This is a genomic window from Nocardia carnea (assembly GCF_029869215.1).
Taxonomy (GTDB): domain Bacteria; phylum Actinomycetota; class Actinomycetes; order Mycobacteriales; family Mycobacteriaceae; genus Nocardia; species Nocardia carnea_B.
The window spans coordinates 1-114,696 of sequence record NZ_JARWPM010000445.1; the positions used below are offsets into that span (position 1 = coordinate 1).

The window sequence follows — 114,696 nt, forward strand, 5'->3', positions numbered from 1 at the left end:
TCCACCGCGTTTCCCCGGGGCCCGCCGCCCCCCCCGCCGGGGGGGCCGGCGGGTAGCGCCCGCCCGGGGCGTACGCCGTTCTTCCCCGGCCCGCCCCCCCGGCGAATCCGGCCGCCCCCCCGACCTACGCGGCCGCGGGCATCTGCACCACCCGGCAACTCCCCCACCCGGCCGGCGCCGCCGGGGCGGCGCTGTGGTCGCTCGGGGTGCGGCCCGGCGACCGGGTCGCGGCCTGCCTGCCCAACGACCTCGATATCGTCGCCGCCTTCCACGGCGCGCAGCGCATCGGCGCGATCTGGGCGGGCATCGGCGAAGCCATGGCCGCGGCCGAGCAGCAGTACCTGCACGATCTGATCGAGCCGAAGGTGGTCCTGGCGGGACCACGCTGCCAGGTCGGCTCACCGGCCCGCATCGACGCCGCGCAGTGGTCGGCCGCCCGGGATGCGCCGGCGGCGCCGCAGGTCGCGACCGACCTGGACGCGGCGGCCGGGATCGCGTTCACCAGCGGTACCTCCGGCAGGCCGAAAGCGGTGGTGCACAGCCAGCGCACCATGCTGCTGCCCGGCGCGGCCCTGGTCGCGACCCGCGGGTGGGGACCGGACCTGCGCAAGGGCGATAGCTTCCCGCTCACCATCCTGAATATGATCATCCTGTCCACCCTGCTCACCGCCCAGGCCGGTGGCTGCGCGGTGATCATGGACCGCCGCGACGCGGCCGGGGTCGCGGAATGGATCACGACCCGCGAGGTCACGGTCTGGAACGGCGCCCCCGCGCAACTCTTCGATCTGGCGGCCCGCCCGGAACTCGACCTCGGTTCGCTACGGGAGGTCTGGAGCGGCGGCAGCGATACGCCGGACAACCTGCGCGAGGCCTTCGCCGCCGCACACGGCCTCGTCCCGCGGGTCACCTACGGACTCAGCGAGGCCCCGACCGTCGTCTCCATCGATCCGCCCGGGGCACAGTGGCGTCCGCGCACGAGCGGCCGGGTGTTACCGCACTACGACGTGGCCGCCTACGACGACGCCGGAAACCGGCTGGCGCCGGGCGAAACCGGCGAATTGCGCCTGGCCGGGCAGTCCACCGGACCATGGGCGGGCCTGTGGCGCCCACTGCTGGGGCACTGGGCCGACGGCGGGGTCCGGCCACTACCCGAGGGCCCGGTCGCCACCGGCGATATCGGCACGGTGGACGAGGCGGGCTGGCTCACACTGCTCGATCGCAAGAAGATGGTGATCATCCGCGGCGGCGCGAATATCTACCCGCTCGAGGTGGAACGCGTCCTGGATACCCATCCCGCGGTCGGCAAGGCCGCGGTCTGCGGGATACCGCACGAAAGGCTGGGCCAGCAGGTCGCGGCGGTGATCGAAACGAACGGAGCCCAGGTGGATTTCACCGAACTCGCCGAATACTGCCGCAGCGAGCTCGCCGGCTACAAAGTCCCCGAGGTGTGGGCCGCCGTCGAGTCGCTACCCACCAACGCCATGGGCAAAGTGGTGCGCACCGAACTCCCCGGAATCATCACCGCCGCGGGTACCTCGTGAGCGGGTCACGTCCGGAGTCTGCGCCGCCGAGTGGCCGCGCCGAGGCCACACCGCCGCTATTCGGATACGGCACGACCGAACCGGGCTCGGAGGCAGTGCCCGACCCGGCGCCCGCAGCGGATCGAGGCGATCCGCGGGCACCGGGCGAGACGGCGGCAGGGCACCACAAGCATGCCGGGCCCGCGCATGCTCCGGAACACCCCCGGGCCGCCGGTGATCCCGTGGCCGCCCTGCAGTCGTTCACGCTCGACGGCAGGGCCGCGATCGTCACCGGCGCGTCGTCCGGGCTGGGCGCCGCGGTGAGCCGGACCCTCGCCGCGCTGGGCGCGCGGGTGGCCCTGGTCGCGCGGCGGCGCGAGCGGCTGGCGGATCTGGCCGCCGAGATCGACGGATTCGCCCTGGCTTGCGACCTTTCCGACCCCGCCGCGATCGCCGGGATCGGACCGGCGGTGGCCGAGCGGCTGGGCCCGCCGGAGATCCTGATCAATGCCGCGGGGAACCGTTTCGGCACCGAACGCGCGGAATCGGAACCACTCGACGATATCCGCCGCACCCTGGACCTGAACCTCGTGGCGCCACTCCTTATGGCCCAGCAGGTGTTCCCCTATATGCGTGATTTCGGGCGCGGCGCGATCGTGAACATTTCCTCGATCAGCGGGCGCGTCGGTGTCCCCGGCATTCCGCAGGCGTCGTACGCCGCGAGCAAGGCCGGATTGTCCGGGCTCACCGCGGAACTCGCCGTGCAATGGGCACGATATTCGATCCGGGTGAATACGGTGGCGCCGGGGTTCTTCCGCAGCGAGATCACCGGCAGTCTGTACGACAGCGAGCGCGGCGCCGAATATCTGCGGCGCAATATTCCGCTGCCCACCGAAGGGACCGCCGAGGACATGGTCGGCGCGATCGTCTGGCTGGCCGGCGACGCGGGGCGCTATGTCACCGGGCAGACCATCGTCGTCGACGGCGGTTGGACCGCGCGCTGACGGCCCGGCCAGGGTGTTGACACCGGCAACGACGAGTGAGAATATGATTCTTGATTTGGAGAATCGCACTCTCCATGGCGCGAGCGGACCGGCACCCGTCCACCGAACCGATGCCGTTCGAGATGCTGGATCGGCACATATCCGAACGGATCGAGGAAGGACCACATCACCGATGTTCTCCGCAGTTGTCATCACCAAGGGCGAAGCCGGCCCCGAAGTCGAACTCACCGGCCTGGCGGAAGACCGGTTGCCCGAGGGTGACGTCGAGATCCAGGTGGCCTACTCCACCCTCAACTACAAAGACGCCCTCGCGATCACCGGCGCCTCCCCCGTGGTGCGCACATTCCCGATGGTCCCCGGTATCGACCTCGCCGGCACGGTGACAAGCAGTAGCCACGCCCGCTGGTCCGCCGGGGACAAGGTCGTGCTCAACGGCTGGGGAGTCGGCGAAACCCATTGGGGCGGCCTCGCGCAGCGCGCCCGGCTCAACGGTGACTGGCTCATTCCGCTCCCCGCCGAATTCACCGAACGCCAGGCCATGGCGATCGGCACCGCCGGCTATACCGCCGCGCTGTGTGTGGACGCATTGCTGAACCACGGCCTCACCCCGGACGCCGGCGAAATACTGGTGACCGGCGCAACCGGCGGCGTCGGCAGTGTCGCCATCGCCCTGCTCACCAAGGCAGGCTTCGCCGTCGCCGCCGCCACCGGCAAGGCCGGCGAACACGCCTACCTGAAGCAGCTCGGCGCCACCACGGTCGTGGACCGCGCCGAACTCGCCGAGAAGGGTAAACCGCTGCAGAAAGAACGCTGGGCCGGTGTCGTCGACACCGCTGGCAGCCATACGCTGGCCAATGCCGCCGCCCAGACCCGCTACGGCGGCGCGGTGGCCGCGTGCGGGCTGGCGCAGGGTATGGATTTCCCGGCGACCGTCGCCCCGTTCATCCTGCGCGGCGTCTCGCTGCTGGGTGTGGACAGCGTGATGGCGCCCGTGCAGAAACGTCTCGACGCCTGGGCCCGGCTGGCCCGCGACCTCGACCCCGCCGTACTCGACTCGATCGCCCGGGAAATCTCCCTCGGCGAGGCGATCGAAGCGGCCGGCGGGTTCGTCGCGGGTACCGTCCGCGGCCGCATAGTCGTCGATGTGAACCGCTGAGCAGGAGTTATTCGTGACCGAGAAGGCGACCGAAGCCCCCGTCGAGCTCGACCTGAGCGATGTCGACCACCGCGTGGGCAAACCGATCGGCGGCGGCCAACTGTGGGATCCGTGCAGTACCTCGGATATCCGGCGCTGGGTGATGGCAATGGACTATCCGAATCCGCTGCACTGGGATCAGGAGTTCGCACGCGAATCCCGGTACGGCGGGCTCGTGGCGCCGCAGTCGATCGCGGTCGCCCTCGATTACGGTCACGGCGCGGCACCGGCCTGCGTGGGGCATATCCCGAACAGCCATTTGATCTTCGGCGGCGAGGAGTGGTGGTTCTACGGTTGCCCTGTGCGGCCCGGTGACCAGCTGTTCCAGGAACGGCGGTTCCACGACTACAAGGTGGCGGAGACGAAATTCGCCGGGCCCACCATGTTCTCCCGCGGCGATACCGTGCACCGCAACCAGCACGGGGCACTCGTCGCCAAGGAACGGTCCACGGCGATCCGCTATCTCGCCGAAGAAGCGAACAAACGCGGTATGTACGAGAACCAGCTGGGCGAGATCAAGAAGTGGACGGCCACCGAACTCGCCGAGGTCGACGCGTTGCGCACCGAATGGCTCCATTCGAACCGGCTCGGGGTCTCACCGCATTTCGACGAGGTGAAGGTCGGCGACAAACTGCCGCGCCGGGTGATCGGCCCGCACAGTATCGCCAGTTTCACCACCGAATACCGGGCGTTCCTCTTCAATATCTGGGGCACGTTCCGGTGGACGGCACCCGCGGGGATCGAGGATCCGTGGGTCTACCAGGATCCGGGCTGGACCGAAGGGTTCGGCTTCGACGAAGAAGGCGCGAAGATCGACCCGCGTCTGCGTGACGGACTTTATGTGGGGCCCTCGCGCGGCCATATCGATGCCGACAAAGCAAGTGATGTGGGCATGGCCCGCGCCTACGGGTACGGGGCGACCATGGGCGCCTGGTGTACGGACTATCTCGCCTATTGGGCCGGAAACGACGGGATGGTCCGGCACACCAAGGCCGATTTCCGGGGGCCCGCGTTCGAAGGCGATGTCACCTATTTCGACGCCGAGATCGTGGACAAGACGCCGGAATCGTCCTGGGGTGTGCCGCTGGTCCAGGTGAAGCTGAAACTCACCAACCAGGACGGCGGTGTGCTGGTGTCCTGCACCGCCGAGGTCGAACTTCCGCTGTAGGACGACACCCGGCATCTGCGCACCGCGGGACCCCGGAACCACGGACCGGCGTGATGGAGTGCCGGCCCTCGACAGCACCGTTGTGCGCCGCGTGCGGAGCACCACCAGAGAGGAACACCGGCGATGAGCACCGGGACCCAGCAGACCCCCGACCCGGCGATCGTCGCCGGCCCGCCCCTTGCCGACGAACCCGGTTTGGGCACGCTCACGCTACCGGGGTTCCTCCGGGAAGTGACCGAGTCCTACGCCGATCGGACCGCGCTGATCTCGCCCGAGGACGGGACCGAATGGACCTACACCGACCTGTGGGACCGCGCGAACGAGGTCGCCCGGGCGCTGCGGGCATGTGGTGTCGGGAAGGACGGCCGCGTCGGTGTGCTCATGACCAATCGCGCCGAATGGCTGGCCGCGGTTTTCGGCGCCTCGCTGGCGGGCGGGGTCGCGGTGGCGCTGAGTACCTTCTCCACGCAACCGGAACTCGATCATCTGCTGCGGATGTCCGGTGTCTCGGTGCTGTTGTTCGAACGCCGGGTCGCGAAAACCGATTTCGCCGAGGTATTGGCAGGTCTGGAACCGCAATTCGGTACCACCGATCCCGGCGCCGTGGCATCGGCCGAATATCCGTTCCTGCGGTATGCCGCCGTGGTGGGCGATCCGCTTCCCAGGACGGCGATCGAGAGCTGGGCCGATTTCCTGGCCCGCGGCAAGGACACCGACCCCGCACTGATCACCGCGACGGCGGCGACCGTACAGCCCAGCGATACCGCGGTGCTGTTCTTCTCTTCCGGCACGACGAGCAAGCCGAAAGGTATCCGCAGCGCACATCGCGGTGTCGCGATCCAGCTGTGGCGGTTCCGCCGCATGTTCGGTTTCGGCCCCGGCGACGAGGTCCGGTGCTGGACCGCCAACGGTTTCTTCTGGTCCGGAAACTTCGGCCAGGCGCTGGGCGCGACTCTCGCCGCCGGCGGCACCCTGATCCTGCAGTCGATGTTCGACGCCGAGGCGGCACTGGACCTCATGCAGGCCCATCGGGTCACCTTCCCGGTGTCGTGGCCGCATCAGCACGCCCAGCTCCAGGGCGCCCCGAACTGGGACACCGTGGATCTGAGCAGCCTGAAGTTCGTGGACCGCGATCTGCCGCTGGCCACCCACCCCACTATCGATACCGACTGGACCGAACCGGGCCACGCCTACGGCAATACCGAAACCTTCACCATCACCACCTGTTTTCCCGCCTGCACGCCGGAAGAGGTGATCGCGGGCAGCAGCGGCGTACCGCTGCCCGGAGTCACGGTGAAGATCGCCGATCCGCTCACCGGCGCCACCCTGCGCCGGGGCGAGCACGGCGAGATCTGCGTCAAAAGCCCCACCCTCATGCTCGGTTATGTGGGCACGCCGCTCGACGAGACTCTCGACGAGGACGGCTACTTCCACACCGGCGACGGCGGATACCTCGACGACGCCGGCCGCCTCTACTGGGAAGGCCGGCTCACCGACATCATCAAGACCGGCGGCGCGAACGTATCCCCGCTCGAGGTCGACGAGGTCCTCGCCCAGTATCCCGGCGTGAAGATCGGCCGCACCGTGGGTGTCCCGCACGAAACCCTGGGTGAAATGGTCGTGGCCTGCGTGGTCCCGCATACCGGGCACACCCTCGAAGCCGCCGGAATCCGCGACCACCTGCGCACCCGGCTCGCCAGCTACAAGGTTCCGCGCGAAATCCTGTTCTTCACCGAAGACGACCTTTCGCTCAGCTCGAGCGCCAAGATCAAAGCCGGCGACCTCCGCACCCTGGCGGCGCGACGACTCGCCACCGGGTAGGCCGGCGCCGAACGTGTCATTCAGCGGGAAAGAATCCCGGAGTTCTCGCACACAGCGCTTAACGTACGGTTCCGGCCACTGCCACCTTCTACCGTGGCCGGTCCCAACCGGAGGAGTTCTCGTGTATCCGATCGAAACACGCCTGTCCGCGATGCTCGGCGCGGTGATCGCGGCGGTGGCGATTCTCGTCGCCGGCGGCGGTACCGCGGTCGCCGAGCCACACACCGGTGAAATGTTCCTCACCTTCATCCGCCACGGCGAATCGGCCGGCAACGCCTCCGGCCTCATCGACACCTCGACCCCGGGCCCCGAACTGACCGACAAAGGCTGGGCCCAAGCCGACGCGGTAGCCGCGTACCTGGCCGATTGCACATTCGACGGTATCTACGCCTCGAAAATGATCCGGACCCAGCAGACAGCGAAGCCGACCTCGGACCGGTGTCACCTTCCGGTGACTGTCGAACCCGGTCTCCACGAGATCGAGGCCGGGATCTACGAAGGCCGGCCGGAGCACGAGGCGGGCCTGAACTATTTCCAGGCGCCGCTCCAGTGGATCCAGGGCAATCTGGACGCCCGCATTCCCGGCTCGATCAACGGCCACGAGTTCAAGCAGCGGATGGACGATTCGATCCGCGATATCCGCAATCGCGGCAGCAAGCGCGCGACGATCTTCTCCCACGGCGGCGCCATCATGATCTGGACGGCCATGTCCGTCACCGACCCCGACCTGAGCACACTGCAGAACGACCCGTTGCAGAACACCGGCCGCGTCGTAGTGAAGGGCACCCCGGACAAGGGCTGGAAGCTCGTCTCCTGGGACGGCACCCCCACCGCGTGACCCCGATAACCGGTTGCCTCGCCCGGCCACGCCGGCCCCGCGACACGCCACCCGGATCGGATCGATCGGATCCCTGCCGCCAGGGCATCGGTTCGATCCGAGTGCCGTCTCGCCCGACAGGAACTGACCGCCTTCACCCTCGCCCGAATCAGATTTTGATGATGGTGGCGTGACCGCCACAGAGTGCGGTCAGGTCGTCAGGGTCGGAAGTGAGTACGGTGACGGGGCCGGCAGCGGCAAGCGCGGTGGCGGAGAGCATGGCATCGATAGCGTATTTGTGGCCATGCAATTTCACGTCGGCGAGCAACGCGGCGGCGTGGCGCGCGAGGGACTCGGTGACCGGTTCGATCACAAGCCGGGAAAGCGTCCATTCCAAAGCTGGACGTTTGATCCGGGGATGAACTACCTCGACCAAAGTGGCGGCGGAGGTAATGACGCGCATGTCATCGGCACGGGCCAAGGCCAACCAGCCGGTCACCGCACGGTCGCGCAAAACGGCCTTGGCGAGCCCTTCACTATCGAGAACCAGCGTACCGCCAGGGGCCACGGATCCGCTCACGCAGCGTTTCCCTTCCCCCGTCGGGCCTTCAGTAGCTGATCCCGCAGAGCCTGGATCTCTTCCTCACCGACCGGGCCGTGTTCCGCTTCGGCGACCTTGATGAGTTCGTCGAGATTATCTCGCTCGATCTGACGTGCGACCGCAGCGGCAACGTATGCAGAGAGCCCCGAGGGACCGCCCCGCTTCCGGGCTGCCTCGGCGAGGTCACGGGGCATGGTGATCGAATATTTCGCGGTACGCTCGCTCATGCCACCTATCCTACCGCCGATGCTCCTCCCGCGGCATTCCCCGTCGAACCAACTGGGCGACCTTGGCGCCGCCCTCTGTTGCAGCGGACTGCGGGTACGACACCGACGATCGGCCTAGACCCCGGACCACGTCGAGTGCACGTGGACGCCGGATTTGTAACGTTGGGCGAGTTCGCGGCGGTGGGCGGCGGGGGAGCCGTAGAGGGTGCGGTCGAGGGTGGCGCGTTTGAGGTAGCGGTGGATTCCGCTTTCCCAGGTGTAGCCGAGGCCGCCGTGTAGTTGCATGGCTCGGCCGGCCACCCGGACGGCGGCCTCGCCGGTGAACGATTTCGCCATACTCACCGCGCGGCCGGCGTCGGATGCGCCTTCGGCCGTAGCGGACAGTGCGGTGGTGACCAGCCGGCGAGCGATCGTCAGGTCGACGAGCATATCGGCACAGGCGTGTTTGACCGCCTGGAAGGAACCGATGGGACGGCCGAACTGTTCGCGGACGCGGGCGTAGTCGACGGTCGCGTCCAGCATGGCGGCCGCGATGCCCAGGCTGTCGCAGGCAACCGCGAGGGCGGCCCGGTCGTAGAGCTGACGCAGCGGTTCGGCCGGACCGGGAGCGAACGAGAGAAACGACTCGGATGGCAGGGGCACGTCGAGTGCGGTGACCCGGCCGAACGAGCGGGTCTCGTCGACGACCGGCTGTTCGGTGACCTCCAGACCGGTGGCATCCGATTCGACCACGGCGACGCCGAGCCTGCCGTCGGCCGTGCGGGAGGGTACCAGCAGGACGGTTGCCGAGGAGGCCGCGAGCACATAGGCCGCCGTCCCGGACAACAAATATCGCGGACCGGTTTGGACCAATTGGAAGGGGGGTACTATGCCTGCGGTGCCGGCACAGGCCGTTTCGCCGCCGGCCGCCGGCACCATATCTCCAGCGAGCACCGCCACGGGCAACGCAGTCCCCGCGACGGTCTCACGCAGTACCTCGTCGCGGCGGGTACTCGGCGCCAGCAGGTTCAGCGCGCCGATACCCGTCGCGGCGACCGCGGGATACGGGGTACGGGCAGCGGCCCGGCCGATCTCCTCGAGCAGAATCGCTGTTTCGGTGAATGTGGCGGCCGCCCCGTCGAATTCGTCGGCCGTTTCCAGCCCGGTCCAACCGGCCCGGGTCAGGGCAGGCCAGTCCACCGCGACCGCACCCGCCTTTCCCAGCAGCTCCCGCGCCACGGTCCGCAGTTCGTCGTGGAATTCCCGGAAGTCGCCGCTCATCATGTTCCCGCCGGTTCTCTGGGCAGGCCGAGCCCGCGCTCGCCGATGATGGTGCGCTGGATCTCGCTGCTGCCGCCGGGAATCGTCCACTCCCAGGAGCCGACGAAATCCAGCACCCAGGCACCGGATTCCCAGCCGCCCGACATGGGCTTGCGCAGTATCGCCTGGCCCGCCAGACCGCTGATCTCGGCGCCGAAATCGGTCATCCGCTGCAGGAGTTCGCTGTAGTACAGCTTGACGATGGAGGCGTCGGCCGGGCCCACGGTACCCGCGTCGTGCCGTTCGACCAGATCTCGGCACAGCGCCCGCAGCCCGGTGAGTTCGGTTTCCAGCCGGGCCAGCCGGTCGGCGATCAGCGGGTCGTCCAGGGCGGGTCTGCCCGAGGCGTCCGGTTTCCGGCATTCCTCGACCAGCCATCCGAATCCCGCGTGGCCCAGGCGTTCGGCGAGTTCCAGCATGGTCAGGCCGCGTTCGGCGCCGAGCGTCTGCTGTGCGACCCGCCAGCCCCGGTTCACGCCGCCGATGAGGTTCGCGGCCGGGATCCGGACCTCGTCGAGGAAGATCTCGCAGAAATGGGATTCGCCGGTGGCCTGGCGGATCGGCCGGACCTCGACACCCGGGCTGCGCATATCCATCAGGAAGTACGAGATGCCCTGACGTTTGGGCGCTTCGGGGTCGGTGCGGGCCAGTAGCAGGCACCAGTCGGCGTAGTGCGCGCCGCTGGCCCACACTTTCTGGCCGGTGACCACGTAGTCGCCGCCGTCGCGGCGGGCCGTGGTGCGCAGCGCGGCGAGGTCGGAGCCGGCGCCCGGTTCGGAGAAACCCTGCACCCATAGTTCACCGTCGAGGATTGCGGGCAGATGCCGCTGCCGCTGGGCGTCGGTACCCGCGGCGAGCAGGGTGGCGGCGGCGTGGTGGATCGCCACGAACGCCAGCACCAGCCGCGGCGCGTCGTGGGCGGCGAGTTCCTGATAGAGCACGATCTGTTCGGGGATCGGCATCCCGCCGCCGTATTCACGCGGCCAGTGCGGTACCGCGTACCCCGCGGCGCGTAACTCCTGGAACCAGTGCTGCTGGAAGGCCACGAATTCCGCGTCGGTGGCGCCGGTCTGAGTGCCACGCCAGCCGGCCGGGACATGGGTCCGGCACCACTGCCGCACCACCGCGCGGAATTCGGCGAGATCGTCCGGAGCAGTCGCGGCGCCCACGCTATCGCCGAGCCCTTCCGCGCAGGGCTTCCAGGCGCTCCCGGTGTTCGGGCGACTGCATGGTCACCACCTCGGCCGCGAATCCGGCCTGCAACGGACCGGCCAGTGCTTGGGAAAGGTACATGTTCACCACGCGTTTGGTGCTGCGCAGCGCCTGCGGGGGTTGCTTCGCCAAACGATCGGCGAGACCGCGCGCGGCCGTGCGCAATTCGCCGGCCGGCACCACTCGCGAGGCCAGCCCGAGCTCCACCGCGGTGGCGGCGTCGATCCGGTCACCGGTGTAGAGGTATTCGCGGGTGCGCAGAATCGGGGTCAGCAACGGCCAGAACGCGGCGCCCCCGTCACCGGCCACCAGCCCGACCGCGACATGCGGGTCGGCGAGGTGGGCGCGGTCGGAGATGAGCACGATATCGCAGAGGATCGCGATACTGGCGCCCAGCCCGACGGCCGGACCGTTGACCGCGGCGATCACCGGCAGCGGGCAGCGCAGCAGCTCTTCGATGATCTCCGCGCCTTCGCGGATGCTCTCGTCGCGGGCGACGGGATCGTCGAGGAACGAGGTGATCCAGTCCAGGTCACCGCCGGCGCTGAAGGCGCGTCCCGCCCCGGTCAGGATCACCACCCGCGCCGCGGTATCGGCCGCCAGTTGCCGCCACACCTGGGCCAGCGCCCGGTGCAGATCCGCGTTCACCGCGTTCAGCTCGTCCGGGCGGTTGATGGTGACGATGCGCACCGGACCGTCGGCGGTGACGGTGAGCACCTCGGGCAGGTCGTACCACATCACGCCTCACCCTCCGTCGGAGAACAATCCGGCCAGACCGCGGCGGCCGATCCGGCTCGTCAGCGCTTCCTCGGTGCCCACCGCGCCCGCCGGTAACCGGCGCAGCGGCAAACTGTAACGCGACAGCCAGGACAGTGTGTTCTCATCGCAGAAACCGACGGCACCGTGTAGTTGATGCGCGACCCGGAACACGATATCGGCGGCCTCGATCGCGGCGAGCCGCAAGGCCAGCGCATCGTCGACCGCCTCCGCACGACCGGCCTGGATGCTCCACAGCGCGTACCGGGCCAGTACATCGAGCCCCCGCCGCTCGACCTCGGCATCGGTGAGCTGGAACTGCACCCCCTGGAATTCGGCCAGCGGCCGGCCGAATTGTTCCCGGACCCGCACATGGGCGCGGGTCAGTTCCAGCGCGCGGTCCAGCATGCCCAGCAGGGTCCAGCACGGCAGGGTCAGGGCCAGCGCAAGACCATCGCGCCCGTCGCCCTCCAGGGGACGGATATCCAGTGGGACGACAAAGGCCGATTCGCGCGCCGAAGCCGTGGGCGTACCGATGGATGCCGCCCCGCGCACCCCGTCCAGCGATACGGTCGCCCAGCGCAGATCGATACCTTCCACGGCGCCGGCGGGCTCGATATCCGCGACCGCGATCAGCCCGTCATAGCCGGGGTCGTCCGTCCTGGCCAGCCGTTCCGCCACCGGGTACGGCGCCGTCCAGTACCCGGTGGCCCGGCATACCGCCGCAGCCGCCTCGAGTTCGACGGGGTCGCGCCGCGGCGCCAGGTCCCATACGCCCAGCGCACCGAGGACCGGCTCGACCAGTGGTCCCCGGCCGCCCGGGTCGCGTTCCGCACGCTGCACGAGTTCGTCGCCCCCCGCCACTCCCAGGGCGCGCACGACCTCCCGTCCGAATTCTTGTGCTTCCGCCGCGAGTTCGAGCTGTACCTCGTGGGACGCGGGGCCGGATGTACTCACGATGCCCTCCTCCGCCGGCCGCGATAACCGCGCCGGTTGCGGGCGGCTACCCCCTCTTCGCCCGGCATCCGCACCGAGGCTGTGCGGTCACGACCGGTGTCGCGCAGCCGGGCCCGGTGGGAACGCTTCTGCGGCATCGGATCCCGCCGGTCGTTCGCATTGCCGAAGTCCTCGCGTGGCTCCACTCGCGGCGGAACCGCCGTAGCAGTGCCGCGAGGTCCGTTCGTCGTAGCCGGCTCGCTCATGACCGGCCCTGCCCCGGCAGCGAGCCGAGGCTCTTTCCCGCTCCGGCCCCGTTCCGTCCCGGCCGTAGCGCCGCGCCCGCGCTGCCCGGCCCGGACAGCAATTCCCGGGCCAGCAGGATGCGCTGCACTTCGATACTGCCGGAGGCCACCGTGGCGGCATTGGCGTAACGCCAGTGATCCTGGACCGCGCGCCGGTAGCGGCGGCGGGCCTCGTTGTCGGCGGGGACCGCCGCGCTGAGTTCCACCAGGACTTCGGCACTCTCCTGGTCGAGCCGGGTCACCGCGATCCGATACGCTGCCGCGTCGCCCGGGGCCACGGTACCCGAATCCTGCAGTGAGACAACCTGGTACGCGAGCAGCCGGGCGCGGCGGCAGCGGGTGAGCATCCGCGCCCAGCGCCCGCGCAGGGTCGCGGGAATATCGTCCCAGTGCTCGCCGAGCACCTCGGGCGCGGCGTGCAGGAGGCGTTCGCAGCGGGCATAACGGGCGATACCCACCCGTTCGAAGGCCAGCACTTCCTGGACGACCGACCAGCCGTTGTCCACCGAACCCAGCACATCGGCCTCGGTCGCGCGGACTCCGTCGAAAAACACTTCGTTCAGGTGATGCGGCCCGAGCATCGCGTCGATGGGGCGCACAGTGATCCCCGGATCCGACATCGGCAGCAGGAAAACCGTGAGCCCCTGCTGTTTACGCCCCCCCTTCGAGGTGCGGGCCAGCAGGAAGCACCATTGCGCCATGGTGGCGTAGGAGGTCCAGATCTTCTGCCCCGAGATGGACCAGCCGTCGCCGTCGGCGCGGGCCGTGGTGCGCAGCGACGCCAGGTCGGAGCCGGCGTCGGGTTCACTGAAGCCCTGGCACCAGATCACCTCGCCGCGCGCGATCGGCGGAAGGTGTTTGCGCCGCTGTTCCGGCGTGCCGTGCCGCATGATGGTCGGGCCGACCCAGTTGACTCCCATGTACTGCGCGCCGCGTGGTTCGTGTTGCGCCCACATCTCCTCGCGCACCACGGTCTGCTCCCAGACCGAGGCGCCGCGGCCGCCGAACTCCTCCGGCCACGCCAGGCACAACAACCCGCGTTCGGCCAGGGTCGCGCAGAAGCGCTGAGCGATATCGAGATCGGCGGGATCATCGGTGAAGGCGCCCAGATAGCCGGCGGGGACCTCGTCGGCGATCAACCGGCGTAGCTCGCCGCGGAGCTCCCCGGCGGTCGCACCCATCGTGAAGTCCATGGGCGTACATTACGTTAATCCTAACAAGGATTGCAATGTTTGCTGTGTTGGCGCCGGGCGGGCCCGCGCCCCACCCGACACCACAGCGGGCAGCGGGCTCAGCAACCTCCGGACGACTCCCGTTCCCCGCCCGGGTCCACCTCCCCGGCAGCCACGCACAGGCAGAAATCGGCCAACCGCTCCACCTCCCTCGCCGACGGCTCGGCGTGCGACCACAGGTACTCCGACAACTTGCCGACGATCGCGTACGCGACCAGGCCCGCACAGAACTCCGCGTTGCGCACGCCGAGTTCGGCGAACGGCCCGTGCAGCAGCACCGCCAGCCGCTGTGGCGCCGAACCGGCCTGCCCGGCAACCAGATCCGCCCCGAGCGCGCCGGTCTGGCACAGCACCGCCCGGGTATCGGCCGCGCTGGCCTCCCCCGCCTGCGCCAGAATCGCCGCCACCCAGCTTCGCACGCGGTCCTCGGGACGCGACTCCTTCGCCATCCGGTGCGCGACATAGTCCGCCAGCCGTTCCGCGCCGTCGGCCAGCACCGCCGCCATCAACTCGTCCTTGGAACGGAAATGCCGATAGAACGCGTCGTTGGACAACCCGGCGGCGGCCACGATATCGGCCACCCGCGGACGCGCGTTCGGGCCACACCGCCGCACCTGGTCGAGTGCCGCGTCCAGCAGGCGGCGGATCTCGCCGGCGTATTCGGCCTCCCGTTCGGCCACCGCCTTCCGGGCGATCCGGCCGACCAGCCCCGACCCCGGAAGAATTGCATTCTTTTCCACAAGAAGGATATTCTCACCTGACGAGAGGAGGCGCAAATGGCATGGGATTTCGAGACCGAACCCGATTTCCAGGAGAAGCTGGACTGGGCCGATAGATTCGTCCGGGACGAGGTGGAACCACTCGACCTCGTCTGGCCGCATCAGCAATTCGTGCCACTGGAGGGCGCCCGGCGGGCAGCGATCGATCCGCTCAAACAACGCGTCCGGGAGCAGGGCCTGTGGGCGACCCATCTGGGGCCCGAGCTGGGCGGTCAGGGCTACGGGCAGCTGAAACTCGCACTGCTCAACGAGATCTTGGGCCGTAGTTCCTGGGCACCGATCGTCTTCGGCTGCCAGGCGCCGGATACGGGCAACGCCGAGATCATCGCCCACTACGGCACCGAAGCGCAGAAAGCGAAGTACCTGCGGCCGCTGCTCGACGGCGAACTGTTCTCCTGTTACTCGATGACCGAACCCCACGCCGGGGCCGACCCGACACTGTTCCGCACCCGGGCCGTGCGCGACGGTGACGAGTGGGTGCTCAACGGCCGGAAGTTCTTCTCCTCCAACGCCCGTACGGCGTCATTCCTCATCGTCATGGCGGTGACGGACCCGGACGTGAGCCCCTACAAAGGCATGTCGATGTTCCTGGTGCCCGCCGATACCCCGGGTATCGAGATCGAACGCAATATCGGGCTGGCCGGGGAACCGCTGAACGACGGATCACACGCGCTCATCCACTACCACGACGTCCGGGTGCCCGCCGAAGCGCTGCTCGGCGGCGAGGGCCAGGCGTTCGTCATCGCGCAGACCCGGCTCGGCGGCGGCCGGATCCACCACGCCATGCGCACGATCGGCCTGGCACAGAAGGCGCTGGACATGATGTGCGAACGGGCGCTGAGCCGGGAAACCGCCGGCAGCCGGCTCGCGGACAAACAGTTCGTGCAGGGCTATATCGCCGACTCCTACGCCCAGCTCACCCAGTTCCGGCTGATGGTGCTGTACACGGCCTGGGAGATCGACAGATACAACGACTACAAGAAGGTCCGCAAGGATATCGCCGCGGTGAAGATCGCGATGCCGGCGGTGCTGCACGATATCGCCTGGCGGGCCATGCAGGTACACGGCGCCCTCGGCACCACCAACGAGATGCCGTTCTTCACCATGATCCACGGCGCCGGGGTCATGGGGCTGGCCGACGGCCCCACCGAGGTGCACAAGATGACTGTCGCCAAGCAGGTGCTGCGCGATTACCGGCCCAGCGCGGACGACTGGCCGACCGAGTGGATACCCCGGCGGCTGGCCGCGGCCCGCGTCAAATACGCCGAATACCTGGACATCGAGGCGGACAACCTGTGATCGACTTCGCGCCGCTGGCGAATTGGATGGACGAGTCCGGGCTTCCGGGCAAGGGCGAACCGCTACGGACCCGGTTTCTGTCCGGCGGTACGCAGAACGAGATCTACGAGATCACCCGCGGAGAGCACCGGTGCGTACTGCGCATCCCGCCCGCGCACGCCCCGGCCGACCGGGACATGGGAATCCTGCGGGAATGGCGGATCATCGAAGCACTGGACGGCACCGAGGTGCCGCATACCCCCGCCGTCGCGGTCTGCACCGACACCTCCGTACTCGGCCGCACCTTCTATCTGATGGGTTTCGTCGACGGCTGGTCTCCGATGGATCTGCGCCGGGTCTGGCCCGCGCCGTTCGATACCGACCCCGCCGCCCGCGCGGGACTGGCCTACCAGCTCGCCGAGGGTATCGCTCTGCTGTCCAAGGTGGATTGGCGTGAACGCGGCCTGCACGACCTGGGCCGGCCGGACGGATTCCACGAACGCCAGGTCGCCCGGTGGACCGGATTCTTCGAGCGGATCAAGGGCCGCGAGCTCGAGGGGATGGACACCGCGACCCGCTGGCTGCGCGACCACCGCCCGCTCGACTACATTCCCGGCCTCATGCACGGCGACTACCAGTTCGCCAATGTCATGTACCGCCACGGTGCCCCCGCGCGGCTCGCCGCGATCGTGGACTGGGAGATGGGCACGGTCGGCGATCCGAAGCTGGATCTCGCGTGGATGGTGCAGGGCTGGCCGGAGGATACGTCGGTACCCGACGAGTCCGGTTATGTGGATATGCGCGATATGCCCTCTCGCGATCAGGTGGTGGCGCACTATTCGGAGGTGTCCGGACGCCAGGTCGACGATCTCGACTACTACCTGGTGCTGGCCCAATGGAAACTCGCCATCGTGCTGGAACAGGGTTTTCAGCGCGCGGGCGACGATGTGAAATTGCAGTCCTTCGGCCCGATCGTTCCCCAGCTCATGCGGTCGGCCGCCGAACTCGCCGAAACAACGGAGTACACGTCATGAACGAGCCGGGTCCGGAGACGACAGCCGAGCGCAACAACGACGGGGCCCCGCACAGGCCCGATGGGCCCCACGCAAGCGAGGCGGAGTTCCTGGTCGAACACCGCGGGGCCGTCACCGTCCTCACCCTCAACCGGCCGCAGGCCCGTAATGCGTTGAACGGGAACCTCATCGCCGGAATCGGTGCCACCGTCCTGGCGGCCGAGGAGAACCCGGATATTCGCGCTCTGGTGCTCACCGCGGCCGGGGAGAAAGCGTTCTGCTCGGGTATGGACCTGCGGGCCTTCTCCGGCGGCGAGGACGTCGGGTTCAGCGATACACCCGAGAACCGGGCCTTCCAGCGCCTCACCCGGGGCAAAGTGGCGGTTCCCGTGATCGGGGCCGCCAACGGCACAGCGGTGGGCGGCGGACTCGAACTGCTGCTGGGCTGCGATCTGATCGTCGCCGCCGACACCGCGAAATTCGGTCTGCCCGAAGTCCAGCGCGGACTGTTCCCCGGCGGCGGCGGCACCTATATCGCCGAGCGCGTACCCCTGGGTATCGCCTTGCAGCTCACGTTGACCGGCGAATTCTTCACCGCGGCCCGTGGCTACGAGATCGGCCTGTTCAACGCGGTCACACCGGCGGACCAGGTGCTCGGCACCGCGATCGCGTTCGCCGAACGGATCGCCGCGAACGGACCGCTGGGTGTCGCGGCCTGTAAGGAACTCGTACGTCTCTCGGTCACCGACCCGGGCAAGGCCGGCGAACGGCTGCGGCACTGGCAGGGCGTGGTCTTCACCAGCGCCGACGCCAAAGAGGGCGCCACGGCGTTCATGGAGAAGCGAGAGCCGGTGTGGCAGGGGAAATAACCGTCCGGGCGGTGGTCTGCCCCGAGTACGGAACACCGGAGGTCCTGCGGCTCGAGGAGCGGCCCGTACCCGTACCCGGCGCGGGGCAGGTACGGGTGCGGGTACGTGCCGCGGCCGTCAATTTCCCGGATGTGCTGCTGATCGGCGGGAAGTACCAGATCGCCGTACCACCGCCTTTCGTTCCCGGAAGCGAATTCGCCGGGGAGATCGTGGAATCGGGGCCCGGCTGCGAGGGTCACGCGGTCGGCGATCGGGTCACCGGAACCGGGCTCTACGGCGCCTTCGCCGAGCAGATCCTCGCCCCCGCGGCAAACCTCGCCCGGGTACCGGACGGCGTGGACGATCACACGGCGGCCGCGTTCGGTGTCGCCTACCGCACCGCCTACCACTCGTTGCGTTCGGTGGCGCGGATCTGCCCGGGCGAGACCGTGATCGTGCTCGGCGCGGGCGGCGGGGTCGGGCTGGCGGCGGTGCAGTTGGCGGTGCTGCTCGGCGCGGAGGTGGTCGCGGTCGCCTCCTCGGCCGCCAAACTGGCCACCGCACGCTCCTACGGCGCCACCCACCTGATCGACCACCGCAACGGCAGCCTGCGCGCACAACTCCGCGCCGTCGTCCCCGGCGGCGCCGCCGCCGTCCTCGACCCGGTCGGCGGCGACCTGTCCGAACCCGCCCTGCGCGCCCTGGGCCGCGGCGGGCGTTTCGTCACCATCGGCTACGCCGCCGGCACGGTCCCCCGCATTCCGCTGAACCTGGTATTGGTCAAGGGACTGCACATTCTGGGCTTCCAGTTCCAGGACATCCCTCCGGAAGAATTCACCCGCAACGAAAAGGAACTCGCCGATCTGCTGACCACCGGCCGCGTCTCCCCCCATATCGGTGCCGTGTTCCCCCTCGAACAGGCGGCGGCGGCACTGCAGGAGGTCGCGGCCGGGCGTGCGGTCGGCAAGATACTGCTCGACCTGGGCACCTGACGATCGGCGGGACATCTCGTCCGCACCGGTCGCACCGGGCTCGACGTGCCGGCCCACGGAATTCGACTCGCATCCGGCGGAGGAGCGATCTGCTTCCGCATGCCCGGGGTGCGGTCTCGGCTCTGCCGCGACCGCGTCCGCCGCGGCGGGTGGCGCGACGCGACGGCTCCGCGGGGAGTCGGATTCGGCGGCGGCAGAGAACCGCGACCGATGAGTTCGATGGCGCCGAGTCGTCCTGACGACCGGAAGAACTTCTTCCGTACCGGCGGTGCGGGCCCCGACGGCCGCCGGTCGGCCGGTGCGGGGTGCGGGAGCGGATATGGGCAAGGTCGCGTGGGGATTCACGTGCTCGATCGACGGTTTCATCGCCGGACCGGGCCACGATATGAGCTGGCTGTCCACTACGGAACCCTCCGCCGAGGGGACCACGGAGGGCCTCGCCGCGAACGTCGCCGTGATCATCTCCGGCCGGGCCGGTTACGACGCGGCGATCGCCCAGCGCGACGAGCGGGACGAGATGACCTCGGCGGCCTACGGCGGCGCCTGGTCGGGCACCGAGTTCATCCTCACCCACCGCCCGGAAGAACTCGCCGATGATCCGTCCGTCGTCGCATTGAACTGCGATATCCGGGAGGCGATCCGCCGGGCCCGGGAAATCGCCGGGGACCGCGATATCCAGATCATCAGCGCCGATATCGCGCGCCAGGCCCTCGAATACGACCTGATCGACGAGCTGCAGGTTTTCGTCGCGCCGGTTTTCCTCGGCGACGGGATCCGCATCTTCGACGTCCCCGGCGGCCGCCGGGTCGATTGGGAGCTGGCCGAGATCTACGAACACAGCCCGCGCAGCTTCGGCCGTGCCTACCGCCCGAAAAGGGGTTGACCGGTTTCGCGGCCGGGGCGCCGGTGCCGCGACGGCCGGGCGGTTGTTAGAGTCCCGGCTGTACACGTTCTCAGGGCGGGGTGGAATTCCCCACCGGCGGTAATGGCATCCGGGCCGATCCGGAGGCACGAGCCCGCGAGCGCCACCCTCCGGGGTGGGTCGAGCAGATCCCGGTGCGATCCCGGAGCCGACGGTCACAGTCCGGAGGAAAGAGAACGCGGCGCCGGAGTGCCCACCCGCGGGCTGCTCCTGTTCGCGTTGCCATGCCCTGGGTGACATAGCGAAGAGGAGTACATATGTCGCCCAACCCGAACCGCATCGCTGTCGTCGCCGCGCGCTGGCACGCCGATATCGTCGACCGGGCGGTGCAGTCGTGCCGGGCCCGGCTCGCCGAGCACGGATTCACCGAGGTCGAGGTGATCGAAGTGCCTGGCGCCTTCGAGATCCCGTTGCGTATCAAACGGCTGGCGGCCACCGGCCACTACGCCGCGCTCGCGGGCTGCGCGCTGGTGGTGGACGGTGGTATCTACCGGCACGATTTCGTGGCGTCGACCGTGGTGGACGCGCTCATGCGGATCCAGCTCGACACCGACGTCCCGGTGTTCTCGGCGGTGCTCACACCGCATCATTTCCACGAGCACACCGAGCATCTGACGTACTTCACGCGGCATTTCGAGATCAAGGGCACCGAACTGGCCGACGCCATCGCGGCCACCGTTCACCCCGGTATGCCGGCGCTGCCGAAATAGGCGGCGGTCAGTTTCTCGCGATCGGTGCGCAGCTGTCCGGCGGCGCCGGACAGCACCATCCGCCCGCGGTCGAGCACGATCGCGCGGTCGGAGACGACGAGCGCGAGCACACGCCAGGCCCAGGCCCATCTCGTCGACCATGAGGTCTGCTGGTCGAATTCCGGACGAGCCGTACCGACCCGGGGCGGGAATTTTTCCGGGCCGCGGTGGTTCTTCGCAGAGTCGTCGCGCAGTCCGGCCCGGATCGCGTCGCAACCGGCCCGGAAGGCAGAAGATGAAATTCGCCGTCAGTTACAGCACCGCCCATCTGGGGGCGGACCCGGATCGCATCGCGGACTACGCGCGGTATGCCGAGGAGTACGGGTTCGAAGGGCTGTATCTACCCGAACATCTCGTCCTGCATCCGGGTGCGCAGTTGCACGGGTTCGAGGTACCGCCCACGCTGCCGTTTCTCGACCCACTCGAGACGCTGGCCTATGTCGCGGCGGCCACCGATCGGCTCCTGCTGGGCACCGGGGTGCTGCTATTGCCCTACCGGAATCCTGTTGTCCTGGCCAAACAGCTCGTTACCATCGACGTCCTGTCCAAGGGACGGATGCGCCTGCTCACCGTGGGAGTGGGTGCGCTCCCCGCCGAAGCAGCGGCCGCCGGAGTCGACTTCCGCACCCGCGGCCGCCGGGCCGACGAAGCCATCGACATTCTCCGGCTGCTGTGGTCCGGCGACGAAAACGGCGTCTCGTTCCACGGCGAGTTCTTCACCTTCGACAACCTCGTCCAGTTCCCGAAGCCGTACCGGGCCACCACGCTGCCGATCCATATCGGCGGTTCGAGCCGCCCGGCCGCCCGCCGCGCCGGATCGCGGGGCGACGGATACTTCGCCGGCGGCGCCTTGCTCCCGGATGAGCGAATGGCCCAATGGGAACTGGCACGAGCGACGGCCACCGAGGCCGGCCGGGACCCGGGCCGGCTCGAGTACACCCGCTGGAGCGGTTTCGATATGACCGACGAACGACTCGCGGCCTTCGCCGAGCAGGGCGTGGACCGGGTGGTGATGAGCGCCAGTTCGGCGGACCCGGCCGAACAGCGCGACGAACTCGCCGGCTTCGCCGAACGGTTCCTCACCCCGGGCCGGTGACACCATTCCGGCGTCGATGCGGGTATCTCCGAGTCGAGCCCTCTCCGGAGGAGTCCGGGTGCGGTCTATCCGGCGGGGCTCACCCGGGCCCTGGGCTCAGACCGCGCGGACCAGGGCCTGGCGGCCGCGCAGGTCGGCCAGGAGGACCTCGCCGCTGTGGAATGTTTCGACGGCCTCGTCGGCCCGTTCCGGTATCCCCGCGGCGGCGAGTGCGCACCGTTTGAACGCCCGGGCGGCGGTGCTGAGCGGATGATGGGCCGAGGAAACCCGGCAGGCCAGTTCTTCCGGCAGGTCGTCGCCCCAGATCGCGAGTTCGGCCAGCCCTTTGTCCAGGGAATCGAGGGTACCCTTGCGGACCCGTTCGTTGGTGACGAAAATACCCGGAGCCAGCAGTACGCTCTCCGGCCAGGTGTCGTGCACGGGGGAGGCCAGGGCGGTGGTCAGATCCAGAACCGTGGCGCCGAGGATTTCCAGGGGCCGGACGTCGTCGTGTTCGGCGAGCGCGGCGACGACCTCCCAGCCGCCCATCATCCGGTCGAAAATGAAACCACCCGCATACCGCACCGCGTCCACGGCGTTCGGAGCGACGATCGCCAGCCGGTGCCGCAGTGGGTAGCGGCGGGCATGGGCGCGCACGGCATCGACCGGGTGTAGACCCGCACGGACTCCGTATTCGATGCCGAAAAGGCAATCAGCCTGTGCACTCCGCGAACCGATCACCGGGTACTCCGTTCGATAAACCAACTGCTGAAACAGTAGGGTCGAACGGCACTCTGTGACTCACATCTCACATAAATATTCAGTGTGCTATACATCACAAACCGAGGTCTTTGGCAATGATAACTTTCATGACCTCGCTGGTCCCCGCGTAGATGCGCGCGACGCGGGCATCGGTGTAGAGCCGGGCGATCGGATAGTCCATCATGTAGCCGTAGCCACCGAACAATTGCAGGCAGCGGTCCACGACCCGGGCCTGGGTCTCGGTGGCGAACAGTTTCACCCGGGCGGCGTCCGCGCCGGAGAGCTGCCCGTCGACCAGATCCAGCACCGCCCGGTCCACCATGGTCTGCGCCGCCTCGACCTCCGCCGACATCGCGGCCAGTTCGAACTTGGTGTTCTGGAACGACGCCACCGGTGTCCCGAAAGCCTTGCGTTCCTTTACATACTCGATGGTCGCCGCCACCGCGGCCCGTGCCTGCGCCACCGAGCCCACCGCCACCGTCATCCGTTCCTGCGGCAGGTTGTGGCCCAGATAACCGAAGGCGACGCCCTCCTCCCCCAGCCGGTTGGCCACCGGGACCCGGACATCGGTGAACGACAACTCCACCGTGTCCTGAACCTTGCAGCCCATCTTGTCCAGCACCCGGCCGCGGGTGAACCCCGGCATTCCGCCCTCCACCACGAGCAAGGTGAGACCCGCCCGCCGGTTGTCCGGATCGGTGCCGGTCCGCGCGACCACGATCACCAGATCGGCGAGCAGTCCACCGGTGATGAAGGTTTTCGCGCCGTTGAGGACATAGTGGTCGCCGTCGCGGACGGCGGTGGTGCGGATACCCGCCAGATCCGAGCCGGTACCGGGTTCGGTCATGGCGATGGCGGTGAGCAGGCTGCCGTCGGCCAGCCCGGGGAACCAGCGGGCCCGTTGTTCGGAGTCGGCGTACTCGAGGAAGTACGGCAGGATCACATCGAGCTGGGTGCGGACGGTACTGAGGGTGACCAGCGCCCGCTGCGCTTCCTCTTGGAGCACCACGTTGTAGCGGTAGTCGCGAGTGCCCATACCGCCGTATTCCTCCGGGATCGCGGTGCCGAGCAGCCCGAGACCGCCGAGTTGGCGGAACACCTCGCGCGGCATCTGTCCCTTTTTCTCCCAGTCGGGATAATGCGGGACTACTTCTTTTTCGATGAATTCCCGCGCCAGATCGCGGAAGGCTTCGTGGTCGGGGGTGAACAGATCGCGACGCATATTCTTCCTAGGTCAGGAGTTCGACAATGGTGGCGTTGGCCGTACCGCCGCCTTCGCACATGGTTTGCAGGCCGTAGCGGATCCCGTGGTCGCGCATGTGATGGATCATCCGCGTCATCAGGACCGCCCCGGAGGCCCCGAGGGGATGGCCGAGCGCGATCGCCCCGCCCAGCGGATTGACCAGGGCCGGATCGGCGCCGGTTTCGGCGAGCCAGGCCAGCGGGACCGGAGCGAACGCCTCGTTGACCTCGAAGACCCCGATATCGGACAGGGCCAGGCCCGCCTTGCGCAGCACCTTGTCGGTGGCGGGGATGGGACCGGTGAGCATGAGGACGGGGTCGGCCCCCGCCACCGCGCCGGCCCGGTACCGGGCGAGCGGGCGCAGGCCCAGCCGGTCGGCGAGTTCGGGGGTCGTGATGAGCAATGCGGCGGCACCGTCGGAGATCTGTGAGGAGTTACCCGCGTGGATGACACCGTCTTCCTGGAAAGCGGGTTTCAGGTTCGCCAGTTTCTCCGCACTGGTGCCGCGCCGGATTCCCTCGTCGGCGCCGACCGCACCGCCTTCGGTGAATTCGCCCGCGGCCGCGGTGACTTCGACGATCTGATCGTCGAATGCCCCGCGGTCCTGCGCTGCGGCGGCCAATTCGTGCGAACGTGCCGAGTATTCGTCGAGAACAGCGCGGGTGAAACCCCATTTCTCGGCGATGAGTTCGGCCGAGATTCCCTGGTTGAAGGAGAAACCGTCGTACCGTTCCAGGACGGCCGGACCATAGGGCTGACCGGTGGCGCGGGCGGCACCGAGCGGCACCCGGCTCATCACCTCGACCCCGCCCGCCACGACCACATCCTGCTGACCGGACATCACCGCCTGCGCCGCGAAATCCAGCGCCTGCTGGCTCGACCCGCACGCCCGGTTCACCGTCGTCCCCGGAATGGTCTCCGGCCAGCCCGCGGCCAGTACGGCATACCGGCCGATATTGCTCGACTGGTCGCCGACCTGGGAGACACAGCCCCACACCACATCGTCGATGAGCGTCGGCGGCACCCCGGTGCGCTCGGCCAGCTCCCGCAACACCACCGCGGACAGGTCCGCGGCGTGCATCCCCGACAGCCCGCCCTTACGTTTCCCGACCGGTGTGCGCACCGCGCCCGCGATCACTACTTCCCGCATCTACCCACTCCGTTCTCCATGTCTACGCCGATTGCCGAGCCCCGCCGTCGCGCCGGGCTCCTCCCACCGATACTGCGGCCTGCTGCGGGCCTGGACAGCCGAACACCTGCCGTTCCCGCGCGGTACCCCCTGGTATGCGGTGTCGAGCCCACCACGACACGGTCTCCGCACCGCCTGCGCCGATTCCCACCGCCGACCTGCTACTCATCGTTGTTGCCCCGTGCCCTTGCCGGCGCCTCCGAGCGCACGCTGTCCCCGGCCGGCGGCAGCGACCAGGTGCCGGTGAAGCGGGGTGTGCGTTTCGCGGCGAAGGCGGCGTAGGCCTCGGGGGCGTCGGCGGTAGCGAAGTTGACGCCCTGGGCGCGGGCTTCGCCGGCCAGCGCCTCGCGGAGTGTCGTATCGGCACCTTCGTTCAGCAGTGCCTTGGTCTGGGCGAGGGCGACCGGTGGCCCGGCTGCCAATCGGGCCGCGAGTTCGTCGGTGAAGCCGTCGATTTCGCCGGCCGCGACAACCCAGGTGACCAGTCCGAGCGCCTCGGCCCGGGCCGCGTCGATGGTTTCGGCGAGTAGTGCCAGTCGTTTCGCCTGTTGTAGCCCGATAAGTTTCGGAAGCAGCCAGGAACCGCCGAGATCCAGGGATAGTCCCCGCCGGGCGAAGATCTGCGCGAATGTCGCGTCCGGAGTGGCCACCACGAGATCGCAGCCCAGTGCCAGGTTCCAGCCGGCGCCGACCGCGACCCCGGTCACCTTGGCGACGGTCGGGGTCGGCAGTTCGTGTAACTGCAGCGCCAGATCGGTGAAGATCCGAAGCTTGTCCATCGGGTGCCGGGCGTCGGGCACCGAGATATCGGCGCCGGAGCAGAAGGCGCCGCCCGCACCGGTGAGGATCAGTGCCCGCACCGAGCGGTCCATGCCGGTATCACGCAGGATATCCGCCAGATCGCGCCACATGGACCAGGTCATCGCGTTCTTACGGTGGGGCCGGTTGAGCGTGACGGTCCGCACTCCGTCGCGGTCGGTGACGAGTAGTTCCGCCGCCGCGTCGCTTCCCGGGGCGGTCACGGGCGCTCCCGTCCGACCGCCTCGGCGCGGTACTCGGGACCGATCACCCGCGCGGCCCGCAATTCGGCGATCTCCGCGGCGGTCCGGCCCAGTTCACGCAGCACCGCGTCGGTGTGTTCACCCAGACCGGGTACCGCGCCCATCGGCGGTTCGAAACCCTCGACCACCGCCGGTGGCAGCAACGCCGGGATCGGGCCGCCGGGACTCGCTATCTCGCGCCAGCGATCCCGCGCCGACAGCTGCGGATGGCCGAGCACATCGGTGGTGGTGTTGTAGCGCGAGTTCCCGATACCGGCATCGTCGGCGGCCTTCTGCACTTCGGCGAGAGTGTGCCCGGCACACCAGGTGCCGATCGCCTCGTCCAGTTCGCCGCGGTGCCGTACCCGGTCCGAGTTCGTGCGGAACCGGGCGTCCGCGGCCAGCTCCGGCCGGCCGAGGATTTCCCGGGCCAGGCGTTGCCACTCGCGATCGTTGGTGGTGCCCAGCACGACGGTCTGACCGTCACCGGTGGCGTAGGCACCATACGGGGCGACCGCGGGTGAACTCATGCCGAGCGGCTGCTGTTCCACCCCGGAGTGCCGGGTGTAGTTCAGGTGATAGCCCATCATCTCGGCCATGGTGTCGAACAGGCTCAGGCTGATCGTGCCGCCGGCCGGGCCGGTTTCCCGGTAGCGGCCACACAGACTCGCCAGGATCGACAGCGCCGCATACATTCCCGTGGTCACATCGGCCACCGCCGGACCGGGTTTCGCGGGTTCACCCGGCCGGCCGGTCACCGCACACACCCCGGATTCCGCCTGGACGAGCAGGTCGTAGGCGCGTTTGTGCGACAGCGGACCGCCCGCACCGAAACCGTCGATTTCCAGGGCGATGAGCCCGGGATACCGTTCGGCGAGTTCGGCGGGGGCCAATCCGAGTCGCGCCGTGGCGCCGGGCGCCAAATTCGAGACCAGTGCATCGGCGCGGCCCAGTAATTCGTGCAGGATCTGGATACCGCGCTCGGATTTCAGGTCCAGGGTCACCGATTCCTTGCCCCGGTTCACCCAGACGAAATGGGCGGCCTGCCCGGCCACCACATCGTCGTAGTGCCGGGCGAAATCACCACCCACCGGGTTCTCCACCTTGATCACCCGGGCGCCGAAATCGGCGAGGGTGCGGGTGCACATGGGTGCGGAAACCGCCTGCTCCAGTGCCACCACCAGCACACCCGCCAGCGGACCGGCCGACGTCATCACATCACCATGCCGCCGTCGACCGGCAGCACCTGCCCTGTCACGAAGGACGCCGCATCGGAGGCCAGGAATACGAACGCACCCGCCACTTCGTCGGGTTCGGCCCAGCGGCGCAGCGGAATACGGTTGATCATCTGCTCGGCGAATTTCTCGTCGGTGCGGATGGTTTCGGTCATCGGGGTCGCGGCCAGCGGGGCCAGCGCGTTCACCAGGATGTTCTTCCGGGCCAGTTCCCGGGCCAGCGATTTGGTGATACCGATGATCCCGGCCTTGGCGGCGGAATAGTTCACCTGACCCAATGTTCCGGTGAGACCGGCCGACGAGGTGACATTGATGATCCGGCCGGTGCCGTCGGTCGCCAGGTACGGCAGCGCGGCCTGACTGCAGTTGAAGGTTCCCAGCACATGCACGTCGAAAATCTTGCGCATGGATTCCGGGGTGGTCTTCGGGAACATCGCCGGGGCGGTGATACCGGCATTGTTCACCACGATATGTATTTTCCCGCCGCCCAATTCGGCCGCTTCCCCGGCCGCCGCCACCGCGGACTCCGGGTCCGCGACATTCAGCGCGCAGGCGCGGGCGGTGCCCCCGTCGGCGGCGATCTTCTCCGCGACCGCGGCCGCCGCGTCACCGTTGAGATCGGTGACCAGCACCGCCGCCCCGTGCGCGGCCAGTGCCCGTGCGACGGCCGAGCCGATGCCACCGGCCGCGCCGGTGACCACGGCCGTCCGGCCGGTCAGATCGAACAGTCCGTTCTTCGCCATCAGTAACTCCTCGGCATTCCCAGCACATGCGATCCCAGATAATTGAGGATCATTTCCTGACTGATCGGCGCGATCCGCATCACCCGTGATTCCCGGAAATACCGGGAAATGTGATACTCCTCCGAATACCCCATCCCGCCGTGTGTCTGCATGGCGCGGTCGGCGGCTTCGAAACCGGCTTCCGCGCACAGGTATTTGGCGGTATTGGCCTCCCGGCCACAGGGTTTGCCATTGTCGTACAACCAGGTTGCCTTTCGCAGCACCAGTTCGGCCGCGTCCAGCCGGGCCAGCGAATCGGCCAACGGGAACTGGATTCCCTGGTTCTTCCCGATCGGCCGCCCGAATACTTCCCGCTCGTTCGCGTAGCGCACCGCACGATCCAGCGCGACCCGCCCGATGCCGAGTGCTTCTGCGGCGATCAGCATCCGCTCGGGATTCAGGCCGTCGAGCAGGTATTCGAAGCCGCGACCCTCCTCTCCCACCCGGTCTTCCACCGGAATCCGCAGATCGTCGATGAACAATTCGTTCGACGACACCGCGTTCCGGCCCATTTTCGGAATGGGCCGGATATCGACATGGTCGCGGTCGAGGTCGGTGAGGAACAGCGTCATACCGCTGGTCTTCTTCTCCACCTCGTCGTACTTCTGCGTGCGGGTGAGCAGCAGGATCTTCTCCGACTCCAGCGCTTTGGAAATCCACACCTTGCGGCCGTTGACCACATAGTGATCGCCGTCGCGTCGGGCGAAGGTGGTGATCCGGCTGGTATCCAGCCCGGCGCCCGGTTCGGTCACGCCGAAGCAGACGTGCAGCTCACCGCGGGCCACCCGCGGTAGCGTGCGCTGTTTCAGTTCCGCCGAACCGTGCACGATCACCGGCTGCATACCGAAGAGCGAGAGATGGATCGCGGTGGCGGCATTCATTCCGCCACCGGACCGCGACACCTGCTCGGCCAGTATCGAGGCCTCGGTGATGCCGAGACCGTGCCCGCCGTATTCCTCGGGAATACATATCCCCAGCCAGCCGCCGTCGGCGATGGCGCGATAGAACTCGGTGGGGAATTCGTGATCCCGGTCCTTCTCCATCCAGTACTGATCGTCGAATTTGCGGGCCAGCTCGGCCACCGAATCCCGGATCAGCCGCTGATCCTCGCTCAGCTCGAAACTCATACCGTCGGACACATCAACTCCCTCACATCGTCACCGCCGGGCACCGGGACGGTGGACCGGCCACCCGAACGGTCCACCGCCGCACCCGGATCGATTCACCACCGCGGGAAGCGACTGCCGGCGGCCGGCTCGGGTAGGCCGGCCACCGCATCGGTCGCTCACCGCTGCGATCGCGTGCAACTCACCGCTGGTGCACTGCAACCTCCTCGGGTTCCGGATCCGCCGCACCGGGCAGGCGGCCGGCGAGCTGGGCCAGGTCGTAGGACTGGCGTGCCATCCAGTACCGCAGCACCCCGGTCAGCGAGTACCGCAGGAACAGAGCCGCGCCCACGATGCTCGACGACACCCCGGCCAGGGCGATGATGATCGCGTCGCGCTGCACCAGCGCGTCGGAGGTGTTGTTGGACATCAGATAGCCGAGCACGATCACCACCGGGCCGAGGATCAGCAGGGCGACGCCGACCCGCAACCAGAGTCCACCGCGGCCGGCGGCGGGGTCGGGGATTTTCAACTCCGCGAGTTCCTGGACGAAGCGGTCCGCGCGCGTGGATTCGGTCATGACGAAGTTCCTAAATAGAGAGAGGCCAATTGGTTTCGGAGGCCGAGATCGGGCGGCCCCTGGTGTTCGACCCGGCCGCGCACCAGCACCGCGGCGGTATCGGCGATATCGAGTACCGCGGCGGCGAATTGTTCGACGATCAGCACCGCCACACCCTGGCGGGCGATTTCGGCAACCTGTTCGTACAGCCGCTCCACCACCAGTGGCGCCAAGCCCATGGACAATTCGTCGAGCAGCAGGACGGCCGGATCGGTGGCCAGCCCGCGGGCCAGGGCCAGCATCTGCTGTTCACCCCCGGAGAGCGTGCCCGCGGTCTGCCCGGCACGCTGGGCCAGGATCGGGAATCGCGCGAACGCGATCTCCTCGATCTGCGCGACCGGCCGGCCGGTGAACGACATCATCAGCAGGTTGTCGCGCACGGTGAGGTTCGGGAAGATCCCGCGGCCCTCGGGGATTAGGCAGACACCGGCGCGGGCGAGGTCGCGCGGGTCGGCACCGTTGACGGTGCGGCCGCCGAGCCGTAATTCCCCGTCCACCACCGGATGCACCCCGGCGGCGACCTTCAACGTGGTGGTCTTCCCGGCGCCGTTGGGGCCCAGCAGCGCGACCACCTCGCCGGCCCGCACACTCAGGTCGACACCGTGCAACACGGTGATCGCGTCGTAGGCGGCCCGGACCCCGGTCAATTCCAGTAGTGCGGTCACGAGGCCCCCAGATAGGCCGCGAGGACCTGGTCGTTGCGGCGGATCACCTCGGGCGTTCCGCTCGCGATCACCGACCCGAGATCGAGGACGTACACCTGATCGCAAACGCTCATCACCAGGCCCATATCGTGTTCGACCAGCACCACCGCGGTACCGTCGGCGGCCACCGAGCGCAGCAGTTCGGCGAACCGATCCGTTTCCGCGCTGTCCTGGCCGGCGGCGGGTTCGTCGAGTAGCAGCAAGGTCGGCCGTACCGCCAGCGCGCGGCCGACTTCGACCAGCCGCGCCAGCCCGGTCGGGAGCGAATCCGCCAGATCACCGGCGCGTTCGCCGAGCTCGAGCCGGTCGACGATCTCATCGACCACCTGCTCGGCCCGGCGCCGGTGCGGCCCCAGCTCGGCCGCGACCAGCAAGTTGTCCCGCACCGACAGCCGGCCGAAGAGTTCGAGCCGCTGGAAGGTGCGTGCCATCCCGCGCCGGGCCCGGCGGGCCGGATCGAGCCGGGTAATATCCCGGTCCGCCATCCGGACCCGTCCGGCGGCCGGCCGGCGCAACCCGCAGATCACATCGAACAGGGTGCTCTTACCCGCCCCGTTCGGCCCGATCAACCCGGTGACCTCGCCCGCCTCGGCCCGTAACCCGGCGCCGTCGAGCGCGCGCCGGCCGCCGAAGGTGACGGTGATATCGCTAACGTCCAGCAGCGATGGCATGATCGAGCACCTCCTTGTCGCCCGGCTGCCACGGTCGTTTCACGCCCCACCATTCGACGGGTACGTCGGGTTCGTCCGCGGCCGCGCGCTTTTCCCGGTTGTTCGCCCATATCCGCACCGCGAAGACCGCGAGTACCGAACCCCAGAAGAAGATCCAGCCGTCGATCACGCCGGTCAGCCGGATCAGCCACAGCAGCACCGGGATACCGACCATCAGCGCCAGCGTGACCCGGTTGCGGATCGCCGCCTCGAAGTCCTGCCGCATCCGGGCGACCGCGCCGTGGCTCACCACGCCGCCGCCGAAGGCGATACCGGCCAGCGCCGGCAGCACATGCATCAGGTTCTCGGTGGAGGGGAACAGCACCGGCAGCGCCAGCATCGGCCCGTAGAGCGCGACACCCACGAACAGGCCGTTGCCCAGCGCCCCGAGGCCGGCGAATACGGCCACCAGGAAGATCGGCAGACCGGCCACGAAGTTGAACTGTTCCGGCGTCACCGAACCGATCTGCATGCCGAACAGGGCACCGCCGAGTCCGGCCAGTCCCCCGCTGAGCGCGAACACCGCCACCTTGGCGCGCAACAGATTGCCGCCGAGGGTGGCGTAGGCGGCTTCGCTGTCGCGCAGGGCGATGAGCCGCCGGCCGAACCGTCCGCGCCGCAATGCCGCGACGCCGAGGGTGGCCAGGGCCAGGCATACCGCCGCGAAAAGGGTGATGCCCGCGGCGGTGTCCAACCGCAACCCGAACAGGTTGGGTCCGTGCACCTCGACCGACCCCTGGTCGAAGAACTTGATCGTCAGTCCCGCGATCTCGAAGGACGGCAGGGTGAAGATCCACCGGTCGAGCACCACCGCGAAGGCCGCGGTCCCGAGGGCCAGGTACACACCCGAGAGCCGCAGCGCGGGCAGCGCGATCAAGGTTCCGGCGAGCGCCGCGATCACCACGGCGGCGAGCAGGCCCCACAGTTCACCGTCCGGTGCCAGATGCCCGTAGGCGATCGCGCCGATTCCCGCCATACTCAACTGGCACAGCGAGATCTGCCCGGCGTACCCCGACAGCGGTACGAACGACAGCGCGATCACCCCGAACGCGAACATCGGCCCGTAGGCGATCAGATCGCTTTCGCCGAGCATGGTGGCGACCATCAATCCCAGGATCACGATCACCCCGGCGAAGAACACGGCACCGCCGCGGGACGGGGTGGGCACCGGACTGAGTTTGCGATCGCGGCCGCGCAACCGCCCGTGCGGGAACAGCAGCAACGCTGCGAACAGCAGCAATGCCGGCGCCGCCAGCCGCAGGCCGGGCAGGTACTCGTTCTGCGGCAGGTACCCGGTGAGGTAGCTCTCCATCAGGCCCACCACGACCGCGCCGAGGAAGGTCATCGGCAGGCTGCGCAACCGGCCGAAGATCGCCGCGGTGTAGGCGCTGACGATCAGCAGTGACAGCGTGGCGGCGTCCAGCGACACCGTGGGCGCGATGAGAATGCCGCCCACCGCGGCCAATTCGATGCCGAGGATCCAGGCGACCCGGTTCGCGCGTACCGGGTCGGCGCCGGTGAGCCCGGCCAAGGCCCGGTCGTCGACGGTGGCCCGCATCTCCGCGCCCGTGCGGGTGTTGAACAGCAGCACCCGCAGCGCCACCGCGACCGCGATGGCCACCAGCATGGTCAGCGCCTGATGCCAGGTGACGGTGGCGGCGCCGAGCCGGATGGGTTCGGCGTCGGCGAAGAAGATGGGTAGCGAGCGGGCCTGGATCGGATTCCAGATCCAGCGGGCGGTAGCAATGAGGCCACTCAGCAGCGCGACCGTCATCACCAGTTTTTCCGCGTCCCCCAGGCCCTGCACAGCCCGCAGGGCGCGTTCGACGAGCAGGCCCGACAGCGGCGCCAGCACCAGCAGCACGATCGCCAGCGCGATCGGTACCGGGACTCCCCAGCCGGCGGTGAGCTGCCAGTAGGAGAAGGCCGCCATCATCCCGGCCGCGCCGTGCGCGAAGTTGAAGATTCCGGTGGTCGTATGGGTGAGCACCAGACCGCTGCCGATCACGGCGTAGACGGCGGCGGTGCTCAGCCCGACGATCCCGAAGGCGAGGAATTGGTCCATATCGGTTACTTGACGTCCGCCATGGTTTTGCCGACATCCGCCAGCGTCAGCGGTTCACCGTAGTTCCCGGTGTACCGGTAGGGCGGGGTTCCGCAGCGGAACAGGCCGTCGTTCGCGCCGAAATCGGCTACTTTCCAGCCTTCGGCCGTGGCCTGCATGACGTTGAAGCAGGTCGGGGCCCGGTCCTTCACGGACATATCGTTCGGGCTGTGCAAACCGCCGCCGGTCCAGGTGGTTTCCCGCTGCGCCGTTTCCACCAGGCAGGTCCGGGTGAGTTCGGAACCGCAGCCACTCGCGGCCTTCGCGAAGAGCAGCCAGGCCGAAAACGCGCGGATCGCGGGCAGGCTGATCACCGCGTCGGGCGCGTACTTCTCGTAGAGAGCCTGTAACTGCTGCATGGCCGGCGATTGATCGGCCAGTTGCGGCGGCACCACACCGCCGAGATCCACCAGATTGTTCTGGAAGGTGGCCGAGCGGCCGAGCAGTTCGAGGTAATCGTCGCGGAAGGCGTTGTTGTTGGGGTCGATCCAGTCCAGCTTGTAATCCATCGAGGTCAGCTTCTCCTCGAGTTTGGCCAGCGGCGCGTCCTCGCCGTACCAGATCAGCCCGCGCACGCCGCTGTTCTTGATCGCCTGCGCGTACGGCGTCCAGTCGGTGACGCCACCCACCGGGTACAGCTCGTTGTAGATCACCTTGGCGCCCATGGCGTTCAGCGATTCGACGGCCTTGTCGCCGAGGACCTTGGTCACCGGGGAATCGCCGTTGACGATGCCGACCGCGGCCGCAGACTGCGGATAGGCCTCCTTGGTGAGCCACTGCCGGAACCCGTTGTAGGGGTCGTAGTGGGCGTAGGTGCTCTGCGAGGCGATCACCTGCAGGTCGGTGCCGAGGTTGGGCTGCTGGGAGACCTGGGCGGGAAAGTCCGGCAGGGTGCATTCGAGGCGTTCCTTCGCCCCGAGCCCGTCCAGGCCCGCGCCACCGCCGACCAGCGCGAAATCGGTACGGCAGGCTTCCACCATCTTCTGCCGCACGGCCATCACCTTCGAATCGTGAGTGATGGTGGTGATCGTGCGACCGTTGATTCCGCCGGCCGCGTTGCACCAGGAGGTGAAGACCTTCGCGGCGTCGACGAATTCGGGGTTCTTGGAGTAGCCGACATCGCTGAAGACGCCGACGGTGATCTCACTGTCGGTGACGCCCTGGGTGGGGGCGCCGGCGGCGTCACCGTCCTGGCAGACCCCGGTGAGGTCGCCGAAATCGGCGACCACGGTGTCGCCGGGGGAGGTATCGCCGGTTTCGCTGCCACTGCGGCCGGAGCAGCCGGCCGTGGCCAGTAATGCCAGGGCGAGCAGGGCGGCGGCGGTTCGCTTCGGTCTCACGATTGTCCTTTCTGCGCTGACCCCCATCGGTCAGCCGATCGTGATCGGGCGGGCAGGCCGCCCGTGCACCGAGTTGCGGACCTTCCGGCCGATTGGCCGTGTACCCAGCTCTCGGTGAGTGAAAACTAGCTTCTCACTAATCGAGAATCAATATCCTGTTTTCTGGGTACACCTCGGAAACAAGCGCCACACCCACCGCAGTCCGGGTTGGCGACGATCTCCCCGGGCCGGCCCCGCCACCTGTCGGTACATCGTCGCGTTGACTATCCGGCCGCCTCATGGAAATCTGTTATCCGAAAGCGAGAATAGCATTCTCATCGAGAGGAGGCGCGATGCGAGTACCACCCCTGCCCGCGGACCAGTGGGACGAGGAGGTCGACGACGCGTTGCGGGTGATGCTGCCGCGCCGGATGCGCAATCCGGAGCAGGCGAGCAACGCCCTGTCGACACTCGTCCGCCATCCGGCGCTGACCAAGGCGTTCCTCACGCTGAACGTCCACCTGCTGTTCCGGTCGTCGCTACCGGCCCGGCTGCGCGAACTCGCCATCCTGCGCGTCGCTCACCTGCGCGACTGCGTCTACGAGTGGAACCACCACCGCGAAGCCGCGCTGGCCGAGGGGATCACCGAAGCGGAGATCGCCGCCGTGACCCGCGGCGAGGCGGCCGAGCCGGTCGAGCAGCTGGTCCTGCACGCCGTCGACGAACTCGGCGAGAAGTCGAACCTGTCCGATGCCACCTGGGACGGACTGTGTGAGCACCTCGACGAACACCAGCGGATGGATCTGATCTTCACCATCGGCACCTACAACACGCTTGCCGCGGCCTTCAACACCTTCGGCATCCGTTCCGAGTACGAGAGGTAATCCCTTGGCACACTTCAACAAACCAGCGGCGGGTAGCTGGACCGAACACTACCCGGATCTGGGCACCGACCCGATCGACTACAGCGATTCCATCGACCCCCAGTTCTACGAGGACGAGCGCAACGCCATCTTCAAGAAGACCTGGCTCAACGTGGGCCGGGTGGAGCGGCTGCCGCGTAAGGGCAGCTACTTCACCAAGGAACTCTCCTGCGCGGGGACCTCGCTGATCATCGTCCGGGGTAACGACGATCAGATCCACGCCTACCACAATGTCTGCCGCCACCGCGGGAACAAGCTGGTGTGGGACGATTTCCCCAACGAGGAGACCTCCGGCTTCTGCAAACAGTTCACCTGCAAATACCACGCCTGGCGCTACAGCCTCGAGGGCGAACTGACCTTCGTCCAGCAGGAGAAGGAATTCTTCGGCCTGGACAAGGCCGACTACGGCCTCAAGGACGTGCGTTGCGAGGTGTGGGAGGGGTTCATCTTCGTCAACCTCGACCCCGACGCCGAACCGCTGACCACCTTCCTCGGCCCGATGATCAAGGGTCTCGAGGGTTATCCGTTCCACGAGATGACCGAGGTGTTCAGCTACCGCGCCGAGGTCGGCAGTAACTGGAAGCTGTTCATCGACGCCTTCGCCGAGTTCTATCACGCGCCGATCCTGCATATGAAGCAGGCGGTCAAGGACGAAGCGGACAAACTGGCCGGCTACGGCTACGAAGCCCTGCACTACGAACTGCAGCCCCCGCATTCGATGATCTCGTCCTGGGGCGGAATGGCCCCGCCCAAGGACCTGAACATGGTCAAGCCGATCGAGCGCGTCCTGCGCAGCGGCCTGTTCGGCCCCTGGGACCGGCCCGATATCGAGGGCCTCGACCCGCTGCCCGTGGGCATCAATCCCGCCGGTCACCGCGCCTGGGGCGTGGACGAATTCGAGATCTGGCCCAACTTCTCGCTGTTGTTCTGGGCACCGGGCTGGTACCTCACCTACCACTACTGGCCCACCGCGGTGGACAAGCACATCTTCGAGGCCAATCTGTACTTCGTGCCGGCGAAGACCGCGCGGGAGCGGCTGGCCCAGGAACTGGCCGGCGTGACCTTCAAGGAGTACGCGCTGCAGGACGCGAACACCCTCGAGGCCACCCAGACGATGATCGCGACCCGCACCGTCACCGATTTCCCGCTCAACGATCAGGAAATCCTGCTCCGCCACCTGCACAAGACCGCGCAGAAGAAAGTCGAGGAATACCGCAATGGCAACTGAGGAAACCAAGGCACTGCCCGCCGAATTCGCCGATCTGGCCCGGTTTTCCGACTGGATCCTGCCCACCGAACCCGAGCGGTACGCGAAACGGCTGGCCTCGACCATGCCGGAGATGCAGGATTTCTACGACGCGGGGATGGCCCGGCTCGAGGACGCCATCGCCTACTGCGACAAATTCCCGCTCGACGATCTGCCGGACGAGGCGCGTAATCTGTTCCATCTGCTGCAGTCGCTGGTGATGGCCTCGTTCCCGGTGGAGGTCTGGAAGCAGCCCAGAGTGCCCGACAGCGGCGCGGCCTACCTGGACATCGTGCGCGAACCGGTGGTGTAGCCGTGCTGACACTACGGGCCGCCGGGTTGCTCGATGTGGATTCCGGCGAAATCGTCCGGCCCGGCATCCTGCGGATCGACGGGGATCGGATCGTCGGCGTCGGCGGCGAACCGGAGGGCGAGATCATCGAGCTCGGTGATCTCGTCCTGTTGCCCGGTCTGATGGATATGGAGGTCAACCTCCTGATGGGCGGGCGGGGCGAAACCGGGCTGTCCTCCTCGGTGCAGGACGACCCGCCGCTGCGGATGCTGCGCGCGGTCGGTAATGCCCGGCGCACCCTGCGCGCCGGGTTCACCACCGTGCGCAACCTCGGGCTGTTCGTCAAAACCGGTGGTTACCTGCTGGATGTGGCGCTCGGTAAGGCGATCGATGCCGGCTGGATCGACGGTCCACGGATCGTCCCGGCCGGCCACGCGATCACTCCCACCGGCGGGCATCTCGACCCCACCATGTTCTCCGCCTTCGCACCCGACGTACTGAAGCTGACCCTCGAAGAGGGGATCGCCAACGGTGTCGACGAAGTGCGCAAGGCGGTGCGATACCAGATCAAACACGGTGCCCAGCTGATCAAGGTCTGCGTCTCCGGTGGCGTCATGTCGCTGACGGGAGCCCCCGGCGCACAACACTATTCGACCGAGGAACTGCGGGCGATCGTCGACGAGGCACACCGGCGGGGCCTGCGGGTGGCCGCCCACACCCATGGGGCCGAAGCGGTGAAGGAGGCGGTCGGGGCCGGGATCGACTGTATCGAACACGGTTTCCTGATCGACGACGAAGCCATCGACCTCATGGTGCGGGCAGGGACCTATATGGTGCCGACCACGCGCCTGGCCGACGCCATGGATGTCTCCAAGGCGGCACCGGAACTCCAGGCCAAGGCGGCCGAGATGTTCCCGCGGGCGCGGACCTCGGTGAAGGCCGCGTTCGACGCGGGCGTGAAGATCGCCGTCGGTACCGACGCACCGGCGATCCCGCACGGCCGCAATGCCGACGAACTGGTGGCCCTGGTCGAGCGGGGTCTCGACCCGCTGTCGGTGCTGCGGGCGGCGACGGTCGTCGCGGCCGAGCTCATCCAGGTCACCGACCGTGGCCGGCTCGCCGAGGGCCTGCTCGCGGATGTGATCGGGGTACCCGGCGATCCCCTGGCCGATATCACCGTCACCCAGCAGGTGCGGTTCGTGATGAAAGGCGGAAAGGTCTATGGCGGCAATCGATGACCTGATCGAGATCCAGCAGCTGCTGGCCCGCTACGCGGTGACCATCACCAAGGGCGATATCGAGGGCCTGATCGGGGTGTTCACCCCCGACGGCACCTACAGCGCCTTCGGTGACACCTACACCCTCGACGTGTTCCCCGAACTCGTCGACGCCGCACCGAAAGGCCTGTTCCTCACCGGAACTCCGCTGATCGAACTGGACGGCGATACCGGCACCGGCACCCAGCCGCTGTGCTTCGTCGAGCATGCCAGTCACGATATGCGGATCGGCTACTACACCGATACCTACCGGCGCACCGACAAGGGCTGGCGGCTGGCCACCCGGGCCATGACCTTCATCCGCCGCAGCGGTGTGCACGATTCCGGTATCCCGCACGCCTTCGAGCGGCCGGCGGTATGAACTCGTCCGATATGGGGGTCGAGGAGTTCCGGTCGCGGGTGCGTGACTGGCTCGACGCGAACGATCTCGCCCCCGGACCCGAACCCGGTTTCGACGCGCAGGTCGCACAGCTGGGCCGGGTCCGGCGGGCACTGTTCGAGGCGGGCTGGATGCGCTACGGCTGGCCGGAGTCCGTCGGCGGGCTGGGCGGACCGGCGCTGTTGCGGGCGGTGCTCGGCGAGGAGGTCGCCACCCGCGGCCTCGCCGAACCGGGCATCTACTCGATGGTCGAAGTTCTGGCCCCGACCATGATCGCCTACGCCCGCCCGGAGCTGGCCGCCGCGATGGTGCCGCGGCTGCTGGACGGTAGCGAGCAGTGGTGCCAGGGCTTCTCCGAACCGGGATCCGGCTCGGACCTGGCCTCCCTGCGCACCCGAGCCGAACAACGCGATGGGCAGTGGGTGATCAACGGGCAGAAGGTGTGGACCAGCCTCGCGCAGTTCGCCGCCCGCTGTGTCCTGCTGACCCGTACCGGCCCCGGCCACGACGGGATCACCGCGTTCTTCGTGGATATGGACACCCCGGGGATCACCGTGCGCCCGCTGCGCACCATGCACGGTGTCGATGAATTCGCCGAGGTCTACTTCGACGATGTCGTGGTGGACGAATCCCGGATGCTGGGCCGGCCGGGCGACGGCTGGCGGGTCGCGATGGATCTGCTGCCCTATGAACGCTCCACCTGTTTCTGGCACCGGATCGCGTATCTGTTCACCCGCCTCGACCGCGTGCTGGACCAGACCGCCGACGCCGCCGACGCCGAGCTCGGAGCCGCCTACCTGGCCCTGCATACGATCCGCTGCCGGTCCCGGGCCACCCAGCGGCGGCTCGCCGGCGGCGCCATCCTGGGCCCGGACACGTCGATCGACAAAGTGCTGCTGGCCACCGCCGAACAGCAACTCTTCGATACCGCCCGCGACCTGCTACCCGGCCAGATCGAACTCACCGATTCCGAATGGCGCCCGGAATTCCTGTATTCCCGGGCGGCGACCATCTACGGCGGCACCGCCGAGATCCAGCGCAATATCATTGCCCGCCGCCTGCTCGACCTGGGAAAGGAGTGAGTAGCACCGTGGACGCCGCCGAACTGACCCTGCTCACCGATACGCTGCGCAAGACGATGGCCACGGCCACCGGCGCCGAACTCTATCCCGCACTGTGCGACCTCGGCTGGCACGATCTGCTCACCGGCGCCGACACCGCCGATATCGCGGTCTCCTCGGTCTTCCGCCTGCTCGGCGAGACGGGCTCCCACGCCCCACTGCTCAACGATGTGCTGGCACACGCCACGGGCCGGCCGTTCGGCGAACCGGTGCCGCTGCCGTTCAGCGGTGGCCGCTGGCTGCTCTGGTCCGAAACCGCCGATGCCGCGCCGAGCACAGACCCGCGGAACGAGAGCCCGCCGCGACAGCAGCGCAACGACCACGTCGTTCTTCTCGATCCCGAACTTCCACTGCACGCCGCCGGTGAGCCCACCGAACCACTCGCGACCCTCGCGGCTCCGCTCGCTGCGGGCCGGCGTGCGCTGGGCTGGTGGCTCACCGGCTCCGCGCGCGCCATGCTCGCGCTCGCCCGTCGGCACGCGCTGGAACGAGAGCAGTTCGGTAAACCCGTGGCGGGTTTCCAGGCCATCCGGCACCGGCTGGCCGAAACCCTGGTCGCCATCGAGGGCGCGGAGGCCGCACTCACGCTGGAGCCGGCCGATGCGCACCATCCGGCCCACCCCGCTTCGGCCGTACCGCAGGACTACGACGCCCTCGCCGCTTCACTCGCCAAGGCCGCCGCCGGGCGCGCGGCGCTCGTGACCGCGCGCCACTGCCAGCAGGTGCTGGGCGGTATCGGATTCACCGCCGAACACGAATTCCACCGCCACTATCGGCGGGTGCTGGTGCTGGACGGATTACTCGGCAGCGCCCGGGATCTCACCCGCGAAGCCGGTGCGACGCTGCGCGCACTCGGCTATGCGCCCCGCCTCGCACAGCTGTAACACCCTGCACAGCAGGCGGTTTCCGTCCCACATGCCGGCCGTGCAGTCTTCCACAGGCGGTGCACGTTGCCTGCACCCGCGCCGCCGCCCCGCGGTGACCGTTGCCGATCGAGGCGGGCGCGGTGGCGCGTACGAAGGTCATCCGCGGCAAGACGGCCGGCGGCGACGTTGCCGATCGAGGTGATACGCACGAAGGCCCTATGCGACAGACTGCCCGGCGGCGTTTGCGGCGGTCGCGCGGCCCGGACCGCTGCCGTGGGGCGCAGGCCTGCCGGCGTTCCCGGTGTCCTAGGCGCAGGCCTGTGACACTCCTCCGGAAATCGCGACCAGGCCGCACATGGTGGTGGCCGCGATCTTCCAGCCGTCGGCTTCCCTGACGGCGTGCCCGAGCTGATTGCTCACCACGGGATTACCGGAGATGTTCACGGTGAACCGGAGTTCGGCATGCGTCGCGTCGAGTACGACGACCTCGGCGATCTCGACCGTGGTGAGCGCGGTACGGATATGGTTCACCATCCCGGAGATCTCGGTTTCGAAATCGTCGCCGCGTTCGACCAGTGCGATCCGGTCCCCAGTGGAGGTGGCGGCTGCGAAAAACGCTTGATAGACGCCGGTTATCGAGGCGGCGGCCGCTGCCGGCGAATCCGGGACGGCAACGTTCACGCCGGGTTTCGCCGCTCCGGCGGCGACATCGGTGGCGGAAGCCTCGGTAGAAGGTAGTACATAGCAATTGTCGGGGCCGAAGAAGTTGCCGCACCCGGTGATCGCGCTCAGCGAGAGCACGACGCCACAGGCAGCGGCAGTTCGCGCCACCCGGTGTCTTCGTGACATCGGTTCGTCTTTCTGGAGAGTGATGGTGAAGGTGCACGGAAATCCCGTTCCACACACGCCGCGCGGAGTTTAGCCCGGGAACCGGTCGGGTACAGCCGGATTCACGCCTTTTACCGGATGTATATCCGGTTAATAGTGGGTACGGCTCCGTGAACGAGCCGGCGCGGTCCGGTACAGTGCATGCTCCGCACAGCACACGCCGAGTGGCAGGCTCGACCCGGGTGAGCGTGGCGGATCGAGCACCGGCCCGCCACATCCACACCCCGCCGGCCCGAGGTCGCACGAGCCGGAGCCGGTGACGTACCGATACTGCGCAACCGATACGACACCCCGCCTCCCTACGCTCCCACCTCCATCGAGCCGGCTCCCGTCGCGGCGCTGCCCCCGGACCGAAACAACGCCGGGACAGCGATGCTCAGCTACACGCCGGGATCACCTGGCCGGTGCCCTGCACGGCGAGCAAGGCACAGAAGGTCATCGCGGCGACCCTCCAGGTATCGCCTTCCTTGACCGCCTGCCCGGACTGGTCCGGCAGCACCGGATTACCGCCGAGCAACAGGGTGTAGGTGACATCGGCCGTTCTGTCGTCCACGACCTGCACGGCGGAAACGGTCACGCTCGTGCCCTGGGCACGCGGGTCGGCCGCCATTCCCTCGAGGAAGGGTTTGAATTCGTCGCCCTTCTCGACCAGCCCCGCACGGGTCGCGGGTGCGGCCTTACCGTCGAAGAACGTCACGAAGGCCGCGGAGATCTCTTTCTCGGCGTCCGGGGAAGCCGCGGCGGGGGCGGCGGAACTGGTGGCGGCGGAGGCCGAGGTGGCCGCGGCCGCATCGTCCTCGGAATCGCCACAGCCGATTACGGCCGTGGCGGTCAACGCCACCAGACCGAAAATTGTGGTGGCACGCCGGATTCTGCTGGAACGCATGGCGGAAACCTTTCCGATGGACATTTCCAATGTGTCGTCCATCCGGGAAATTTCGAAAATGGATTCCGGGCGAGCGTCATTCGGTTACGCTGCCCGTGTCGCAAGAATCCCTGACCGCCGGTTTCCGCATCGGCGTCATATCTTCGATACGGGGATCGGCACCGCGGCGAACGGTGCCGATCCCCGTTTCCGTTCCTACTTCATATTCGTCTTCATCTGTTCCAGGTCGACCAGAATCGGGTAACCGCTCACACTGAGCGCGTTTCCGTGTCCGGTGGAATGGATATCGAACACCGATTGGATCGCGGCGTAGAAACCCTGCACATCCATCGTCTGGTTCACCGCGCGCTTGGCCTGCCGCAGCCCGAACGGCGGCATCTGCGCGATCTGCCCCGCCAGTTCCGCGGTCTTGGCCGGCAGTTCCGCGAGCGGCACCACCATATTCACCATCCCGGCCTGCTCGGCTTCCGCGGCGGTCACCGGACGGCCGGTGAACAGGATCTCCTTGGCCTTGCGATGTCCGAGTTCCCAGGTGTGCCCGTGGTATTCGACCCCGCCGATACCCATCATCGCCACCGGATCGGAGAACAGCGCGTTGTCCGCGGCGACGATGAGATCACACGGCCAGCACAGCATGAGCCCGCCCGCGATACAGCGGCCCTGTACCGCCGCGATCGAGGGTTTGGGCACATTCCGCCACCGCAGCGTGTATTCCAGATACCGGCGGCTCTCCGTCTGATAGATCCAGTCGAGTGTGATCTTCTCCGGTTTGGGCCAGCTGTCGTCTTTGAGGTCGTGCCCGGCCGAGAAATGTTTTCCGGCCGCGTTCAAGACGATCACCACGGCGTCTTCGTCGTTCGCGGCCCGGGTCCACGCGGCGTCCAACTCGTCGAGCAGTGCCGAATTCTGGGCATTGGCCGCCTCGGGGCGGTTCAGCGTGATCGTCGCGATTTTATCGGCGACCGAATAGTCGATATAGGACAAAACAGTGCTCCTCGGTTCCGGGGTGCACCGGGCGCGTGCCGTACCCGATGCTCGTATTCGGTTTGCTGTGCCACCCGGCACCGGTCACCGGCGCCCGGGCACGCACCCATGATGTCGCCGATCAATGCCGGGCGGCGAGGTACTCCCGGGCCACTACGGCGCGGTGTTCGGCCGCGCCGCCGAAGAGCAGTTCCCCGGCCTTGGCCCGTTTGATCGCGAACTGCAGGTCGTTTTCCCAGGTGAACCCCATGGCACCGAACAGTTGCACGCCGTGCCGGAAAACCACCGATTGACATTCCCCCGCCGACGCCTTGGCCATCGCCGCCGCCGACCGGCGGCGCGGATCGTCTTCCGCCAGGCACAGCGCCGCGAAATATCCCAGCGCCCGCGCCCGTTCGATGGCCAGATGCATATCGGCGGCCTTGTGCTGCACCGCCTGGAACGCGCCGATCGCGGTGCCGAACTGCTGCCGGGTGCGCACATGGTCGAGGACGAGATCGAGCACGCGCTGGCAGGCGCCGACCGTGGTCAGCGCCAGGCCGGTCAGGGCCAGTTGCCGGGCGCGCTCGGGATCGGCGGCGGTGCGGTCGGCATCGGTGACCCGCACGTTGTCGAACGTGACCTCCGCGATGTGCAGCACCGGATCGAAAACCTCGATCCGCCGGGCGGTGGCGGCCTCCGCGGGAACCACGAAGACCCCGGCGGCGGTGACCACTGCCAGGCGATCACCACGGTCGCCGTCGAGGACGTGGCCCGCGGTACCGCGCAGCAGCCAGCCCGCGCCGTCGCGGACCGCGGTCACCCCCTCGAACACCGCGGCGCCGGGTGCTTCCGGGGCGCCGGAAGCACCTGCCAGCGGCGCGAATTGGGTCATCGTGGCAAGATAGGGCGTCGGGTCGGTGGCCCGGCCCAGGCCCTCGAGCACGATCCCGAGCTCCACGGCCGCTTCCGGTTCCACGAGTTCGGTCCAGCCGAGCTCGACGTAGGTCTTCCAGAGCCGGCCCGGATCCGCACCGGAGTCCACGATCTCCCGGATCACCGTGGCGGGGCATTCCTTGGCGGTGACTTCGCGGACCGTATCGCGGAGCAGCCGTTGATCGGCATCGAACTCGAAGAGCATCCGGGCTCCTCCTGCTGGGCGGGTTGCGTTACGTTCAGGAGAATAGCATTCTCTTGAGATGAAATTAATAGTCTCCTCAACGGTGCGAACACCGGACGTGCCTGCCCGGACATGGGACGTTCTCCGGTACAGTGCACCCATGTTCTCCACATATGGGATCGATGGGATCGGACGGGCCAGCCGGTGACCAGCCCAAGCGAAGAACCGGCCTGGAAGCAGCGCGCCGTAGAGCGCTCCATCCGCACCGCGAAGCTGCGCGCCGAACAACGCGTGCAGCGCTTTCTCGATGCCGCCCAGGCGATCATCACCGAAAAGGGCACCACGGATTTCACGGTCCAAGAGGTCGTGGACCGGTCCAAACAGTCGCTGCGCAGCTTCTACCTGCAGTTCGACGGTAAACACGAACTACTGCTGGCACTGTTCGAAGACGCCCTGAGCCGGACGGCCGATCAGATCCGGGCCGCCGTCGCGGGTAAGGACAACGCCCTGGACCGGCTGCAGCTCGCCGTGGAACTGCTCTACGAACTGTGCCGCCCGGACCCCACCGCGCAGCGTCCGCTGTTCACCGATTTCGCGCCGCAGCTGCTGGTCAGCCATCCCGCACAGGTGAAAGTCGCGCATACGCCGCTGGTCGTACTGTTCACGGAACTGATGATCGACGCCGACAAGGACGACCTGCTGCGCGAGGAAGTGAATCCGCGCCGGATGGCCGCCATGGTGATGCAGACGGTGATGTTCACGGCCCAGTCCAACGGGGGAATCGACGACGAGACCACGCACCCGATCTCGGCCGAGGAGATCTGGGAGTTCTGCGCGCGCGGATTCGCCCGCTGAATCCTTGCGAGAATAACGTTCTCCAAACCGGAGATACGGGTTTACACTCGGTGTATGCCCGATCTCTGGACCGATCTACTCGCCTGTATGGACCTGCGCCTGCGCCCCACCGCACCGCAGACCGACGACGACGCCCCGGCGCCCGCCCCCGACCCGCAGGCCACCCTGTCGGTCTTCGAGGGCCCCAATCAGCAGCTGGAATACCACCGGCTCTTCGGTGGTCAGCTGCTGGCCCAGTTCCTGCGTGCGGCCGTTTTCGCCTGCCCGGACAAAACGGTGAAGTCCGTGCACGTCATCTTCGCCCGCGAGGGCAAAAGCGATGCCCCGGTCTACTACGTGGTGCAACCGCAGCACCGCGGCCGCTCCTTCGCGACACTGACCATCGTCGCCCGGCAGAAGGGCGATGTGATCGCCACCGCGCTGCTGTCGATGACCGCGCTGGAAGACGGGCGGGAGAACCAGGAGATCGCCGCGGTGCCGCCGGTGCCGGGGCCCGAGCACACCGTCGAGATCGGCCTGATCCCGTGGGAGACCCGGTCGCTCACCGATCTGAGCGATAAGGCGGCCGGCCCGGCCGAATACGACCTGTGGATGCGCACCCCCGAGGTGGGTGCCGAACTCGCCCCCGGGCTCGTGTCCTACGCCACCGATCTGAACGTGATCGGTACGGTGCTGCGCCCGATCGAAGGTTTCGACCACAGCGGCAACGGCACCGAGTTCACCTCCGCCACCACCTCGCACACCCTGTGGTTCCACCGCCCGTTCCGTAGCGACGACTGGTTGCTACTGCGGCACGAGGGTCTGGTGATGGCACACGGCCGTGCCTACGGCCGCGGCGATGTGCTCACCGCGGACGGCACCCTGGTCGCCTCGTTCGCCCAGGAAGCCCTGCTCCGTTTCCGGCCCTGAGCCCGGCCGGCACGCACAACCGATAGGCATCCGATGCATCCTTCACCCCTGGCGACCCCGACGGCGCGGCCTGCCACAACGTTGCGAGTCGCGCAATGGGCCACCGGCACGATCGGCTCCCGCACCCTGCGCGGAATCGTCGAACACCCGGAACTCGTTCTGACGGGCGTGTATTCACACACTCCGGAGAAACAGGGTCGCGATGCGGCCGAACTGTGTGGGTCGCGAACACCGACCGGCGTCCGCGCTACCGGCGAGATCGACGAAATACTGCGCGACGCTCCGGATTGTGTGCTCTACACGCCGCAGACCTGCGATATCGACGAGGTGTGCCGGATACTGGCGGCCGGTACGAATATCGTGACCACCGCCGGCGTCTTCCACCATCCCGGCAGTATGGACCCGGCGGTGCGGGCGCGGGTGGAGGCGGCGTGCACCACCGGCGGTACCTCGATCCACAGCACCGGTAGCAGCCCGGGTTTCATCACCGAAGCCGTGCCGATGGTGCTGACATCGATCCAGCGGAGTCTGGACATGCTCACCATCCAGGAGTTCGCGGATCTGTCCCGGCGCGATTCGCCGGGAATCCTGTTCGATGTCATGGGATTCGGTGGCCCGCCGGGCGAGTTCGCCCAGGGCCGGCTGGATCATCTGCGCAACAGCTTCGGTCCGTCCCTGCGGCTGCTCGCCGACGGGATCGGGCTTCCGCTGGACGACGTGACCGCCACGGGCGAGGTCGCCATCGCGACCCGCACCTTCGAGATCGCCGCCGGCACAATCCCCGAGGGAACCGTTGCCGCCCAGCGCATCACGATCTCCGGAGTGCATCGGGGCCGCACAGTGCTCCGCTTCCAGGCCGTCTGGCATTGCGGGGCCCAGGCCGAGACCGAATGGGAGATCCGCCCGACCGGCTGGCATCTCAGCGTACGAGGCGACGCACCGCTCGAGATCGATATGGTCTTCCCGTTCCCCCTCGACCGGATGGCCGAACACTCCCCCGCCTACACCGCGAACCGGGCCGTCAACGCGGTCCGCTACGTCTGCGCCGCGGCTCCCGGGATCCGCACCGTCCTCGACCTGCCCCCGATCACCGCGACGCTGGGACCACGATGAACGAGTACGAAGCGATCCGCACCCTGAAGGCCCGCTATTTCCGTCTGATGGACACCAAGGACTGGGCGGGTTTCCGGGAGCTGTTCTGCGACGACGTCGTCATCGACGTCACCGGCTCGGGCGGCGAAGTGATCACCGGCGCCGACGAATTCCTCGCCTTCCTCACTCCCCGGATCGGCGACGCGATCACCATCCACCACGGCCACACCCCGGAGATCGAACTGCTCTCCGACACCGCGGCCACCGGAATCTGGGCCATGGAAGACCGCCTCGTTTTCCCCGACGGCACCCGAATCCACGGCTTCGGCCACTACCACGAAACCTACGCGAAGTCCGGGGACCGGTGGCGCATCCGCACCCAGCGCCTGACCCGCCTCCACCTGGACGTCACACCTCCACCCGGCGCATGAACGCCAGTGTGTAGCAGTAGCTTCCGATCTTTCGTTCGACCACGCTGACCAGCTCACAGCTTCGGCACCAGGGCCGTGGCGGATAGGGCACCGGAACCACCACACCGTTCAACACGGCGAACACATCGAAAACAGGCCCGGGTGCGGGAGCATCGCACCGCCCGGCAGGTGGTTGTAAGCAGTGTGGTCATGTCATTGCGAACCGCCGCTTTCGGCGTACCCGGCTATCGCGGCAGGTATCTCCGTACCCACTGATGCCAGAAGTTCCGCGGCTGTGTACGGATCACACCGACCGGCGGCGACCGCGCAGGCCAGCGTTTCGAGTTCGGGACGGGCGCGCAGCCTACTGTGCGCCAGCGACAGAATCTGCGACCGCGCCCGGGCGGCGCGCCGGGCGGCGGTATCGGCGCGGTGATGCTCGTCGATGGTCGTGACCAGTTCGGGTATCCCGGTGCCGTCCGCGGCGATCGCGGTGAGAATCGGTACATCGGACTCGGCCCGCAACTCGCGCACCGTCTGATCGGCGGCCGGGCGGTCGGCCTTGTTGACGACCAGCAGATCGGCCACCTCCAGCAATCCGGCCTTCGCGGCCTGCACCGCATCGCCGGCACCCGGGGTGAGGACCACGACGGTCGGATCGGCCACGGCGGCGATCTCGATTTCCGACTGCCCCACACCCACCGATTCGATCACCACGAGGTCGTAGGCCAGCGCGGCGAGCAACCGGATCGCCGCGGGGACGGCGGCCGACAACCCACCCAGATGCCCGCGCGTGGCCATCGAGCGGATCAGCACCTGCGGATCGTCGATATGCGCGGCCATCCGGATCCGGTCGCCGAGCAGGGCGCCACCGCTGTAGGGCGAGGACGGGTCCACGGCCAGCACCGCCACCCGCAGGCCCTGCGCTCGATACGCCGAGACCAGGGCGGCGATGGTGGTGGATTTTCCGGCGCCCGGTGGTCCGGTGATCCCGACGACCCGGATCGTCGCGGCCGCCAGCAACCCCAGCACTTCGTCCCGCCGGTCACCTTCGATCAGGGTCAGCAACCGCCCGGCCGCGCGCACCGACCCGGCGCGCGCGGCGGATATGAGCTCGGCCGGCTCCCCGGTGAACCCTCCGGCAGCTGTTCCGGCGGCGAAACCTCCGGCAGCGGGGTCCGCGGCGCCGCCTGCGATACCTGCCCCCGCGTCGCCGCTTCCCGCACGGTGAGTCCCCATTTCCCCGTGGCCTCGATCATTCACTGCTGCCTCCCTCCGCTCCGTTCCCCGGCACCGGGCCGTCGCCGGCCACCCACCTCGCCGCCGAACCCGAACGGTTCCCGAGCCCGGACCGCGGCGGCGGAGATCATGACCTGTGTACTCACGCAGCGGTGACGTCGAGCACCGTCGCCGAACCCATTCCACCGCCCGCGCACATCGCGACAATGGCCAATCCACCGCCACGGCGGCGCAATTCGTGGATCGTGGTGACGATCATGCGGGCTCCGGTGGCGGCCACCGGGTGGCCGAGGGAGCAGCCGCTGCCGTTCACGTTCACCAGGTCGGGGTTCAGGTCGAGGGCGCGGACGGCGGCGATCGGTACCGAGGCGAATGCCTCGTTGATCTCGAAGAGTTTCACTTCGCTCAGCGAGATCCCGGCCCTCTGTGCGGCCTTGGTGATCGCTTCGATCGGGGCCAGGCCGGTATCGGCGGGGTCGACGCCCACCGACGCCCAGGACCGCACGGTGGCCAGTGCGGGCAGGCCCAGTTCGTCACTGGCGACGGTGAGCAAGGCGGCGCCGTCGTTCGCGCCCGCCGCATTGCCGGCGGTGATCGAAAATCCCTCGATCTCGGGGTGCAGAACTTTCAGCGCGGCCAGTTTCTCCATGGTGGTACTACGGCGTGGGTGCTCATCCACGGAGAAAACCCCGAACGGGGTGTCGATCGGGACGACCTCGTCGTCGAACCGGCCCTCGTCGATCGCCGCGACGGCATTGCGGTGCGAGCGCAGCGCCCAGGCGTCCATTTCCTCGCGGGTGATCCCGGATTTCACGGCGGCGTTCCAGCCCACCGTGATCGACATGTCCAGGTTCGGCGCGTCCGGGCGGTCCGGGTGCGAGGGTGAGACCCACGGATCGGCCCACTCCTCCGGCCCGGTCCGGAAACGTGCCCGCGGGGCGGTGGAATCCGCATTGACCCCGCCGGCCAGCACCAGCCGGTCCATCCCGGCGCGGATACCTGCGGCGGCCGTCTGGACGGCCGCCATCCCGGCCGCACAGTGCCGGTTCTGCGCCAGACCCGGCACACCGGTGAGCCCCGCGGTGATCGCGGCGTGGCGGGCGATCACCCCACCGCCGTATCGCCCCTCGCCGAGGAGCAGATCATCGACCGGGACGTCGGTGTGCAGCTGTTTTGCCGTCGCCTCGACCACGTGATGGGCCAGATCGAAAGCGGTGGTTTCGCGCAGGGTGCCCTTGCGGGCGGTACCGATCGGGGTGCGTAACGCGGATACGATCACGGCTTCGGGCATCAGTTATCTCCAGTTTCCGCCACGTCGACGATCTTGCCGATATACATGAGAATAGTATTCTCTCAATCTGAGAGCGATAATCGCAAGAGAGGGCAGCGTCATGCAGATCGAAGGAAGTTCGGCGATTGTCGTCGGCGGTACGGGCGGACTCGGCGAAGCCACCGTCCGGCGGCTGCACGCGGCCGGCGCCCGCGTGGTTGTCGCCGATGTCGCCGACGACAAGGGCAAGGAACTGGCCGCCGAACTCGGAATCCGCTACGTGCACACCGACGCCACCAGCGAGGAATCGGTGCAGGCGGCCATCGAGGAAGCGAAATCCCTCGGCCCCCTGCGTATCTCGGTCGACACCCACGGCGGTCCCGCCAGCGGTGGCCGCCTGGTGGGCAAGGACGGTAAGCCACTGCCCCTCGACGGTTTCCGCACCACCATCGAGTTCTATCTGACCGCGGTGTTCAACGTGATGCGGCTGTCCGCGGCGGCCATCGCCGAATCCGACCCCACCGAGGAGGGCGCGCGCGGGGTCATCGTGAACACGGCCTCGGTCGCCGGCTACGAGGGCCAGATCGGGCAGCTTCCCTATTCGGCCGCCAAAGGTGGCGTGATCGGCATGACCCTGGTCGCCGCCCGCGACCTCTCCCCCCTCGGTATCCGAGTCGTCACCATCGCCCCCGGCACCTTCAACACCCCAGCCTATGGCAAGGCCGCCGACCAGCTGGAACAGTACTGGTCGCCGCAGATCCCGTTCCCGAAGCGGATGGGCCGCTCGGCGGAGTACGGGCACCTGGTGCAGTCGATCGTGGAGAACGACTACCTCAACGGCGACGTGATCCGCCTCGACGGCGCGCTGCGGTTCCCGCCGAAGTGACCACCGCGACTCCGACCGGCGGCGGGGCAGAACCGGCGCCACAAACGGCTGGGCCCGGTGGCGCCCGGCCGTTGGCGGGAAAGGTGGCCTTCATCGCCGGCGCCAGCCGCGGAATCGGTGCCGCGATCGCGGAAACCTTGGCCGGGGAGGGCGCAACCGTCGCGGTCGCGGCGCGGTCGGCGGAACCGGGCCGCGTCGCAGGCACCATTCATCAGGTGGCCGAACGGATCGCGTCCGCGGGCGGCCACGCGCTGGCGGTGCCGTGCGATGTGACCGAAGAGGAGTCGATCCGAGCTGCGGTGACCACGACAGTCGCCGAGTTCGGCGGAATCGACATCCTCGTCGCGAATGCCGGTGTGCTGTGGCTGGGGCCGGTGGAGAGCACTCCGCTCAAACGCTGGCAGCTGTGCCTGGACGTCAACCTCACCGGGGTCTTCCTGGTGACCCGCGAGGTGATACCACATATCCGCGCCCGCGGCGGCGGCTCGCTCATCGCGGTCACCACCACCGGCGTCGAGATGACCGACCGCGGCGCCAACGCCTACTGGGTGTCCAAGGCCGCCGTGGAACGCCTCTATCTCGGCCTCGCCGCCGATCTACGACCGGACAATATCGCGGTGAACTGCCTGAGCCCGTCGCGTGTCGTACTCACCGAGGGCTGGAAGGCGGCCGGCGGTGGTGATATCCCGGCCGAGATGGTGGAACCACCCGAGACGATGGGCCGGGCCGCAGCTCTGCTCGCTGCTCAGGATGCCACCGGTATCACCGGCACGATCCAGCGCTCGGAGTCGCTGCTCGCTACTCGGTGACCCGGCCGGCCGGGAGGACGGCGTCGCGGCAGCAGTCCCTCCCACGACCCCACAGGTTTCCGCCGCAGCTGCGGGGAACAGGCGTGGTCACAGCGGCTCGCCGGCGTCCGGCCCGCCGGTTTCGGCGCCGACCGCACCCGGTGCGCCGGCCGGGGCCTTCGGCCGGTAGGCGCCGAGTTCTTCGCGCTGCCGGAAGCGATTCAGCTCCCACAGAGCTGTTCCGGTGACCAGCAGCGCGGCCACGAACAGCACTGCCGGTGGATAGACCGCTGTCAGCGCTGCCCGCCGGCCGCGCTCGGCCGCGATATCGGACCACAGCGGAAACCTCAGCACCGCGATCGCGGCGAGCGTACCGAGCGTGGCCACGCCGAAGGCGGCCCGCCGGTAGGCGGATCGCCGCTGCTGCAGCGCCACCCGGTAATCCGCCCACCGCGCGTTCGCGGAGGTGTCCAGATGTGTCGTATCGCCTTCGATCTGCCGGATCCGGGCCAGCGCATGCGCCACCGACCGGTCCAGCGAATCGCGCCCTTCCAGCCCTTCGGGCCACTCCGAGCGGATCTTGACCAGCACGTCGAGCCGCTCGTACGGCGTCCTGCGCGCGTTGCGGAGCGCGTAGCGGCCACCGATCCAGGCCAGGAGAACGACCGCCGGGGGAACTGCGAAGAGCAGAAGGTCTTTCCACCACGATCCGGCGGGAGCGGGAGCGGCTGCGACGGCAAGCCAGTCGATCACCCGCCGATTTTCCCACTCAGCCGCCCGTTCGGGAGCCGTCTTCGCCACAACAGTTCCGCCGGACGGGATCGTTCACGGCCGTACCGCGACCGCGTCGACTTCGAATTGCATCGTCGGCAATGCCAGTGCGGCGACGCCGAGCAAAGTCTGCGCGGGCGGTTTCTCACCCCAGATCGCAGCGATCCGGCGCCCCAGCACACCGAGTTTTTCCAGGTCGTGGCCCACGATATAGGTGCGCAGTACGGCGACGTCGGCGTATCCGAGACCCACCGCCGCCAGGGCGATACCGAGGTTGTCGAACGCCGCCTCGACCTGCGCGGCGAAATCGTCCCCGGCAGGCTGCCCGTCGGCGCCGGAATCGTACTGTCCGGCGACGAAAACCAGTTCACCCCGGGTGCGGGCGATATGGCTGTACCCGAACGGTACGGGATCGTGCAGTTCCGGCGGGTTGATGATGTCGATCGCCATGGGGTGGCGCTCCGTTCCTGTCGGGAATCAGTACGTCGAGTCGACGGAACGGTAGCGGCCGGTGTGACATCGCCGCGAGGACCTACTTCTTCCCAGCCGTGAGCCGGGTGATGGTCGCGCGGAAATCGTCGGTCTGGAACGACTGGTATTCCGCGGTGAGCGCGTAGTCCAGTGAGGTCAGTACCGCCTTCTCCAGTTGCATGTTCAGGACGCGCTTCGTGGCCTCGACAGCCTGGCGGGGCATTTCGGCGATCCGCTTCGCGCAGGCCAGCGCCTCGGCCATCGGATCGGCAACCACATGGTTGGCCAGGCCCATGTCCCGGGCGCGGTCGGCGGGGATACGGGCGCCGGTGAGCGCGTACTCCTTGGCCAGCAGCAGACTGGTGTGCAGTGGCCAGGTGAGCGGGCCGCCGTCGGCGGCGACCAGGCCGACCTGGACGTGCGGGTCGGCGAGGTAGGCGGTTTCGGCCATATAGACGATATCGCTGAGCGAGACCAGGCTGCAGCCGAGACCGACCGCCGGGCCGTTGACCGCCGCGACCACCGGGACCCGGCAGCGTGCCATTCCGAGCACGATATCGCGGCCGTGGGCGATGGTTTTCTCGCGCAATGCGGTATCGCGTCCCAGTTCTTCCAGATAGGTGAAATCGCCGCCGGCCGAGAACGCTTTCCCGGCGCCGGTCAGTACCACCGCCCGCACCTGCGGATCTTCCGACACCCGGGGCCACAACCGCGCGAGCCCGGAGTGCAGGGCGTCGTCCACCGCGTTGAGGGCGGCCGGCCGGTTCAGGGTGACGATCCGCAGTGGACCGTCGGCCCGGACGTCGATTTCGGCGGGCATATCGTACATTTCAGACTCCCAATCCGAGGATGCGCGAGGCGATGATGTTCTTCTGGATCTGCGAGGTGCCGCCCATCACGCTCTGCGCGCGGCTGTACAGGTAGGAACCGAACAGTTCCTGGTCGCCGGTGCCGGCGACAGCGAGGGCGGCATGGCCGACGGATTGGTCGACCCAGGTCATGAGCAGTTTGTCCAGCGATCCCTGTGGCCCGTGGGTTACACCGTCGAGTTGTTCGGACAGCCGCCGGCGCACATGCAACCGCAGCATCTCGGCCTGCACGGCCGCCCAGGCGAGTTCGTCCGGTGCCGGCCCGTCGACCCGGGCGGCCAGCTGCCGCACCAGTTTCCCGTAGCGGGCGGCGTAACCGAGGGTCGAGGGTTCGCGTTCGTGCCCGACCACGGTCATCGCCAGTTTCCAGCCCTCACCGGGCGCACCCACCATCTGATCGGCGGGTACCCGTGCGCCGTCGAACAGCACCTGCCCGAACTCGGTCGTCACACCGCTCATCATTTCCAGCGGCCGCTGCTGCACGCCCGGCTGCTTCATCGCGATGACGAACGCCGAGATACCTTTGTGCCGCGGCGCTTGCGGATCGGTGCGGGCCAGTAGCAGGCACCAGTCGGCGACATCCGAGTAACTGGTCCAGATCTTGTGTCCGTGGATCACGTAGTCGTCACCGTCGCGGGTGGCGGTGGTGGTGAGCGAGGCCAGATCCGATCCCGCCCCGGGTTCGCTGAATCCCTGGCACCAGCGCTGACTGCCGTCGATCATGCCGGGCAGGAACCGGCGGCACAGTTCGGGGCTCGCGTGGCGGCCCAGCCCTTGGATCAGGTAGCCGAGGCTGGGCCGCGGCGGGGCGCCCGCGACGGCCAGTTCCTCGTCCAGGATCACGTCGTAGACCGGGGGCAGATCCTGGCCGCCGTACTCTCGCGGCCAGGACAATCCGAAGAACCCGGCCCGGTACAGCTCGGCATGCCATTCACCCTGCCGGGCCCAGTACTCGTCGCCGGAGGTCGGGTATTTGCCCGCCACACCGGCGAGCCAGTCGCGCAGCCGTTCCCGGAACGCTGCTTCTTCCGGGGAATCACGATAGTCCAAGGCCGGCCTCCTCCAGGCGGACGGGAAACAGTTCGGTGGACACCAGGGCCCGCCGCAGATACACGTGGGCCAGGCATTCCCAGGTGTTGCCGATACCGCCGTGCACCTGGATGGCGGTTTCGCAGACCGTGCGGGTGGCGCGGGCGGCGTAGATCTTGGCGATCCGCGCCGCGCGTAGCGCCTCGGCCGGCCCGAGTTCGTCGACGGCCCAGGCGGCATGCCACAGCACACTCACCGAACCCTCGATCAGCGCCTCGCTCTCGGCCAGCAGATGCGCCACCGCCTGATAGGAACCGATCGAATTCCCGTATTGGTGGCGGACTTTCGCATAGTCGACCGCGAGTCTCTGCGCACCGCGCGCGGTACCGACCAGATCCGCGCAGGTGATCGTGAGGGCCAGTGCCTGCCAGCGGTCACGGTGGGCGTCGGAGATATCCCCGCGCGATTCCCACGGTCCCTCCGCGGCCGCGAACCCGCGGGTGAGATCCGCACCGGGGAGCGGGGCGCCGACCGACCCCGCGAGCAGCCGGCTCCCCTCCAGTTTCAGCGCACGGTCGCTGCCGCGGGCGTCGATCGCGCTCCCCGCCACCGCGATCGTCCACCGCGAGGTATCACCGTCGGACCGGCCGTGCAGATCATCGGCCAGCACGGGCCCGAGCAGCGCGACATCCACCAGCCCGCGCCCGAATTCCTCGGCCACCAGCGCCACCTCCACACCGGAGGCGCCGTCGGACCGCAACTCCCGGAAACCCGTCCCCGCGACCGCGTCCTCGAGCCGGGCCCGCCGTTTCTCGTCGGCCAGATCCAGGACCGATCCGGGCCCCAGCTCATCGGCCAGTTTCGCGGCCGCTTCCCGGAGTTGCCGCTGTTCACTCGTCAGCCGGACGTCCATAACGCTCCTTCAGCACTCGCCGCAGCACCTTGCCGGACGGCAGGCGGGGGATTTCGTCGACGAACTGCACCTGCCGCAACCGTTTGTATCCGGCGAGCCGCTGTTCGACCGTGGCCATCAGTTCTTCGGGCGTCACCGGGGCGGTGGTCGCGACGGCGGCCACGATGGCTTCCCCGTTGGCGCCGTCGGGCACCCCGAATACCGCGCAGTCGGCGACCGCGTCGTGCCCGTGCAGCACCGCTTCGATTTCCGCGGGCGCCACCTGGAATCCGCGGACCTTGATCATTTCCTTGGACCGGTCGGTGAGCCGCAGCCAGCCGTCCTCGTCCACAGTGCCGACATCGCCGGTGCGGTACCAGCCGTCGTCGAAGGCCGCCGCGGTCGCGGTATCGGGCAGATACCCGGCCATCACCGAGGCGGACCGCAGCTGGATCTCCCCGTCCACGCCCGGCCCGACCGGTTTCCCGTCGTCCAGCGATACCACCCGCACGTCGACACCCGGCACCGCCTTGCCCACACTCTCCAGGCGCGGGGAGTCGATCGGATTGCAGGCGATCACGGGTAGTTCGCTCGCGCCGTAGGCGGGCAGCCAGGTGACCCCGGTCCGGCGGGTCACGGTTTCGGCGACACTCGCGGTCACCGGGGTCGCGCCCCACATGATGTAGCGCAATGAGGAGAGATCGTAGGACTCCAGGTCCGGGTACTGCGCCATGGCCAGCGCGATCGGCGCGACCGCCATTTCGATGGTGATCCGGTCGGACTGGATGTGGGCCAGCACTTTCTGCAGGTCGAACCGGCGATGCAGCCGCACCCAGGCCCCGGTTTCCAGGGCTGTCACGATATTGAGGATGCCGAGGATATGCGAGGGCGGGGTCGCGACCTGGATTCGATCGTCCGGCCCCAGGCCGAGGGCGTCCCGCCAATGCCGTACCGCCGCCGCGAAGGAAGCGTGGGTATGCCGCACCGCCTTGGGCAGACCCGTGGTGCCCGAACTGAATACGAGTACCGCGTCGGCGGCGGGGTCCGGTGGATCGAAGGTGCGAGTGGCGGCGGGCAGCGGCGCGTCCAGCGACACCATATCCGCGAGACCGGCCAGCACCGGGTGGTCACCGACGGCGTGCCGGGCGCCGGTGATCTCCAATGCATGCGCGACCTCGGTATCTTTCCAGGCCGGGCTCAGCAGGACCACGGCGGCACCCAGCCGCCAGATCGCCAGCACGGCGGTGACGAATTCGGGCCGGTTGGACGACATCAACGCCACCCGCTCGCCGGGTCCGGCCCCGCGCGCAGCCAGCGTCTCGGCCAGGCCGTCGGCCATGGTCTCGAGTTCGGCACGGGTGTACTGGTGTTCCTCGAACGCGAGAACGGTGCGTTCCGCCCGCGGGGCCGCGTCCGGCCCGGATTCCGGCCGCCCCGCGGGCGCGGTGGGCCCGGGAACCTCCGCGGGCACTGTGGCCTCACTCATCTGCCGCCCCCGATCCGATTGCACGTCATCGCTGTTCCTATCCGAATTTGAGAATACTATTCTCGCCTGGATAGAATCTTAATACCAGAAGGAGGCGACCATGGCGAGACCACCACTGTTCCGGCGCGCGAAGGTGATCCGGATCGTCAAGGAAACACCCGATACCCGCACCTTCGTACTGGAACCGGAAGACGGGCCGTTCTCCTATCGGGCCGGCCAGTTCTGCACCTTCAAGGTCACCGTCGACGGCAAACCGCTGTTCCGGTCGTACTCGATGTCCAGCGCGCCGGAGACCGACAGCGAGTTCATGACCACGGTCAAACGGGTGCCCGGCGGCGCGGTGTCGAACTGGATGCACGACAATCTCGGCGAAGGCGACGAGGTCGAGCTGACACTGCCCACCGGCCGCTTCTGCCTGCGCGAGGGCGATGTGCCGGTACTCGGTTTCTCCGGCGGTAGCGGGATCACCCCGATCATCTCGCTGGCCAAGAGCACCCTGGCGAGCACCGACCGCACGGTCCGGCTGCTGTGCGCCGACCGCGACCGGACCTCGGCCATTTTCGAGGCCGCGCTGGACGAGCTGGTGGCGAAATATCCGGACCGGTTGACCGTCGTCCGCCACCGCGACGACGAGCACGGGTACGTGGACGCGGCGAAAGTCCGCGAATTCGTCGGCGAGCATACGGCCGGCGATGCCTATATCTGCGGCCCCGAACCGTTCATGGAACTGGTGGAGAACGCGCTACCCGGGCCGGGGCGGATCTTCTCGGAACGTTTCGGCGGCACTCCCGCCGCCCCGGCACCACCCGTCCCGGCTCCCGCAGCGGAACCCGCTGTCACCGGACCGGTTTCGGCCCCCACGCCACCCGCACCCGCGGCCACCGAAGAGGGCACCGTGACGATCTTCCTCAACCGGAAGAAGAAATCGGTCCCCCGCCGCGACGGCGAAACCCTCCTGGAGAGCGCCCGCCGCGCCGGCCTGACTCCCCCGTTCTCCTGCGAATCCGGGAACTGCGCCACCTGCATGGCCAAACTCACCGAGGGCAAGGCCACCATGCGCATCAACGACGCCCTCACCGACGACGACCTCGAGGACGGCTACATCCTCACCTGCCAAGCCGTCCCCGACACCCCGTCGGTGACGGTGCGTTACGAGTGATCCGGGGTGTGGTCCAGCGCGACGGACGAGGACGCCCCGGCGTTCAGCGCCGTACGGCGTTCGGCGAGGCGGCCGGCCTCGCCGGGGGTCAGCGCGGCGCCCAGCTCACCCAGCCGGATATCGAACTCGCCGGGCTGTAGCGACCGGTGCACGGTGCCCGCCCCGGGTTTCCGGATGGTGACGGCATTGTGGGTGAGGGTCACATGACGGCCGTCGGCGAGAAACCGCGCCACGACGAGCATCCTGCGGAAGACCGAATCGGGATGGGTGCTGGTGTAATGGTGCCCCACCGCGATATCGGCGGGGAGCACGGTGCACTCGTCCGTGGTATGCATACGCTCCCAGCCACTGCGCCGCAGCCGCTGCAACTCCCAGGACGCGCCGTGTGCGTCCGCGCTCCGCACTATGCGGAAGGTAGCGCCCGCCACCGTGTCCTGCGCCAGGTGTCTCATCGGGATCGGCCGGAGCAGGCTGAACCCGAATCCCGGATCGGCGAGTAACCGTCGCCCGTCCACTTCTACTTCCACGACCATATGGGTTCTGGCACTGCCGGCCGGATCACCGACCCGGCCCAACCGCCGCACCACCGGATAACCCAGCTGCTCGAGGGCAGCAGCGAACAGGGTCGCGTGTTCGAAGCAGTATCCTCCCCTGCCCCGGCCGAGGAACTTGTCCTGGACTGCCGACAGATCCACTCCCGGGTGCCGGCCGAGCAGTACGTCGATATTGTCGAAGGTGAAGGCGCGCAGGTGGGCCAGGTAGAGCTCGGTGAGCGCGGCCCGGCCGGGGCGCCGGCGTGGCACCCCCAGGTACTCCAGGTAGGCGGTGAGATCGAGAGTTTCGCTGCGCCACGCTGTGCTCGTCATCGCTGTGTCCTCGGAATGGGTTCCGGCCGGGTCAGGCGCGATAAGGTTCGGCGTGGCGGTGGTTACGCAGTGCGGTCGCCCACCACGCGAGTTGCGCCAGCATGACATCGGCGGCCTTGTCCGCGCGAGCCGTATCGGTGAGGCGGCCGGATTCGTCGAGCCGTTCCCATACGTTGGTGAAACAGACGCCGTCACGGATGGTGGTGGCGTGCAACTCGGGAAAAACCAGCCGGAGCGCCTCGACCGCGCGCAACCCACCCGCGACTCCGCCGTAGGAAACGAACCCGACGGGTTTGGCTCGCCATTCGTCGACATACCAGTCGATGACGTTCTTCAGCGCCGCCGGGTACGAGTGGTTGTACTCGGGGGTGACCATCACGAACGCGTCCGCCTTGTGCAGCCGTTCCCCGAGCTCGCGTACGACAGCCGGGGCGGTCTCCGCCGAATCGGCGTGACGGTCGGGCAATGCGCAGTCGGCCGGGTCGATCAAATCGACTCGGAAGTCCCGGTGCTGTTCCGCGCGGTCCCGGAACCAGTCGGCAACGACCGGGCCGAGGCGTCCCGCCCGGATCGAGCCGATGATGATCGCGAGGTGCAGGGCCATTCGAAACTCCTTCCCATATCGGTTGATGCCGGCCCAGCGTGCAACAAGTGGGTTCCGGTATCGTTCCGGTGCCGTTCCGGTCGGCAGAACACCTGGTCAGACAGTTTTGCTACGGTGGATTCGTGCGTTTGGGAGTCCTCGGGCCCATTACGGTGTGGGACGCCGACGGCACACCGATCCCGGTGGCCGGGAAGAAGGTCCGGGCCCTGCTGGCGGTGTTGCTGATCCATCGCGATTCGGTCGTATCGGTCGACACCCTCGCCGACACGCTGTGGGGCGACCGGCCGCCCGCCAAGGCCGCGGCCGTGCTGCGGTCGAAGATCTCGCAGTTACGCCAGGTGCTGCGGACCGCGGGCGCAGATGCCGCCGATCTGTTGCGCTGGGAGTCCGGCGGCTATCGCCTGCGGGTGCCGGCCGCCGCGGTGGACGCCGGCCATTTCGAAGCAATGCTCGCCGAAGCGTACGACGCACCCTCACCGCAGACCGCGCTGGAGTTGCTGGCCGTCGGTGAATCACACTGGCGCGGTGCCCCCTTCGCCGAGTTCCGTGATGCGCCGTTCGTCGCCGCGGCCGCCGCGGAACTCGACGAAAAGCGCCTGTCCGCCCGGGAATTGCGGATACAGCTGCGGATCGAAACCGGGCATGCGCATGCCGTGATCGGTGAGCTGACCACCCTTGCCGCGCAGTATCCGGTGCGGGAGAAAATCCATGTGCTGCTGATGACCGCGCTGTACCAGACCGGACGCCAAGCGGAGGCCGTTGCGGTGTACCGCGCGCTGGCGCGGCGGCTGTCCGAACAGCTCGGATCCGATCCCGACCCGCGTACCTCCCGCATCTTTCTGGAGATACTGCGGAAGGAGCAGCCACTGTACGAAGCGCTCCGCTCCGGCGAGCCGGACCCGCCGGTGCGACTGCCCGTTCCACTGACCCCTCTGGTGGCGCGGGCGGCCGAGCGCACCCGGGTACTCGGCCTTCTGCACGAAAGCCGGCTGGTGACGATCACCGGTCCGGGCGGAATCGGTAAGACTCACCTCGCCCTGGATGTGGCGTATGCGGCGGCCGCCGAGTTTCCCGGCGGCGCCGTTTTCGCCGACCTCAGTGGGATCCGCCGCGCGGACGAGGCGGCCGTGTACCAGGTATTGGCCGATTGCCTGCGGGTTCGCGACGATCTCGGTTCCGGTGCCACCGAATTGAACGGCCCGGCCGGACTGCGGTCCCGGTTGTACACCATGGTGATGACCAAACGGGTGCTGCTGCTGCTCGACAACTGCGAACAGGCCGTGGAAGCCATCGCCGGGGTGGTCGGCGAACTGCTCACCCGTGCTCCGGAATTGCGGGTCCTGGCCACCGGACGGGAGCCACTGCGGGTATCCGGCGAACGCGTGGTGCCGCTGCCCCCGTTGTCCTTTCCCACCGAGCGCACCGCCGAAACCGCCGATCCACGGACGTTCGGTGCCTATGAACTGTTCACGCGGCGGATCGCCGATGCCGGTGGGCCGGTTCCGGAAACGGCCGGCGATATCGCGCCGGCGCTGCGCATCTGCCGCCGCCTGGACGGGGTGCCGCTCGCGCTGGAGCTGGCGGCACCGTGGGTCCGCACGCTGGGCCTGGCGGAGGTCGAGCGGCGCCTCGACGATCGGTTCCGGCTGCTGTCCACGGGTCCGCGCAGTGCGCCACCCAGGCAGCGCAGTCTCGCCGCCGTCTTCGACTGGAGCTGGGAACTCGCCACCCCGGCCGAGCGGACCGCCCTGCGGCGGTTGTCCTGCGCGGACAGCGCGACACTGCCCGCTGCCGCGGCGATCATCGGCGATGACGCCGCGAGTATCGCCGAAATGTTGTCGCGGCTGGTCGAACAGTCCTGGCTGGCTGTCGAGAGTTCGCCGATAGGCCCGCGTTACCGCATGCTGGAATCGGTACGCGCCTACGCACGGGCCCGCCTCGGCGAAACGGACGAGACATCCGCAGTTGTCCGGCGGCACTGCGACTACTACCTGCGCACGATCGAAGAGCAGACTCCGCTACTTCGCACCGAGCACCAGCGGGCGGCACTGGAACGGCTGGGGGCGGAATCGGCTGATATCCGGCTTGCGCTGTCCCACTCGGAACAGCCACTGCCCGCGGTGATCCGGATGATGTGGTTCTGGGTTCTCACCGGGCGGCTCACCGAAGCGGCCCGCCGGCTGACCGCTGCCATGCCGACGGCCCGGCCGGGCACCGACGAGGAGCGCGCGGCACACAGCTGGGCGCATACGCTGCGCCTCCGCATTGCCGACGCCGCGCCGCTACCCAGCCCGCGGACGGCCGCCGAGCCGGCGGCGGAGCCGGAGCTCGGTCCGCTGGCCGAGGAAGTGGCCCTGGCGCGGTGGTATCTATCGGTGACGCGAATGGCCGGTGGGGCACCGGCACAGTTCGGCGCAGTACCCGCAGGGCGGTGGGGCGAGGCGGCCGCGGCGCTGGAACGGGCGCTGGCGGCCCAACGCTGCGATCACACCGAGGCCGGCCGGCTGGCCGGCCACAGTTTGCTGGTGTTCCGGGAGATCGGCGATCAGTGGGGCATTCTCCAGGCACTGGACGTTCTTGCCCGCGTGCGCGGCGAGTCGTCGGATGCCGAGGAAATCGACCGGTGGGCCGTGGGTATCGCCGAGGATCTCGGCCTACGCAGCGATCTCTCGCGCATCCTGACCCGCCTGGGGCGTCGGCTGCTGCTGGGCGGGGAGACCGATGCGGCCCGCACAGCGTTCCAGCGGGCCCGCGCCATCGCCGGGGAGCAGTGCGACGGCATCGTCAGCGCGGCCGCGGAGACCGGTCTGCGAGCCGTCGGCGCGGCATCGCCCAACGCCACCGCACCCCACCGCGGCGAGGCGGATTACGTCGATTACGCGGATATCCTGCGGCGCAGTGATTTCTACGCCGAACCGTCGCCGTCCGAGCTGCCACCTGCCCGATGAGCCGAGCGGTCACCGGCCGGTGACCCTGTCCGGCCCGCACGCGACGGCCACTCAGCCGGCCGCCTGCGTCCGGCCCCACTGAACCAGCGCCCAGGTCAGCGAGATGAACGCGAGCCCGCTCGTCACCACCCGGACGTGATTCCAGGCCACCCAGCGGGCCTCGTCGAACGCCGCCCGCACCGCCGCCGGGTCCGCCATTTCCGCCGGATCGCCCGCAGCCTTCAGCGCGTCGTTGAGCGGCACGTTCACCACGATGGTGACCACGACCGCCACCAGATAGAGCAGCGCCGCGGCCGCCGTCCACCCGAGCACGGACCCACGGCCCCCACCGAGCTGTAACAGGGCCGCTGCCACCGACAGGATCAACGCGCCCAGGAAGGTCGCGAGGAACAGTGGGTTCATGATCGCCCGGTCGATCGCTTGGAACGAACCGATGAACGTGCGGTCGCCGGTCGTTCGCAGGCCCGGCATGACCGCCAGCGAATAGATCCCGAAAACACCGGCCATCAGGCCGGTGGTCACGGTCGCCGCCACCAGCACGGTGGCACGGATTCCGTCGAGCATTACCTCACCTCGTCCGAGTAGTCCCGACTACCTCAGCGAGGCGCGGCCTGCGGTATGCACAGGTAGACATCGAGTACCGTACCGGTTCGCGGCGGCGCTTCACCATGGCCGGGAGTACCACCCGAACCGCACTCCGGCCCACCCACCCAGGAATCGAACGGTCCGGTATCGCCGGCGGACCGCATACGGCCGGCGGGTAGACCTCACTCCGGGGCGTCGCCCTCGAACCCGGAGGCCCAGAACCGGCCGCGCAGCGAGAGATCACGCAGCATGGTGGTGACCTCTTCCGGGGTCAGCGCGGGTGTTTCGGGTTCCAGCCACCACTGCAGCACGCCGATCTGCTCGCCGGCCCACGCCCGGGCCAGCAGCTCGATATCGATATTCGGCGTCACCCCCTGCGCCTGCGCGCGCGCAGCGAAAACCGCTGCGGCGGTGGCGGCTTGGGCGTCGGTGAACCGGCGCAGCGCGCGACCGTCCCCCTCGCCCCGCAGGATGACCCGGTAGGTATCACGCTCCTCGGCGGCGTGCCGGAACATTTCGAGGATCGGTTTCCCGGTGAACCCCACCGACGACGTCGAGACCAGCGGCCGTTGCCGTTCCTGCAATTCGGCGATCAGATCGGTGACGATGTGCTCGAGCAGATCGTCCTTGTCGGTGTAGTGCGTGTAGAAGGTGGCGCGGCCCAGGTCGGCGCGCGCCGTGATGTCCTCCACGGTGACGCTCGCGTACCCGCGTTCCAGGATCAGCGCGATCAGGGCGTCGCGCAGGGCGCGCCGGCTACGCCGGACACGGCGGTCTTCGGGTGGTGGCACAGGTCCCCTTTTCCTCTCGAGAGCCGTCTGCGTCCGAGCATATCGCGTATTGACACACCGCCCGATATTAGACAGTCTGTCCAGTAACAGCCATCACGTCGGTTTGGAGCTTCGATGAATCTGGGCGGTTACCTCACCCGCAGCGCCACCTTCTGGCCCGATCGGGAGGCACTGGTCTGCGGGTCCGCGCGCTGGACCTACCGCGAGCTGGAGGACGAATCCAACCGGCTGGCCTCGGCGCTGATCGGCCGGGGATTCGCCGCGGGCACCGCGATCGGTACCTTCGCGGCGAATTCCGGCGAGTTGGTGGTCACCGAAATGGCGCTGTCCAAAGGGGGTTTCGTACGGGTGCCGGTGAACGCCCGCCTCGGCGGTGACGAACTGGCGCATATCCTGCGCGACGCCGGGGTGCGGGTGTTGTTCGTCGATCCCGCGCACGCCGAAGCGGCGGCAGGCGCCATCGCCCGCGCGGAGGCCGACTGCCTCCTGGTCGATTACACCGGCCGCTCCGCGGGCCCGCAGGCGTACCGGGAGCTGCTGGCGGAAGGGTCGGTGGAGGCGGTCGCGGTGGACGTGGACGCCGACGAGCCCGCCGTGCTGAACTACACCTCGGGGTCGACCGGCAAGCTCAAAGCGGCGGTGCAGACGCACGGCAACCGGCTGGCCAATATGCGTAAGCGGCTCATGAGCCCGGCCGGCGCGACTCAGCCCGACGACCGATACCTCGCCCCCGGCCCCATCACCCACGCCTCCGGCATGATGCTGCTGGGCGTGCTGGCACGCGGCGCGGCGGTGGTGATCCTGCCCGCCTTCGATACCGAGACGTTCCTGCGGACGGTGGAATCCGAACGCATCACCACCACCTTCATGGTGCCGACCATGCTCAACATGCTGCTCGACCATCCCGCGATCGCCGAGGTGGACCTGTCCAGCCTGCGGGTGCTCGGGCTCGGTGGCGCCCCGGTTTCGCCCCAGCGGTTACGCGACGCCGTGCGGGTCTTCGGTCCCATCGTCATCCAGGGCTACGGACTGGGCGAAACCACCAGCGGGATCACCGTGCTGACCGCGGACGATGTGGTGCGCGGTATCGAATCCGATCCGGAACTGCTGATGTCGTGCGGGCGGCCGGTTTTCGATACCGAGGTGCGGGTCGTCGACGACGCGGGGACGCCGCTGCCCGCGGGGCAGATCGGCGAGATCGTGGCGCGCGGCCCGGATTGTGTCCGCGAGTACTGGCACGAACCCGAACTGTCGGCGGAGACCTTCCGCAACGGCTGGGTGCACACCGGTGACGTCGGCTATTTCCGGGCCGATGGCTACCTGTTCATCGTCGACCGCAAAAAAGACATGATCATCTCCGGCGGTTTCAACATCTATTGCAGCGAGGTGGAGGCCGCCCTCTACGAACACCCCGGCGTCGCCGAGGTGTGTGTGGTCGGTGTGCCGGACGAGCAATGGGGCGAGGCGGTCAAGGCGGTGGTGGTACCGCGGGCGGGCGCGGCACCGACGGAAGAAGAGCTGATCGAGCACTGCGCCCGCCGGCTGGCCCGGATGAAGAAACCGCGGTCGGTGGATTTCGTCGCGCAGCTGCCGGTGAACCGCAACGGCAAAATCGACCGCCGCCTCGTCCGCGAGGGCTACTGGTCGGCCGCCGGCCGGCTCGTGAACTGACAGGGAGACCCCGATGACCTTCACCCTCGCCCCGGACTACGCGGACAATCCCCGCCTGGCGGATCTCGTCGGGCGGCTGCGCGAATACCTCGACGGCGAACTCGCCGAATACGAAGCCGGTCTCGGACTCACCCGCGAATCCCGGTACAGCCGTGAGGTTCTGGAACCGATCTGGCGGCGCAGCCGGGAACTCGGTTTCTACGGTATCCACCTGCCGGCCGAATACGGCGGACAGGGGCTCACCTTTACCGAACTCGCGGCGCTGAAAGAGGAAATCGGCGCCTCGCCGCGGCTGTTCTCGAGTTCGGTGCTCGGCGATATGGGCGGACCGCTGCGCATCGGCGCCATATTCGATTACGCCACCCCGTATCAGCTGGAGAAATATCTGCTGCCGGTACTCCGCGGCGAACGGGCCTGCTGTTTCTCGCTCACCGAGAACGACGCCGGATCGGATGTGCGCGGAATGCTGACCACCGCCACCCCCGACGGCGACGGCTGGCGCTTGACCGGTCACAAAGTATTCTCCAGCGCCGGCCCGTTCGCGGATTTCTCTATTCTCGTCGCCCGGATGACGGATACCGACGGTGTATCGTCCGAGAGCTATTCGGCATTCCTGGTCGACCTGGACGCACCGGGTTGTACCGTCGCCGAGGGGCAGACGCCGATGTCGGGGGAACATATCGAAGCCGATATCGTGCTCGACGACTGCTATATCGGGCCCGAACAACTGCTGGGTGAGATCGGCCAAGGGTTGCGGATCGGACTCGGCCGGGTCACCGTGAACCGGTTGCTGCACTGCCCCACCGCGCTCGGCGGCGCCCGGCGCGCCCTGCAACTCTCCCTCGATTACGCCAAGACCCGCCAGGTGAACGGCGCCCCACTGGGTATGTTGCAGTCCATCCAGCACCGGCTCGCCGATATGGCCGCCGACTACTACGCCGCCCGGTCGATGACCTACGACGCCCTCGCCGCGCTCGATACCGGTGCCCGGCCGCGGACCGAGGCTTTCCTGTGCAAACTGTTCGTCGCGGAGAAGGCGTTCACCATCGCCGATCACGCGGTGCAGATCCACGGCAAAGCCGGGGTGGTGCGCGGCGGCGAGGTCGAAGGGCTCTTCCAGAAGCTGCGGATGTTCCGGATCCTCACCGGGTCGTCGGAGATCCAGCGCAACGGTATCGCCCGCGAACTGCTGCTCTCATGACGACGGCCCCGGAGATCGAGACCGACCGGGAACCCGATTACCGGTTCACGCTCGCCAACGAACGGACCTTTCTGGCCTGGATCCGCACCGCGCTCGGGCTGGTGGCCGGGGGGATCGTGGTGGGTCAGCTGTATGCGGCCGGGTCCGGCCCGGCCGGACCTCGGCTGATCAGTGCGGTGTGCGCGGTACTGGCCTGCGTGATCGCCCTCGGCGCGTTCCGGCAGTGGCGGCGGGTGCAGCAGGCCATGCGCCGCGACGCCCCGCTGCCCCGGCCGCCCCTGATCACCGCGACCGTCACCGGAGTCTGTGTGGCAGCACTGCTCTCGGTGGCTCTGCTCGCGCTGTGACCACGGCCCCGGGACTGCAGCCCGAACGCACCGCACTCGCCTGGCGGCGCACCCTCCTGGCCGCCACCGTGCTGCTGGTCCTGCTCATCCGATCCGCTGTCGTCGACCCGGTACCAGCGACCCTCGCCGGAGTGTGTGCCGCCCTGGTGGTGCTGGCCGCGCTGGCCGCGACCGCCCGCCTGCGCCGTCGCCGCTACCTCCGCGATCCCGCCGACCCCCGGCCGATCCCGGTACCGGCGGCCGCGGTGATCTGCGCCGGTATCTGCCTCACCGCCTGCGGTGTGCTGCCGCTACCCGCCTGAGCCGGGCCCCGCCGCCCGGCCGAAAAGGAGTAATCATGACCCGAACCGTCGATCCCCGGGAGATGACCTGGACGCGGGGATTCCTCGACCCCGCCCACGTCCGTCAGCACGCCACCACCATCCGGGAGATGAGTCCCACGCGCCGGGTCTGGCGGGGAACCGGCGCGCGATGGGAGTTGCCTTCCGCCCCGGCCGATCTCGCCGAGCTGCCGATCCGCTGGACCTGGGACCGCACGGTACCGCTGAGCCGGGCCCTGGCCGAATCCGATTCCGACGCCCTGGTGGTCGTCCACCGCGGCCGTGTGGTGTACGAGCAGTACCTGCACGGCTGCCTTCCGCACGAACCACATCTGAACGCCTCGCTCACCAAGTCGTATATCGGCCTGCTCGCGGCCCTCGTCGCGGATCAGGGCCTGATCCGGCGCGACGAACCGGCCGCCACCTATGTCCCGGAACTGGCCGGTACCGGCCTCGGTACGGCCACCGTGCACCAACTGCTGCATATGACCACCCACCTGAACTTCGGCGGCCGGCCCTACGACCGCGTTCTCGAGGCGCATCGTTTCTGGGCTGTGGTCTCCCCCGGATTGCGTCCGGCCGGCTACACCGGCCCCACCACCATCCTCGAGCATCTCGCCACCAGCCGCGCGACCGGACCGTTCGACGCCGAATTCCGGTACGACAACGCCAATACCGAGGTGATCGCGGAGATACTGCGCCGGGTCACCGGAATTTCGACCGCCGATCTGCTCGGCGAACTCGTCTGGTCGCGGATCGGCGCGGCCGAGGACGCGTATTTCGTCGTGGATTCCGCCGGGAACGAGATGGCCTGCGGCGGTTTTGCCGCCACCGCACTCGACGCCGCCCGGGTGGGCGAGATGTTGCGCTGCGAGGGCGCGGTGGCGGGGCGGCAGGTGATCCCGGCGGCGGTGGCGCGCGCGATCACCGCGGTGCCGGAGGGACCGGCGCGCAAGGTCCGGTTGCCCCGCGACCCCGTCGATACGCCGCCCCGCCTCGGCTACCACGATTTCTGGTGGATCCTCGAAGACGGCTCCTACATGGCCAGCGGTATCCACGGCCAGCGCCTCTACGTCTCCCCCGGCCGGGAACTGGTGATCGTCCACTACGGCGCGCATATCCTGTCGCCCGCCGTACCACCCCCGCCGCTGGTACTGCTGTTCACCCAGATCGGCGCCGCACTCTCCGCCGGCTGACGCGCGGATTCATTCGACAAGGACCTGCAATGACGCACTCCGCTGATTCCGCCCTGCCCGGCCACCGGGCCCGGCGGGGTAAGAACCTCGCCCTGCTCACGGCCTCCTCCGCCATGGACAACGCCGAAGCCAATGTGACCTCCGTGCTCTTCCCGCTGATGCGGGAGGCACTCGGCCTGTCCACCTCCGCCCTGGGCACGATCGTGGCCGTCGGGAAAGCGGTCGGTGTATTCGCCGGAGTCCCGTGGATGATGCTCGCCAACCGGTATTCCCGGCGGACGGTCCTGTCGATCTGCGCGGGTTTCTGGGGCGTGTGGTCGATCGCGGCGGGGATGTCGGCGAGTTTCGGCCAGTTCGTGGTGCTGTACGGTATCGCCGCGGCGGGCTTCGCCGGTGCGGGACCGATCGCGCTGGCCATCCTGAGCGATATCTATCCCGACAGCCATCGCGGCCGGGCCACCGGCGCGCTGTACGGCGGGGTCGCCCTGATCACCGGGATTTCGGGGCCGGTGTTCGGCCAGCTCTCCGGATTCGCCGACGGGTGGCGCTACGGTTTCTATCTCTCCGGTGGGATCACGCTGGTATTGGGTGTGCTGATCCTGGTGTGCCTCGACGATCCGGTGTCGCGGTCCCGCCGCGAGGTGGAGCTGCCGTCGCTCGACCGGATCGAGGACAAGGCCCGGAACCTGCGCGGTGGGCTGCGCGAACTCCTGGCAATCCGGACCTACCGGTACCTGCTGGTCCAGCGGGTGTTCTCCGGCCAGAACATCATCATGAGTTTCGCGACGACCTTCATGGTCACCGACCGCGGGCTCAGCACGGCCACCGCCGCGGCGATCGTCCTGCCGTTCGCCCTCGGCTATATGGCCGGCACATTCGCCGGTGGCCGGGTCAACGATCTGTGGCATCGGCACCGGCCGCGGACCGGCCGGGTCGCCATGCTGCAGGCCGGACAGCTCGCCTTCGCCGCGGTCGCGTTCGCCGCTATCGGGCCGGTCTGGCAGCACACGGCGATCTACGTGCTGCTGTTCACGGTGCTGGGTTTCCTGCAGGGGCAGGTTCCGGTGACCAACCGGCCGCTGATCATGGCGGTGGTTCCGCCGCCGCTGCGGGGACTGGCGTTCGCGGTCTCGGTCTCGACGGTCGAGGCCCTCGCCTACGCCGGCTACGCGCTACTGGCCGGTTTCCTCGGCGACCTCATCGGCCTGCAGGCCACCCTGCTGCTGATCACCGTCGCGCTGACCACGGTGAACGGAGTGTGCTCGGCGGCGCTGTACCGGCCCTACGCACACGACAGCGCGGTGATCGCCGCACGCTGGCCGGATCCCGCGGTAGCGACGAGACCGCCGGTCGTCGGCGCCCCGGACTGATCGCCCGGGAACTACTCGATTCACGGCCGGCTGCCACCGAGATCGCGGCCGGCCGTGCACACTGCCGGAGCGCGGACAGGCTCCACGACACCGATCGTGGCCCGGGACCGCCCGCCGTGCGACACCGGCCGGACCGTGAGGCCCCGGCACCGACCCCGCCGACGGACAGAACGCAGACCGCCCCTCCACCCAATTGTGTGGAGGGGCGATCTGCTAGCCGGGTTCAGGGAGTGACGATCGGGAAATCCCGGTTCGGCGTAGCCAGCAGTTCTTTCACCTGCTGGAGCACTGCGGGATTGCCGGTGACGCGGATATCCCCGGACCGGACCGCGGCGGCGAAATCCCCGCCGGCGAGCAGCACACGCAGCAGTGTCGGCCGGGCGAGATCGAACGCGGCATCGGGCGCGGGGCCCTTGTGTCCGGACGGCAGGTCGTAGTGGACCAGCACACCGTTGCGCAGTTCCGTGCGGTGCGTGCGGCGTTCGTCGCGGATACGCCAGTCCATCACGATCCGCCGGTCCCATGCCTTCGGGCCGTCGACCCGGACGGCGAGCGCGTCGAAAACCATCTCGACCGTCAGCGCCGCGCTCAGCCCCGCGTTGTCGGTGGTGGTCGGTGTGCCGAACGACCCGTTGCGCAATTCGGTCGCGCCGGAGAGGTAGAAGTTGCGCCAGGGCGCGTTCTCCGCGCCGTAGCCGAGTTGTTCGAAGGCGCTGGCCTGCAGCTGTTTCGCCGCCGTATTGCCCGGGTCGGCGAAGATCACGTAGTTCACCAGCTGCACCATCCAGCGGTAGTCGCCGTCGCGGTAGGCCGCGCGCGCCTTGTCCAGGACGGCGTCCGCGCCGCCCATGGCGTCCACGTGCCGGGTGGCCGAATCGACCGGCGGAAGCTCCCACAGGTGGGCGGGATTACCGTCGAACCAGCCCATATAGCGCTGGTAGATACCCTTAACGTTATGGCTCAGAGAGCCGTAGTAGCCGCGGCTGTGCCACGCCTCGCGCAGTGCGGGCGGCAGTTCCAGCATTTCCGCGATCTCGGTGCCGACGAAACCCTGATTGATCAGCCGCAGCGTTTGATCGTGCAGGTAGGCGTACAGGTCGCGCTGCAACTCGAGGTATTCGACGATCCGGTCCGCACCCCAGGTCGGCCAGTGGTGCGAGGCGAACGCGACCTCGGCCGACCGGCCGAACAGGTTGATCGCCTCGGTGAGGTACGCCGACCACATCCGTGGGTCGCGGACCTGCGCGCCGCGCAGGGTGATCACATTGTGCATGGTGTGGCAGGCGTTCTCGGCCATGCACAGCGCGCGATGGTCGGGGAAGTAGAAGTTCATCTCCGCCGGCGCCTCGGTGCCCGGAGTCATCTGGAAGACGATCCGCACGCCGTCGACGGTTTCCTCCTGTCCGGTGCGGGTGATATCGAGGGTCGGCGGGATGAGGCCGATGGAACCGGTCGAGGTGGTCTGTCCCAGGCCCGACCCGACCTGCCCCTTCGGCCCGCGCGGCAGCGCCGCGCCGTACATGTATCCGGAACGCCGGCTCATCGCCGGGCCGGCGTAGACGTTCTCGGCCACCGCGTGTTCGAGGAACCCGGCCGGCGCCAGCACCGGACAGCGGCCGGCCCGGACCTCCTCCGGCGTCGTCACCCCCAATGCGCCGCCGAAGTGGTCGACATGGGCGTGGGTGTAGATCAGCCCGGTGACGGGTCGGTCACCGCGGTGTTCCCGGTACAGGGCCAGTGCCGCGGCCGCCGTTTCCCGGGAGATGAGCGGATCGATCACCACGACCCCGGTCCGGCCCTCCACCAGCGTCATATTCGACAGGTCCAGGCCGCGCACCTGGTAGATCCCCGGCACCACCTCGTAGAGACCCTGCCGGGTCACCAGCTGGGACTGCCGCCACAGGCTGGGATGCACCGAGGGCGGGCAGGGTTCCCGCAGGAACGCGTAGGAATCGTTGTCCCAGACGACCTTGTCGCCGTCGCCGCGCACCACTCCCGGCCGCAGCGACCCGAGGAAGCCCCGGTCGGCGTCGGCGAAATCCGCGGTATCCGACATCGGCAGTGTTTCGGCCGCCCGCCTGTTCTGCTCGATGATATGGCCGCTGGGCTCGGCCACCTCGGCGAAGGCGCCGTTGTCGGCGCCGGAAGAATCGCATCCGCTCACCGTCACACCCGCCGCGGTCACCGCCAGCGCGGCCGCCCCGAAACCGAGAACTCCGCGCCGGGAGAATATGCGGTCCGCACCGGAATGCGGTTCGGCCGCGCCGGTCCCCATACCGCTCTCGTCCGTCATCGTCGACACCACCTATTCATTCGGAGAACACTCGGCGCAGCGAACCGATATATCTCGGCACAATTGCCGGAAAGAGAATTCCGTGGCCGCGGTCACACCACAAGTTTTTGTGCGCACTGCGCGAAACAAGCGATTCGGAAATTATGTGCATTGTGTGCACCGGAATGGGTGCGCAGTATCGTGCACGGGATGGTCGGCGCACGATTCCGGACGATCCGGTTACGCACACAGGTCCTGCTGCTGCAGGTTCTGGTCCTCGCGCTGGCCTTTGTCGTCGCGGTCGCGATCTGGGCTTTCCGCAGCGATGCCCGGTTGCGCAACAGCTACGGGCAACAGGCGCTGGCCACCGCGCGGGTTCTGGCCGCCGAACCGGGGGTCCGGGAGCAGACCACCCGGGCCGCGACGGCACCCCGGCCGGAGCCGGGACAGCTCGACAACGACCCGGGCACCCTGCTGTTGGAGCGCACACTGACCGCGACACAGCAGCGGACGGGCGCGCAGTCGATCCGGGTCACCGGCGAACGCGGCGTGGTGCTGGCGAGCACGGATTCACCCGCCCGCCGGATCGGATCCGCCGACAACCCCGCCGAGGCCGCCACACCTGGCAAGAATCCAGCCGGCGCCACCACATCCGCCGCCGCGCCCGGCGAGAATCCGGCCGGCTCGGTCATCGGCACGGAGGAGTACGGAACCGATCACGGCACCGCCTGGGCGCGGGCGCCGATCCACGCGACCGGTAGCGGCCGGTTCACCGGTACCGTGCAGGTCACGATCCCCACGCCCACCCGTGCCGGCGAACTCCGCAACGCGATCCCGGTGGTCGGCGCCGGGCTGCTGCTGGGCATCCTCGGCGCGGTCCTGCTGGCCCGCCGCTGGCGCGGACTCACGCTGGGGCTCGAACCCGCCGAACTGGCCGAACTCGTACGCGGCCAGGCCGCCATCCTGCACGGTATCGGGGAGGGTGTCGTCGCCGTCGATTCGCGCTGGCGCATCACCTTCGTCAACGAACAGGCCGCCCGGCTGCTCGGTATCGACCCCGGCCCCGGCCGCCCGATCGCCGATATCGGCCTGACGCCGCGGGTACTGGACCTCTTCCGCACCCTCGAATCCCGTCCGACCGTGGCCACCGTGCGCGACCGGGTCGTGGTGGTCGCGGCCCGACCGGTCCGCCACGACGGCCGCGACCTCGGCGCGGTCCTGGTCGTGCACGACCGCACCGATGTGGAATCGCTGGCCCGCCAGCTCGACGCGGTGCAGTCCATGAGCACGGTGCTGCGCGCCCAGCGCCACGAATTCGCCAATACCCTGCACCTGCTCAGCGGCCTGCTGCACCGGGGCCGGATCGACGAAGCGACCCGCCGGATCGACGGCGTTCTCGGGTCCGGTCCGCTGGGCGCCGCGGCACCGGGTATCGATGCGATCCGCGACCCGTATCTGCAGGCCTTCGTCGCGGCCAAGGCCGCGCACGCCCGGGAGCGCGGTGCCGAACTGGTACTCGGGCCGCACACCGCCGTCGACGGTGACCTCATCGACCCGGTCGATGTCACCACCGTGCTGGGCAACCTCCTGGACAATGCCTTCGACGCCGTCGCCGGCAGCCCGGTAAAGCGGGTGGAAGTGGAACTGGTCCAGGAGGAATCGGCGTTGTACATCACGGTCGCCGACAGCGGTCCCGGGATAGCCCCCGAGCTGGTCGGCAGTGTTTTCACCGAGGGCACCTCCACCCGCGACGGGAGCACGATCCCCGGCGGACGCGGCGTGGGCCTGGCCTTGATCCGGCAACTCGCTCGCGCCCGCGGCGGCGATGTCCTGCTATCCAGTCCGGGCGGCGGCACCGCGGTACTGTGCGGGGCCGAATTCGTCGCCCGTATCCCCGGGGTCCTGCGGGTGCGGACCGGACAATGACCACCGAACCGCTGCGCGTGCTCATCGTCGAGGACGATTTCCGCATCGCCGACCTGCACGCCGAGATCGCGGCGTCGATCCCCGGTTTCACCGTGGCGGCGACAGTGGGCAGCGTGGCCGACGCGCGCACCCGTTACCGCGACTCGGCCCTCGACCTGGCCCTGGTCGACGTCTACCTCCCGGACGGCAGCGGCATCGATCTCGTCCGCGAGATGCGCTGCGACACCATGGTTCTCACGGCCGACTCCGAGGGCGCCACCGTCCGGTCCGCACTCGCCGCGGGGGCACTCGGCTATTTCGTCAAGCCCTTCCCACCGGCCGCCCTCAGTGCCCGGCTGGCCGGTTACGCCCGCTACCGCCGCCTCCTGGCAGACCCCCACGTCGACCACGCCCGCGTCGAGGCCGCCCTGGCCGCCCTCCGCCCGGCCCCCGCCCCCGGGCCCGCCGCACCGGTCAGCTCACCGACGAAAGACCTTGTCCTGGAAGCGATCCATGGTTCGTCCGGGCCGTTGTCCGCCGGCGAGGTCGCCGACGCCATCGGCGTCTCCCGCCCCACCGCCCAACGCCACCTCACCGCTCTCGTCGCCGCCGGCACTCTCCGCATGCGCCTGCGCTACGGCCAGGCGGGGCGACCCGAACAGGAGTACTCCCCCGCCCCCTGACAACAGCAGCCCAATCCTGCCCGGCTACGGCTACGGCTACGGCTACGGCTACGGAGTCCCGTATCCGACTAAGATCGGTCCCATGTCAGCCATCTTCGATTGGGCGCGGCCGGACAATATCCAGCCGGAACCGATCACTGTCGAGATCTGGCGGGAGCTGCCCGAAGACTTCTGCCGATTGGTCGAAGTGGTGAACGGAGACGCCGTGCGCTGTGAGTCACCGTCACGGGCACATCAGAAGGCTGTACACCGGCTGCTCGGCATGCTCGAATCGGCGGCGCGCGACTATATGACCGAGGACCCCTCTGCCTGCCTGGATGTCAATCACGACTTCGACGTCGTGCTCTGGGAGGTTCCCCGCGCCACCATCCGGCGGCCCGATATCGCGCTGTTCGAATGTGTCCCACCCGACGTCCGGCCGGTACCTGCCCGCCACCTCAAGATCGCTGTCGAAGTCATCTCGCCGAGCCATGTGAAAACGGACCGTCTGGAGAAAATGAGCGAGTACGCGGCGGCCGGAATTCCGTGGTATTGGCTGGTCAGTATCTCCGATACCGAGGTCACCTCTATCGAGACCTACGGCCTGGACCACGGCGTCGGTCATTACCGTCCCGTCGCTGTCCTGAAGCCCGATACCTCGTTCGCCGTGGACCTCCCGATCCGAATTCGGATCGAATGGGCCCAGCTGACCGGGCTGGTGCTGTGAAGGCTCGCTGATCAGCACCTGTTCCCGACACAGCTGCGCCGAGGTGGGAACAGGGCCGGCGCTCCTCCGCAGGCTCAGTTGCCGAATTCGACGCGCAGGATACGGTCGTCACCGGGTGCGGGGTTGCCCCGGCCGTCGGTGTTGTTCGTCAGGACCCACAGGGAGCCGTCGGGGGCTACGGTGACGTCGCGTAGGCGTCCGTACTCTCCGATCAGATGCTCGGTGGAGGTGGCGAGTTCGTCGAGCGGGATCTGCCGCAGTCGCTCGCCGCGAAGGTTGGTGAGATAGATGCTCCCGTCCTTGACGGTCATACCGCTGGGGCTGGCGTCGGCGGGCCGCCACTGCTGGACCGGGTCGCGGAATCCGCCGCGGCCGGCGATCCCTTCCACCTCCGGCCAGCCGTAGTTGCCGCCGGGTTCGATCACGTTGAGCTCGTCCCAGGTGTCCTGCCCGAACTCGCTCGCGTACAGCGTGCCGTCCGCGGACCAGGCGAGCCCTTGGGGATTGCGATGGCCATAGCTGTAGACCGGGGAACCGGGGAACGGGTTGTCCGCGGGGACCCGCCCGTCCGGGGTCATCCGCAGAATCTTGCCGGTGAGCGCGCCGCGCTCTTGCGCACTGCCGCGGTTCCCGGCATCGCCGACGGTGGCATACAGCATCCCATCGGGTCCGAAGGCGATCCGGCCGCCGTTGTGGAACCTGGCGGCCGGCACACCGGCCAGCAGCGTTTCCCCGTCGCCGAGTCCGAGACCGCCCGGCGCTCCGGTGAGTTCGAACCGCTCGATGCGGTTCTCGCTGCCGGCCGTGTAGTAGGCGTAGAGGCTGTCCTCGCGCACGGCGATTCCCAGCAAACCGCCCTCGCCCGAGGCTGCCACGCTCTCGATCACCCCGACCTCCCGCGCGGTTCCCTCGGCGTCGAGTTCGAGAACGCGGCCCGAATCCCGTTCGCTCACCAGCGGTGTCTGCCCGTGGAAAACGATCGACCAGGGTGCGGCGAGACCCGAGGCGATGGTGGTGACCGCCCCATCCGCCGCCGGGGACGGTCCGCGCGGTGATCCGGTCGACGTGTGCCCCGCCGGATCGCCCGGACCGGATGTGCATGCGGCCAGCACGCCGGCGACCAGAATCGGACCCAGGAACCGGGTGCATCGCCCGGTCATCGCCGGTCACCGGCCACGGACTTTTCCGCCGCGTCCGGCAGGTGCACGGCGCTCGGGCGACGGGAATCGCCCGCTCTCCTCGTTCCGTCGCTCCGGTCCATGCTGTCGAGGCTACGGCCTCGCACGCGGCGCCGGCGGCGCTACCACCGCGCCGCCGTGGCCCGCCGGGCACGCCGAAACGCCCATAGGGCCGGGCAGTAACAGCCCGGCCCTATGGGCGGTGACTCTTCTCCGGCTGTCAGGCCGGTACGGGGCTCCACTGTTCGGCGGGCGGCCGGCCGGGCAGCGGTTTACCGATGAGGGCCAGCGGGACGAAGAAGTTCACCTGGCCGATCACCATCGCGAGCGTGGCCAGGGCCTTGTCGTCGTAGTGTTCGGCGGCCCGGGTGTAGAGCTCGTCGGGAACCCGCTCGCCGTGTGCGGCCGGTTGCAGGACGGCCTCGGTCAGGGCGAGCGCGATACGCTCCGCCGCGCTGAAGTAGGGAGCGTCACGCCAGGTCGCGACCGCGGCGATACGTTCCTCGGATTCGCCCGCGGTGCGCAGGTTACCCGCGTGCAGGATGGCCAGGTAGGTGCTGCCGACGATCTGCCCGGCCCGCAGCTGGACCAGCCCGATCGTGGTCCGCGGGATCGCCCCGTTACCGGTGGCTTTGAACAGTGCCGCCCCGACCTCGCCCAGTTCCGGAACGAGTTGCTGCGGATTGGGCAGCCGGGAGCCGGTGGTCTCCTGCGTGGCGGTGATATTCGCGGTCATGATGGTTGTTTCCTTCCTCGGTGAATCTGTGGTGGTGAATTCGTGGGGTCAGGCCGGCTGCGGCCGCCGGCGGGAACCACCGAGAGCACGCAGGGTCGCGGTGGTGGAGCCGCCCTGCGGCAGCCAGGCGCGGGCGGCGAAGGTGCAGGCGGCGAAGGCCAGCGGCATGGCCCATTTGTCGGGGCCGTCACCGGCGGCGAGATGCGAGGTGGCGGCGCCGCCGTAGACGAAAACCAGTCCGGCGTAGGCCCATTCCTTGGTCCGCGGGTGGCCGGGGGTGAGAATCGCGGCGAGCGCGGCGGTTTTGGCGACACCGAGCATGGTGGCGAAGTACATGGGGTAGCCGAGGTGGTCGAACGAGTCGCGGACGTAGGAGATCCGGGCGAGATCCCAGTAGGCGCCTACGGCGGTCTCGGTGAGAACGGCGGCCACGGGGACCCAGCGCGCGAGCTTCAGGCCGCGGGATCGGATCAGCGAAGTGGTGCGAGTGGACATGGTTGTACTACTCCTAGTTTGTGGTCGGGTGAGATATCAGGCGGCCGAGGCGAATTCGGCGCCGGTCGCGGCGCGGTGCAGGGCGGCGGCCAGCCGCGCGTTCTCCGGAGCCTGGAAGGCGAAGGCCGCGCGGCGCCGGGTGTAGCCGTAGGTGAGGCCGCTGTGCGGATCGGCGAACGCATCCGATCCGGCAGAGCCGGTATGCCCGAACGCATGGGCGCCGAGGAACGGATACAGCAACCCCTTGGCTTCGAATCCCAGTGCGTAGGGCGCGCGGTCGCCGCGCACCAGGTCCGTCCCGGTGGAATGGATGGCGGAGACGGTGGCGACGGTCGCCAGCGACAGCAGCGGCTCACGCCCGTCGATACCGGTGGTGGCCGCCGCATACATCGCCGCCAGACCTCGTGCGCTGCCGACGCCGCCGGCCGAGCCCTGCCCCAGGCGGCGCAGTGTGGGGTCGTTGGGCAGTGTCATGACATCGGCGGCGGTGAAACCGCGTGCGTTGAGGTTGTAGGAGATACCGGCCACGCTGTACGGGTTGGGGGAATTCACGGCGAATGCCGCTTCCTGCTCCGCGCTCGCCCGCCACGGCAGGATCGGCAGGTAGCGGTGGTCGAGTTCCGCGGGCAGGCCCAGGTACACGTCCAACCCGAAGGGTGCGCGAATACGCCGTTCGAACAGCTCCTGGATGGTGCTCCCGGTGACCGCCCGTACGACCTGGCCGACGATGGCGTAGGTGACGAACCCGCCGTAGCCGTGCACGCTGCCGGGCGCGAACAAGGGCCGCTGGCCCACCAGCCGTTCGGCGAGGACCTGTTCGTCGGCCAGCTCGGCGACGGTGAAGCCCCCGTCGGCACCCACGATCCCGGATCGGTGCACGAGCACGTCGCGCACCGTGATGAGCTCCTTACTGGCCGCACCGAACCGCGGCCAGTAGTGCGCGACCGGCCGGTCGATATCGAGCACTCCGTCTTGGATCAGCAGCGCGACGACGAGGCCCGCGGCTCCCTTGGAGGTCGAGTGCAGCCCGGTCAGCGTGGTCCCGGTGACCTCCTCACCGGCCCACAGATCCACCACCGGCCGGCCGCGGACGTAGGCGGCCAGTTGCGCGCCGGATTCCCCGTTCTCCGCGGCGACGACGGCGGCGAACTCGGCGCGCACCTGCTCGTATCCGTCGGCGACGGTGCCGTGTACTTCGATCGCGTTCATGATGTCCTTCCTGTCGGTGGTCGCTGAACACCCGCGTGGCAGGAGCGTCCGGCTCCGACCGCCGCCGCGGATCGTGTTCTGCTGCACTGACGCGGGCCGCACACAAAACGTGACCGCTGCACACGAAACCACAGGTAGAAGCGTTGAAATGCCGGCTTCGCCGAGCCGTACGGCGGTGGGGAGGTCACCGGCGTCGTACGACCGGGGACGGGATACGGTCACGTTTGTCTTTCCCGGTTCGTCATCGGGACAAGACGAGATCGAGGAGGACCCCCGTGCACGATGAGCAGTTCCTGGCCGAGCGGTTCGAGGAGCACCGCACACACCTGCGGTCGGTCGCCTACCGCATGCTCGGCTCGACCGCCGAGGCCGACGACGCGGTGCAGGAGGCGTGGCTACGACTGGCCCGCACCGACACCACCGACGTCGGCAACCTCGGCGGCTGGCTGACCACCGTCGTCGGGCGCGTCTGCCTGGATATGCTGCGCAGCCGCCGCACCAGGCACGAGGAACCCCTCGAGGCCGAGCACCTACCCGATCCGGTGATCACCAGTGCGACCACGCCGGACCCGGAAACCGAAGCGCTGCTGGCCGATTCGGTGGGCATGGCACTTCTGGTCGTGCTGGAATCCCTGAGTCCGGCCGAACGACTGGCATTCGTCCTGCACGATATGTTCGCCATGCCCTACGAGCAGATCGCGCCGATCGTGGACCGCACTCCACAGACGGCGAAGAAACTCGCCAGCCAGGCGCGCCGCCGGGTCCAGGGCGCGACCCCGAAGTCCGACCCGGATCTCCCCGGTCAACGCCGCGTCGTCGACGCTTTCCTCACCGCGGCCCGCGGCGGCGATTTCGACGACCTACTGCGCCTGCTCGACCCCGATGTCGTCCTGCGCGCCGACGCCGGCGAAGCGATGCGCGTGATCCGCGGCGCCGCCGCCGTCGCCGGCCAGGCAGAAACCTTCCGCCGGATGGCCACCACCTGCACCGTCCACCCCGCCGTGGTCAACGGCGGCGCCGGCCTGGTCAACACTCTCGACGGTAGCCCGTTCTCGATCATCGGCTTCACCGTCGCCGGCGACCGCATCACCGCCATCGATATCCTCGCGGACCGCGACCGCCTCACCGGTCTCGACCTGACCGCGATCCTCGGCTAGCCCCGAACCCCAGGGCGCCGCACCTTCACAGAATCGGCGCGGACCCGGTGGCCGCGACGGAGAGTTCCCACAAGCGGGCGGCCGAGCCGGGGTCGACGGCGTAGGCCCGGACGCCACCGTCGTCCATCGGTGTCCCGGGGGCGGAGACCCGGGCGACCTCGCAGTCCTCGAGGTACAGCCCGCCGCGTCCGTCGAGCAGTGGCGAGGTGGCCGCCCACAGCCCGGTGGCGGCGCCCTGGGTGGGTGTTTTGAAATCGGCGCCGATCACGGTGCCGTGCTCGTCGATCCAGCCGCGGTCGATCTGCTCCTGCCGGGTCATCTCCCGCTGGAGTCCGGTGATGATCTTCCCCGGGTGCAGCGCGAACGCCCGGACCCCGTCGTCGCGCCCGAGCGCGTCGAGTTGCACCGCGAACAGGGCGTTGGCGGTTTTGGCCTGGCCGTAGGCGAGCCATTTGTCGTAGCCGGTGTGGAAATGCGGGTCGTGCCAGCGGATATCGGTCAGGGTATGACCGGCGGAGCTGTTGACGACGACCCGGGCACCGGCCGCGGCGGCCAGCCGTGGGTAGAGCGCGCAGACCAGTGCGAAATGCCCGAAATGGTTGACGGCGAGCTGCCCTTCCCAGCCCGGCCCGACCCGCCGCTCCGGCGTCGCCATGACCCCGGCGACGGCCATGAGGAGGTCGAGCTTGTCCAGAGCCGCGCCGATCTGCGTGGCGGCGGCGCGGACGCTGCCGAGGTCCGCGAGATCCATGGGGATCACCTCGCAACCGTCCACGTCCGCGAGCGCGGCGCGGGCTTCCACCGGCCGGCGGGCCGGAACAACGACGCGGGCACCGGCCGCCGCCAAGCCGCGGGTGGTTTCCAGCCCGAGTCCGGAGTAGCCACCGGTCACGAGGGCGGTAGCACCGGAGAGGTCGAGATCGGTCAGTACGTCCCGGGCGTTGCTGGCGGCGGAGAAGGGGGAGCCGAGCGGCTGCTGTTCGATGATGGTCATGGCGACGACCCTAGAAACTAGAGTGAGGTCTAGATCAAGTCGTAGGCTGGACGTATGGCGGCTCCCGGCACACGTACGGAATCACTCGGCATCGGCGAGGTGGCCGAGCGCACCGGCCTGAGCGTGCACGCCCTGCGCTTCTACGAGCGCGAGGGCCTGCTGGTCGGGCCGGTGGAGCGCACCTCGGGCGGCCGGCGGCGATACACCGTCGCCGATATCGACTGGCTGCGCATCTGTGTCAAACTGCGCGAATCCGGGATGCCGCTGGCCGATCTGAAACGATTCGCCGCACTCGTGCGGCAGGGCCCGGGCAACGAAGCCGAACGACTGCGCCTCCTCGATACCCATCAGCAACGCGTCGAAGCCCAGATCCGGGCCCTGGAGGAGTGCCGCTCCCTCATCGCCTGGAAGGTCGGGGTCTACGCCGGCCACCTCGCCCGCGGCACGGCCGCCGGACTCTGGGACCCGACAGCCTGAACCGCGGCCGTTCCCCCGCCCGGACCCAGGCGAAGGGAACGACCAGCGGACTCACCGACGGGTATGCCAGCCCCGGCGGAACACCGGCGCCTCTCCCGCGATCGCCGCACGGCACCAATCGGCGAGTGCTCGCGCGACGTCCTGCGCGTCGAGTGCCGACGTATCGATCACGTGCATGGCCCATATCCCGGTGAGGTCATCACGGCCCGACCAGCGTTCCCAGCACATCTCCGGCCAACCGTCATCGGTGAGCGCCTCGGGTACATACGAAGGGTCGGTGGCGTGCCGCCGCATCCACTCGGCGAAGCCGAGATGCAGCGGCAGCAACTCCGGCGGTTCCTGCCTGGCCCGCAACCGTTCGGTCTGCGTGGCTGCCGCCGCGTCCAGCAGGCAGACCGCGATATCGATCCGGTCGGCCGACGGCGCCGCCAGCGCTTCGCCCGCGGGGACGGGATCACCGGCGAACAGCAGATGCCGGCCTGTTTTCTCCAGTTCGACAGCGCGCCGCACGGCGACCTCGACCTGTCGCTGCCGCCAGGCGATCGTCGGAACAGCGGGGATGGGACCGAGTGTGCACAGTTCGGCGCTTTCGACAGCGGCACCCAGCAGGGGCGCGGCGCCGAGCCGGGCGGTAGTTTTCCCGACGCCCGAAGCGCCGGAGACGAGCAACAGCATGAAAATTCCTTCTTCGTGTTTCGGGTACGACCGATCGCTCCGGCGGTGTCCACGCATGCCGAAGTGCGGTCGGAGGGCGACAGTGACCGCGGAATGCGGCGCGGTGGTTGCTACCCGAGACGGAAGAAGAACTGCTGCATCACGACCGGGAGGCTAGCCATCGGCGTACGGAGGGTCAACTCATTTCGCGCCGACGCTGTCGCCGGCAGCTGTCCACAGGCAACAAGCTGTGGTGCAGGTTTCGCTAAACCGTTGCCTTGGAACACTTTCCGGTAAGGTGTCCTTACGTGCCCACACAACTAGAGCCAGGCCGTCCCGCAGCAGGCAGGAAGGAACACCACGCGCCATCGCTTGCGAGGGTTACGCGTTGAGCAATGCAGTTCCGGGCTTTCGCGGCGAATCCCCGATCACACCCAGGTCGCCCGTACCCGCCAATACTTCTGTCCGGCTGGATGATCCCGCGTTCGCTAACGATCCGCACCGCGTCTACGCGGAGATGCGGCGGCACGGCCCGCTGGTACCGGTCGAGCTCGCTCCGGGTGTGCCGGCGACACTCGTGATCGGCTACCAGGTGGCGGTGCAGATCCTCAACGACGAGACGCATTTTCCCGCCGATTCCCGCCGCTGGGAGAAGAACGCCGCCGCGGATTGCCCGATGCGGCCGATGCTCGGCTATCGCCAGAACGCGCTGCGCACCGCGGGCGTGGAACACGAGCGATATCGGCGCACCATCATCGCGGCGTTGGAAACCGTCGACCTGCACCAGGTGCACGACGCGGTCGCGCGGGCCGCCGAGGACCTGACCAACAGCTTCTGCGAGCGCGGTACCGCCGACCTGCGAATGGACTACGCGTACCCGCTGACCTTCCGCGTGCTGAGCGAACTGATGGGATTTCCGGAGGACGCCGCGGCCGCGGCCTACGAGGGCATGGCCGCGATGATGGAGGGGGTGGGCGCCGAGGAGGGGCAGCAGCGTTTCGTCGAGGCACTGATCGGCGTTGTCCAGCACAAACAGGCCGAGCCGGGCGACGACCTGACCTCACAGCTGCTGCGGCACCCGGACGGGCTCGATCTCATGGAGATGGTGAATCAGGCCGCACTGCTGTTCTCCATGGGCACGGAGCCGACCTGCAATCTCATCCTCAACGCGTTGCTGCAATTGATGACCGACGAACAATACGGCGGTGAGGTCCTCAGCGGCGCCATGGACACCCGCGACGCCATCGATGCCGTCCTGTTCGAGGATCCGCCGCTGGCGAACTGGTGCGTGAGCTACCCCATCCAGCCACAGCTGGTCGGCGATACCTGGCTGCCGGCCGATCAACCGGTGGTCATCAGCCTGGCCGCGTGCAACAACGACCCCGCCGTCACCGGTGGTGACCGGCGCGGTAACCGGTCGCATCTGGCGTGGGGCGGCGGTCCGCACGCCTGCCCGGCCCAGACCCTCGCCGGGACGATCGCCGCCCAGGGCATCGATCTGCTGCTCGATGCCCTGCCGGATATCCAGCCGCAAGTACCCGCGGACCAATTGGAATGGCGGCCCGGGCAGTTCCACCGCGCCTTGGCGGCGCTACCGGTCCGGTTTCCGCCCTGCCCGCCGATGCGTCTCACCTGATCCCCACCCCGTCCCACGGCTATTCATCGAAAGGCAGGTCGCGCGATGACCATGACCTCGGAGCATTCCGCAGCATCGACCGGGCAGCAGGCCCGGGAGATCGACGCGGTCGTCGTCGGAGCCGGCTTCGCCGGCCTGTACACGCTGCACAAATTGCGCGAACTCGGGCTCTCGGTGCAGGTGTTCGAAGCGGGCGACGGTATCGGCGGCACGTGGTTCTGGAATCGCTATCCGGGTGCCCGCGTCGATGTGAAGAGCATGTACTACAACTACTCCTTCGACCCGGACCTGGAGCAGGAGTGGGAGTGGACGGAGAAGCTGCCGCCGCAGCCGGAGCTGCTCCGCTACATCAACCATGTCGCGGATCGCTTCGATCTGCGTAAGGATGTGCGGTTGCGGACCCGGGTCACCACCGCGGTCTACGACGAAACCGCCGCACGGTGGCAGATCACCACCGATCAGGGCGAGGTCGTCTCGGCGCGATTCGCGATCATGGCGACGGGCTGCCTGTCGAAGCCGAAGATGGTGGAAGTGCCGGGTATCGAGACCTTCCGCGGCCGCAGTTTCCACACCGGCGAATGGCCCGATCAGGAGGTGGATTTCACCGATCGCCGGGTCGCGGTGATCGGTACCGGTTCCTCCGGGGTGCAGGTGATTCCGCTCGTCGCCGAGGTGGCCGAACAGCTCACCGTGTTCCAGCGGACCGCGAACTACGTACTGCCCGCCGGTAACCACCCGATAGATCCCGAATTCCAGCGCGATATCAAATCGCGCTACCGCGAGGTGCGCAAGGCCAACCGGGAATCGTCGTTCGGTATCGCCCGGCCCGAAGCCACCAAGGGTGCGCTCGAGGTGAGCGAGGACGAGCGAAATGCCTTCTACCGCAGCGTATGGGAGGACAAGAACAGCGAACTCGTCAGCATGCTGACCGGATTCACCGATACCCTCGCCGACGAAGCCGCCAACGAGACCGCCGCCCAGTTCATCCGCGACCGCATCGCCGAAATCGTGCCGGACCCCGCTGTCGCCCGGCTCCTTCAGCCCACCGGCCTGTTCGGCGTCAAACGCCCGGTCCTGGGGACGAACTACTACGAGACCTTCAATCGCCCCAATGTCCGGCTGGTGGATGTTCGCGCGACCCCGCTCACCGAGATCACCGAGACCGGGCTCGCGACGACGCAGGAGAGTTTCGAGTTCGACGACATCATCTACGCCACCGGATACGACGCGATGACCGGTGCGCTCGACGCGATCGATATTCGCGGCCGGGGTGGCGCACGGCTGCGGGACAAGTGGGCGGCCGGGCCCGTCACCTACCTCGGTCTCGCCGTGGCGGGCTTCCCGAACCTCTTCACGATCACGGGCCCGGGCAGCCCGGCGGTCCTGTCGAACATGCTGGTGTCCATCGAGCAGCATGTCGACTGGGTGGCGGACGCGATCGTCGCGATGCGGTCCCAGGGCCTCACGACCATGGAAGCCGAGGTCGCCGCCGAGCAGGAATGGACCCGCCACGTCGGCGAGGTCGGCGATATGACGCTGTACCCGAAGGTGGACTCCTGGTACGTGGGGTCGAACGTACCCGGAAAACCCCGGGTGATGTACGCCTACATCGGCGGCGTCGGTGCCTTCCGCGAGAAATGCGACCAGGTCGCCGCCGACGGCTACGAGGGTTTCACGCTGACGCGGTAAACCGAGGTGGCCGCGACGCCCCCACCATCCGGTACCGACGGGCCGCGGGTTCGGTTCAGCTCCCACCCGCAGTCCGGCCGGAAACCCGACGGAGCGAGCGATGTCGAGGTGACCGCCCGGCGAGTACCGCGCCGCTCGGCGTTGTCGCGACCGCTATTCGTACCGTGGCCCGAGTTCGCGCACGACATCGGCGAACGCCCTGATCGCGTCGGTTTCCGCGGTGGTGCGCCACACCAGCGCGTAGCTGAGTGGGAGCAGATCCGGGACCGGTAACCAGCGCAGGTCCGGGCGATTCCAGTAGCGGGCCGCGTGCCGAGGCTGGACCGTGACGATTTCTCCGGTGGCGGTCAGGTGAACCAGTTCTTCGGTATTGGTGACGACGCGGGTGCGTTCGATATGTGCCTTCTTCCGGGCCTGTGCCGATATGAAACTGTCCACCCAATAATCCGGCGCCGATTCCGTGGTCGGGTGACAGAAATCCCGCAGCACAGTCGACGGGGCCGACTCTTCGATGCTCAGTTCGTGATCTGCTGCCACCCCGACTACACGCCGCTCGACAGTGATCGTCGGCCCGACGGTCAGGTCCGGCTCCTCGATCGGTAGCCACGCGATCAAGATGTCGAGATCACCTCGGCGCAAACCGGCGAACGGATCGACGAAACGCGCGAACGACAGCTGGATGTTCCACTGCGGATACCGGTCGCGGAAACGGGACCAGTACTTCTCGAGGTCATAGCCGCTGAGCATCAGTGAGCCCACCCGGAGCACCCCCGCTTTGCCGGTCGCGGACAGGCGCGCCCGGCGCAGACTCGTCTCCAGGCCGGCGCGGACCGGGACGAGATCGTCGCGCAACTGCGCGCCTACCGCGGTGAGCCGGACCGTGCGATTGTCCCGATCGAACAACAGCGCACCGATCGCGCGCTCCTGCTTCTTGATCGCCTGGCTGACCCGTGCGACCGAGACATGCAACCGGGCGGCAGTGCGACCGAAGTGCAACTCCTCCGCCAGCGTCAGAAAGATCTCGATATCACGAATCTCCACGTCTACCTCGCATGTCAACACAGCGGTTAACGCAGCGTTGCACACTTCGCCGTTGTTTCTCCAGTTCCCCGAACTGATCGTTGAGGTCAGGCGACGGCTGCACCATCGGCTGTCGATGGATGGAAGGACATTGACAATGACAACTGCGGAGCAGGTTCGGGTCTCGCGGATGCCGAATCCGGTTCAGCTCGTCCCGGAGATGGGCCAGGTCTCTGCCGCCTTGCGCGGCGTGACCGGTAACGGCACGATCGCACCGGCCACTGTCGGACTGGTACAGCTCCGCGCCGGGCAGGTCGTCGGGAGTACTTATCTCGCCGTCCTGCACACCGGCGCATTGCGCAAGCAGGGCGAGTCCGAGGAACGGATCGCCGCGGTGGCCACCTGGCCGACCTCGCCGTACTTCTCCGAGGCCGAACGCGCCGCACTGGCCTTGGTCGAAGCGGTCCTCCAGCCCTCGTCCGGGAGCGAACGCGTTACCGATGCCCTGTACGAGGAGGTCTCGGCCCACTACAGCGACCGGGAGATCGCCGCGCTCGCCATGGTGATCGGTGAGGTGAACTTCTACGTCCCGCTCGCGGTTATCGGCAAACCACTGCCCGGCGTATCACCGGCGCAACAGTGGACTCCGGCCACACCTCGGTAGCGCTCGCGCGGCGGGCTTGACCTTCCACCCGCTGGAAGGTTCAGGCTGTATCCGTGACCGACCGCGACATCCTGTTCACCATCGGCGAGCTGGCCCGGCACACCGGCCTCGACGCCCGGACCATCCGGTTCTGGTCGGACGAGGGACTGGTACCGCCCACCACCCGCAGCCCGGCCGGGTACCGCCTCTACGACGTCGAGGCCGCCGCCCGGCTCGAGCTGGTGCACACCCTGCGTGAGCTGGATATCGATATGGCCACCGTGCGCGCGGTGCTCGACCGGCAGACCAGCCTGGCCGAGGTGGCGGCCGCGCATGCGCGGGCGCTGGATGCCGAGATCCGCACGCTGCGGGTCCGGCGCGCGGTACTGCGGTCGGTCGCGCACCGCAACAGCACGACCGAGGAGTTGAGAATCATGCACGAACTCGCCACCCTGTCCGCCACCGAACGCCAGCGGATCATCGACGATTTCGTCGACGAGGCGTTCGCCGGAATCGACCCGGACGCCCCCGGCGCTCATATCGCGAACGGTATGCGGTCGATGCCGGCCACCCTGCCCGACGATCCGTCACCCGAACAGGTCGACGCCTGGATCGAACTGGCGGAGTTGGTCCGCGACCAGGGCTTCCGCGACCGCTGCCGGGAGATGGCCGTCACGGGCGCCGACGCCGACGCACAGGTGCCCGAAGCCGAGACAACCGCCGGCACCGCCGCCATAGCGGCCGGTGTGGCCGCGTTGGAGGCCGGTATCGCACCGGATTCGGCGGCGGCGGCCGAGATCCTCGCCCGCGAGATCCCGGACGGCACCGACCGAACCGCCCTCGCCGACCGGATGGCCACGTTCACCGACCGCCGGGTCGAGCGTTATTGGACACTGCTCGGGATCATCAACGGCTGGCCCGCCCGCCCGCCGATGGTCCCGGGCGCGGAATGGCTCATCGCCGCACTGCGGGCGCACGCCTAGCGCAATCGAGCGCAGCGAAGGGTCTCGCACGTCGCGTGACGCCCCGCGAGCGGCCGGACGCGCACCGACGGACGGAAGGCCAAACCCCGCCCCGGGTGTATCGCCCGGGGCGGGGTCATCTCGTTCGAGTGGCAGCCGGAAACCGTCCGATGCCCGGTTCGCGCATTCGCCATCCGGCGCTGCCCGGCCGCCCGCTCCGGTGTGGGATTCACCCCACGGGCACGTCCGGGCAGCTCCGGAATCCGGCGATGCCGTGGCGAGCGGCTTCCTGCACACCCGCCAACGCCCCGACATCCGCCATCACCGCCCGCAGCGACGTTCTCGCTGCCGCATCCGCAAACGCGTGCAGTTCGTCCCTGCCCTTGCCCTGGGCGTGGAACCGGTACTGGCTACCCTCGTTCAGGCTCAGCGCTGTCCGCGCGAACTCCGCCGGCGCGACGTCGATGAACTCACCGGACGCCACCCCTGCTTCGATAATGCTGCACAGCCGCGCCGACAACTCGTCGTAGTCGCCCTGGAAATCACGGAACACCTCCGGCTGCTGTTTCGCTGCCTCCTCCAGATCGTAGAAATTCAGTGGTGCCGTGCACATCTGGATCACATCCCGATAGAGCACGATATACAACCGCACCGCCGCCGGAGAATCGTGCCGTGACAATGCTCGCGCCGCTTCCAGTGAGGCGCGATTCTGGTCCATGATTTCCCGCAGGATCTCGTCTTTGGATTTGAACCAGTAATACAGCGAGGATTGACCCAGACCCGCCCGCTCGGCAATCGCGCCCATCCGGGTGGCCCCGAAACCTTTCGCCGCGAACAACTCCGCGGCGGCCGTCAGGATATCGCCACGGGGGTCGTCCACGACTACCCCGCTTCGCCGCGGACGCCCCCCTTGCGCTGGCACTCTGGTCATAGGGCAATGGTAGGCGATTCCGCCCCGTCGGCACTCGACAACGTTTCCCCGCTTTCGTCGGGTCTGTCTGCGGCACCGGATGTTTCGCAATCAGTGCGCACAGGCATCCGATGGTCCGGACCGCTAGTCCGTGGCGGCGAACAGTGCGTCGTAATCCGCCGGCTCCTCCTCGATCAGGCCGTATTCGACGACCGCCGCGCCGTAATCGCGGATTGCCCGGCCGTCGTCCGCGGTGGGGAATTTGGGGAAATTGACCTGGTCGATGATAGCGGGGTCGATACCCATTTCCGCGACGGCCACCTCACCCACTCGAGCGGGATTTTCCTGGGCGAAGGTATTGACTTCCACCATCGCCTCGCGGAAGGCCTTGACGACCGCCGGGTTCGATTCCGCGAACTGCCGCGAGGTCGAATAATAGCCGCTCACCTGGTCGGGGAACGACTGGACGCCGGGGGCGATGATCTGCTTCCAGCCCTTGTTCAGGCCGGGCGTGCGATGCGGCTCCGAGACCCAGATCGCGTCGACATCACCGCGTTCGAGCGCTTCGCCCATATCCGAGAACGGAAGCTGTGTCCACGTCAGGCCCTCGTGGTTCACGCCCAGCTTGTCGAGGGCCCGGCGGATATGCACCTCGCCGATATTCTGCAGCGTATTGACCGCGATATTCTTGCCCGCCAGATCCTTCGGCTCGTCGATGCCGCTGCCGGGCAGGACGAGCACACCGTGGTCGTCTTCCTCGGGCGTACAGCAGGGCGCCCACGCCGGCTGCACCAGCTGTAACGGCAACCCCGAATCTATCGCGGCGAGTTGGCTGACCGTGTTGGAGTAGCCGAACTGGTTCTCACCGCTGAGCACACTGGGTATCACGGCGGCCCCGCCGTCGGCGAAATTCACCGACACCCGCAGGCCGTGTTTTTCGAAGATCCCCTCCTCGATTCCCACGAACAGCGGGGCGCTGAGAATCGCGGGAATCGTTCCCACCTCGACCTCGGCGAGTTCCCCGTCGGCCAACGCGGAATCGGCGCTACCGCCGCCACCGCACGCCGTTACCACCGCTGCGGCCGCAGCGAAAGCCCCGTAGCGCACCGCGCGGGAAAGTCTGGTGAACATCGTTTTCTCCTTGATGATTTCGTGTCATACGCCGAGCAGGGCCGCGTCGGTGCGGACCATTTCGCGAATCCGGCTGAATACGTGGGCGCGCAGGTGCGCGAATTCGGGGAGGGATTTGGTTCCGATCTGATCCCGGCGATCCGGCAGGCCGATATCGACGATTTCGGCGACACAACTCGGTGAGCGCGTCACGATCGCCACCCGGTGGCTCAGATACACCGATTCGTCGACATCGTGCGTCACGAACAGCACCGTGGTCCCGGTTTCGTCGCGCACCCGCAGCAGCAGGTCCTCGAGGTCGGCGCGGGTTTGCGCATCGACGGATGCGAAGGGTTCGTCCATGATGAGCACCTGCGGGCGGTACGCGATCGCGCGGGCGATCGCGACCCGCTGCTGCATACCACCGGAGAGCTGGAACGGTTTCTTGTGCGCCGCCTCGGCCAGCCCGACCTCCGCCAGCGCCCGCTCGACTCGCGCCCGGCGGTCGGCCGTGCCGATTCCCTTTTTCATCAGTGGTAGTTCGACATTTTTGGCCACCGTGATCCACGGCAGCAGCGAGCGCGCGTAATCCTGGAAGACCACCGCGAAATCGGGCGGCGGGCCGTCGACGCGCCGGCCGTGAAAGGTCACCGAACCGCTGGTCGGCCGGTCCAGCCCGGCGATGCACCGCAGGAGAGTCGTTTTCCCGGCGCCGGAGGGGCCGACAATGCTGAACAGTTCCCCGTTCTCCACACTGAAGGACATATCGGCCACCGCGGTGAAGCCGCCGCCTTTGCCCGGGTAGGTTTTCTCGAGGTTCGACACGATGAGCATCGGCCCCTGCCTTTCGTTTTCGGTGGGTACAACTTGTGTGAAAAGGACCGCGGCGTCACCGCGTGCCGGCCCGCCGCGGGTCGCACCACCGCAGCAAACGCCGTTCGGCCAAGGCGTAGAGGGCGGTCATGAGGAATCCGAGAATTCCCAGGACCAGAATTCCCGACCACATCGTCAGCAGCTGGAATGTCGCCTGCGCCTGCGTGATGACGAACCCGAGCCCCTGCTGCGCGCCGACCATCTCGCTCGTCACCATGAGAATGAGACTGAGCGGGATCGCGATCCGCACACCGACGAGCACGCGCGGCAGCACCGCCGGGAACACGACATACACCTGACGTTGCAGTCCGGAGATATCGAACGCTCGTGCCGAGGCCATCATCGTGGTATCCAGCCGGCGGGCACCGTCGGCGGTGCTGAGGAGTATCGGCCAGACACAGCCCAGCGCGATGAGGAAGATCTTCATCTCGGGCCCGACCCCGAAGAGCATCATCGCGAACGGGATGAGGGCGGTACTGGGTATCGCCCGGGCGAACTCCAGCGTCGGCGAGACCATGCGCTCGACCAACGCGAGCTGCCCGATCACCAGCCCCAGCCCCACCCCGGCAACCACCGCGATCGCCAGCCCCGCGCCGAGAGTCGTCAGGCTGGCGCGAATATTGGCCAGCCCTTCCGGTGTCGTCCAGTACTCGCCCGCCTCGGCGACGATCTCCGAGAGTGCGGGAAAGTAGGCGTTGCCGCTGTGCGCGGAGAGCAGCAACCATGCCGTCAGCGCGCCGAATGCGCCGACCACGCCCAGGACCGTCCGGCCACGGCCGGTGGACAATACTGCCGTCAACCCGTTCATCGGATCTCCTCCGGTCCCTGCGCCGCCAGCGCCCGGCGCTCCACCCGGCGCATCAGCGCGTTCAGCGCGATCCCGGCGAGACCGCTCAACGCGATGTAGGCGTACATCCGCGCCGGGTTTCCCGCGGAGCGCGCCATCGTGATCTCGTAGCCGATACCGGGCATCTGGATGATGATCTCCGCGGTGACCACGAGGATGAGCGTTGTCGAGGTCGCCAGCCGGATCGCCGTGGCCAGGTATGGGAGCATGCTCGGTAGCTGGATCCAGCGGATCCGCTGCCAGGCCGTGAGGTGGTAGGACCGGGCGGTCTCCAGCGCGACCGGGTGCGCCGCCCGCACCCCGGCGATCGCCGGTACCAGTACCTGCCAGAACGCCGCGAAGACCGCGAGGAACAGGGCGCTCTGGGAGCCGGTCCCGATGGTGAGCACCACGAGCGGGATCAGGGCGACCGACGGCACCGGCCGTAAGAATTCGATCACCGGCCGTAGCAGCGCTTCGACCGGGGCGAACAGGCCGAGCACGATTCCCGCGACGGTACCGAGGACTACGGAGATGCTCAGCGCCGACAACCAGGTGACGACCGTGCTCGACACGGCCGGGCCCAGCGCCGGCCCGCCCAGCTCCCCGGCCAGTGCGGCCGCGATCTCGCTCGCGGGGGGAAAGTATCCGGACGGCAGGATACCGGTACGGGTCAGGACCTCTTGGAGTCCGATCAGGGCCACGAGGAAGGCCGCGGCCTGCACGCGCCCGTCGAGCGCGAACGTCACGGTGGCCCGCCGGCGGGGTAGCGGCATCGCGCCGACGGCCGTCATGATTCGAACTCCAGGTAGCGGTTGATCTGGAGATTGCCCACACCGGACCGGTATTCCTTGCGGGTGCGCGCGTAGTCGAAGTGCAGCCGTGAATAGTCGACCATCTTGTTCGCCACCGGAATTCGCTGCTCCTGGAAATCCCTCAGCGCACCCGGAACGTCTCCGTGCGCGGTGAGGGTCTGCGCGAGCAGTTGCCCGTCGATCAGCGCTTGATTGGCGCCCTGCGCCATCCCGGGGTACATCGGATGCGCCGCGTCACCGATCAGGGCCACCCGCCCGTCCACCCAGCGCGGCAGGTGCTCGCGGTAGTGCCCGATCTCGCGGCCGATGATGCTGTCGGGTTCGCTGCTCGCGATGATCCGGGGCACCGGGGTGCCGGTCCAGGTGTCGTAGACGGCGCGAAATTCTTCGAACGTGGTGAGCCCGTGGACGGAGCCGTACCAGTAGGCGTGGGTGGTATCGATGGGGATCCACCCGAAATGGCCCTCCGCCCCGTAGACATCGGCCTGCACGCTCACCGGGACCCCGGCCGCGGCGAGTTCGAAGACTCCCCGCCACCGCACGATCCCTTCGTCGGTGAACTCCGGGGCCGCGCCCAGCATCGCGTTGCGGATCCGCGATCCGATACCGTCCGCGCCGAGCAGTAGATCTCCTTCCGCGGTCCGGCCGTCGTCGAAGTGCACCTCCACCTTCTCGTCGGTCTGCGCGTATCCCACGGCGGTGGTGTCGAACTCGATTTCGTGGGGGTCCAGCGCGTCGGCGAGCATGGCGTTCAAGCGCCGCCGCCGGGCCCCGGTGACCGGCGCACCGAGGCGTTCGGTCCAGTGCCCGACCTCGGTATCCGAGGTGCGGGTGCCGTCGCTGTCGAGCGTCCACCACCGCCGCATCTCCGCGGCGAACGACCGGAATTCGGCACCCAGCCCGAGCCCGTCGATGACCCGGACTCCGTTGGGCCAGATGTTGAGCCCCACACCGGCGGTGCGTAGTTCCGAATCGGTCTCGAATATCCGGACTTTCCAGCCCCGCTGTTTCAGGTGCAGGGCGGACGAGAGCCCCGCGACTCCCCCGCCACAGATCAATGCTGTCGGCACGATTTCTTCCTTCCGATCGGTGTGCGGCCTCGGCGATGCGGACCGCGGACGGTTCACGGACTGTCCGGCGACATTCCGTTGAGCCGTTCGAATGCCTTGATGAGCGCGCCGTGATCCAGTCCGCCGTCGCCGGCCGACCGCAGCGCGTGCACGAGTTGGGTGACGAGGCCGGTGACCGGGACCGCGAGCTGCGCCTGCTCGGCGGCGGCCAGCGCGATCTTCAGATCCTTGTGGTGCAGGTCCAGCCGGAATCCGGGCGCGAAATCGCGGTCCAGCATTTTCGGCGCCTTCACCTCGAGGACCTTGCTGGCCGCCAGACCGCCGCCCAGCACCCGGAGCGCGGCCGCCACCTCCACGCCGGTGCGCCGCAGCAACGACACGGCCTCCGCCACCAGCGCGATATTGCCCGCGACGAGCATCTGGTTGGCGGCCTTCACGAGCTGTCCCGCCCCGGCGGGCCCGACGTGCACCATCGTCGCCGCGACGGCGTCGAGTACCTCGCCGGCCCGGCGCACCGCCTCGGTCTCGCCCCCCATCATGACCGCGAGAGTTCCGGCTACCGCGCCGGCCTCACCACCACTGACCGGTGCGTCGACGAATGCCACATCCCGTTCGGTCAGCCGCGCACCGATGTGTCGCGCGGCTTCGGGAGCTATTGTGCTGCAATCGATTACCAATGTTCCCGGACGCAGCGTGGTGGCCACCCCGTCGGCGCCGAACAGTACCGCTTCGACGTCGGGCGAGTCGGGCAGCACGGTGACGACGACATCGGCCTTCTCCCCGATCTGCGCCGGATTCGTGGCACCCACCGCGCCGGCTGCCACGAGCTGGTCGACTTTCGCGCGCGAACGGTTGAACACCACTACTTCGTGACCGGCATCGAGGAGATGTCCCGCCATCGGCTTGCCCATCACACCGAGCCCGATGAATCCGATATTCACGGTCGCCTCCTCAGTACCCGAGCGAGAGATCGACGACATTGCGGAAATCGCGTCCGTCGACCAGGCGCCGCAGGTTGTCGGCGAACAGGTCGACCTGGCGATCGCCCAGCAGCTGGGATGCGTGCGAATCGTGCGGGAACACCTGGGCGCCCGGTGCCTTCCACAGCGGATCGTCGGCGGGCAGCGGCTCGGTGCTGTGGCAGTCGATGAGCGCCCCGCTGAGCTGTCCTTGTTCCAGCGCGTCGATGAGCGCGCCGGCATCGTGGATCGCGCCACGGGCGACATTGGCGACCCATCCGCCGGGTTTCATCGCCGCCAGCGCCTTCGCGTCGATGAGCCCGCGGGTGGCCGGGGTCAGCGGCGCGGCGATCACCAGGTAGTCGGAGCGGGCCAGCGCGTCGTGCAGCCCGCCGGTGGGCAGCGTTTCGTCGAATCCCGCCACCGCGTGACCACTACGGTTGATGCCGATCGTCCGGATGCCGAGTACTTGCGCGATCGTCGCCGTTCGCGCGCCGATACTGCCGGTGCCCAGCACCGTCATGGTCGATCCGTCCAGTTCGCGGGCTGGAAGTTCTTGCCAGGCCCGCGCCGCCTGGTGCTCCCAGCGCTCCCGCAGCATCTTCGCCTGGGCGAGGATGCCCGCGATCACGGTCTCGGCGATGGCATTGGCGGCCACGCCGGAAGCGTTCGCCAAGACCACGCCCTCGGGCACGATTCCCACGAGGTGTTCGGCACCCGCGCTCATCGATTGCAGCAGTTTCAGGTCCGGGTTGAACAGCTGTTGCAGTCCGGGCATCTTCAGGATGCCCTGTTCGATCTCGATTTCCTTCTTGGTCCCGCTGGTTTCGACCATGATCGCGTGCGGTGGACGCTGCGGCGCCGCGCCGGCGTTCAGCTGCGAGACCGGAATATGTTCCAGCCACACGTCTTCGGTGACGCCGGTGATGCGGAGCTTCTGGTCGGCGGTCAACCATATTCCGTCGTCGGGATCCTCGGCGTTCTGTACCGCCTTGGGTAGCCCGGCGACTACGACATTGAGTGACACTTGTTCGTTCTCCTCATCTCGATCGTTGATGTCCTTCCTGCGGCGCCGGTGTTGTCACGGCCTCCGCACGAGTTCGCGTAGGCACGCGTCGACCTGCTCCTGCTCCGCGGCCCGGATACCGGGCCGGCCGGCGATATGCCCCAGTGGCGACTCCAGTTCGCGGACCTGCCCGTCGGCGATCCAGGCGGCCTCGAGGTGGTTCTCGGCGACCGTGAAGTAGCTGTCGGTCACCGACGGCATGAGCACGGTGCGGGCCGTGATGTTGCCGAGCCGGTCGCGCAGTGCGCCGAGGCTCCCGCCGCCGTCGGCGGCCCGCCACATCTCCAGTGCCGCCAGCAGATTCCCGGCATGCATGGCCTGGTGATCGGTGCCCCACCGCGCGAGTACATCGGCCGGGCTGGTGTAACCGAACTCGCGGTATATCTCCTCGGCGAAGAACTGCTCGCAGTAGGCCCACCCGGCGTAGACGCGGCCGAACATATCGAGTCGCGCCGATTCCGCCGGCTCGCCTGCCGCAGTGGGCCTGCACCCTGTTGTCAGCGTGACACCGACCGAATCGAGGAAGACCTCGTTGATCGGCGAACACCGCGCCGCGGAACACAGCGCGAACACAGCGGCCGCACGCTCCGGGCACCGGGCCGCGAAGTCCAGCGCATGGATACCTCCCAGCGACCACCCGGCGACGAGACGCAATTCCCGCACGCCCAGCCGGTCGAGGACGAGCTCCGCCGCCCGCACCCCGTCGCCGACCTGCACCGGCGGAAAATCGCGGCCGCTCGTGGAGGGCGACGACGAAATCCCACCACCGAAATGGTTGACGACGATCACGAAGTGTTCGGTGGGGTCGATCGGCCGCCCCGGACCGATCCACGCCGCATAACTGAGATCGTCACCGGTGTAGTAGGTGAACAGCAGTACGGCGTTGTCGCCCGCGGGCGAGAGCGATCCGTAGGTCCGGAAGGCGATCCGCGCGTCGTGCAGCGCGGCTCCGGAGAGCAACGGGAATGTCGGCAGGCGCAGCGTTTTCCGCTCGGTGTGGTCGGAACTCATGGTCACCACCGGGTCCTCGGCACGCACCCGCTCAGAAGAACTTCAGGTACCGGTTCCGCTCCCAGTCGGTCACCGCGGTGGCATACGATTCCCATTCACCGCGCTTGTGGTCGATGAACGACTGCCACAGCTTCTCCCCGCACACCTGCTTGGTGAACGGATCGGCTTCGAACGCGTCCACGGCCTCCTCGAGTGTGCGCGGAAGCAGGGAAAGTCCACGCCGCTCGTAGTCGGCCGGATCGACTTCGTAGAGGTTCTCGGTGTGAAAGTGCGTCAACTCGAGTTCGTCGCGCACCCCCTCCAATCCGGCAGCCAGCAGCAGAGCCGCGGCGAGGTGCGGGTTGGAAGCCGAATCCACCGCCCGGCACTCGACACGGCCACCGCCGAGCGGAATGCGCAACATATTCGTCCGGTTGTTGTTGCCGCAGCTGGCGAAGATCGGCGCCCAGGTCGACCCGGACATACTGCCCTGGCGTACCAGGCGTTTGTAGCTGTTGACCGTCGGCGCGATCACCGCGCAGATCGCGGCGGCGTGCCGGAGGATCCCGGCCGCGAAGTGATATCCGATCGCGCTGAGCCCGGCCTGCCGCGGGTCCGAATCGGAGTCGAACAGGTTCCCGCTACCGTCCAGCGCCGCCAGCGACATGTTGAAATGCGCGCCCGAGCCCGTCCGGTCGGCGAACGGCTTCGGCATGAACGAGACGTAGGCGCCGTGCTTCCGGGCGACCTCGTTGGCCATCAACCGGAAGAACGCGACACGATCGGCCATCGACAGACCGTCGGCATAGGCGAAGTCGATTTCGAACTGGCCCTGCGCATCCTCGTGATCGAACGAGTAGACATCCCAGCCCAGGTCGTTCATATGGTCGACGAGTTCCTGCAGCCAGCCCAGATTGTCCAGCAGTGTGGGCACCGCGTAGCAGGGCTTGTCGAGCGTATCCCGTTCGCTGAGGCTGCGCGGACCCGTCGGACCGTCTTCGAGGACGAAGAACTCCGTCTCGACACCGAGGTCGAACCGATAGCCCAGCTGTTCGGCCGCCTCGATCTGCCGCCCGAGGACGTTTCTCGTAGAAGCTTCGAACGGCTCGCCACCGACGTAGAGATCGGACAGGAACAGGGCGACGTCCTTACGCCACGGCAGCACGAACCCGCGGTCCAGATCTGGATGCGCGGAGAGCTCCTCATCATTGACTTCCTGCGGCAACCCGTCGAGCGCCGCCCCGGTGAACAGCTCCGACCCCTGGGACATCTGCACGAAATGATCGATCGGCACCATCTTCCCCTTGATGTTGCCGTGGAGATCGGTATATCCCGCGATACCGAACCGCACACCTTCGTCCCTCAACTGCTTGGCCATGATCTCGGCCTCGGCCGCGTCGCGCATCGTCGACCCCTCATCACTAGTTTCGAATGACTATCGAAACCGTAGGAAGACGATATTTCCCGAGCACAGCGCCGGAGTTAAAAACGGATTGCGCGGGTGGCGGTTACGTAACCCGACTCGTCGGCGCGCCACGCACGCACAGCTGGGGTCCGGGCATCGCGAAGACCTATCGGATGGAGACGAGCCGGGATTCGCCGCACCTACCCGTGGGAACGACAAACCCCGGCCCAGGAGAATGTCCCGGGGCGGGGTCAGATAGTCGAATAGGGATGTCGGTCAGGAGGCAGCCCCGAAGCCGCCGTCACCGACAGCAGCGGTGAACGCATCCCACGCAGCCGGGCCGAAGACCAGGGCCGGCCCGGTCGGGTTCTTCGAGTCGCGCACACCCACCAGACCGCTGCGCAGGTGGGCAACTTCGACGCATTCCTTGCCACTCGCGCTACGGCTGCTCTTGTACCATGCTGCGCCGGATAGGTCCTTGTTCATCGCCGGTGCTCCCTCGCCGCCGCCTCTATGAGGCGATGTGTGTCTCGCTCGTCCAATGCTACGTGCAGAATGGACTCACGGGCCGCTTGATATCGATCGATCTCGCCCGGCTTGTCCAAGTACAAGGCCCCGGTGAAGCCCTCGACGTATACGACAGGCGGTTCCGTGAGCACTGGATTCAGATGTTCGGGAAACTCCAGGAGGATAAAGTCCTTCGCATTCAATCCCAGGTGATCCGGAGCATCGAGCGGCACCACCTGCAACGACACATTCGGCAGGTCACTCAGTCCGACAAGGTGGCCCAGCTGTTCAGCCATGACCTCGGCACCGCCGACCGGATGCCTGAGTACGGCCTCACTCAGCACCACGCCCAAGGCGAAACCTGATGAGTCACGCAGCCGCTCTTGGCGTCGCTCGAGCAGCAGAACTTCCCGATCCAGATCGACCGGATTCCCGAGCGTCTTCGCGATATCCCACATGGCGCGACGGTAGCCAGGAGTCTGTACCAGCCCGGGCAAAGTCATCGTCTGCCAGGTGAATACGCCACACGCCGCCTGTTCGAGGTCGAGATACATCTCCACCTCCGGCACTACAGCGTCGGCATATGATTGCCACCATCCGTCCTTACGGGATTCGTCGACCAGCCACAGCAGGTCGCGACGATCGTCGGCACTTGCCTCGTACACATCACACAGAGCGTTGACGACGATCTTCTTGGTCTCACTGTTTCGCCCGGTTTCCAAACGCCACAGCGTTTGAGCACCCATCTCGCATCTGCGCGCGGCATGTGCGCGAGTCAATCCCCTCAGCTCGCGCATCTCCCGCAGACGGCGTCCCAGGACGCGGCGCGGCAGGGTGGGTGGGTTCGGTTCGATCGACATAGGGGCATCGCCTTTCGTTAGCGTTACTCGGGGTTATGTCATGTCGAATGGAACAGTCGAACTGCTCGGAATTACCGATCCATCCGGATCAAATCCATTGTGCGACGGAATCTTACGACCCTCTCCACATTTTCGGAAGCGGATGATCTACTGATCATGCCGAAGAACGAAAGAAACCCTTCCGCCACGGAATCTTCCACCACGGAAGCCTCCACAAGAACTGATATCGGACTCTTCCGGAGCCCGTTCTGCCGACATGCCGATCCCCGAACCTGCGAGGTCCCAATGCTATTCGACCTACCGGTGACCGATCACCGGCGCATTCCGGCGATGACCGTGCCGTACGCACACATCGTCATGCAATTGCATATTGATTGTCTCCTGATCGCATGTCCGCTCAAGCGGCAGGCAAAGGCTCGGCTGATCGAAGAACGCCGCCTGATCCCCGGAGACCGGGAATATCTGGGCTATTGACCGAACAAAGGAAGGAGCCCCGAGGATGAATGAGAATCTCCCCCAGCGAATCCCTGGTCGCATTTCTTTTCCACCAGCGCCGCTGTGGAAATCCCCCGCCGATATTGCGACCCTCGTTCGCATCGCCGGCGCCATCGACCGGTGGAACCCACCCGACCGGAAGAAACCACAGTGACCACCGCCCCGGACCGCGGCCCCGCCACCGCAGCTTTCGCCGCCGTGGCGGCGCGCGCCCAGAACGCCGGATACCAACTGCTCCGCGCGCCGGGCACACCCACCGGATGGGTATTGGCGGACGCCACCGACGGCGAATACCTGCACACGGCGTCTTCCCTTGCCGAGATCGCACGGTACCTCGATGAATAATCAAGTCACTGCTTGGCACGCAACCCAATTCATTGCCAGTAGGGCCGTGCCACCGATACCGGCGCAACCACCACGGGACTTACCAGACGTCCGGTTCCTCGTCACGGAGTCGGCGCAACGCGCGGTCGATCCACTCAGCAAACCCGGCCGCGAAATCCTGCACACCCGCGGGCCGCACACTGACGTGTTCGCGGGTCCGTCTCTCCAGATAACGCCCGTCGCCGGTGATGTCGTACCACTGGAATCGGTACCACGGCATCGGCCGGTCCAGGACAGAGCCCACCCGCAGGCCGGCACCACCGCCACCGTCGGCGGGACGTCTCGCCAGCCGCCGGTACTGTTCGCCGGGCCCGCGTCGGAAGGATTGTTGCTGCTCACCGTCGGAGCCCAGATCGTCGACGTGGAATGTGCCGGGCGCCTCGCCACCGGCTTTGCAAGCGGGCAGCATCCCGGCGAGACGTTTCGGAAGCTGGTCCGCGGTGAAGAGGTGGGCGTGCACCGGACCGTCGGTGCCGTCGATCGCCGACTGCGCCAGCACCATCCCGTAATGGCTGTCGCGGGCACCGACCACCCGGTACTCCCGGACCTCGCCTTTCGTCGTAGCCGTCGACGAACCCCGGATCTCGATCCGCAGATCTGCCTCGATCAGGGTGTGCAGCGTACGGCGGATCATTTCGCGCTCGTCCCGGTCGTAGCGGGCGCGCACCTCCGCGGCGTGCGCCTCGTACGGGTTACGCGTCTTGTACCGGCTGAGATAACGCAGCGGCCGCGGGAACCGGTCGATTCCGTCGCGGTACCAGAGCGCGGCGAAATCGTCCGGCTCCCAGATCCATGTGCTCATTGTCGGTGGTGTTTCCTCACTAACGTGGGCGCGGCCGCCGCCTGCGGATGCCCGGCCCGGACATACGGTCGCTCAGTCGCGTTCCGTCGGCCGCGCGGCCGGTACATCGCCGCCCAGGACTCCGCCGGGGATCGTCGGCGGCAGTTCGCCGAGCAGTTCCTCGGTGTTCTCGGCATTGATCAGGTAATCCGGGATCTCGTGCTTCTCGTCGTCGGTGCCCTGCTGACCACGACCGGCCATCCCCGGCGACATCATCCCCGGCATACCGCCGCGCGGCGCACCGGAACCAGGGGTCCCGGTGGACGCCACCGCGGGCGCCCCGGCCTGATTCGGGGCGCCGGGGACCGTTTGACCTGGAGCGCCGGGAGACACCGGACTGCCGCTCGGCGAACCGGGTGCGCCCGGACCGGACGTGGTCGTGCTGGGCATAGTGGTGGTACTCGGTGTCGTGGCCACCGGACTCTCGGTGGTGGACGGGGTTGTACTCGTCGGGGTTCCACTGGGCTGCTCAGTGCCCGTGGGCTGTTCGGTGCTTGTGTCTTCGCCGGGCTGCTCCTCGCCGGGCTCCTCCCCGGCGGGGCTCTCCCCCGCCGGTTGACCGGTATCCGTCCCGTTCGGGTTGCCGCCCTGATCTGTGGTGGTACCACCGGGACCGGGCTGGTCGCTATTGCCGTTATCGGTGGGCAGGTCCGTGTGCAGTGGCTGAGTCGGGTTCACCGGAACCGGAAGCACAGGTATCAGACCGTCGGCATTCGCGAAATCCGTCACATAGTGGTCCTGCATTATCTGCCGGGCCGCCTCCTCGGTGTCGAGGCGCTCGTTGTCGAAGCCGAGAAAAGTCCACTCACTCGGATGAATCGCCCAATGCTCCTCGACAACCTCGGGCAGGTTGTCCCGGGTGCGCATAATCGACACCACGGTGTTGTAGACCTGGTTGTTGAGTGCCCACAGTGCCGGCACCAGATCTTCGGCCCGTTTGGCATAGTTGTCGATCGCCTGCCGCGCCTGCTCCGCGGCCGTACCTTCCCAGGCCGCAGCGCTCGACCGCCGGATCCGCGCGGCGAAAACCGTGACGCCGTCTTCCCACTTCTTCGCGATATCCGCGTACTGATCCGCCGCCAGCTTTCCGTGGTCACCCGGCGCCAACGGTTTGAACGCACCGTTGATCTGCGGATGGGAGAAACCATCCGGTTTCTCCGGGTCGGTGATCTTCTTGCCTTCGTTCTGAAATGTCATCGGTCCCCCCGTTGCGAACAGACTGACTTACTCGGTGGCGTCATCTCGCACCTACGGAATCGGGAACGGCGGCGGCAACTGCAACGGCACCGAAGGCGGCGCAGCCGCCATCAATTCGTTGTACCGCGCCGCGAACGCATCGTCGGTCTCCATATACCGCTGTGCGATCACGCGATGCATCTCCTGGATATCCACGACGATCTGATAATGCTGCTCCAAGATCGCATGAACATCATTACCGTCGCCGGATTCCATGGCCTTGTGCCGGAAACGACCTACGAGGGTTTTTGCCGAGTGGAGGTCGGCATTGTTCTCACCGAGATCCCACCGCTCACGTCTCCAGATGTCCTCGGCGAGAGTCTGCAGCTCTTGTATCAGGAGCTTGAACCCCTCACAGTCCCGCTCCATATAAACGAACTCTTCGGCGTTCACCCGGATCGCATCACCCGGTGCACCAGCTCCCAGATTCACCGACAGCCGGCCCTCCCGAGCCTCGGTCAGCAGACCTTCCAGGGGCCGCGGCGGCGTTTCCTCACTCACAGCCGACTCCCTCCGTCATTCCGATCGAACCCACACCGCCCGGAAACATCACTCACTCATCCGGGATCAACGGGGCAACCTTTTCCGCCAACCCCAGCGCCAGTCCACAGGTATCCAGGTGCCCCGTCTTGCTGCGCGACCCGGGGTTACTCATCGACAGTTCAAGGCTCCCCCCGGCCATTTCCACATAGAAGGTGCAGGATGCGCGCTTGTCGGATTGGTCGACCGCGTCCACCGCTATCGCCGGACGACCGTCCACCGTGTACTCGTCCCGGACACTGAACTCCTCGTTGTTCCGCACCACCTCGAGCGTGAGGTTCGTCGTCGTGATTCCCACCCCGTAGCTGTCCGGCGCGACATACCGGCAACCGCGCCATTTGATCCCCTGAGCCCCATCCACGTTCGCATCTGTCACACCGCGCCGCAGATCCTCCGACGCCAGCACATCCTGCGGAATATCGGTGCACGGATCGAACGACGACGGCGCCTCCGCCGCAATCGGCAACCCCGTGGTCGTGGTAACCGGGGTCGCCGTGCCCCCACTATCAGTCCCGCACCCCGCGACCAGCAGCGCGAACCCCACGCCGCACACGATCCCCCGGATCGACCGACCAACGGTCATCACATGCCTCCCGACACCGGTAGTCCAGTACATCGAACGGGAACCGGCCGGCCCCCCGCGTTCCGCCGACCCTATCACCACCGGATAGCCCGCATCAGGCTCAGTCCCGGCCGAACCAGCCCGACCCCATCGGTCCTGCGGGTCGCTGCCAAGGTCCTGTGCGGATGGCAGTGCAGCCCGAAAAGGGGCCGCTGACCTGCGCCGGACCCTGGTGCCGATTTTTGTCGATCCGGATCCGCGGGCGGTCGCGTTACCGAACGGCTGCCACACTCGCGCAGTCCCGGTTTCGGCCGGCAGGCCCCGAGCACGAACTCGCGGCGATGGGCGAGGTACGTACTTCGCACACACTCCGGGAGCGGTGGCACAATCTGGGCGGTTCGACCGGCCCCGGAATTTTTTTCCGGGGCGGTGGAACCGGGTGGTGTTCAGCGGCGTCGGTATGGGTGATGGATCTGTTGTCGAAGTGGAGGGGGCTCACCGTGCGCCACTCGTTTACGCAGCCGGGATGCGCAATCCGGGGTCGCGTCACCGGTCCGGCGGTGCCCGCGGGGGTGTGCTGAATGGGTATCGAGATCCCCGAAGCGTTGCAGTGGGTCTGCAAATACGTCGTCGGCGCCGGTGACTGGCCCGAGGGCGACGAAACCGCCATGCGCCGGGTCGAAGCCGCCTGGACGCAGCTGGCCACCGACCTGACCGAGATCGGCCCCGACGCCAACCACGCCATCGACCAGGTCCTGGCCGCCATCGAAGGCGATACCGCCCAAGCCATCAGCGACCGCTGGACCGAACTCGGCCACGGCCAGGGCGCCTTCGACGGCCTGATCAAACACATCGAAACCCTCGCCGACGAAATAGGCGACGGTGCCGCCGATATCGAGCACACCAAGCTGGTGATCCTGGCCAGCCTCGCCATCTTCGCCGTCGAAATGGCCATCCTGCTGGCCGCCGCCTCCACCGGAATCGGTGCACCCGCGGCCGGTGCCAAGGCGGCTGTCGCCCAGACCGTTACCCGGATCGCGGTCCGCACCGCGATCAAACAACTCCTGCAACGACTGATCTCCAAGGCCGCGCTGAAAGCCGCCGCCCGCGCCGCGGTGCGTGGCGCCTGGGCCGCGGCGCTGGAGGAAACCGCCCTCGACCTCGGGATCAAGGCGGTGCAGGTCGCGGCCGGTCGCCGCGACGAGATCACCATGGACGACCTGAAAGAGGCAGGCAAAACCGCGCTCACCGCCGCCGCGACCGGCGCGGTGAACGGGGCGATGGGCCCGGACGGGCTGACCACCCGCAACGTCCCCGGCGGCCCCGAAGGCGGAAACCCGCTCGCCAATGCCGCCAAGGACGCGGCGAAGGAAACCGTCGCCGGCGTCGCGGGTGAAGTCGCCGGTGAAGCCACCAACGCCGCACTCAACGACCGCGAATTCAGCCTCGAACAAGCACTGTCGCCGGAGAACCTGACGTCCTCGGCCGCCGCGGGCGTCCAGCGAGGCACGGAAACTCTGGGCGAGAACAACTCCGGCGACAACGGCGACCAGAACAGCGGGGACGACGAGCCGTCCGACGCCGGCAACCCACCCGACAACGGCGACGATCCGGGCGATCTCGGCGCCCAGAGCCAAGGACAGAACCAATCCCAAAGCCAGCAACAGAACCAACCGCAGTCCCCGAACACTCAACCTTCGTCCAGCGACACCCAAACCCAGACCTCGTCCACCGGTCAGCAATCCCCCGGCCAGCAGACTCCGGACCAACCCTCCGGCACCGGCGACCAGCCCGCCGGCCAGCCACAACCGAGCCAGAACACACCATCTCAGGAAAGTCCCGCAGACACCCCGGCGCAGGACTCAACGGCGGGCGATACCGCAGCCACCCCGGAAACACAGCCACCTGCCGAAACCGGAGACCCGCAGCCCACCCAGCCCAGCGAGTCCGGCACATCGCAGCAGCAGCCCCAACCCACCGAACCTGAGGGCCAGAACCCGCCGCAGCAACACGCCGACTCCGGCACCCCACAGTCCCCCGGCTCCGGCACGCCGCAGTCTCCTGAATCCGGCGCCCCGGATCCATCTCAGTCGCAACCGCCCGACACCGAAACCCCCGACTCCCAGCAACCGCAACCGCCCGGCACCGAAGCGCAACCCGATGCCGGCAACCCCGTGCCCGAAACCCCGCCCGCGCAGGCCACCGTGGCGACCCCCGATACTCAGCAGCCGACCTCGAGCCTGAACCTGCCGTCGGACCCGCCCCCGCAACAACCCACGTCCAGCCTCAACCTCGGCCCCGAAACCACCTCAACCCCCGAAACCGGCACACCCACCAGCCCTAGCACCCAGAACACCCCAGAGTCGTCGACCACCCCGGGAACCACCAGCTCACCGAGCACCGCCCCGACCACATCGGGCACCCCGGCGACAACAGGCCTGCCGACCACGTCGAACCAGCCCAGCACCACCCCGCCGACCACACCGGGCGAAACAACCCCCGCAGGCACACCTGTCGCCACCACACCCACCACCGGCGACCCACAATCCCCGGCCACCACACCCGCACCGCCTCCGGAAACCACCCCCACCACAACCTCAGCGGCCGCCACGGCAACACCGACGCCGGCACCTCCCGTCCCCACCCTCGCACCTTCCACCCCCGCCGATGCCCCGCGCACGACCACTCCCGCGGATGCCGGCACTCCCGCCACCGCCCCCAGCGGCGTTTCCCGAAACCAGCCCCGCACCACCCCACAGCGCCCACGCGACTCCACACCGGCGACCGATCCCGCGCGCCCACAGAACCCTGCCACTCCTGAAAAAGGCCCGAACACACCGGGTTACGACTACAACATCTACGACCCCGCCAACCACGCCCGCTTCCTCGCCGACTTCTCCCGCCCACCCATCCCCACTCGCCCCACGAACACCGATCCGGCACCCGACCGCGACACCACAACTCCCGATCGCCCACACCAGCAGGTGAATCCGGCGCAAACACCGAACCGAGCCGTCCCGCCCACACCGGATCCCGCGCCCACCGATGTACCAGCGCCACGCACCGACCGACCGTCCACCCGCGCGGTGACGCAACAGCCGGCCCGCCTCGACCCCGTCCGGCTCACCCCCTCCCACCCGAACGCCCCACGCCCCGGCGACCCCATCTGGCATTCCCCAGCCCAGAACCACCCACCGGCGACCACTTCCCCGCAGTCGGTCACGCCCGCACCCTCCGGGCCACCGAACCACAGCCCGACACCTGCGCATCCCGCGAATCCACAGTCCCCGCTTGCTCCAGGAAACCCCCCGGGCAGTCACACCAACGTTCCTGGCATCCCACCTCCCCACGCGAACTCGCCCTCAGCAGACCGCGCTCGCGCCGCCCGTGAGTACTACCGCAATCAGACTCCGCTCAACGGCCGCACTGTGGAAGTGGCAGCCAGCCGTGACAACCGGTCCGCAGCACCCAATTACCGGGTCCGGCGATTCGAAACCAGCCCGGGCCGATTCATCTCTGTTCTGACGGTCCCAGTACGCCCCGTACTCCCGATCAATGCCACACCGCAAGCCGTCAACCATTTCATGGAAACCGCGCAACGGGCGGTCGACCACTCGTTCAACCGCGAGCACCAGATGCCGGGCGGTGACATCCTGCTGGTCGAGCTGGTCCATACCGCCGACCCGACCCGTACCGGCGTCCAAATCCACACCGACCCGACCGGCACCCCCACCCATACCCCCGACCAGTTCGTCAACCAACTACGGCACGAACTCGGCCTACCGGCGGAATCGTCGAGCTACGACCGGGGTCTGAACCCTGACGACCTACTCCGGATCAGCAACGATATCGCCACAGCCAACACCCCCACCCGCTTCGACAACCCTTCCGATCTCCGAACCATCGGCGCCAACGAACTTCAGAATGTCGAACGCCCCGAATACCAAACGGCCGTCGAGAACGCCCTCCGTGCGGGTGACCGGTTCACCATCGGTGCAGATCCGCGCACTCACCCCTATGGGCAGCTGATCAATGACGGCGGCCCCCATCAGATGGGCCGGGGTAATAATTGCCTCGACTGCTCGCTTTCAGCGCTCTCTTCCTTCTACGGCAACCCCCAGGTTTCCGCTCCTCGATGGCCCGACCGACTGGCTGACGGTTCGATCGATGACAGCTCCGGCGAGGTAAGCGGCCTCAACCGGGCTCAACAGTGGCTCGGCGCAGGCCTATCCAGCTATCACGATGGCCAGCGCACTGTGGACCAACAATTTCAAGCCATCCACGACTCGGTCGCCCACCTCGGACCGGGATCATCCGCTCTTATCGTCAACAGCTGGCATGCGCACGATCCCCTGACCGGCCAGCCGCTGTACCACCCGGATGGCAGCCCTGTGATTCAAGGCTCCCACGCAACTGTGGTCGTCTACCCTCATGGCGCGCAGGGGCCGGTTTGGTGGGATCCGCAGAACAGCACGATGTCGGATCAGCCCCCTCCAGACATGGTTGCCAGGTCGGCCGCTGTCCATTTCACACCGATACCCGCAATCCCAGGAGTGACGAATGCCGCCCCCGTACCGAACCAGGGAACAAGTAGCCCAGCATCTGGCACAAATCCGTCCGTCATCCCGGGAGTACTGGATCCACGAGATCGAGAACGCCTGGGTGTGCCACCCGATCCCCACCGACCAGGAACGCAACAGCAGCCAGCTGATCGGAATGACCAGCCTGGTGGTCAACGCCGAGACCGGAGTAGTACTCCAGTACCCGAGCTTGTCCACGGAGATGATCGCCGAGGACTACACGACAGCGATGAGGACGGGCCGACCCCCGAAAGCCGGTCAGATCTATCCCCCGACAACTCGGATCACCCTGCGCCTCATCAACGAGACCACGGACCAGCTCCAGTATCAGATCAGCGCGACGTCCGACACGAACCGGGAGAACTTCCACCTGCTGATCGACAAAGCAACCCTGAACTACCAGCCTCCCGGGACGACATCCGCAGTAGCAGTGTCGTGGATCGACTGGAGCCGCAATCAGAACGGGACATGGCCCCAGATCGGGACAACCGACTACTGACTTCGGAGGCTCAGCCGGACCGACAAGACAACGCACCGGGCAGAGTCGCACCTGACGACAGCGCCGACGCCGACCCGGAAGAGGTCGGGTCGACGCATGCAGCCCCGAGCGACGACCAAGCACAAACATACCCGGATAACGTCAGTATTGCGCAGGTCGATGTAAGAGACCCGGCGATCAGCGAGCTTGTGGAAATGCAGCGGGAAGTCCGTCGTGCCGCAAAGATTGGGTGGAGGACGATGGGAGGCGCCGTGCAATACGATGTAGACGGTTCGACAGGTTCGTTCGCCGGATTCAGCGGCGAGAACGACCCGACACGAAGCGCACCACCTCGTACGGTACTGCCACCAGTAGCACGACCTTATGACGGCGAAAATGCGATAGCACCGACCGATATCGATGAGGATATCGTCCGTCGGAATGACGCCGAGAACAACATGCTCGAACATCTGCACAGAATTCTGCAGGAATCTTCACCAGTAGGGTCAGATGGGCGAAGTAATGCAACTGGCCATGTGCGGATTTTCGTCGAGCAAGCCCCTTGCGTCTCGTGCGAATCAACTGTGATGCAATTCGGTAGAATATACCCGAACGTCACTCTCGAGGTGCTATGGGTGACACCCTATCCACCAGCCGACCGCAATAGACCTACTCTTTGATCCCCGAATCCAGAAAGGTCAATTAGTGACGATTATCTCGAATATTGCACAGAATCTGATGAACCAAGGCATTGTCACCGCGGATGATATCCGAGGATGTACGAGAGCAGAGATAGCCGCCCTGGAAGAAGCACAACGAGTCGAGAGCACCCCCATAGCGTACCGAGAGTTCATGGAATACACGGGCAAGAACCCGTATTGGCTTCGCCGCGAAGGCGAATGGAATTACGAGTGGGTTCTCGAAGCAAAGGATATCGCCAGAGAAATTGTTGTGGACGACTACGGCCGTGACTTTTCCGATTTTGAGGATTCATTCGTATTCCAGACCCACCAGGGGTATATGTTCTACTATTTCACGCCCGAGTGCCTGGCCGAGGCCGATCCACGATTCTGGATCTTCGAAGGCAAGAAGCCGGTACGTATCAGCAAATTGAGCTTTAATCAGTGGTTGAACAAACTCGCAGAACACTTGCCTGAAGCAGTGCGCGTACACAAGAAACTGTATGGAAGTCAGTAATATCCTCAAAAAGTTCTGACCTATGCAACGACGTCGAACCTCGGCCACCGAAATCATGGGTCCGCGCTACAGCCAGGGAGTGTGGAACCGGACCAGATCGATCCAGACCTGAACGGAGCCTCCCGGTCCCGCGCTCGGCGGCCAGGACGCCCATACCTGGCGTTCGATCGCGTTGCGACCCTCTCGATACCGTGCGAGGATGCGGTTCGGCTGTCGCCTCGGCCTTGGCCGGAGGTGTATCGCGCCGAAAGCCCATCTTCACGGAAAGTAGGGATATCCGCGTTGCTTCGCTCGGACCACTCAGCCGGCACCATACCGATTCCGAACGATTTCGACGGCCCCCGGGTCGCCCTGTACTCACCGGAATACACCGCCGACCCGTACCCTGCGCACCAGCAGATGAGGCAGCGCTACGGCGACCTCGTGCCCGTGGAGCTCGCGCCCGGTGTGCCGGCCACCTTGGTGATCGGGTATCACACGGCCCTACGGATCCTGAACGATCCGGAGCGTTTTCCCGCCGACCCACGCGGATGGCAGAAGACCGTTCCCGCCGACTGCCCGGTACTGCCGATGCTGGGCTGGCGGCCGAATGTGCTGCGCAGCGCCGGAGCCGAGCATGCGCGGTATCGGGCGGCGGTTTCGGCGGCGCTGGACGGGATCGACCTGTATCGGCTGCACGAGACGGTCGAGCAGGTGGCGACGCCGCTGATCAACGGGTTCTGCGGGGACGGGCACTGCGAGTTGCTCGCGCAGTACGCGCTTCCCACGATTTTCGCGACCTTGAATACGCTGGTGGGATGCTCGCCGGAGATCGCGCAGCGGGTGGCCGCCGGGATGACGGCGCTCTTCGACGGCACGGACGCCGCGGCCGGCGACAGAATGCTGACCGAGGCGCTGGCGCAGCTGACCGCGGAGAAGCGTGCCACGCCGGGTGACGATATCGTCAGCCGGCTGGTCGGTCACCACACGGCGCTCGACGACGAAGAAGTGGTGCAGCAGCTGGTTCCCCTGTTCGGGGCCGCTATCGAACCGACGCAGAACCTGATCGTGAACGCGCTGTTGCTGATGCTCACCGATGACCGGTTCGGGTCTGGGATCCTGGGCGGTAGCTTGTCGACCCGGGATGCGCTGGACGAGGCACTGTTCGACAATGCGCCGGTGACCAATTACTGCATGAGTTATCCCCGGCAACCGGTCATGATCGGCGATACGTGGCTGCCGGCGCATCAACCGGTGCTGATCAGCTTGGCGGCCTGCAACACCGACCCGGCTATTCGCGGTGCGGAGATCGTCGCCAACCGCTCGCATCTGGCGTATGGCGCGGGACCGCATGCCTGCCCGGCGCGCGGAGTGGCCCAGGTGATCGCGCAGCATACGATCGACCAGTTGCTGGATGCCCTGCCGGATATTCGGCTGGCAGTGCCGCCGGAAGAGCTGGAGTGGCGGCCGGGGGTGTTCAATCGCGCGCTGGTCCGGCTGCCGGTCGCATTCCCACCGAGCCCGCCGATGAATTCGTGATCCGCGCCGGGTGGTCCCGCAGCGACGGGACGGCCGACTCCGCCCTACCCCGGAGCGGATTGCGCTCCATCGATCGCCTCCGTCGCGACAGTTCCACCACCGCTGCCGGGTCAATGCAGGCAGTACACCGCTGTCGCCACGGCATAGAGCGAGAGCTCGTTCGAGGTGTCCGCTGACGCGGTGACCATGGTCAGGGCCCGATCACGGTCCGATCGGAAGGCGAAGGAAACGTAGCCGAGTAGTTCGCCGCCGTGGCCCCATACCGAGCCCCCGCACGGGAGGTCCAGGCGTTGCAATCCCAGACCGTAGTGGAAGCCCATGCCCATCGGAACGGTGTGCCGCATCTGTGCCGACACCTCGGGGCTGAGCACTTTGCCCGACAGGAGGGCGGCAAAGAACACCTCGAGATCGGCCGTCGTCGAGATCATTTCGCCGGCCGCCCAATCCAAGGACGGGTTCATTTCGGTGACCTCGGTGCGGGTGCCGTCGATGGTGCGGAATGCCCTGAGCGCAGGGTCGGGGATCTCGGCGGCGGCGCCGGGGACCGTGGTTGCGGTGAGCCCGAGCGGGGTGAGGATGCGGTCCTGGATCTCGCTGCCGTAAGGGCGGCCGGTGACGTGTTCGATCAGCAGACCCGCGACGATGTAGTTCGTGTTCGAGTAGCGGAAACGGGTTCCGGGGGCGAAGTACGGATCGTGGCGCACAGCGGCGGCGAGCAGCTCCCGAGGCCCGTAGGTGGTGAATCGGGCGTCGCCCCGCCAGCGGTTGGTCGACATACCGTCCTCTTTCATGTAGTCGTACAGGCCGCTGGTGTGGTTGAGGAGCTGTCGTACCGTGATCCGGTCGCCACCGGGTATGGGTTCGGGCAGTTGCCCGGCGATGGGATCGTCCAATCGGATTCTGCCCTCGCCGGCCAGCTGCAGCACCACGGTCGCGACGAAGGTCTTGGTAATGCTGCCGATCCGGAATCGGGTCGCAGAATTCAGCTGCGCGTCGTGTGTGATTCCACTGCGCGCCGCGTGGATATCGTGATGACGGTCGCCGTCGGATACCCGCAGCAGCACATCGGCGTCCGCGATTCCCGCCGCCGCTGCCACGGTGCCCGCCAGCACCCGGTCGCGGGCGGTGACCAGCGCCAGGGCCGCGATGGCCGGCATCGTCACCGTGATGATCATCAGGACGAGCCCGAACCGGAACAACTTCTTTCTCATGAGGTCCGAAACTAGGATTCGCACCGATCGGCGGCGAGGGTGCACGCCCGCCGTCCATGGTGCGGAAAACCCCACCCGCGGCGGTGGGGCCGGTCCCCGTGAACCGGGTGGACGGCACCAGTGCCGCGAGTCGGTCTGCTTCATACCGTCCAAATCATGGATATTGCAATGGAATCCGCCGACGAGCTGACCGGTGTGGCGGCCTGGGCGGTCGGGCTCATGGAACGACTCGGTGGCTTGGGGGCGGGCACCGCCATCGCCCTGGAGAACCTTTTCCCGCCGCTGCCCAGCGAGATAATTCTGCCGTTGGCCGGTTTCACGGCCAGTAAGGGCGACTTCGGTCTCGCCGAAGCGCTCCTCTGGACCACGCTCGGGTCGGTGGTCGGCGCACTCGCGTTGTACGGGCTGGGCGCTCTGCTGGGCCGGGACCGCCTGCGGGCCATTGTCGACCGGATGCCGCTCGTGCAATTGTCCGATGTCGACCGCGCCGAAGAATGGTTCGCCCGCCACGGCGGCAAGGCCGTGTTCTTCGGCCGGATGATCCCGATCTTTCGCAGCCTCATCTCCATCCCCGCGGGTGTGGAGCGGATGCCGGTCGGGCGTTTCACCCTGCTCACCACCGCCGGTAGCTTGATCTGGAATACGGTATTCGTGCTGTCGGGATACTTCCTCGGCGAGAACTGGCCGGTGGTGGAGACCTACGCGGGCATCGTGCAGAAACTCGTGATCGTGGCGGTGCTGGTGGCAGTCGCGGCCTACTGCGTGCAGCGCTGGGGCCGGTACCGGCGAGCCCGCCACGCCAGAATCGAGTCATGAGAACCTACTCGCCGCGGGCCGGTGCCCGTCGCTGCGCCGCGTTCCTGCTCGGTGTCTGCGGTATCGCGCCCGACCTGGCCGGCGCGGTGGCCGGGCTGTTCGTCCCCCGCTGGGCCCGCCCGGTTCTCGAATGGGAGCGGCGCAGGCTCGGCGTACTGTTCGCCGACGCGCCGGCAGGGGAGCCCGCGGGCCGGCGCGGGGCCGGATACCTCGGTGTCCGCGTGATGCTGGGGCTGCTGAGCGGTGTGGTCATCACGCTGCTCGGTGCGGGAATCGTCGTCGCGGCGGGGGTGATCTACGGTGCGTCGACAGGTGCGGCCGTACCGATCCTGGACGCCCCGGACCCCGGGCAGATCACCTGGAAGACCGCGATCGTCGTAGCGCTGCCCGGGGTGGTGTTCGCCTTCCTCACTGTGCACGGGCTGCTGGGTATCGTCCGTGCGGAGCGGTGGGCCTGGCAGTTCTTCTCGCGCCCGGGTTCGG

At 67.8% G+C, this 114,696-nt stretch carries 112 protein-coding genes and 1 riboswitch (1 of these 113 only partly in view); of the genes, 50 read left to right on the plus strand and 62 right to left on the minus strand.

Translation table 11 applies throughout. From position 1 onward, the window contains the following. The first annotated feature begins 140 nt into the window (after positions 1-140). The 6 genes from QH276_RS33140 to QH276_RS33165 all read left to right on the plus strand — a co-directional run bounded on the left by QH276_RS33140 (position 141) and on the right by QH276_RS33165 (position 7,546). The gene (locus QH276_RS33140) at positions 141-1,541 is read left to right on the plus strand and encodes a class I adenylate-forming enzyme family protein (protein ID WP_432278813.1); all 1,401 of its coding nucleotides are present in this window, start codon (positions 141-143) and stop codon (positions 1,539-1,541) included. A gap of 221 nt (positions 1,542-1,762) precedes the next feature. Continuing rightward, positions 1,763-2,524 carry an SDR family NAD(P)-dependent oxidoreductase gene (locus QH276_RS33145; protein ID WP_280402227.1) on the plus strand — a complete coding sequence of 254 codons (762 nt, stop codon included), beginning with the start codon at positions 1,763-1,765 and terminating at the stop codon, positions 2,522-2,524. A 172-nt stretch (positions 2,525-2,696) separates the two neighbouring features. Further along, entirely contained in the window at positions 2,697-3,680 is a 984-nt protein-coding gene (locus QH276_RS33150) for an MDR family oxidoreductase (RefSeq protein WP_280402226.1), read from the plus strand. Positions 3,681-3,693: 13 nt separating this feature from the next. Continuing rightward, positions 3,694-4,887 carry an FAS1-like dehydratase domain-containing protein gene (locus QH276_RS33155; protein WP_280402225.1) on the plus strand — a complete coding sequence of 398 codons (1,194 nt, stop codon included), beginning with the start codon at positions 3,694-3,696 and terminating at the stop codon, positions 4,885-4,887. A gap of 123 nt (positions 4,888-5,010) precedes the next feature. Beyond that, complete coding sequence (locus QH276_RS33160; RefSeq protein ID WP_280402224.1) at positions 5,011-6,708, plus strand: class I adenylate-forming enzyme family protein; 1,698 nt, start codon at positions 5,011-5,013, stop codon at positions 6,706-6,708. Positions 6,709-6,829: 121 nt separating this feature from the next. Next, positions 6,830-7,546 carry a histidine phosphatase family protein gene (locus QH276_RS33165; protein ID WP_280402223.1) on the plus strand — a complete coding sequence of 239 codons (717 nt, stop codon included), beginning with the start codon at positions 6,830-6,832 and terminating at the stop codon, positions 7,544-7,546. A 148-nt stretch (positions 7,547-7,694) separates the two neighbouring features. Here QH276_RS33165 and QH276_RS33170 read toward each other — a convergent pair whose 3' ends face one another. From QH276_RS33170 to QH276_RS33205, 8 genes are all read right to left on the minus strand, one after another. Continuing rightward, positions 7,695-8,105: a PIN domain-containing protein gene (locus tag QH276_RS33170; protein WP_280402222.1), complete on the minus strand. Its 411-nt coding sequence runs from the start codon at positions 8,103-8,105 to the stop codon at positions 7,695-7,697. Next, positions 8,102-8,353 (minus strand): hypothetical protein, encoded by a 252-nt coding sequence (locus QH276_RS33175; protein WP_280402221.1) that lies wholly within the window; start codon positions 8,351-8,353, stop codon positions 8,102-8,104. The genes QH276_RS33170 and QH276_RS33175 overlap by 4 nt, the downstream gene beginning before the upstream one ends. Before the next feature lie 114 nt (positions 8,354-8,467). Then, positions 8,468-9,616, minus strand: coding sequence for an acyl-CoA dehydrogenase family protein (locus tag QH276_RS33180; RefSeq protein ID WP_280402220.1), 1,149 nt, complete (start codon positions 9,614-9,616; stop codon positions 8,468-8,470). Next, positions 9,613-10,821, minus strand: coding sequence for an acyl-CoA dehydrogenase family protein (locus QH276_RS33185; protein WP_280402219.1), 1,209 nt, complete (start codon positions 10,819-10,821; stop codon positions 9,613-9,615). Before QH276_RS33185 ends, QH276_RS33180 begins: the two co-directional genes overlap by 4 nt. A 1-nt stretch (position 10,822) precedes the next feature. After that, positions 10,823-11,602 (minus strand): enoyl-CoA hydratase/isomerase family protein, encoded by a 780-nt coding sequence (locus QH276_RS33190; protein WP_280402228.1) that lies wholly within the window; start codon positions 11,600-11,602, stop codon positions 10,823-10,825. 6 nt (positions 11,603-11,608) lie between these two features. Further along, positions 11,609-12,577, minus strand: a complete 969-nt coding sequence (locus tag QH276_RS33195) for an acyl-CoA dehydrogenase family protein (protein WP_280402218.1) — start codon at positions 12,575-12,577, stop codon at positions 11,609-11,611. 241 nt (positions 12,578-12,818) lie between these two features. After that, on the minus strand, positions 12,819-14,054 hold the full coding sequence (locus QH276_RS33200) for an acyl-CoA dehydrogenase family protein (RefSeq protein WP_280402217.1): 1,236 nt from the start codon (positions 14,052-14,054) through the stop codon (positions 12,819-12,821). 98 nt (positions 14,055-14,152) lie between these two features. Continuing rightward, positions 14,153-14,833, minus strand: coding sequence for a TetR/AcrR family transcriptional regulator (locus QH276_RS33205; protein ID WP_280400665.1), 681 nt, complete (start codon positions 14,831-14,833; stop codon positions 14,153-14,155). Between the two features lie 36 nt (positions 14,834-14,869). Between QH276_RS33205 and QH276_RS33210 the strand changes: the two genes are divergently transcribed. From QH276_RS33210 to QH276_RS33235, 6 genes are all read left to right on the plus strand, one after another. Continuing rightward, positions 14,870-16,171, plus strand: coding sequence for an acyl-CoA dehydrogenase family protein (locus tag QH276_RS33210; RefSeq protein ID WP_280400666.1), 1,302 nt, complete (start codon positions 14,870-14,872; stop codon positions 16,169-16,171). Between the two features lie 26 nt (positions 16,172-16,197). Beyond that, entirely contained in the window at positions 16,198-17,184 is a 987-nt protein-coding gene (locus QH276_RS33215; RefSeq protein ID WP_280400703.1) for a phosphotransferase family protein, read from the plus strand. Further along, positions 17,181-18,032 carry an enoyl-CoA hydratase-related protein gene (locus QH276_RS33220; RefSeq protein WP_280400667.1) on the plus strand — a complete coding sequence of 284 codons (852 nt, stop codon included), beginning with the start codon at positions 17,181-17,183 and terminating at the stop codon, positions 18,030-18,032. The genes QH276_RS33215 and QH276_RS33220 overlap by 4 nt, the downstream gene beginning before the upstream one ends. Next, positions 18,017-19,003 (plus strand): NADPH:quinone oxidoreductase family protein, encoded by a 987-nt coding sequence (locus QH276_RS33225; RefSeq protein WP_280400668.1) that lies wholly within the window; start codon positions 18,017-18,019, stop codon positions 19,001-19,003. Before QH276_RS33220 ends, QH276_RS33225 begins: the two co-directional genes overlap by 16 nt. 319 nt (positions 19,004-19,322) lie before the next feature. Next, entirely contained in the window at positions 19,323-19,886 is a 564-nt protein-coding gene (locus tag QH276_RS33230; RefSeq protein ID WP_280400669.1) for a dihydrofolate reductase family protein, read from the plus strand. A gap of 62 nt (positions 19,887-19,948) precedes the next feature. After that, positions 19,949-20,107: riboswitch (FMN riboswitch) on the plus strand. A gap of 75 nt (positions 20,108-20,182) precedes the next feature. Further along, complete coding sequence (locus QH276_RS33235) at positions 20,183-20,635, plus strand: 6,7-dimethyl-8-ribityllumazine synthase (protein ID WP_280400670.1); 453 nt, start codon at positions 20,183-20,185, stop codon at positions 20,633-20,635. Here QH276_RS33235 and QH276_RS33240 read toward each other — a convergent pair. Continuing rightward, positions 20,605-20,745 carry a hypothetical protein gene (locus QH276_RS33240; RefSeq protein ID WP_280400671.1) on the minus strand — a complete coding sequence of 47 codons (141 nt, stop codon included), beginning with the start codon at positions 20,743-20,745 and terminating at the stop codon, positions 20,605-20,607. The two genes, QH276_RS33235 and QH276_RS33240, sit on opposite strands and share 31 nt — an antisense overlap. 164 nt (positions 20,746-20,909) lie before the next feature. Between QH276_RS33240 and QH276_RS33245 the strand changes: the two genes are divergently transcribed. Further along, entirely contained in the window at positions 20,910-21,770 is an 861-nt protein-coding gene (locus QH276_RS33245; protein ID WP_280400672.1) for a TIGR03619 family F420-dependent LLM class oxidoreductase, read from the plus strand. Positions 21,771-21,866: 96 nt separating this feature from the next. Here the strand turns inward: QH276_RS33245 and QH276_RS33250 are convergent, their stop codons facing one another. The 12 genes from QH276_RS33250 to QH276_RS33305 form a co-directional block, all read right to left on the minus strand. Further along, a complete protein-coding gene (locus QH276_RS33250; RefSeq protein WP_280400673.1) occupies positions 21,867-22,490 on the minus strand; it encodes a hypothetical protein in 624 nt (207 codons plus the stop codon). 94 nt (positions 22,491-22,584) lie between these two features. Next, positions 22,585-23,733: an acyl-CoA dehydrogenase family protein gene (locus QH276_RS33255; protein WP_280400674.1), complete on the minus strand. Its 1,149-nt coding sequence runs from the start codon at positions 23,731-23,733 to the stop codon at positions 22,585-22,587. A 7-nt stretch (positions 23,734-23,740) separates the two neighbouring features. After that, a complete protein-coding gene (locus tag QH276_RS33260) occupies positions 23,741-24,904 on the minus strand; it encodes a thiolase family protein (RefSeq protein ID WP_280400675.1) in 1,164 nt (387 codons plus the stop codon). A 200-nt stretch (positions 24,905-25,104) separates the two neighbouring features. After that, a complete protein-coding gene (locus QH276_RS33265; RefSeq protein WP_280400676.1) occupies positions 25,105-25,965 on the minus strand; it encodes an enoyl-CoA hydratase/isomerase family protein in 861 nt (286 codons plus the stop codon). Then, positions 25,962-27,197 carry a CaiB/BaiF CoA transferase family protein gene (locus QH276_RS33270; RefSeq protein ID WP_280400677.1) on the minus strand — a complete coding sequence of 412 codons (1,236 nt, stop codon included), beginning with the start codon at positions 27,195-27,197 and terminating at the stop codon, positions 25,962-25,964. The genes QH276_RS33265 and QH276_RS33270 overlap by 4 nt, the downstream gene beginning before the upstream one ends. Continuing rightward, positions 27,197-27,961, minus strand: coding sequence for an SDR family NAD(P)-dependent oxidoreductase (locus QH276_RS33275; RefSeq protein ID WP_280400678.1), 765 nt, complete (start codon positions 27,959-27,961; stop codon positions 27,197-27,199). Before QH276_RS33275 ends, QH276_RS33270 begins: the two co-directional genes overlap by 1 nt. Further along, the gene (locus tag QH276_RS33280; RefSeq protein WP_280400704.1) at positions 27,961-29,127 is read right to left on the minus strand and encodes an acyl-CoA dehydrogenase family protein; all 1,167 of its coding nucleotides are present in this window, start codon (positions 29,125-29,127) and stop codon (positions 27,961-27,963) included. The genes QH276_RS33275 and QH276_RS33280 overlap by 1 nt, the downstream gene beginning before the upstream one ends. Positions 29,128-29,308: 181 nt before the next feature. Next, the gene (locus tag QH276_RS33285; RefSeq protein ID WP_280400679.1) at positions 29,309-29,686 is read right to left on the minus strand and encodes a hypothetical protein; all 378 of its coding nucleotides are present in this window, start codon (positions 29,684-29,686) and stop codon (positions 29,309-29,311) included. Further along, on the minus strand, positions 29,683-30,390 hold the full coding sequence (locus QH276_RS33290; protein ID WP_280400680.1) for an ABC transporter ATP-binding protein: 708 nt from the start codon (positions 30,388-30,390) through the stop codon (positions 29,683-29,685). The genes QH276_RS33285 and QH276_RS33290 overlap by 4 nt, the downstream gene beginning before the upstream one ends. Next, positions 30,387-31,100 carry an ABC transporter ATP-binding protein gene (locus QH276_RS33295; protein WP_280400681.1) on the minus strand — a complete coding sequence of 238 codons (714 nt, stop codon included), beginning with the start codon at positions 31,098-31,100 and terminating at the stop codon, positions 30,387-30,389. Before QH276_RS33295 ends, QH276_RS33290 begins: the two co-directional genes overlap by 4 nt. Then, positions 31,078-33,204 carry an ABC transporter permease gene (locus tag QH276_RS33300; RefSeq protein WP_280400682.1) on the minus strand — a complete coding sequence of 709 codons (2,127 nt, stop codon included), beginning with the start codon at positions 33,202-33,204 and terminating at the stop codon, positions 31,078-31,080. The genes QH276_RS33295 and QH276_RS33300 overlap by 23 nt, the downstream gene beginning before the upstream one ends. Before the next feature lie 5 nt (positions 33,205-33,209). Further along, the gene (locus tag QH276_RS33305; protein ID WP_280400683.1) at positions 33,210-34,583 is read right to left on the minus strand and encodes an ABC transporter substrate-binding protein; all 1,374 of its coding nucleotides are present in this window, start codon (positions 34,581-34,583) and stop codon (positions 33,210-33,212) included. Positions 34,584-34,915: 332 nt separating this feature from the next. Here QH276_RS33305 and QH276_RS33310 point away from each other — a divergent pair, with 332 nt between their 5' ends. From QH276_RS33310 to QH276_RS33340, 7 genes are read left to right on the plus strand one after another with little or no spacing between them, the layout of a single operon-like run. Next, positions 34,916-35,446, plus strand: a complete 531-nt coding sequence (locus QH276_RS33310) for a carboxymuconolactone decarboxylase family protein (protein WP_280400684.1) — start codon at positions 34,916-34,918, stop codon at positions 35,444-35,446. 4 nt (positions 35,447-35,450) lie between these two features. Then, positions 35,451-36,713, plus strand: coding sequence for an aromatic ring-hydroxylating oxygenase subunit alpha (locus QH276_RS33315; protein ID WP_280400685.1), 1,263 nt, complete (start codon positions 35,451-35,453; stop codon positions 36,711-36,713). Beyond that, positions 36,703-37,044: a hypothetical protein gene (locus QH276_RS33320; RefSeq protein WP_280400686.1), complete on the plus strand. Its 342-nt coding sequence runs from the start codon at positions 36,703-36,705 to the stop codon at positions 37,042-37,044. The genes QH276_RS33315 and QH276_RS33320 overlap by 11 nt, the downstream gene beginning before the upstream one ends. Before the next feature lie 2 nt (positions 37,045-37,046). Continuing rightward, positions 37,047-38,261: a metal-dependent hydrolase family protein gene (locus tag QH276_RS33325; protein ID WP_280400687.1), complete on the plus strand. Its 1,215-nt coding sequence runs from the start codon at positions 37,047-37,049 to the stop codon at positions 38,259-38,261. Then, positions 38,245-38,661 (plus strand): nuclear transport factor 2 family protein, encoded by a 417-nt coding sequence (locus tag QH276_RS33330; RefSeq protein ID WP_280400688.1) that lies wholly within the window; start codon positions 38,245-38,247, stop codon positions 38,659-38,661. Before QH276_RS33325 ends, QH276_RS33330 begins: the two co-directional genes overlap by 17 nt. Before the next feature lie 11 nt (positions 38,662-38,672). Continuing rightward, positions 38,673-39,761 carry an acyl-CoA dehydrogenase family protein gene (locus QH276_RS33335; RefSeq protein ID WP_280400705.1) on the plus strand — a complete coding sequence of 363 codons (1,089 nt, stop codon included), beginning with the start codon at positions 38,673-38,675 and terminating at the stop codon, positions 39,759-39,761. Beyond that, positions 39,758-40,684: an acyl-CoA dehydrogenase family protein gene (locus QH276_RS33340; protein WP_280400689.1), complete on the plus strand. Its 927-nt coding sequence runs from the start codon at positions 39,758-39,760 to the stop codon at positions 40,682-40,684. The genes QH276_RS33335 and QH276_RS33340 overlap by 4 nt, the downstream gene beginning before the upstream one ends. A gap of 288 nt (positions 40,685-40,972) precedes the next feature. On the opposite strand, the gene QH276_RS33345 is transcribed toward QH276_RS33340, so the two are convergent. From QH276_RS33345 to QH276_RS33360, 4 genes are all read right to left on the minus strand, one after another. Then, a complete protein-coding gene (locus QH276_RS33345; RefSeq protein WP_280400690.1) occupies positions 40,973-41,515 on the minus strand; it encodes a hypothetical protein in 543 nt (180 codons plus the stop codon). A gap of 415 nt (positions 41,516-41,930) precedes the next feature. Beyond that, positions 41,931-42,440: a hypothetical protein gene (locus QH276_RS33350; protein ID WP_280400691.1), complete on the minus strand. Its 510-nt coding sequence runs from the start codon at positions 42,438-42,440 to the stop codon at positions 41,931-41,933. 195 nt (positions 42,441-42,635) lie between these two features. After that, positions 42,636-43,424 (minus strand): enoyl-CoA hydratase, encoded by a 789-nt coding sequence (locus tag QH276_RS33355; RefSeq protein WP_280400692.1) that lies wholly within the window; start codon positions 43,422-43,424, stop codon positions 42,636-42,638. Between the two features lie 121 nt (positions 43,425-43,545). Further along, complete coding sequence (locus QH276_RS33360; RefSeq protein WP_280400693.1) at positions 43,546-44,544, minus strand: acyl-CoA dehydrogenase family protein; 999 nt, start codon at positions 44,542-44,544, stop codon at positions 43,546-43,548. 183 nt (positions 44,545-44,727) lie between these two features. On the opposite strand from QH276_RS33360, the gene QH276_RS33365 reads away from it, so the two are divergent. Genes QH276_RS33365 through QH276_RS33380 form a run of 4 tightly spaced genes read left to right on the plus strand, consistent with a single transcriptional unit; the run spans position 44,728 to position 47,810 of the window. Further along, entirely contained in the window at positions 44,728-45,378 is a 651-nt protein-coding gene (locus QH276_RS33365) for a TetR/AcrR family transcriptional regulator (protein ID WP_280400694.1), read from the plus strand. A gap of 54 nt (positions 45,379-45,432) precedes the next feature. Then, on the plus strand, positions 45,433-46,287 hold the full coding sequence (locus QH276_RS33370) for an acyl-CoA thioesterase (protein WP_280400695.1): 855 nt from the start codon (positions 45,433-45,435) through the stop codon (positions 46,285-46,287). A 33-nt stretch (positions 46,288-46,320) separates the two neighbouring features. Then, the gene (locus QH276_RS33375) at positions 46,321-47,400 is read left to right on the plus strand and encodes an NAD(P)H-dependent amine dehydrogenase family protein (protein WP_280400696.1); all 1,080 of its coding nucleotides are present in this window, start codon (positions 46,321-46,323) and stop codon (positions 47,398-47,400) included. After that, positions 47,397-47,810: a nuclear transport factor 2 family protein gene (locus QH276_RS33380; RefSeq protein ID WP_280400697.1), complete on the plus strand. Its 414-nt coding sequence runs from the start codon at positions 47,397-47,399 to the stop codon at positions 47,808-47,810. The genes QH276_RS33375 and QH276_RS33380 overlap by 4 nt, the downstream gene beginning before the upstream one ends. Before the next feature lie 192 nt (positions 47,811-48,002). Here QH276_RS33380 and meaB read toward each other — a convergent pair whose 3' ends face one another. Continuing rightward, the gene (gene meaB / locus QH276_RS33385) at positions 48,003-49,052 is read right to left on the minus strand and encodes a methylmalonyl Co-A mutase-associated GTPase MeaB (protein ID WP_280400698.1); all 1,050 of its coding nucleotides are present in this window, start codon (positions 49,050-49,052) and stop codon (positions 48,003-48,005) included. Between the two features lie 118 nt (positions 49,053-49,170). Next, entirely contained in the window at positions 49,171-50,319 is a 1,149-nt protein-coding gene (locus QH276_RS33390; RefSeq protein ID WP_280400699.1) for a thiolase family protein, read from the minus strand. Positions 50,320-50,419: 100 nt separating this feature from the next. Here QH276_RS33390 and QH276_RS33395 point away from each other — a divergent pair, with 100 nt between their 5' ends. Both QH276_RS33395 and QH276_RS33400 read left to right on the plus strand, forming a co-directional pair. Beyond that, complete coding sequence (locus QH276_RS33395) at positions 50,420-51,184, plus strand: SDR family NAD(P)-dependent oxidoreductase (RefSeq protein WP_280400700.1); 765 nt, start codon at positions 50,420-50,422, stop codon at positions 51,182-51,184. Positions 51,185-51,267: 83 nt separating this feature from the next. Next, positions 51,268-51,993 carry an SDR family NAD(P)-dependent oxidoreductase gene (locus QH276_RS33400; protein WP_280400701.1) on the plus strand — a complete coding sequence of 242 codons (726 nt, stop codon included), beginning with the start codon at positions 51,268-51,270 and terminating at the stop codon, positions 51,991-51,993. 87 nt (positions 51,994-52,080) lie between these two features. On the opposite strand, the gene QH276_RS33405 is transcribed toward QH276_RS33400, so the two are convergent. From QH276_RS33405 to QH276_RS33430, 6 genes are all read right to left on the minus strand, one after another. Then, on the minus strand, positions 52,081-52,725 hold the full coding sequence (locus QH276_RS33405) for a hypothetical protein (protein ID WP_280407018.1): 645 nt from the start codon (positions 52,723-52,725) through the stop codon (positions 52,081-52,083). A 72-nt stretch (positions 52,726-52,797) separates the two neighbouring features. Beyond that, entirely contained in the window at positions 52,798-53,193 is a 396-nt protein-coding gene (locus QH276_RS33410) for a RidA family protein (RefSeq protein WP_280402026.1), read from the minus strand. A gap of 82 nt (positions 53,194-53,275) precedes the next feature. After that, the gene (locus QH276_RS33415) at positions 53,276-54,043 is read right to left on the minus strand and encodes an enoyl-CoA hydratase/isomerase family protein (RefSeq protein ID WP_280402025.1); all 768 of its coding nucleotides are present in this window, start codon (positions 54,041-54,043) and stop codon (positions 53,276-53,278) included. A 1-nt stretch (position 54,044) separates the two neighbouring features. Further along, positions 54,045-55,133, minus strand: coding sequence for an acyl-CoA dehydrogenase family protein (locus QH276_RS33420; protein WP_280402024.1), 1,089 nt, complete (start codon positions 55,131-55,133; stop codon positions 54,045-54,047). Then, on the minus strand, positions 55,120-56,025 hold the full coding sequence (locus QH276_RS33425; RefSeq protein WP_280402023.1) for an acyl-CoA dehydrogenase family protein: 906 nt from the start codon (positions 56,023-56,025) through the stop codon (positions 55,120-55,122). Before QH276_RS33425 ends, QH276_RS33420 begins: the two co-directional genes overlap by 14 nt. Further along, positions 56,003-57,490 (minus strand): class I adenylate-forming enzyme family protein, encoded by a 1,488-nt coding sequence (locus tag QH276_RS33430; protein WP_280402022.1) that lies wholly within the window; start codon positions 57,488-57,490, stop codon positions 56,003-56,005. Before QH276_RS33430 ends, QH276_RS33425 begins: the two co-directional genes overlap by 23 nt. A 100-nt stretch (positions 57,491-57,590) precedes the next feature. Here QH276_RS33430 and QH276_RS33435 point away from each other — a divergent pair, with 100 nt between their 5' ends. Then, positions 57,591-58,649 (plus strand): ferredoxin--NADP reductase, encoded by a 1,059-nt coding sequence (locus QH276_RS33435; protein WP_280402021.1) that lies wholly within the window; start codon positions 57,591-57,593, stop codon positions 58,647-58,649. Here the strand turns inward: QH276_RS33435 and QH276_RS33440 are convergent. After that, on the minus strand, positions 58,640-59,515 hold the full coding sequence (locus tag QH276_RS33440; RefSeq protein WP_280402020.1) for an arylamine N-acetyltransferase family protein: 876 nt from the start codon (positions 59,513-59,515) through the stop codon (positions 58,640-58,642). The genes QH276_RS33435 and QH276_RS33440 overlap by 10 nt on opposite strands. Positions 59,516-59,546: 31 nt before the next feature. Further along, positions 59,547-60,119, minus strand: coding sequence for an NADPH-dependent FMN reductase (locus QH276_RS33445; RefSeq protein WP_280402019.1), 573 nt, complete (start codon positions 60,117-60,119; stop codon positions 59,547-59,549). A gap of 122 nt (positions 60,120-60,241) precedes the next feature. Here QH276_RS33445 and QH276_RS33450 point away from each other — a divergent pair, with 122 nt between their 5' ends. Continuing rightward, positions 60,242-63,067: a BTAD domain-containing putative transcriptional regulator gene (locus QH276_RS33450; RefSeq protein WP_280402018.1), complete on the plus strand. Its 2,826-nt coding sequence runs from the start codon at positions 60,242-60,244 to the stop codon at positions 63,065-63,067. A gap of 51 nt (positions 63,068-63,118) precedes the next feature. Here QH276_RS33450 and QH276_RS33455 read toward each other — a convergent pair whose 3' ends face one another. Further along, positions 63,119-63,631 (minus strand): DUF1772 domain-containing protein, encoded by a 513-nt coding sequence (locus QH276_RS33455; protein WP_280402017.1) that lies wholly within the window; start codon positions 63,629-63,631, stop codon positions 63,119-63,121. Between the two features lie 203 nt (positions 63,632-63,834). Continuing rightward, positions 63,835-64,443 carry a TetR/AcrR family transcriptional regulator gene (locus QH276_RS33460; protein WP_280402016.1) on the minus strand — a complete coding sequence of 203 codons (609 nt, stop codon included), beginning with the start codon at positions 64,441-64,443 and terminating at the stop codon, positions 63,835-63,837. A gap of 114 nt (positions 64,444-64,557) precedes the next feature. Here QH276_RS33460 and QH276_RS33465 point away from each other — a divergent pair, with 114 nt between their 5' ends. The 6 genes from QH276_RS33465 to QH276_RS33490 are packed head-to-tail and all read left to right on the plus strand — an operon-like array spanning position 64,558 to position 70,548. Further along, entirely contained in the window at positions 64,558-66,114 is a 1,557-nt protein-coding gene (locus QH276_RS33465; protein ID WP_280402015.1) for an acyl-CoA synthetase, read from the plus strand. A 13-nt stretch (positions 66,115-66,127) separates the two neighbouring features. Beyond that, positions 66,128-67,315, plus strand: a complete 1,188-nt coding sequence (locus tag QH276_RS33470) for an acyl-CoA dehydrogenase family protein (protein WP_280402014.1) — start codon at positions 66,128-66,130, stop codon at positions 67,313-67,315. Next, positions 67,312-67,662, plus strand: a complete 351-nt coding sequence (locus tag QH276_RS33475) for a YidH family protein (RefSeq protein WP_280402013.1) — start codon at positions 67,312-67,314, stop codon at positions 67,660-67,662. The genes QH276_RS33470 and QH276_RS33475 overlap by 4 nt, the downstream gene beginning before the upstream one ends. Beyond that, on the plus strand, positions 67,659-67,964 hold the full coding sequence (locus tag QH276_RS33480; protein ID WP_280402012.1) for a DUF202 domain-containing protein: 306 nt from the start codon (positions 67,659-67,661) through the stop codon (positions 67,962-67,964). The genes QH276_RS33475 and QH276_RS33480 overlap by 4 nt, the downstream gene beginning before the upstream one ends. A 35-nt stretch (positions 67,965-67,999) precedes the next feature. Then, entirely contained in the window at positions 68,000-69,178 is a 1,179-nt protein-coding gene (locus QH276_RS33485) for a serine hydrolase domain-containing protein (protein WP_280402011.1), read from the plus strand. 29 nt (positions 69,179-69,207) lie between these two features. Further along, the gene (locus QH276_RS33490; protein ID WP_280402010.1) at positions 69,208-70,548 is read left to right on the plus strand and encodes an MFS transporter; all 1,341 of its coding nucleotides are present in this window, start codon (positions 69,208-69,210) and stop codon (positions 70,546-70,548) included. Between the two features lie 223 nt (positions 70,549-70,771). Here QH276_RS33490 and QH276_RS33495 read toward each other — a convergent pair whose 3' ends face one another. After that, entirely contained in the window at positions 70,772-72,604 is a 1,833-nt protein-coding gene (locus QH276_RS33495) for an alkyl/aryl-sulfatase (RefSeq protein ID WP_280402031.1), read from the minus strand. Between the two features lie 387 nt (positions 72,605-72,991). Between QH276_RS33495 and QH276_RS33500 the strand changes: the two genes are divergently transcribed. From QH276_RS33500 to QH276_RS33510, 3 genes are all read left to right on the plus strand, one after another. After that, the gene (locus tag QH276_RS33500) at positions 72,992-74,746 is read left to right on the plus strand and encodes a sensor histidine kinase (RefSeq protein ID WP_280407019.1); all 1,755 of its coding nucleotides are present in this window, start codon (positions 72,992-72,994) and stop codon (positions 74,744-74,746) included. Further along, complete coding sequence (locus QH276_RS33505; RefSeq protein WP_280402008.1) at positions 74,743-75,408, plus strand: response regulator; 666 nt, start codon at positions 74,743-74,745, stop codon at positions 75,406-75,408. The genes QH276_RS33500 and QH276_RS33505 overlap by 4 nt, the downstream gene beginning before the upstream one ends. Positions 75,409-75,490: 82 nt before the next feature. Continuing rightward, positions 75,491-76,114 (plus strand): Uma2 family endonuclease, encoded by a 624-nt coding sequence (locus tag QH276_RS33510; RefSeq protein ID WP_280402007.1) that lies wholly within the window; start codon positions 75,491-75,493, stop codon positions 76,112-76,114. 74 nt (positions 76,115-76,188) lie between these two features. Here QH276_RS33510 and QH276_RS33515 read toward each other — a convergent pair whose 3' ends face one another. From QH276_RS33515 to QH276_RS33530, 4 genes are all read right to left on the minus strand, one after another. Then, positions 76,189-77,274 carry a PQQ-dependent sugar dehydrogenase gene (locus tag QH276_RS33515; protein ID WP_280402006.1) on the minus strand — a complete coding sequence of 362 codons (1,086 nt, stop codon included), beginning with the start codon at positions 77,272-77,274 and terminating at the stop codon, positions 76,189-76,191. A gap of 238 nt (positions 77,275-77,512) precedes the next feature. Beyond that, positions 77,513-78,028 carry a carboxymuconolactone decarboxylase family protein gene (locus QH276_RS33520; protein WP_280402005.1) on the minus strand — a complete coding sequence of 172 codons (516 nt, stop codon included), beginning with the start codon at positions 78,026-78,028 and terminating at the stop codon, positions 77,513-77,515. 48 nt (positions 78,029-78,076) lie between these two features. Further along, positions 78,077-78,523 carry a DoxX family protein gene (locus tag QH276_RS33525; RefSeq protein WP_280402004.1) on the minus strand — a complete coding sequence of 149 codons (447 nt, stop codon included), beginning with the start codon at positions 78,521-78,523 and terminating at the stop codon, positions 78,077-78,079. 36 nt (positions 78,524-78,559) lie between these two features. Further along, positions 78,560-79,732: a serine hydrolase domain-containing protein gene (locus QH276_RS33530; protein WP_280402003.1), complete on the minus strand. Its 1,173-nt coding sequence runs from the start codon at positions 79,730-79,732 to the stop codon at positions 78,560-78,562. Positions 79,733-80,007: 275 nt separating this feature from the next. On the opposite strand from QH276_RS33530, the gene QH276_RS33535 reads away from it, so the two are divergent. After that, positions 80,008-80,889, plus strand: a complete 882-nt coding sequence (locus tag QH276_RS33535; RefSeq protein ID WP_280402002.1) for a sigma-70 family RNA polymerase sigma factor — start codon at positions 80,008-80,010, stop codon at positions 80,887-80,889. Positions 80,890-80,914: 25 nt separating this feature from the next. On the opposite strand, the gene QH276_RS33540 is transcribed toward QH276_RS33535, so the two are convergent. Next, the gene (locus QH276_RS33540; RefSeq protein WP_280402001.1) at positions 80,915-81,883 is read right to left on the minus strand and encodes an SDR family NAD(P)-dependent oxidoreductase; all 969 of its coding nucleotides are present in this window, start codon (positions 81,881-81,883) and stop codon (positions 80,915-80,917) included. Positions 81,884-81,937: 54 nt separating this feature from the next. Here QH276_RS33540 and QH276_RS33545 point away from each other — a divergent pair, with 54 nt between their 5' ends. After that, on the plus strand, positions 81,938-82,360 hold the full coding sequence (locus QH276_RS33545; RefSeq protein WP_280402000.1) for a MerR family transcriptional regulator: 423 nt from the start codon (positions 81,938-81,940) through the stop codon (positions 82,358-82,360). Positions 82,361-82,411: 51 nt separating this feature from the next. Here QH276_RS33545 and QH276_RS33550 read toward each other — a convergent pair whose 3' ends face one another. Continuing rightward, on the minus strand, positions 82,412-83,035 hold the full coding sequence (locus QH276_RS33550) for a hypothetical protein (protein ID WP_280401999.1): 624 nt from the start codon (positions 83,033-83,035) through the stop codon (positions 82,412-82,414). Positions 83,036-83,402: 367 nt separating this feature from the next. Between QH276_RS33550 and QH276_RS33555 the strand changes: the two genes are divergently transcribed. Further along, a complete protein-coding gene (locus QH276_RS33555) occupies positions 83,403-84,650 on the plus strand; it encodes a cytochrome P450 (protein ID WP_280401998.1) in 1,248 nt (415 codons plus the stop codon). 51 nt (positions 84,651-84,701) lie between these two features. Next, entirely contained in the window at positions 84,702-86,339 is a 1,638-nt protein-coding gene (locus QH276_RS33560; protein ID WP_280402030.1) for a flavin-containing monooxygenase, read from the plus strand. A gap of 153 nt (positions 86,340-86,492) precedes the next feature. On the opposite strand, the gene QH276_RS33565 is transcribed toward QH276_RS33560, so the two are convergent. Then, on the minus strand, positions 86,493-87,380 hold the full coding sequence (locus QH276_RS33565) for a LysR family transcriptional regulator (protein WP_280401997.1): 888 nt from the start codon (positions 87,378-87,380) through the stop codon (positions 86,493-86,495). Positions 87,381-87,516: 136 nt separating this feature from the next. Here QH276_RS33565 and QH276_RS33570 point away from each other — a divergent pair, with 136 nt between their 5' ends. Both QH276_RS33570 and QH276_RS33575 read left to right on the plus strand, forming a co-directional pair. Continuing rightward, positions 87,517-88,023, plus strand: coding sequence for a carboxymuconolactone decarboxylase family protein (locus QH276_RS33570; protein WP_280401996.1), 507 nt, complete (start codon positions 87,517-87,519; stop codon positions 88,021-88,023). Positions 88,024-88,076: 53 nt separating this feature from the next. After that, the gene (locus QH276_RS33575) at positions 88,077-88,985 is read left to right on the plus strand and encodes a MerR family transcriptional regulator (RefSeq protein WP_280407020.1); all 909 of its coding nucleotides are present in this window, start codon (positions 88,077-88,079) and stop codon (positions 88,983-88,985) included. Positions 88,986-89,193: 208 nt separating this feature from the next. On the opposite strand, the gene QH276_RS33580 is transcribed toward QH276_RS33575, so the two are convergent. The 12 genes from QH276_RS33580 to QH276_RS33635 form a co-directional block, all read right to left on the minus strand. Further along, on the minus strand, positions 89,194-89,895 hold the full coding sequence (locus QH276_RS33580) for a TetR/AcrR family transcriptional regulator (RefSeq protein WP_280401994.1): 702 nt from the start codon (positions 89,893-89,895) through the stop codon (positions 89,194-89,196). Positions 89,896-90,018: 123 nt separating this feature from the next. Continuing rightward, on the minus strand, positions 90,019-91,005 hold the full coding sequence (locus QH276_RS33585) for an ABC transporter substrate-binding protein (protein ID WP_280401993.1): 987 nt from the start codon (positions 91,003-91,005) through the stop codon (positions 90,019-90,021). Between the two features lie 24 nt (positions 91,006-91,029). After that, a complete protein-coding gene (locus tag QH276_RS33590) occupies positions 91,030-91,818 on the minus strand; it encodes an ABC transporter ATP-binding protein (protein ID WP_280401992.1) in 789 nt (262 codons plus the stop codon). A 55-nt stretch (positions 91,819-91,873) separates the two neighbouring features. Next, positions 91,874-92,665, minus strand: coding sequence for an ABC transporter permease (locus QH276_RS33595; RefSeq protein WP_280401991.1), 792 nt, complete (start codon positions 92,663-92,665; stop codon positions 91,874-91,876). Continuing rightward, a complete protein-coding gene (locus QH276_RS33600; RefSeq protein WP_280401990.1) occupies positions 92,662-93,477 on the minus strand; it encodes an ABC transporter permease in 816 nt (271 codons plus the stop codon). Before QH276_RS33600 ends, QH276_RS33595 begins: the two co-directional genes overlap by 4 nt. Next, the gene (locus tag QH276_RS33605) at positions 93,474-94,568 is read right to left on the minus strand and encodes an FAD-dependent oxidoreductase (RefSeq protein WP_280401989.1); all 1,095 of its coding nucleotides are present in this window, start codon (positions 94,566-94,568) and stop codon (positions 93,474-93,476) included. The genes QH276_RS33600 and QH276_RS33605 overlap by 4 nt, the downstream gene beginning before the upstream one ends. Before the next feature lie 53 nt (positions 94,569-94,621). Then, positions 94,622-95,509 (minus strand): NAD(P)-dependent oxidoreductase, encoded by an 888-nt coding sequence (locus QH276_RS33610; protein ID WP_280401988.1) that lies wholly within the window; start codon positions 95,507-95,509, stop codon positions 94,622-94,624. A 10-nt stretch (positions 95,510-95,519) separates the two neighbouring features. Continuing rightward, positions 95,520-96,554, minus strand: coding sequence for a D-2-hydroxyacid dehydrogenase (locus tag QH276_RS33615; RefSeq protein WP_280401987.1), 1,035 nt, complete (start codon positions 96,552-96,554; stop codon positions 95,520-95,522). A gap of 54 nt (positions 96,555-96,608) precedes the next feature. Further along, the gene (locus QH276_RS33620) at positions 96,609-97,631 is read right to left on the minus strand and encodes an alpha/beta fold hydrolase (protein ID WP_280401986.1); all 1,023 of its coding nucleotides are present in this window, start codon (positions 97,629-97,631) and stop codon (positions 96,609-96,611) included. A gap of 4 nt (positions 97,632-97,635) precedes the next feature. Then, positions 97,636-98,988 (minus strand): type III glutamate--ammonia ligase, encoded by a 1,353-nt coding sequence (glnT, locus tag QH276_RS33625; protein WP_280401985.1) that lies wholly within the window; start codon positions 98,986-98,988, stop codon positions 97,636-97,638. A 276-nt stretch (positions 98,989-99,264) separates the two neighbouring features. After that, positions 99,265-99,474, minus strand: a complete 210-nt coding sequence (locus QH276_RS33630) for a DUF397 domain-containing protein (protein ID WP_280401984.1) — start codon at positions 99,472-99,474, stop codon at positions 99,265-99,267. Beyond that, positions 99,471-100,355 carry a helix-turn-helix domain-containing protein gene (locus QH276_RS33635; RefSeq protein WP_280401983.1) on the minus strand — a complete coding sequence of 295 codons (885 nt, stop codon included), beginning with the start codon at positions 100,353-100,355 and terminating at the stop codon, positions 99,471-99,473. Before QH276_RS33635 ends, QH276_RS33630 begins: the two co-directional genes overlap by 4 nt. Before the next feature lie 156 nt (positions 100,356-100,511). Between QH276_RS33635 and QH276_RS33640 the strand changes: the two genes are divergently transcribed. Both QH276_RS33640 and QH276_RS33645 read left to right on the plus strand, forming a co-directional pair. Beyond that, a complete protein-coding gene (locus tag QH276_RS33640; RefSeq protein ID WP_280401982.1) occupies positions 100,512-100,829 on the plus strand; it encodes a hypothetical protein in 318 nt (105 codons plus the stop codon). A gap of 171 nt (positions 100,830-101,000) precedes the next feature. Next, positions 101,001-101,195: a hypothetical protein gene (locus tag QH276_RS33645; protein WP_280401981.1), complete on the plus strand. Its 195-nt coding sequence runs from the start codon at positions 101,001-101,003 to the stop codon at positions 101,193-101,195. Positions 101,196-101,274: 79 nt separating this feature from the next. On the opposite strand, the gene QH276_RS33650 is transcribed toward QH276_RS33645, so the two are convergent. The 4 genes from QH276_RS33650 to QH276_RS33665 all read right to left on the minus strand — a co-directional run bounded on the left by QH276_RS33650 (position 101,275) and on the right by QH276_RS33665 (position 104,395). Further along, complete coding sequence (locus QH276_RS33650) at positions 101,275-102,036, minus strand: ESX secretion-associated protein EspG (protein WP_280401980.1); 762 nt, start codon at positions 102,034-102,036, stop codon at positions 101,275-101,277. A gap of 72 nt (positions 102,037-102,108) precedes the next feature. Then, complete coding sequence (locus tag QH276_RS33655; protein WP_280401979.1) at positions 102,109-103,272, minus strand: hypothetical protein; 1,164 nt, start codon at positions 103,270-103,272, stop codon at positions 102,109-102,111. Positions 103,273-103,323: 51 nt separating this feature from the next. Beyond that, positions 103,324-103,812, minus strand: coding sequence for a hypothetical protein (locus QH276_RS33660; protein WP_280401978.1), 489 nt, complete (start codon positions 103,810-103,812; stop codon positions 103,324-103,326). Between the two features lie 52 nt (positions 103,813-103,864). After that, positions 103,865-104,395, minus strand: coding sequence for a DUF3558 domain-containing protein (locus QH276_RS33665; RefSeq protein WP_280401977.1), 531 nt, complete (start codon positions 104,393-104,395; stop codon positions 103,865-103,867). A 599-nt stretch (positions 104,396-104,994) separates the two neighbouring features. Here QH276_RS33665 and QH276_RS33670 point away from each other — a divergent pair. The 3 genes from QH276_RS33670 (at position 104,995) to QH276_RS33680 (ending at position 112,186) form a co-directional block, all read left to right on the plus strand. After that, positions 104,995-110,151 carry a toxin glutamine deamidase domain-containing protein gene (locus QH276_RS33670; protein WP_280401976.1) on the plus strand — a complete coding sequence of 1,719 codons (5,157 nt, stop codon included), beginning with the start codon at positions 104,995-104,997 and terminating at the stop codon, positions 110,149-110,151. Between the two features lie 25 nt (positions 110,152-110,176). Then, the gene (locus QH276_RS33675; protein WP_280401975.1) at positions 110,177-110,668 is read left to right on the plus strand and encodes a hypothetical protein; all 492 of its coding nucleotides are present in this window, start codon (positions 110,177-110,179) and stop codon (positions 110,666-110,668) included. A 399-nt stretch (positions 110,669-111,067) separates the two neighbouring features. Next, positions 111,068-112,186 (plus strand): cytochrome P450, encoded by a 1,119-nt coding sequence (locus tag QH276_RS33680; protein ID WP_348536667.1) that lies wholly within the window; start codon positions 111,068-111,070, stop codon positions 112,184-112,186. Between the two features lie 110 nt (positions 112,187-112,296). Here the strand turns inward: QH276_RS33680 and QH276_RS33685 are convergent, their stop codons facing one another. Continuing rightward, a complete protein-coding gene (locus tag QH276_RS33685) occupies positions 112,297-113,397 on the minus strand; it encodes a serine hydrolase domain-containing protein (protein WP_280401974.1) in 1,101 nt (366 codons plus the stop codon). 156 nt (positions 113,398-113,553) lie between these two features. Here QH276_RS33685 and QH276_RS33690 point away from each other — a divergent pair, with 156 nt between their 5' ends. Both QH276_RS33690 and QH276_RS33695 read left to right on the plus strand, forming a co-directional pair. Further along, positions 113,554-114,213 (plus strand): DedA family protein, encoded by a 660-nt coding sequence (locus QH276_RS33690; RefSeq protein ID WP_280401973.1) that lies wholly within the window; start codon positions 113,554-113,556, stop codon positions 114,211-114,213. After that, a protein-coding gene (locus QH276_RS33695; protein ID WP_280401972.1) for a sensor histidine kinase crosses the window boundary here: on the plus strand, positions 114,210-114,696 show its beginning. It continues 632 nt past the right edge of the window; the window shows 487 of its 1,119 coding nt (coding positions 1-487); it begins with the start codon at positions 114,210-114,212; its stop codon lies off the right edge, out of view. Before QH276_RS33690 ends, QH276_RS33695 begins: the two co-directional genes overlap by 4 nt.

Bases quoted from the DNA above. Each gene is read 5' to 3' on its own strand.
- QH276_RS33150 (WP_280402226.1), top strand. From the start codon at position 2,697: ATGTTCTCCGCAGTTGTCATCACCAAGGGCGAAGCCGGCCCCGAAGTC.
- QH276_RS33160 (WP_280402224.1), top strand. From the start codon at position 5,011: ATGAGCACCGGGACCCAGCAGACCCCCGACCCGGCGATCGTCGCCGGC.
- QH276_RS33175 (WP_280402221.1), bottom strand. From the start codon at position 8,353: ATGAGCGAGCGTACCGCGAAATATTCGATCACCATGCCCCGTGACCTC.
- QH276_RS33180 (WP_280402220.1), bottom strand. From the start codon at position 9,616: ATGATGAGCGGCGACTTCCGGGAATTCCACGACGAACTGCGGACCGTG.
- QH276_RS33190 (WP_280402228.1), bottom strand. From the start codon at position 11,602: ATGTGGTACGACCTGCCCGAGGTGCTCACCGTCACCGCCGACGGTCCG.
- QH276_RS33200 (WP_280402217.1), bottom strand. From the start codon at position 14,054: ATGGACTTCACGATGGGTGCGACCGCCGGGGAGCTCCGCGGCGAGCTA.
- QH276_RS33210 (WP_280400666.1), top strand. From the start codon at position 14,870: ATGGCATGGGATTTCGAGACCGAACCCGATTTCCAGGAGAAGCTGGAC.
- QH276_RS33215 (WP_280400703.1), top strand. From the start codon at position 16,198: ATGGACGAGTCCGGGCTTCCGGGCAAGGGCGAACCGCTACGGACCCGG.
- QH276_RS33220 (WP_280400667.1), top strand. From the start codon at position 17,181: ATGAACGAGCCGGGTCCGGAGACGACAGCCGAGCGCAACAACGACGGG.
- QH276_RS33230 (WP_280400669.1), top strand. From the start codon at position 19,323: ATGGGCAAGGTCGCGTGGGGATTCACGTGCTCGATCGACGGTTTCATC.
- QH276_RS33235 (WP_280400670.1), top strand. From the start codon at position 20,183: ATGTCGCCCAACCCGAACCGCATCGCTGTCGTCGCCGCGCGCTGGCAC.
- QH276_RS33245 (WP_280400672.1), top strand. From the start codon at position 20,910: ATGAAATTCGCCGTCAGTTACAGCACCGCCCATCTGGGGGCGGACCCG.
- QH276_RS33255 (WP_280400674.1), bottom strand. From the start codon at position 23,733: ATGCGTCGCGATCTGTTCACCCCCGACCACGAAGCCTTCCGCGATCTG.
- QH276_RS33260 (WP_280400675.1), bottom strand. From the start codon at position 24,904: ATGCGGGAAGTAGTGATCGCGGGCGCGGTGCGCACACCGGTCGGGAAA.
- QH276_RS33270 (WP_280400677.1), bottom strand. From the start codon at position 27,197: ATGACGTCGGCCGGTCCGCTGGCGGGTGTGCTGGTGGTGGCACTGGAG.
- QH276_RS33275 (WP_280400678.1), bottom strand. From the start codon at position 27,961: ATGGCGAAGAACGGACTGTTCGATCTGACCGGCCGGACGGCCGTGGTC.
- QH276_RS33280 (WP_280400704.1), bottom strand. From the start codon at position 29,127: ATGAGTTTCGAGCTGAGCGAGGATCAGCGGCTGATCCGGGATTCGGTG.
- QH276_RS33285 (WP_280400679.1), bottom strand. From the start codon at position 29,686: ATGACCGAATCCACGCGCGCGGACCGCTTCGTCCAGGAACTCGCGGAG.
- QH276_RS33295 (WP_280400681.1), bottom strand. From the start codon at position 31,100: ATGCCATCGCTGCTGGACGTTAGCGATATCACCGTCACCTTCGGCGGC.
- QH276_RS33300 (WP_280400682.1), bottom strand. From the start codon at position 33,204: ATGGACCAATTCCTCGCCTTCGGGATCGTCGGGCTGAGCACCGCCGCC.
- QH276_RS33310 (WP_280400684.1), top strand. From the start codon at position 34,916: ATGCGAGTACCACCCCTGCCCGCGGACCAGTGGGACGAGGAGGTCGAC.
- QH276_RS33320 (WP_280400686.1), top strand. From the start codon at position 36,703: ATGGCAACTGAGGAAACCAAGGCACTGCCCGCCGAATTCGCCGATCTG.
- QH276_RS33330 (WP_280400688.1), top strand. From the start codon at position 38,245: ATGGCGGCAATCGATGACCTGATCGAGATCCAGCAGCTGCTGGCCCGC.
- QH276_RS33335 (WP_280400705.1), top strand. From the start codon at position 38,673: ATGGGGGTCGAGGAGTTCCGGTCGCGGGTGCGTGACTGGCTCGACGCG.
- QH276_RS33345 (WP_280400690.1), bottom strand. From the start codon at position 41,515: ATGTCACGAAGACACCGGGTGGCGCGAACTGCCGCTGCCTGTGGCGTC.
- QH276_RS33350 (WP_280400691.1), bottom strand. From the start codon at position 42,440: ATGCGTTCCAGCAGAATCCGGCGTGCCACCACAATTTTCGGTCTGGTG.
- QH276_RS33360 (WP_280400693.1), bottom strand. From the start codon at position 44,544: ATGCTCTTCGAGTTCGATGCCGATCAACGGCTGCTCCGCGATACGGTC.
- QH276_RS33370 (WP_280400695.1), top strand. From the start codon at position 45,433: ATGCCCGATCTCTGGACCGATCTACTCGCCTGTATGGACCTGCGCCTG.
- QH276_RS33375 (WP_280400696.1), top strand. From the start codon at position 46,321: ATGCATCCTTCACCCCTGGCGACCCCGACGGCGCGGCCTGCCACAACG.
- QH276_RS33380 (WP_280400697.1), top strand. From the start codon at position 47,397: ATGAACGAGTACGAAGCGATCCGCACCCTGAAGGCCCGCTATTTCCGT.
- QH276_RS33390 (WP_280400699.1), bottom strand. From the start codon at position 50,319: ATGCCCGAAGCCGTGATCGTATCCGCGTTACGCACCCCGATCGGTACC.
- QH276_RS33395 (WP_280400700.1), top strand. From the start codon at position 50,420: ATGCAGATCGAAGGAAGTTCGGCGATTGTCGTCGGCGGTACGGGCGGA.
- QH276_RS33410 (WP_280402026.1), bottom strand. From the start codon at position 53,193: ATGGCGATCGACATCATCAACCCGCCGGAACTGCACGATCCCGTACCG.
- QH276_RS33415 (WP_280402025.1), bottom strand. From the start codon at position 54,043: ATGTACGATATGCCCGCCGAAATCGACGTCCGGGCCGACGGTCCACTG.
- QH276_RS33425 (WP_280402023.1), bottom strand. From the start codon at position 56,025: ATGGACGTCCGGCTGACGAGTGAACAGCGGCAACTCCGGGAAGCGGCC.
- QH276_RS33430 (WP_280402022.1), bottom strand. From the start codon at position 57,490: ATGAGTGAGGCCACAGTGCCCGCGGAGGTTCCCGGGCCCACCGCGCCC.
- QH276_RS33435 (WP_280402021.1), top strand. From the start codon at position 57,591: ATGGCGAGACCACCACTGTTCCGGCGCGCGAAGGTGATCCGGATCGTC.
- QH276_RS33440 (WP_280402020.1), bottom strand. From the start codon at position 59,515: ATGACGAGCACAGCGTGGCGCAGCGAAACTCTCGATCTCACCGCCTAC.
- QH276_RS33445 (WP_280402019.1), bottom strand. From the start codon at position 60,119: ATGGCCCTGCACCTCGCGATCATCATCGGCTCGATCCGGGCGGGACGC.
- QH276_RS33455 (WP_280402017.1), bottom strand. From the start codon at position 63,631: ATGCTCGACGGAATCCGTGCCACCGTGCTGGTGGCGGCGACCGTGACC.
- QH276_RS33465 (WP_280402015.1), top strand. From the start codon at position 64,558: ATGAATCTGGGCGGTTACCTCACCCGCAGCGCCACCTTCTGGCCCGAT.
- QH276_RS33470 (WP_280402014.1), top strand. From the start codon at position 66,128: ATGACCTTCACCCTCGCCCCGGACTACGCGGACAATCCCCGCCTGGCG.
- QH276_RS33475 (WP_280402013.1), top strand. From the start codon at position 67,312: ATGACGACGGCCCCGGAGATCGAGACCGACCGGGAACCCGATTACCGG.
- QH276_RS33485 (WP_280402011.1), top strand. From the start codon at position 68,000: ATGACCCGAACCGTCGATCCCCGGGAGATGACCTGGACGCGGGGATTC.
- QH276_RS33490 (WP_280402010.1), top strand. From the start codon at position 69,208: ATGACGCACTCCGCTGATTCCGCCCTGCCCGGCCACCGGGCCCGGCGG.
- QH276_RS33495 (WP_280402031.1), bottom strand. From the start codon at position 72,604: ATGTCGGATACCGCGGATTTCGCCGACGCCGACCGGGGCTTCCTCGGG.
- QH276_RS33505 (WP_280402008.1), top strand. From the start codon at position 74,743: ATGACCACCGAACCGCTGCGCGTGCTCATCGTCGAGGACGATTTCCGC.
- QH276_RS33510 (WP_280402007.1), top strand. From the start codon at position 75,491: ATGTCAGCCATCTTCGATTGGGCGCGGCCGGACAATATCCAGCCGGAA.
- QH276_RS33515 (WP_280402006.1), bottom strand. From the start codon at position 77,274: ATGACCGGGCGATGCACCCGGTTCCTGGGTCCGATTCTGGTCGCCGGC.
- QH276_RS33520 (WP_280402005.1), bottom strand. From the start codon at position 78,028: ATGACCGCGAATATCACCGCCACGCAGGAGACCACCGGCTCCCGGCTG.
- QH276_RS33525 (WP_280402004.1), bottom strand. From the start codon at position 78,523: ATGTCCACTCGCACCACTTCGCTGATCCGATCCCGCGGCCTGAAGCTC.
- QH276_RS33530 (WP_280402003.1), bottom strand. From the start codon at position 79,732: ATGAACGCGATCGAAGTACACGGCACCGTCGCCGACGGATACGAGCAG.
- QH276_RS33540 (WP_280402001.1), bottom strand. From the start codon at position 81,883: ATGACCATCATCGAACAGCAGCCGCTCGGCTCCCCCTTCTCCGCCGCC.
- QH276_RS33545 (WP_280402000.1), top strand. From the start codon at position 81,938: ATGGCGGCTCCCGGCACACGTACGGAATCACTCGGCATCGGCGAGGTG.
- QH276_RS33550 (WP_280401999.1), bottom strand. From the start codon at position 83,035: ATGCTGTTGCTCGTCTCCGGCGCTTCGGGCGTCGGGAAAACTACCGCC.
- QH276_RS33560 (WP_280402030.1), top strand. From the start codon at position 84,702: ATGACCTCGGAGCATTCCGCAGCATCGACCGGGCAGCAGGCCCGGGAG.
- QH276_RS33570 (WP_280401996.1), top strand. From the start codon at position 87,517: ATGACAACTGCGGAGCAGGTTCGGGTCTCGCGGATGCCGAATCCGGTT.
- QH276_RS33580 (WP_280401994.1), bottom strand. From the start codon at position 89,895: ATGACCAGAGTGCCAGCGCAAGGGGGGCGTCCGCGGCGAAGCGGGGTA.
- QH276_RS33585 (WP_280401993.1), bottom strand. From the start codon at position 91,005: ATGTTCACCAGACTTTCCCGCGCGGTGCGCTACGGGGCTTTCGCTGCG.
- QH276_RS33590 (WP_280401992.1), bottom strand. From the start codon at position 91,818: ATGCTCATCGTGTCGAACCTCGAGAAAACCTACCCGGGCAAAGGCGGC.
- QH276_RS33595 (WP_280401991.1), bottom strand. From the start codon at position 92,665: ATGAACGGGTTGACGGCAGTATTGTCCACCGGCCGTGGCCGGACGGTC.
- QH276_RS33600 (WP_280401990.1), bottom strand. From the start codon at position 93,477: ATGACGGCCGTCGGCGCGATGCCGCTACCCCGCCGGCGGGCCACCGTG.
- glnT (WP_280401985.1), bottom strand. From the start codon at position 98,988: ATGCGCGACGCGGCCGAGGCCGAGATCATGGCCAAGCAGTTGAGGGAC.
- QH276_RS33630 (WP_280401984.1), bottom strand. From the start codon at position 99,474: ATGAACAAGGACCTATCCGGCGCAGCATGGTACAAGAGCAGCCGTAGC.
- QH276_RS33635 (WP_280401983.1), bottom strand. From the start codon at position 100,355: ATGTCGATCGAACCGAACCCACCCACCCTGCCGCGCCGCGTCCTGGGA.
- QH276_RS33640 (WP_280401982.1), top strand. From the start codon at position 100,512: ATGCCGAAGAACGAAAGAAACCCTTCCGCCACGGAATCTTCCACCACG.
- QH276_RS33650 (WP_280401980.1), bottom strand. From the start codon at position 102,036: ATGAGCACATGGATCTGGGAGCCGGACGATTTCGCCGCGCTCTGGTAC.
- QH276_RS33655 (WP_280401979.1), bottom strand. From the start codon at position 103,272: ATGACATTTCAGAACGAAGGCAAGAAGATCACCGACCCGGAGAAACCG.
- QH276_RS33670 (WP_280401976.1), top strand. From the start codon at position 104,995: ATGGGTATCGAGATCCCCGAAGCGTTGCAGTGGGTCTGCAAATACGTC.
- QH276_RS33680 (WP_348536667.1), top strand. From the start codon at position 111,068: ATGAGGCAGCGCTACGGCGACCTCGTGCCCGTGGAGCTCGCGCCCGGT.
- QH276_RS33685 (WP_280401974.1), bottom strand. From the start codon at position 113,397: ATGAGAAAGAAGTTGTTCCGGTTCGGGCTCGTCCTGATGATCATCACG.
- QH276_RS33690 (WP_280401973.1), top strand. From the start codon at position 113,554: ATGGATATTGCAATGGAATCCGCCGACGAGCTGACCGGTGTGGCGGCC.